The organism is Pseudoxanthomonas kalamensis DSM 18571 (genome assembly GCF_010211745.1).
GTDB lineage: Bacteria > Pseudomonadota > Gammaproteobacteria > Xanthomonadales > Xanthomonadaceae > Pseudoxanthomonas_A > Pseudoxanthomonas_A kalamensis.
Genome location: NZ_PDWQ01000001.1, coordinates 512,072 through 623,336 on the forward strand (window position 1 = coordinate 512,072; position 111,265 = coordinate 623,336).

The window sequence follows — 111,265 nt, forward strand, 5'->3', positions numbered from 1 at the left end:
TCCGAGGCCGCCATCAGCGGTCCGCCGCGGACGCCGATCTGGCCGGCGTTGAGGGTGGAGAATACGTGCAGTCCGAACACCGCCTCGGGCTTGAAGTCGGTGAACAGTCCCTGCGCCAGCATTTCCTCGGCACCGCCCTGCTCGCCATCCGGCGGGCCTTCCTCGGCCGGCTGGAAGATGAAGAGCACTTCGCCGGGCAGCTCGTCCTTCATTCCGGCCAACGCTTCGGCCACGCCCATCAGGATCGAGGTGTGGGCGTCGTGGCCGCAGGCGTGCATCACCCCGACCGTTTCGCCGCGAAAGGTGGCGGTGGCGGTGGAGGCGAACGGCAGGCTGGTGCGCTCGGTCACCGGCAGCGCGTCCATGTCCGCGCGCAGGGCAATGCGCGGGCCGGGCTTGCCGCCTTTCAGCACCGCGGCCACGCCGGTGGTGGCGATGCCGGTCTTCACATCCAGGCCCAATGCGCGCAGATGCTCGGCGACCAAGGCCGAGGTCCGGGTTTCGCGGTTGCCCAGCTCCGGGTGCTGGTGCAGGTCGCGGCGCCACTCCACGACCTTGGCTTCCAGTGCAGGATCGGTCTTCACCGGTTCGACCGCGCCGGCCATCGGCGCGATGGCGCACAACAGCAACAGGGACAGCAACGAGGGGCTCAGGCGCATCGCGGGCACTCCGACAGGTTTGCCCGCGATGCTACCCCATCGCTCAGCGGTTGACCGAACCCATCGATGCGGCCGGATAACGCGCGCCAACGGCGGCATCGGGCGGGAACACGGCGTCGATGCCGGCCAGTTCCGCCGCATCCAGCGTCAGCTCCAGTGCGCCGAGGTTTTCTTCCAGCCGGGCGACATGCCGGGTGCCGGGGATCGGCACCAGATCCTCGCCCCGGGCCAGCACCCAGGCCAGGGTCAGCTGGCCGGCGCTGACGCCCTTGTCGGCGGCCAGCGCGCGGATGCGTTCGACCAGGGCCAGGTTCTTCGCGAAGTTGTCGCCCTGGAAGCGCGGCGAATGGCGGCGGTAGTCGTCGGCGTCGAAGTCGTCCGGCGAGCGGATCGCGCCGGTCAGGAAACCGCGACCCAGGGGCGAGTACGGCACGAAGCCGATGCCCAGCTCGCGCACGGTGTCCAGCACGCCATTGCTTTCGACATCGCGCGTCCACAGCGAGTACTCGGTCTGCAACGCGGTGATCGGGTGCACCGCATGGGCGCGGCGAATGGTGTCCGGCGCCGCTTCGGACAGGCCCAGATGGCGCACCTTGCCCTGCTCGACCAACCGCGCCATCGCGCCGACGGTGTCCTCGATCGGCACCTGCGGGTCGACCCGGTGCTGGTAGTACAGGTCGATGTGGTCCACGCCCAGCCGCTTCAGGCTGCCCTCGCACGCGGCCTGCACGTACTCGGGCCGGCCATCGACGCCACGCGCCTGCGGGTCGGACGGGTCCAGGCGGATGCCGAACTTGGTGGCCAGAAACACCTGTTCGCGGCGATCGCCGATCGCCTTGCCGACCAGCACCTCGTTGGTGTGCGGGCCGTACATGTCGGAGGTGTCGAACAGGGTCACGCCAAGCTCGATCGCGCGATGGATGACGCGAATCGATTCGGCGTCGTCGCGCCCGTCCGGGCCGTAGAACGCGCTCATGCCCATGCAGCCCAGACCGAGGGCGGAGACGGTCGGGCCGTTGCGGCCCAGGATACGGGTTTTCATGGGGGAGTCCTTGATGTGGCGGGAGAGGCGCGCAGCTTAGGCGCTGTCAATTGATGAATAAATTGTCATTATGAGAATCCAGTATGTAGTTGGACTTCACAATGAGCCTGCCTTCCCTGCCGGCGGTGCTGGCGTTCGCACGCGTCGCCCAGCATGCCAGTTTCAGCCGGGCGGCGGCCGAACTGGAGGTTTCGCCGTCGTCGTTGTCGCAGACCATCCGCCAGCTGGAACGGCGGCTGGGCGTGCGCCTGTTCAACCGCACCACGCGCCGGGTCGGGCTGACCGAATACGGCGTCCGCTTTCTCGAGCAGGTGCGCCCGGGCCTGGCCCAGATCGATTCGGCCTTGCGCGACCTGGAGAACGTGCGCGACGTGCCGACCGGCCATCTGCGCATCAACCTGACGCATCTGGTGGCCGAGCAGCTGGTGCTGCCGCGATTGCCTGAATTCCGCCGCCGCTATCCGCAGGTGCAGGTGGAGCTGTTCGAGGAAGCCGCGCTGGCCGACCTGGTGGCCGGCGGTTTCGATGCCGGCATCCGCCTCGGCGAAAGCCTGGCCCGCGGCATGGTCGCGCTGCCGGTCGGACCGATGCAGCGGCAGGTCGTGGTCGCCGCGCCGGACTATTTCGCGCGGCGCGGCGTGCCGGCGACACCGGCCGAGCTGACCGAGCACGACTGCATCCGCTACCGGCGCAGCAACGGACGGCTGATGCCGTACGAATTCAACCAGGACGGGCGCGATTTCGAGGTCGAAATCGACGGTTCGCTGATCGTCAACAACTCCGACACCGGGCGATTGATGGCATTGGCGGGACTGGGCGTGGCCCAGTTGTTCGAAACACAAGCGGCGGCCGACCTTGCGGAAGGAAGGTTGCGGCGCGTACTCGATGCCTGGCAGCCGCCGTTTCCGGGCTGGCACATCTACTATCCGGCGCGCGAACAGCTGCCGCCGAAGTTGCGGGTGTTCATCGATTTCCTGCGCGAAACAGCAGGCTGACGGAGTTCGGCATGTCGTCCGCAAGACCACCCGATCCCGATCCCATGCCGCAGCCGCCGGAAGCGCCGCTGGCGAGCGACTGCTGCGAAAGCGGTTGCCCGATCTGCATTTTCGACCTGCATGCCGAGGCGATGCAGGAGTACCGCAAGCGGCTGGCCGAATGGCGAGAACGGCACCCGGACGCGGACGAGGGCGCGAAGTAGCGCCGCCACTGCAGGCATCCCGCAGTCAGCGGAACACCACCGTGCGGTGCCCGTTCAGCAGGATCCGGTGTTCGACGTGCAGGCGCACCGCGCGCGCCAGTACCCGCGACTCGATGTCGCTTCCGATCCGGATCAGCGCATTGGGCGTCATCGAATGATCGACGTGGCCGACGTCCTGTTCGATGATCGGGCCTTCGTCGAGATCGCGGGTCACGTAATGCGCGGTGGCGCCGATGATCTTGACCCCGCGCGCGTGGGCCTGGTGATAGGGCTTGGCGCCCTTGAAGCTGGGCAGGAAGCTGTGATGGATGTTGATCGCGCATCCGGCCAGCGCATCGCACAGCTGCGGCGACAAAATCTGCATGTAGCGCGCCAGCACCACCAGATCGACCCGCTCGCGTTCGGCCAGTTCCAGGATCTGTTGCTCCTGCTCGGCGCGGCGGTCGGTGTCCACCGGGAAATGATGGAACGGCACCCCGTAGGACGCGGCGAGTGCCGAATAGTCGTCGTGGTTGGAGGCGACGGCGGCGATGTCTGCGCGCAGTTGCCGGCTATGAATGCGGAACAGCAGGTCGTTGAGGCAATGCCCCTGCTTGCTGACCAGCACCAGCAGGCGCGCGCGTCGCTGCGCATCGTGCAGCTGCCACTCCATCGCGAACGCTTCGGCCAGCGCGGAGAAGGCCGTGCAGAACGCCTCCAGCGCCGCCTCGTCCGGCGCGTCGAAATGCACACGCAGAAAGAACCGCCCCGCTTCGCGGTCGCCGTACTGCTGTGCGTCCAGGATGTTGCAACCGGCTTCGAACAGCAGGGCGCTGACGCGGAAGACGATGCCGGTGCGGTCCGGGCAGGACAGGGTCAGGACGTGATCGTGGCGCATGTCGGCATTGGGGCAGGCGGCTACAGAGAGTAGCAAGCCAAGGAGGCGGTCGCGGCGAAAGTCACGGCTGCAACCTTCGTGTCGGAGGCTACTCGATCCGCATCATGCTGCGGCGGGGGCTACCCATGCGCAGCGGGTGTTCGCCCAGTGGTGCGCCAAGGTCGGCGAGCAGGGCGCGTTGTTCCGGCAGCGGCGTGCGCATTATCGACACCTCGAATGTGGCCAATCGCGAGAAAGCCGGCAGTGCGAACACACGCTCGACGAAGGCGGCGGCACGCGGCCAGCGCTGCGCGTCGATCTGGTAGCGCACGTAAGTGGCGTTGCGGAAAAAGCTGCCGATACTGATGTCGGCAATGCTCGGCGCGCCGAACAGGAAGCCCTCGGCCGGCAGCAGCGATTCCAGATAGTCCAGCGCGCGCGGCAGGTGCTCCTCGCGCGCGCGGCGCACGACCGCTTCGTCAGTCGGTTCGCCGAACAGGAAGCGCTTGACGCCCTGCTGGAAGAACATGCCCCAGATCACCACGTCGCCCAAGTAGGCGTCGGCGTATTCCTCCAGCCAGCGCGCCTGCGCGCGGTCGCCGATGTCGGCCGGATACAGCGGAACCTCAGGATGGCGCTCCTCGAGGTACTGGCAGATCACGCTGGAGTCGTTGACCACGCGTTCGCCGTCGATCAGCACCGGGATCCGTCGCAGCGGACTGAGCCGGGTGAATTCCTCGTCGCCGACGAACGGGGCAATCGGGTCGATCGTGTAGCCCAGCCCCTTGGTCTCCAGCACCACCAGCACCTTGCGCACGTAGGGCGAGAGGTAATTGCCGATGACGTGATAGCGCGCAGACATGGCGAGACCCTTCGGTGGCGGGAGCGCCATGATGCCAGAGCATGCCGGCGCGGGATCAGAACGCGTGGTCGAAGCCGACTTCGCCCTGCACGCCGACCTGATAGGCCGAGACTCGGCGTTCGAAGAAGTTGGTCAGTTCCTGCACGTCCTGCAGCTCCATGAACGGCAGCGGGTTGCGGACGTGGTACTGCTTGTCCATGCCTAGCCGCGCGAAGTGGTTGTCGGCGCAGTGCTGCAGGTACTGGCGCATGTCGCGGGTGGAAATCCCGGCCACGCCGCCGGACAGCACGTCCTCGGCAAACTGCACCTCGCACTCGATCGCCTCGGCCAGCATGTCGCGGACCTGCTGCTGCATGGCGTCGTCGAACAGGTCCGGTTCCTCTTCGCGCACCACCCGCACCGATTCGAAAGCGAAATCCATGTGGCAGCTTTCGTCGCGGAATACCCAGTTGGTGCCGCTGGCCAGCCCCGGCAACAGGCCGCGCGAACGGAAATAGAATACGTAGGCGAAGGCGGCGAAGAAGAACAGGCCCTCGATGCAGGCGGCGAAGCAGATCTGATTGAGCAGGAACTGCCGGCGCTGTTCGCGGGTCTCGATGCGCTTCAGGTCCTGGATGCTGTCGATCCACTTGAAGCAGAAATCGGCCTTCTGCTTGATCGACGGAATGTTCTCCACCGCGGCGAAGGCCTTGAAACGCTCGCCAGGGTCCGGCAGGTAGTTGTCGAGCAGGGTCAGGTAGAACTGCACGTGCAGCGCCTCCTCGTACAGCTGCCGCGACAGGTACATGCGCGCTTCGGGCGCGTTGAGGTGCTGGTACAGGTTCAGCACCAGGTTGTTGGAGACGATCGAATCACCGGTGGCGAAGAACGCGACCAGTCGGTGGATCAGGTGGCGGTCGGCCGCAGTCATCTTGTCGTGCAGATCGGTGATGTCGATCTGGAAATTGATCTCGTCGACGGTCCAGGTGTTGCGGATGCCGTTGCGGTACATCTCGTAGAACTGCGGATAGCGCATCGGGCGCAGGGTCAGTTCGAAGCCGGGATCGAGCAGGCGAGGAGTGAGTGGAGAGGAGTGAGGGGTGAGGGGGTCAATGGCTGACATGGAAATGGGATTCCTCTGATGGTGCGAATGGCGACATTTGGCCACGATGGACAGCGGAGGGTGCGCGATGCATTACATGGAAACGAAGTTGTGGAACAAGGCGATGGAACTGGCGGAGCTCGCGTGCAAGAGCGCGACCGGCTTGCCGAGCGAAGAGAAGTACGGGATTCGCCTGCAGATCACACGCCCCGCCGTTTCCGTCGCCAGCAACATCGCGGAAGGCTGGACGCGTGAATCGAAGAACGAGCGAAGGCAGTTCCTGGCGGTTGCGCATGGGTCCCTGTCGGAGCTCCACACGCAACTGCTGCTTTGCGGGCGTCTGGATTGGTTGCCCTCCGGGTCGCTGGCGAGGCAGATGGGATTGATCGACGAACTGAGCAGAATGCTGACCACGCTGTGCCGACGATCCCGTCCCACCTGAGCCGGCCTTCCACTCACTTCTCACTCCTCTCCGCTCACTTCTGCCTCACTGGCAGGCCTCGCAGGCTTCCGGGTTTTCCAGCGAGCAGGCCACGGCCTGGGCCGGGGTGTAGGCGCTGACGGTGGTCTTGGCGATCTTCGTCGCCGGGCGCGAGCGCAGGTAGTAGGTGGTCTTGATGCCCTGCTTCCACGCGTACATGTACATCGACGACATCGCGCCGATGTTGGGGCTTTCCATGAACAGGTTCAGCGAGGCCGACTGGTCGATGAAGGCGCCGCGGTCGGCGGCCATGTCGATCAGGCTGCGCATCGGCAGCTCCCACGCCGTGCGGTAGACCTGTCGCAGCGGTTCCGGGATTCGCGCGATGGCCTGCACCGAGCCGTCGGCCAGCTTGATCTCGTCGCGCATCTCCGGCGTCCACAACCCCAGCTGTTTCAGCTCGCGGACCAGGTGGCGGTTGACCTGCAGGAAGTCGCCCGACAGGGTTTCGCGCTTGAACAGGTTGGAGACCTGCGGCTCGACGCATTCGTAGCAGCCGCAGATCGAGGCGATGGTCGCGGTTGGCGCGATCGCCACCAGCAGCGAGTTTCGCAGGCCGTGTTCGCGGATGCGTTCGCGCAGCGTGTCCCAGCGGTCGGCGTGCTCCGGCGCGATGTCCCAGGCGTCGAACTGAAGCTCGCCGGTGGCAGCGCGGGTGTCGTCGAACGACGGATGCCGGCCCTGCTCCTGCGCCAGTTCGCACGAGGTTTCCAGCGCGTGGTAGTAGATGGTTTCAGCGATTCGCCGCGATAGCGCGCGGGCCGGTTCGCTGTCGAACGGCAGCCGCAGTCGGAAGAACACGTCCTGCAGGCCCATGCAGCCCAGCCCGACCGGGCGCCAGCGCAGGTTGCCGCGGCGCGCGCTTTCGAGCGGGTAGAAATTGAGGTCGATCACCCGGTCCAGCTGGCGCACGGCCAGGCGCACGGTTTCGGCCAGCTTGTCGAAATCGAATTCGTTGTGCTCGTCCAGGTGATGGCCCAGGTTGATCGAGCCGAGGTTGCACACCGCAGTCTCCTCGGCGCTGGTGACTTCCAGGATTTCGGTGCACAGGTTGGACAGGTGGATGACGTTGCCGGCCTTGGCGGTCTGGTTGCTGGCGCGGTTGCACTTGTCCTTGAAGGTCATCCAGCCGTTGCCGGTTTCGGCCAGCGTGCGCATCATCCGCGCGTACAGCTTGCGTGCCGGCAACTGCCGCACCGCCTTGCCCTGCGCTTCGGCCTGCTCGTAGGCGCGCTCGAAGGCCTCGCCATGCAGGTCGGTGAATTCCGGCACGGCATGCGGATCGAACAGCGACCACGGCTGGTCGGCTTCGACCCGGCGCATGAACAGGTCCGGCACCCAGTTGGCGAGGTTCAGGTTGTGCGTGCGCCGGGCGTCGTCGCCGGTGTTGTCGCGCAGTTCGAGGAAGTCCTCGATGTCGGCGTGCCAGGTTTCCAGATAGACGCAGGCCGCGCCCTTGCGCTTGCCGCCCTGGTTGACCGCCGCGACCGAGGAGTCCAGCGTCTTCAGCCACGGCACGATGCCGTTGCTGTGGCCGTTGGTGGAACGGATCAGCGAGCCGCGCGAACGCACGCGGCTGTACGACACGCCGATGCCGCCGCTGAACTTGCTGAGCTGGGCGATATCGCCGTAACGGCGGTAAATCGATTCCAGCGTGTCCTGCGGCGAATCCAGCAGGAAACAGCTGGACAGCTGTTCGTGGGTGGTGCCGGCATTGAACAGGGTCGGCGAGGACGGCATGTAGTCCAGGCGGCCCATGCGCTGGTACAGCGCCAGGGCCTCGGGCACGTCGGTGCTCAGCGCGCAGGCGATGCGCAGGAAGAACTGCTGCGGGGTCTCGATCACCGTGCGCGCGTGCGGATGGCGCAGCAGGTAGCGGTCGTACAGCGTGCGCAGGCCGAAGTAGTCGAAGTTCAGGTCCAGCGCCGGGTCCAGCGCGTCGTTGAGCTTGCGCGCATTGGCCTGCACGAAGCCGAGCAGGCGATCGTTGATCAGGCCGAGTTCGTGCCCGCGCAAGATCGACTGCGAAAAGGCGTGGATTTCCTGGCCGGCCACTTCCTTGGCGATGTAGCCGGCCAGCAGGCGCGCGGCCAGGCGGCTGTATTCGGGTTCCTCGGCGGTCAGCAGGGCGGCGGTGCGGATCGACAGCTCGTCCAGCTCGCGGGTGCTGGCGCCGTCGTAGAGGCCGGAGATGGTGCGGGTGGCCACCCGCATCGGATCGATCGCGTGCAGGCCCTCGCAGCAGCGCTGCACGGCGCGCACGATCTTGTTCAGATCGACCGCCTCTTGACCGCCATTGCGCTTGGTCACGCGCATCGCGGTTGCGGTGGGCGGCGGGGTCAGTTCGAAATTGTGGCCGGCGGGTACGGACACGGCGGCTTCGGTCTGGGTCATCGGTTCCTCCATGCGGGACGCACGGCGCAACCTGTCCCTCGCAGGTGGCGGTGGCGCGTATCGCAAGGTGGAACAGCGGCGTCGCAGCAGGCGAGATGGCGGGTCGTCACCGTCGCCCGGGCCGGAGACCGGCCCAGCGTCGCCAGCCATCTCCCCCCGGAGATTCCGCAGCCGGCACCGCGCGGCGTGCATGCGCGCGGCTGTCGGCAGGTCTTCGGGCTTGTGGACGGGGCGGGAAACCAGCGGAGATCGACGGGAAACGAGTAAGGACAGGGCGGTCGCCGCTTTCCACTCGTTCCTCGTTTCTCCGGACTCGTTCCTCGCTTTTCCTGGCCCGTCGCTTCCCGGGGCCTTTGCCCCAGTGCCAATGACGGGTTCGTTTCCACTTACCGCTGCGGGGCAGCGCCGGATTCGCACCGGCTTCCCTTTTCATCCACAGGCTTGCGACCTGCGGAACCGACTAGCACAACATAGTGGGGTGTCACTGAACCGTCAATACCAAATGTGGTGTGAAGCGGGGCGCGCGAGTGAAGCTATACCTGCGCTGTCAGGGCTCAGGGGCCGCGCCCGGACGTGGTGGGGGCGAAAGCCAAGCGGCGCGGCAAAGCCAGGGCCGGGATGACGGCATGAAAGAAAACGAGAATCATTCACAAATACTGAAATAACAATTATCATCCCCGAATTGACATCCCACAGGGACATGCCTCGAGCCTTCGCCAGAGGTCGTTTTTCTTCCTCTTGCAGACAGAAGGCTCCAGCATGCAGATCGACACTCTTCCCTCGGCCGCGCCCGTGGTTTTCCGCCAGCCTCGGCCGCTGGCCCGGGCCGTGTTTCTGGCCCTGATTGCCGGCGCCGCGCCGGTGGTGGCCCAGCAATCGCCAAGCGGAGACGAGGCGACCGAACTGGATGCCGTCCACGTCACCGCCGAACAGATCGCCAGGCAGGCGCTGGGCACGTCGGTCATTACCGCCGAGGACATCGCCAAGCGCCCGCCGGCCAATGACCTGTCCGAGATCCTGCGGACCATGCCCGGGGTCAACCTGACCGGCAACAGCGCTTCCGGCCAGTACGGCAACAACCGCCAGATCGACCTGCGCGGCATGGGTCCGGAGAACACCTTGATCCTGGTCGACGGCAAGGCGGTCGGCTCGCGCAACTCGATTCGCATGGGTCGCAGCGGCGAGCGCAACACCCGCGGCGACACCAACTGGGTGCCGGCCGAGATGGTCGAGCGTATCGAGGTGCTGCGCGGTCCGGCGGCGGCGCGCTACGGCTCCGGCGCGTCTGGCGGCGTGGTCAACATCATCACCAAGAAACCGACCGGCGATTTGTCCGGTTCGCTGACGCTGTACGGCCTGCAACCGATGCACGGCGAGGAAGGCGACAGCCAGCGCGCCGGCGTGCAACTCAGCGGGCCGCTGAGCGATCGCTTGTCGTTCCGGCTGTACGGCAACGTGAACGAAACCGATGCCGATTCGCTGGACCTGAACGCCGACTACGCCGCCGCCGAGGGCAACACCCCGCCAGCCGGTCGCGAAGGCGTCAAGAACAAGGACCTGAGTGCGCTGCTGCGCTGGGACGTCAACGACACCCAGGTGATCGAGTTCGAGGCCGCTACCAGCCGCCAAGGCAACATCTATGCCGGCGACCGCGCCGTCAGCAGTGCCGGCAGCGACCTGCTGAGCGGCCTGGCCAACGCTGGCACCGAAACCAACCGCATGTACCGCAACAGCGGCTCGGTCACTCACCGTGGCAGCTGGGGCGGCAACTCCTCGCGCCTGACCCTGGCTTATGAGGCGACCAACAACAAGCGCCTCAACGAAGGCCTGGCCGGCGGCAGCGAAGGCAGCATCAACACCGAAACCGGCTGGAGCACCAGCCGTCTGCGCAACACGTCGCTGGATGGCGAACTGAACGTCCCGACCGTTCTCGGCGGCCACGACAACATCTGGACCTTCGGGTTCGAGTACACCGACAACCGCCTGGAAGACCCGTTCTCGGTCTCTCAGGGCAATACCGGTGGCGGCGGCGTGTCCGGCGTGGATCCGGATCGCGGCGGCGGCAAGGCCGACGCGCAGACCGCGGCGGCATTCGTCGAGGACAACATCTACATCGGCGAACGCTGGATCGTCACCCCGGGCGTTCGTTTCGACCACCACAGCCAGTTCGGCAACAACGTCAGTCCCAGCCTCAACGCGCAATACCGCATCAACGACGCATGGGTGGTGAAGGGCGGCGTGGCGCGCGCGTTCAAGGCGCCGAACCTGTACCAGTCCAACCCGAACTACCTGTACTACACGAGGGGCAACGGTTGCCCGAACAATTATCCAAGCAGCGGTGGCGGCTGCTACGTGCAAGGCAATCCCGATCTCGACGCCGAAACCAGCCTGAACAAGGAAATCGGCATCGAATGGGCGCCGGACAGCGGCTATCACGCCTCGCTGACCTATTTCCACAACGACTACAAGGACAAGATCGCCACCGGTTTCATTCCGGTCGGGCAGGTATCGGCCGCCAACGGCTGGGTGTTCCGCTGGGAGAACATGCCCGAGGCGCTGGTGCAGGGCCTGGAGGGCAACCTCGACATTCCGCTGCTGGGTGATCGCGGCAGCGTGCTGAAGTGGAACACCAACCTGACCTGGATGATCGACAACAAGAACAAGGAAACCGACCAGCCGCTGTCGATCATTCCCGAATACACGGTCAACACCTCGCTGGACTGGCAGGCGACCGAGAACCTGTCGCTGTTGTTGACGGGCACCTTCTACGGCGAACAGGAGCCGGCCACCGCCAACATGAACAACGACCCGGTCTGCGACGGAAGCGGGAGCCTGAATTCGTCATCGTGCGAGGGCAATCCAGTGTTGAACAAGCGCGGGGCCTACAATCTATGGAGCTTTAGCGGACGCTACCGCATCACCGAGAAGATCAGCATCGGTGCTGGCATCAACAATCTGTTCGACAAGCGCCTGTTCCGCGAAGCCAACAGCAACGGCGCCGGCGCGGCCACGTACAACGAACCCGGCCGTGCCTATCATGTGTCGATGAACATCGGGTTCTAAGGCGGAAGCGTGGCCTGTCATGCGGGAATTGTCCGTCATCAAGCCGGGCGACATTCTGGATTGGCGGCGGGCTGCGCTTCGATACCCGCATCAGTCTGGTCGCCGCATGCATTGCCGGGATTGACCCTGCTTGCCGAGGCCGGCACCGCAGTGGCGGCGAAGTTGATCTGGTCCGGTCCGTCCACCATTCTCCGGGAACATCTTCATGAAGCGCGTCGCCGCATTGATCTGGTTGTTGTTCGCGGTCATGCCGGCATGGGCCCAACCCGATCTGTCGCGCCGGATCGGCATCACGGTGGCCGATACCGGCGTGCCGGGTTACCGCTTCGAGGCGTTCCACCTGGGTTCGGCCGATGGCCAGCGTCACTACCGCGTACGCGTGGCGGTGCCGCTGGCCGAGGTGCCTGCCGAAGGCTTTCCGGCGGCGTTCCTGCTCGACGGCAACGCCGCGTTGATGGACGTGGACGCCGGATTGCTTGGCGAATTGGCCAAGGCGCCGCGACCGCCGCTGCTCGTTTTCATCGGTTACGACAATGACCTGCGCATCGACGCCACCGCACGTGCCTACGACTACACCCCGCGCCGCCCGGGTGGCGACCCGGCGCAGCAGGACGCCGTGGGCGCGAGGCGCAATGGCGGCGCCGAGGCTTTTCTCGACCTGATCCTCGACAGTATCGTGCCGAAGGTCGAAGCGATGGCGAAGGTCGATCCTGCCCGACGGGCGTTGTGGGGACACTCGTATGGCGGCGTATTCGTGTTGCACGCGCTGTTCACACGGCCGCAGGCTTTCCGCATCTATGCGGCGATCGATCCGTCGCTATGGTGGGGCGAGGGCTATTTGCTGGAAGAGGAAAAGCACGCGCAGCCTGGGGATGCTGCACCGGTATTGCGGCTGATGACGGGCGACGGCGGAAGGTCTGGCGGAACACCGCCCTCCGGCCGCGACCCGCGTGCAGTCGAAGCCATGCGTCGGGCCCGCGCGTCGGTGCCAGCCGATGCCGCCCTGCAGATGGCTGACCGCCTGCGTCGATCTGGGATGCAGGTCGAATACCGCAGCCTGCCCGGCCTGTCGCATGGGCAGACCCTGGGCGCATCGTTGCCGTTGTTGTTGCACGAACTGGCCGGATCGCCCTAGATGTCTTTGCCGGGCCGGTACCCGGGTGGCCCCAGCAGAACCTGCACGGTTTCGCCCCAGCCGCGCGCCTGGCGCAGGTCGGCGAACATCTTCCACCACGCATGCAGGGCGATCTTCACCGGGTTGTAGCCATGCACCGGTTCGACCAGTCCGTAGCGGATAGGTACCCCGGCCTGTTCCTCGCGCAGGGTGCCGAACAGGCGATCGAACACGATCAGTACGCCGCCGTAGTTGCAGTCCAGGTATTCGGGATTGCTACCGTGGTGGACGCGATGGTGCGCCGGGGTGTTGAAGACGTACTCGACCGGTCGCGGCAGCGTGCCGATCAGTTCGGTGTGCAGCCAGAACTGGTAGAACAGGTTCAGCGCCAGCGCGCCAAGCACCGCAACGACCGGGAAACCGAGCCAGACCAGCGGGGCGAAGCACACCGCGGCGGCGGTGATGGTGCCGGTCCAGCCGAGCCGGTAGGCCGAGGCCAGCGTGTACTGGTTGGGCGAATGGTGCACCGAGTGGTTCAGCCAGAACCAGCGGATGCGGTGGTCGGCGCGATGCATCCAGTAGTAGCAGAACTCCTGGCCGAGGAAGAGCAATACCCAGTGCCACCATCGGTCCATCGCGATCTCGGCGATCCGGAGCTGCGCCACGCCCAGCAGCAGCAGGCCGACCACGCCGCCGCCCAGCAGCTGGTTGACCAGGTTACGGCCGACGGCATCGGCCAGCGAGGCCCAGTACGCCTTCCAGTCATAGCCGCGCGTGCGCGACAGCCAGCCGCCTTCGAGGGCGGCGACCGCCACCAGCAGCAGCAACGGTAGACCGAACAGCAGGGTCCGGGGCGCGGGCAGTTCCATCGCGACCTACTTCTGCCGGCGCTGACCGAGCTTGCCGGCGGCGGCCTTGAATTCCTCCGACGACAGCTTGCCGTCCTGGTCGGCGTCGAGCTTGTCGAAGTTGCGAGCCACGCGCGGCATCTTGGCTTCGGCCTCGGCCTTGTCGATGTAGCCGTCCGAATTGGCGTCGGCGGCGTTCCAGCGTTCCTGCATGGCCTGCTTCTGCGCGTCGGTGGGTTGCCGGGTCGTCTGCGCGTGGGCGGCCAGCGGCAACAGCAGGGCGGACACCAGCAGCAGGCGGGTCATGTTCGAGTTGGGTGAAAGCCAGGACATCGGATGGGTTCCTCGTGGGTCGGAAAGAGAGGGAAAGGTGCGCCGCAGGCAGGATCGCTGCCGGGGGTCAGACGACGAACCGCCTGCGGCGCAGGAAGGGGGCGGGAATACCGGAAGGGTGCGCCGTCCCTGGCGCGGTGCTCCGGTCCTGTCAGGTCGGGTCCTGTCGGGCGAACGTCGCCAGCTCAGTTGTCGCCCTTGCAGGCGATCACCTCGCCGGCCGCGTTGGTGCAGGTACCGGTGTGGCTGACCTGGCCGTTGGTGACCGTGGTCGAGCCGCTGTAGCTGTTGCCGTTGGCGCCGGTCGCATTGGTGCTGCGGCTGCCGTTGACGTTGCCGTCGGCATCGCGGGCGATGCTGCCGGCGCTGGAGGCGGTGCCGCCGTTGGCGCCTTCGGCATAAGCGCTGCCTTGGCGACCGGCGCTGCCGTCGGCGTTGCGGTAGAAGCTGCCCTGGCGCGCGGCCTGGCCGCCGTTGGCGCTTTCGACGTAGGCGCCGCTGCGGCCGGCGACGTTGCCTTGGTCATCGCTGACGACCTTGCGGCCACGGGCGTAAGCGCCGTTCTCGCCGGTCGCGGCGGCGCCGGTCGCGGCGGCGCGGCCCTGTTCGCCGCTGACCACGACACGGCTGCGGACGCGTTCGGCGGAAGCGTCGGAAATGGTGGAAGCCATCGCAGCAGCGATGGCCAGCGAGGCCAACAGGAAGGAAGTCTTGTTCATGGTGTGCTCCGTGTGGGTCGGGGGGCGAGGCGATGTGCATCGCGTGGTTGCCATCCTGGGCCCGCCACATCGCCGGTGTGTGTCGTCTCGGCCAGCGGATGTTTCCGCGCCGGCATCCGGAAACATTTGCTTACAAAGCGCCCGGATCGGGGTTTGCGCCGGTCCCGCGCCAGCCCCGATAGTGGCGCCCATGGACGAGACTTCCCCACATATCCTGCTGGTCGACGACGATGCCCGCCTGCGCGAACTGCTGCTGCGTTACCTGCAGGGTCAGGGTTTTGCGGTGAAGGGCGTGGGCGATGGCGCGCAGATGCGCCAGGCGCTGGACCGCGGCCACTACGACCTGATCGTGCTCGACCTGATGCTGCCGGGTGAAGACGGGCTGGAGATCTGCCGTCGCCTGCGCGGCCAGGGCGACTCCACCCCGGTGGTGATGCTGACCGCCAAGGGTGACGAGATCGACCGCATCATCGGTCTGGAGATCGGCGCCGATGATTATCTGCCCAAGCCGGTCAATCCGCGCGAACTGCTGGCGCGCATCCGCGCCGTGTTGCGGCGTGCGCCGGGAGTGTTGCCGGGGGCGCCGCAGGCCGAGGGCGGCGAAGTGGTGTTCGGCGACTACCGCCTCGACCTCGGCCGCCGCGAACTGACCCGCAACGGCCAGCCGCTGAAGCTGACCTCGGGCGAGTTCGCCGTGCTGGCGGTGCTGCTGCGGCATCCGCGCCAGCCGCTCAGCCGCGACCGCCTGATGAGTCTGGCGCGCGGTCGCGAGCACGATGCCTTCGAACGCAGCATGGACGTGACCGTGGCCCGCCTGCGCAAGCTGCTGGAGGCCGATCCCAAGCAGCCGCGGTTGATCCAGACCGTGTGGGGCGTCGGCTACGTGTTCGTGCCGCCGGAGCCGCAGGCATGAACGCGTCGCGTACCGTGTTCACCCAGCTGGTGCTGGTGATCGCGCTGGTGCTGCTGGGCGCGGCCGCGTTTGCCCTGCTGCTGGGCGGGCGCCTGGTCCTGCGTCCGGCTGCCGACCAGGTCGGGCGTGCGGCCGACGGATTCGCCACCCTGGCCGAGGCGCAGCTGCGCAACCGGCCGCGCGAGGAGGCGCTGGCGGAACTGCGCGCGGCCGGGCTGGAAGTACGCGAGCAGATCGTGCCGGTGCAGCCGCGCTGGCGGGTGCCGCTGATGCGCGAACTGCAGCGCATGGGCCGCAGCGGCGAACTGGGTCCGGGCCGCGACCTGGAAATCGTCCGCGGCGCCGAGCGCAACCGGCTGTGGCTGAAGCTGGACGTGCAACCGGCGGTCTGGATCGCCTTGCCGGTGCGCGAACGCCGGGTTGGCGCGGCTGGCCGCTACTCGGTGGTGATGCTGGGCGCGTGCGCGGCGCTGGTGTGGCTGGCCGCGGCCTATTTCACCCGCCGCCTGACCCGGCCGCTGCGACGTCTGGCAACCGCCGCACCGGCGCTGGTGCGCGGTGAAGACGCCGCGGTGGCGCCGATCGACGGCCCGCGCGAAGTGCAGGAGCTCGGCGCCGCGCTGGTCCGCTCCAGCCGCGAAGTGCGGGAGGCCGCCGAGGAGCGCGCGCTGATGCTGGCCGGCATTTCGCACGACCTGCGCACGCCGCTGACCCGCCTGCAATACGCGCTGGCGCTGCTGCCGGACAGCGACCCGGAGCTGAGCGCCGGGATGGAACGCGACATCGCCGAGATCGATGCGGTGCTGTCGCAGTTCATCGCCTACGCCCGCGACGGTCGCGACGAGAACAGCGAACCGCTGGATCTGGCCGAAATCTGCCGCAACGCGGTCGCCGCTGGCCGCCAGTCGTGGCAAGTAGATGCGCCGGATACGGCGCCGATCCGCGGCAAGCCGATGGCCCTGCTGCGTGCGCTGGAGAACCTGGTCACCAATGCCGAGCGCCACGGCGCTGCGCCGTTTGTGCTGTCGTTGGCCAGGGAAGGCAATGCGTGGCGGGTCGAGGTGGCCGACCACGGCCCCGGCCTGCCGCCGGCAATGGCGCAACGCGCATTGCGGCCGTTCGTGCACGGCAGCGGTGGCGGTTCGGGCCTGGGCCTGGCGATCGTCGAGCGTGTGGCCCGCCAGCATGGCGGCGACTTGCAGTTGCAGGCCAACGCCCCGCACGGCCTGCGCGCGGTCTTGCGCCTGCGCGAAGGCTGATTCGAGCGACAAGAAAGGACGACGATGAACATGTGCAACGTCCGATGGATGTGGTTGCTGGCGCTGGCATGGACCGTGGCGACGCAGGTGGACGCGCAGACCTTCCGCGACCGTCTGGCCAACGCGCGCGAGGCTTCCCTGCAACCGGCGGCGCAGCCCCCTGCCCTGCCCGAAGGTGCGCGCCGGCTGTCTGATCTGGCCTATGGCGACGATCCGCGCCAGCGTTTCGACGTCTACCTGCCGGCGCAGGCGCAGGACGCGCCGGTGATTCTGTACGCGCACGGTGGCGGCTGGGCCTACGGCAACAAGGACAATCCGGGCACGATCGAGAACAAGGCCGCGTACTGGTTGCCGAAGGGCTACGTGCTGGTCTCGATGAACTACCGCATGCGTCCGGACACCGCGCCGCTGGATCAGGCGCGCGACGTGGCGCGCGCGCTGGCCGAAGTGCAGAAACTCGCGCCGCAATGGCGGGCCGACCCGGCGCGGGTGGTGCTGATGGGGCACTCGGCCGGCGCCCACCTGGTCGCCCTGATCGGCGCGTCGGAGTCGCTGTGGAAGGCCGCCGGGGCGCAGCGCCCGCTGGGGGTGATTTCGCTGGACAGCGGCGCACTGGACGTACCGGCGATCATGCGCGCTCCGCGCCTGCCGCCGTTGTATACCCGCGCCTTCGGCGACGACCCGGACGACTGGGTCGCTGTTTCGCCATGGCACCAGCTGGATCGGCACGGGCGGCCGATGCTGATCGTGTGCTCCAGCCAGCGCGGTTTTCCGTCCTCGCCCTGCGACGAGGGCCGCAAATTCGCGCAGAAGGCGACCTCGCTGGGCGTGCCGATGCAGGTGCTGCCCGAGCCGATGGGTCATGGCGCGATCAACCACGGCCTGGGCGCCGCGTCGGACTACACCGAGGCGGTAGCCGCGTGGCTGCGCGAACTGCTGCGCTGAACCGGCTCAGGCGTAGGTCAGCGGCAGCGCGGTGGTCAGCTTGATCTCCTCCATCGAGAAGCTGGAACTGACGTCGAACAGTTCGGTGGTGCGGGTCAGCCGCTTGTAGACCTGGTCGTAGGCGGCGATGTCCGGCACCACCACCCGCAGCAGGTAATCGATGTCACCGCTGACCCGGTAGAACTCGACCACTTCCGGGATCGCCTTGACCGCCGCGTAGAAACTGTCGAACCAGGCCTGGTGGTGCTGGTGGGTCTTCAGCAGCACGAACACGGTGACGCCCAGATTCAGCTTGTGCGGATCCAGCAGGGCGACCTGGCGGGTGATGACCCCGGCCTCCTTCAGCCGCTGGATCCGGCGCCAGCACGGCGTGGTCGACAGGTGCACGCGGCTGGCGATCTCGCTGACCGCCAGCTCGGCATCTTCCTGCAGCAGGGCCAGGATCTGCTTGTCGATGGTGTCGAGTTTCATGGGCGAAGGTGTCGGGAGCGTGGCGACAGGCTAATCCAGTCTTGGCAGGAAAAACAGTATCAATTTCCTGATATATCCAAACAAGGGGAAGATAATTCCACGAATTCGGGTATCGAAGACAATTTTCGCAACCCGATTTTCCGCGCTGGGAAGGACAATGAAAGCCCCACCCAGATGGAACCCCGGACGTGAAAAACATCGGCCTGATCGGCGGCATGAGCTGGGAATCGACCGCGCTGTACTACCAGATCATCAACCGCGAAGTGGTGCGGCGGCGCGGCGGCCTGCGCTCGGCGCCGATGCGGATCGCCAGCCTCGACTTCGAGGAGGTCGCCTCGCGCCAGCGCCGTGGCGCCTGGGACGAAATGACCGAGATCCTGTCCGAGGCCGCTCGCGGTCTGGTCGCCGGTGGCGCCGATTGCGTGCTGATCGGCACCAACACCATGCACCTGATCGCGCCGGCCGTGCGCGCGGCGGTCGACGCGCCACTGATCCACATTGCCGAAGTCACCGCCGATGCGATCGCCGCCGCCGGCCTGGACCGGGTCGTCCTGCTTGGTACCCGCTTCACGATGGAGGAACCGTTCTATCGCGAGGTGCTGGCCGCTCGCGGGATCGACTGCGTGGTGCCGGACGAAGTCGGTCGCGCCGAAGTGCATCGGGTGATCTTCGACGAGCTGTGCCAGGGCACGGTCAGCGAGGCTTCGCGTCGCGCCCTGCAGGCGATCATCGCGCCGCTGCTGGAACAGGGTGCGCAGGGCGTGATCCTAGGTTGCACCGAACTGCCGCTGATCCTCGGTCAGGACGATTGCCCGGTTCCGGTGTTCGACACCACCCGCCTGCACGCGCTGGCAGCGGTGGATTACGCGCTGGGCGGCACCGCGCACTGAGCCGTCGTTGTGGCTGTGCGTGACGGCATCAGGGCCGGTGCTCGTCGGCCAGGTAGTCGGCGCTCTGCATCTCGATCAGCCGCGAGGCAGTGCGCTCGAACGCGCCCTGCAGGCGGCTGCCGGAATACAGCGCGACTGGCGCGTCGGCGGCGGTGCAGACCAGGTTGACGCGGCGGTCGTACAACTCGTCGACCAGGTTGACGAAGCGACGCGCGGCGTCTTCGTTGAATCGGTCGAAATGCGGAATGCCGCCCAGAAGCACGGTGTTGAACTCGCGCGCGATCTCGATGTAGTCGGTGGTGCCGCGCGGGCCTTCGCACAATGCGCTGAAGTCGAACCAGACGACACTCTTGCCGCGCGCACGCACGGCGATGCGGCGTTCGTCGATCTCGATGGTGCCGGGCTGCGCGGTCATGCCGCCGCTCAGCTCGCCCCAGCGTCCGCCCAGCCAGTCGTCGGCCTGTGCGTCCAGCGGCGCGCGATACACCGGCGAACGGGTCAGCGCGCGCAGCCGGTAGTCTTCCAGCCCGTCCGAGCGCAGCACCACGCAGTGCTGCTGCAGCAGGGCGATGGCCGGCAGGAAGCCGGCGCGCTGCAGGCCGTCCTTGTACAGGTTCTCCGGCGCGGTATTGGAGGTGGTCAGCAGGGTGATGCCTTCGGCGAACATCCGCTCCAGCAGCCGCGTCAGCAGCATCGCGTCGCCGATGTCGGTGACGATGAATTCGTCCAGCACCAGCACCCGCAGGCGGCCGTGCGCTTCGTGCACGATCTTCGCCAGCGGATCGGCCTCGCCGACGTGCTGGCGCAGGCGCTCGTGCACGCCGCGCATGAAACGGTGGAAGTGGGTGCGGTACTTGCCGCCTTCGCCGCCGCCGAGGCGGCTGGAATACACCGGCAGCGGCAGGCCTTCGTAGAACAGGTCGACCAGGAAGGTCTTGCCGCGGCCGACTTCGCCCCAGTAGTACAGGCCCGGCACCGGCGCGGCGGATTTGCGGCGCAGGCGGCCAAGCAGGCCGCCGCTGGCCGGCGGCGGCGCCAGCAGGGCGGCGTGGATGCGGTCGAGTTCGGCCAGCGCCGGCTGCTGCGCCGGGTCGTCGACGATTTCGCCGTGGGCCACGCCTTCGGCATAGCGCTGCGATGGCAGCGCCGCGGAAACGCCGGGCGTGCTCATGCCGCCGGCAGCCAGTTCTTCACTTCGTGCTGCAGCGCCCCGCGCAGGTCGATCAGTTTGCGGTGGAAGAAGTGGCTGGTTTCGGGCATCCGCACCAGCACCGGCTTGCGTTTCAGGCCGTCGATCCAGTCGTACACCGCCTGCGGGTCGACGATTTCGTCGTCGTTGCCCTGGATCACCAGCCACGGACATTCGGGCAGTGCGATGCGGCTGAAGTCCCAGCTGCGGCCGGCGGCCGGTGGCGCGATCGAGATCAGCGCGTCCGGATGCAGTTCGGCCGTGCAGCGCAGGCTGACGTAGGCGCCGAAGCTGAAGCCGGCCAGCCACAGCGCTTGCCCGGGGCGCTGTTCGCGCACCCAGGCCACGACCGCGCGCAGGTCGTCCGATTCGCCTTCGCCGTGGTCGAAACTACCGGCCGATGCGCCGACGCCGCGGAAATTGAAGCGCACCGTGCTCGCGCCCAGTTCGCGCAGGCCGCGCGCGACCATCGTCACCACCTTGTTGTGCAGGCTGCCGCCCTCGGTGGACAGCGGGTGGCAGACCACCGCCGTCAGCGGCAGCGCGGCGACGCCGGCTTCGGGCGGATCGACGGCCAGCTCCAATGCACCGGCGGGGCCGGGCAGCGACAACGTGGCCGATTCGGCGGGGAAGGCGGGGGAAGACATGCCGGAATGATACCGCCTGCACCCACGGAGCCCGGCGGCGGCGGGCAAGGCCGAATTGTTATATAATAACAATATTGATGAGGCCTTCCCCGATGAAACGCTCCCCTGCCGCCGTACTCGATGCATCCGCCGTCGTCCTGTCTACCCTGTGCCTGATCCACTGCCTGGCCCTGCCGCTGCTGGCGGCGCTGCTTCCGCTGTTCGGTGCCTGGGCCCACGACGAATGGGTGCATGTGGTGTTTGCCGGCGTGGCGCTGCCGTTGTCGGGCCTGGCCCTGTGGCGCGCGCATCGGCAAGCTCCGTTGCCGGCGGCGATGTGGCTCATGGCGACAGCCGGCCTGGGCGGGTTGGTGCTGGGCGCGGCCGGCTGGCCGTCGCACGACTGGGAAACGCCGGTTACCGTCGGCGGCAGCCTGTTGTTGGTCGCCACCCACCTGTGGAACTGGTCGCGGCGCCCGCACTGCTGATGCCGGCGCGGCGCGTCTCTACAGATCGAATCCCAGCAGCATCGGGTCGTGGTCGGAACTGCGCCACGGTCCGGGCAGGTTGTCGCGGGCGTAGCCTTCGCGGTCCGGCTCGTCGGCGTTGACGTGCCATTCGGCGGCGCCGCGCAGGCGCTGCGCCAGCGCCGGTGACAGCAGGGCGTGGTCGAGCCGGCCGGCCTGGCCGCGGTAGACGTAGCTGTACGGGGCCTCCACGCCGGCCACGGCGAAGGCGTCGCGCCAGCCGGCTTCGCGCAGCCAGCGCGGCGGGTCTTCCATCGCATAGGCGTTCAGGTCGCCGACCACCAGTTGCAGGTCACCGCCCTGCCCGGTCGGATCGGTCTTCAGCCAGGCATCCAGCCGCCGCGCCGAATCGGTGCGCAACGCGTTCCAGCAGCCCTGGCCGTCGTCCTGGTCGGCGTCGGCGCCTTCGGCTTCCGAGCAGCCCTTGGACTTGAAGTGGTTGGCGACCACGACCAGGGCCGGCCCGCTGCCGCGGCGGAACGCCTGCGCCAGCGGCACCCGGCTGCGCTCGCCGAACGGACCGCCTTCCAGTACTGCCGGCGCACCGGCCGGGGCGACCCGCGAGGCGCGGTAGATCAGGCCGACGCGGATGGTGTCGGTGCCGGGGCCGTGGCCGGCATCGACGAAGCGCCAGTCGCGGGCCGGGCCGGCCGCGTTCAGCGCAGCGACGAAACGGGGCAGGCTGGCGTCGGCGCCGTAGCCGTCGTTCTCCAGCTCCATCAGTGCGGCGATGTCGGCGCCCAGCGCCTGCAGGGTGGCGACCAGCTTGGCGGTCTGCGCTTGCAGCTGCTGCGGCGTCTTCGCCCCGCGCGGGGTCGGGAAACCACCGCCGCGACCATCGCCGTTGAAGTAGTTCTCCATGTTGAACACCGCCAGCCGCAGGTTGCCGCCGACTTGCGGGGCCGACGGGCGCGGCGCGGCGCGGACCTGCAGCGGTGCTTGCAGTTGCAGCCGCCAGCTGCCGTGGCGCTGGTCGACGATGCCTTCGGCGTCTTCGATATGGCTGCCGGCTCGCGGCAGGGCATCGCCCAGGTACCAGATCCGCTCCGGGTCGCGATGGTTGCTGGCGTCGTCCAGCACCAGGCTGCGGCGGGCGTTGTCCGCGTCCAGCTGGCGGTAGGCGTCGCTACCGGGAACCGCCTGCTCGGACGGCGTCCACAGGCGACCGCCGAAGCTGGCCACGGTTTCGGCATAGCGCTCGTCGCTGCCGTTGAGGCTCAGCTCGGCGTCGATGCGCACGCGCATGCCTTCCAGCGGCTCCCAGTCGGCCGGGGGTTCGTCCAGCACGACGGGTTCGATGGTGGCGCCCTGCCCCAGCACCTCGATCCGTTCGGCGCGCACGGCGGTGACGCCGGGGTGGTCGTTGTCGTCCTGTTCGAACACCGTGCCGCGCACGCGCACGCGATCACCGGAACGCAGCTCGGGCGCGTCCTCCGGCGGCAGCACGAAGAGGGCGTCGGAGGTGGCCGGGTCGTTGTCGCCGTCGTCCTGCAGGAAGAACCCGCCCAGCCCGCGGACGAAGTTGCCGCTGACCGTGCCCGTGACCGCGACCGCCTGCCCTTCCAGCGGGCTGCGCTCGCCACGGCCCTGCACCTGGCCGATCGGCATGCTGCCGTCGGCGGCCGGCCGGGCCGGCGATGTCGGGCTGCAGGCGGTTGCCAGCAGCAACAGTGAGGCGGGCCAGAGGCGGTGACGGACCATGCCGGGACTCCGGTGTGCGATGGGCGGAAACGACAACGCCGCCCGCAGGCGGCGTCGTGGGCTCGGGAAAACGAGCTTACTTGATGTTGGCCAGCATCCAGTCGACGGTGGCGTGGATCTGCTCTTCGCTCAGCCCCGGGTTGCCGCCCTTCGGCGGCATCACCCCGGCATCGCCGGTGAAGCCTTCGATGGCGTGCTTGTACAGGGTTTCCGTGCCCTTGGCCGCGCGTGCGCCCATGCCGGCGGCGGTCAGGGTCGGCGCGCCGCCGACCCCGCCCTGGTGGCAGGCGCCGCACAGGTTGTCGAAGATCACCGAGCCGTCGGTAGTGCCGCCGTAGGCAACCTGCGAGGCGGCTGCTGCGGCCGCGGCAGCGGCGGCGGCGGCCTGGGCGGCGGCGCCGGTTTCGCCGGCATAGACCGCGCCTACCGGGGCGATCCGCGCTTCGGTCAGCTTCTGCGCACTGGGCGAGGCTTCCGGTGGAATGACCTTATGCAGGAAATGGGCGCCAATGATCAGGCCCAGGGTGACCAGCATCAGGAAGCCGATCACCATCGAGAATTGCTTGAGGAACTGCAGGTCGTGGTTATGCACATTCCACCTTTTGGCAGCGGGGCCGAAAGGCCCGCCTGGCTACGGAAACGATAGTGGCTCGCCGGGCGCGGGCGCCGCGGACGGAGGCCATTATAAGCAGGGACGGCGCTCGGGCCTCAAGGACACCAGTAGACCGGCAGCGGTGCGGGCAGGGCGCGCAGCACCGCGGCGATCGGCAGCGCGGGCGCCGGCCCGGCACAGGCGGCCTCCAGCACCTGCCGTTTCGGCTCGCCTTCGATGTGCAGGACGCGGAAGCCGGCCGCGGCCAGCACCGGCAGGGTCAGGGTGATCCGCGGCTCGCCGGCGCCGGCGGCGCGCATCGGCGACAGGGTTGCCGGGGTGGCCGGGTCCAGCGCCGCGGCCAGGCAGTCGCCGCCGGGGAAGTAGGACGCGGTATGTCCGTCCGGGCCCATGCCTAGCACCGCCACGTCCAGCGGCAGGTACGGGTCCAGCGCGGCCTGCAGATCGGCCAGCGCGTCTTCCGGGGCCGGTCGGTCCAGATGCAGCGGCAGAAACCGGGCGGCCGCGGCCGGGCCCTGCAGCAGCTGGCCGCGAACCAGGGCGGCGTTCGAGCGCGGGTTGTCCTCGCCGACCCAGCGCTCGTCGACCAAGGTCACGGTGAGCGCGGCCCAGTCCAGCGGCTGCCGCGACAGCGCACGCAGGAAGCGCGCCGGGGTGCTGCCGCCGGACAGCGCCAGGCGAGCCGTGCCGCGTTCGGCCAGCGCCGCACGCAGCCGCGCGGCGACCTCGGCGGCCAGCGCATCGGCCAGCGCATCGGGGCCGTCGAAGCGCTGCCAGCGGCAGAGCGGAGCCAGCGGTGGGGGCGCGCTGTCCATGTTCAGGCCGAATCCTCGTGCCAGGTGCGGCCGTCGCGTTCGATCAGCGCCACCGCTGCGCTGGGACCCCAGGAGCCGGCGGTATAGGTCTTGGGCGCATCGTCCAGTTCCTTCCAGGCGTCGAGGATCGGATCGACCCACTTCCACGCCGCCTCGACTTCGTCGCGGCGCATGAACAGGGTCTGGTTGCCGCGTACCACGTCCATCAGCAGGCGTTCGTAGGCTTCCGGCTGGTGCACGCCGAAGGCCTCGGCGAAGCTCATGTCCAGCGGCACGTGCTGCAGCCGCAGCCCGCCGGGGCCCGGGTCCTTGATCATGATCCACAGCTTCACGCCTTCGTCCGGCTGCAGCCGCAGCACCAGCCTGTTGGAGCGGATGCCGCCGCCGGCTTCGCCGAAGATCGAATGCGGCACGTGGCGGAAGTCGATGACGATTTCGGACACGCGATCGGGCAGGCGCTTGCCGGTGCGCAGGTAGAACGGCACCCCGGCCCAGCGCCAGTTGTCGACCTCGGCCTTCAGCGCCACGAAGGTCTCGGTGCGCGAGTCGTCGCGGCCCAGTTCGTCCAGGTAGCCGGGCACCGCGGCGCCGTCGCTGGCGCCGGCCCGGTACTGCCCGCGCACGGTGGCCTGGGCGATCTCGTCGCGGCCGATCGGCTTCAGCGAGCGCAATACCTTCAGCTTCTCGTCGCGCACCGCGTTAGCGTCCAGCGTGGCCGGCGGCTCCATCGCCACCATGCACAGCAGCTGCAGCAGGTGGTTCTGCACCATGTCTCGCATCGCGCCGGAGGTGTCGTAGTAGCTGGCGCGCTTTTCCAGCCCGACCGTCTCGGCCACGGTGATCTGCACGTGGTCGATATGGCGCGCGCTCCACAGCGGTTCGAACAGGATGTTGGCGAAGCGCAGCGCCAGCAGGTTCTGCACCGTCTCCTTGCCCAGATAATGGTCGATGCGGAAGATCTGGTCTTCGCTGAAGTCGCGGCCGACCGCGTCGTTGATCGCGGTGGCGCTGGCCAGGTCGCGGCCGATCGGCTTCTCCACCACCACCCGCGCGCCGTCGCCGTTCAGGCCGTGGTCGCGCAGGCGGTTGCAGATGTCGACGAACAGCGCCGGGCTGGTCGACAGGTAGAACACGCGGATGCGCTCGCCCTGCTCGTGCAGGCGGGCGGCGAACGCGTCCCAGCCGTCGTCGCGGGTCGCGTCGAGCGATTGATAGCCCAGCCGCTGCAGGAATTCGGGCAGCTTGTCGGCCAGCGCCGGGTCGGCGTCGGCGACCCGCTGCAGGGCCTCGCCCACGCGCGCGCGGTAGCTGTCGTCGTTCTGCGCATCGCGGGCCACGCCGAGGATGCGGCTGCTCTCGGGGATCTGCCCTTCCGCGTAGCGGCGCAGCAGGCCCGGCAGCAGCTTGCGCAGCGCCAGGTCGCCGGTGCCACCGAAGATCACCAGGTCGAAGGGGTCAACGGGTACGGTTTTCGCGGTCATGGTGCCGGCCGTTCGAACAGGGACAGAAAAGATACCACCAAAATACCAAGAAGGCGGCACTGGTCTTGGGTTTTATCGGATATTTGCCAGTTTGGTACTAGACTGGTATTTTCTTGCCATGCAGAACCAACTTCTCGATGAATACCGCCGCCTGCAGGCCGGCGAAGCGACCCGCGCGGTGGCCTACCTGCGCCTGCGGCGCGCGCTGCAGAACCTGATCGACGCCGGCATCCTGCGCCCCGGCCAGGCCCTGCCCGGCGAGCGCGACCTGGCCCGGCTGCTGGGGCTGTCGCGGGTGACCATCCGCAAGGCGCTGGCCGGGCTGATCGAAAGCGGCCAGCTGAACCAGCGCCAGGGCGCGGGCACCTTCGTCGCCGAGCGCATCCTGCGCCAGTTCTCGCGCCTGACCAGCTTCACCGACGACCTGCGCGCACGCGGCCTGGACCCGCAGGTGGAGTTCCTCGAGCGCAGCACCGGCGAAGTCACCCCGGAAGAGGCGATGGCGCTGAACCTGTCGCCGGGCAGCGGCGTGGTCCGGCTGTACCGCCTGCGTCATGTCGACGGCGCGCCGATCGCGATCGAGCGCACCCTGGTGCCGCTGGATCTGCTGCCGGATCCGGACACGGTGGCCACTTCGCTGTACGAGGCGCTGGACGCCCACGGCAACCGCCCGCGGCGGGCGTTGCAGCGCCTGCGCGCGGTGGCGCTGGACGCGCAGGCCGCTGGGCACCTGCAACTGCCCGAGGGCAGTCCGGGCCTGCTGGTCGAGCGCCGCGCCTTCCTGGCCGACGGCCGGGTGGTGGAATCGACCCGCTCGTTCTACCGCGGCGACGCCTACGATTTTGTCGCCGAACTGCACAGCGAATGACCGCTTGCGCGGACGTTGACGTGAGCAAACGGAACATGAATGAAAACGGTTTATCAGGGTATGACTCACAGTCACATTGGGACTATGCTGAACCGCAAGGCCGGCAGGGAAAGTTCGGCATGAAAGGCCCGACGGCGGGCGCCGGCCGGGAATAGCCAGAGGGGAGACGCCATGAACACCAAGTCACATTTGAAGACCGAAGCCCTGCCCGGTGCGGCCAATGCCGAGCCCGGCGACAAAATGGAACAGATCCGCGAACTGATGTTCGGCGGCGTCGTACGCGACATCGACCGCCGGCTGAAGGACCTGTCCGAACGTTTCGAGGCGGAGCTGGCGCGGATCGCGCGCGAGTCGGAAAGTCGGCTGGCGGCGCTCGAGGCCCGGCTCGATCCGCAGATCGAGAAACTCGGCGCCCTGCTGCGGCAGGAAACCGCCGCCCGCACCGGCGCGCTGGACGACGTCGACACCCGCTTCAGCCAGGCCCTGCGCACCCAGCGCAGCGAGATCAACGGCGTGCTGCAGCAGCACGAGGACAGCGCCACCGCCGCCGAAGCGCGCGCACGCGATGCCCTGACCCAGCTCGACCAGCGTACCCGCGAGGCCCTGCAATCGCTGCAGGAAGCCTTGGGCAGTGCGCGCGCCGAACTCGGCGGACAGAAGCTGGCGCGCGAAGACCTGGCCGACCTGATGGCGGAAGTGTCGCTGCGCCTGCGCGGCACCCAGGACGTCGCCAAGAGCGGCTGACGGACCTGCGCATGAGTGGCGAATACGACCGTCTTCGCCAACTGTTGCTGCAACAGGAGAGCGAGCGCATGGATGCGCTGCAGTCGGATCTGCAGCGCACCACCAGTCAGTTCGAACGCATTTCCGACCAGTTGGCCGACGAGATCGAACGAACCGGCGAAGACGGCACGCCGTCGCGGCTGGCGCGGGCGCTGGCCGAGAACACCGCCGATTCGCTGGAGATGGCGGTCAAGCGCAAGCCGCAGACGGTGGTCAATGCGGTCTATCCGGTAATCGGCCCGGCGATCCGGCGTTCGCTGAAGGATGCGCTGCGGCAGATCGCCGACGACCTCGACCGCGGCCTCAGCGACGCACTCAGCCCGCGCGCGCTGTGGTGGCGGCTGGAGGCCATGCGCAGCGGCGTGCCGTATGCGCAGGTGGTGCTGCGGCACACCGCGCGCTACCGGGTCGAGCACCTGTTCCTGGTGCGGCCCGACTCGGGCCTGTTGCTGGGCCACGTGACCGCTGCCGGCCTGCCGGAGCTGGACGCCGACGCGGTTGCCGGCATGTTCACCGCGATCAACCAGTTCGTGCACGAATCGGTGGCGGCCGATCAGCCGCAGGCCGGCGGCATCGGCTCGGCCGAGGTCGGCGAGTACCAGCTCGAAGTCAGCGACGGGCCGCAGGCGCGGCTGGTGGCCTTCGTCCGCGGCGTGCCGGGCGGCGGCTTTGGCGATCGCCTGGATGAACTGAACGAGGAACTGCACGCCGAGTACGGCACCCGCCTGATCGAGGAAGGCGGCGAAGACGAGCCGCTGCTGCTGCAGACGCACCTGGATTTCCTCAACGCCCGCCCGCAGGCCGAACAGCCGCCGAAGCGACGGCTGTTCTTCTGGGCGGTGCTGGCCCTGCTCGGCCTGGCGCTGCTGGCGTGGCTGCTGCTGGGCTGGCGCTGGTCGGCCGAGGTCGAGGACATCGGCGCCGAATTCGGCACCATGCCCGGTCTTGTGGTATCGAAGCTGGAGTCGACCGGGCGCAATAAACTGCGGGTGGAAGGCCTGTACGACCCGCTGGCGCCGGACCCGAAGCAGTGGCTGGCCGAACAGCACCCGCAGGTGAAGGCGGACTGGGCGCTGCGGCCGTACGTGTCGCTGGAGCCGACCCTGATCCGGCGCCGGGTGGCGCAGGGCCTAGGACTGCCGGAAGCTACGGTCGGCGAACCCGATGCGCAGGGCGTGGTCCGGCTGCAGGGCAGCGTGCCGTTTCCGGTCTGGTACCGCGCGCGGCAGACGCCGCTGAGCCTGCCGGGGATGTCGTCGCTGGAGTTTTCCGCGCTGTCGTATCCGAACAAGTCGCGGGTGGACGCGCTGGTCGCCGAGATCGAGACCATCGGCATCCCGTTCGTCAGCGGCCGCGCCGAACCGGAAGGCGACTGGCAGCCGCAGCTGGCCACGCTGGTCGACAAGGCGCGCGCGCTGGAGCGGTTCGGCGCCGACAACGGCATCGCCTTCCACTTCCAGACCAGCGGCACCACCGACGAAGCCGGCACCCTGGACCAGAACCGCAGCCTGCGCCAGCAGCGCGCCGAATGGCTGGCCAGCCGGCTGGCTGCGCAGCTGCATCCGCCCTCGACCATCGTCATCGACCACGATGCGGTGTTCAGCGTCGCCGCGCACAACCGCTACCGGCTGGCGCGCGCGACCACCTCGCCCTATCCTGCGCCTGCCGCGGCAACGCCCGGAGGGGGTCGATGAGCTCGATCGCGCGCAAGATCAGCCTGCTCGGCGATTTCGGCGTCGGCAAGACCAGCACGGTCGCGCGCGCGGTGCGCAACACCTTTTCGGAAACCTACCTGACCACGGTCGGGGTCAAGGTGGACAGCAAGAAGCTGCAGATGGCGAACGGCGAGTTGCGGATGGTGCTGTGGGACATCGCCGGCGCCAATACCCTGGACCAGATGCGCGCCAACTACATCGCCGGCACCCAAGGCACGCTGCTGGTGGCCGACGGTACCCGCGCCGACACCGCCGACACCGCGCTGGGCTTGTGGCAGCAGGCCGAGCGCCTGCTTGGTCGCAGCCTGCCGGCGGTGCTGCTGCTGAACAAGCGCGACCTGGCCGGCGAATGGGAACTGCCGCCCGACCGCATCCGCGAACTCGAGGCCCTGTTGCCGGTGTTCAGCACCAGTGCGCGCACCGGCGAAGGCGTGGAAGAAGCGTTCGCCGCCCTCGCCGCGCGGCTGGCCGACGGGGGCACGGCGTGAGCCCGGCCAGCGGCCGCGTGCGCTCGGCGCGTCCGGTCGCCGCGCCGCCGCGCACGGCGCCGGTGGTGGTCAGCATGCGCAGCGACGGCGAACTGCTGGACGTGGTCGGCGACCTGGACCGCTTCGTCGCCGGCGGCGACGGCCGCCAGGACGTGATCGAACGGCTGCAGGACCTGCGCCGGGTCGATGCCGGCGGTTCGCCGCAGCTGATCCCGTCGGTGGAACTGTCGGAAGGGCGCTTCGCCGACATCCACGTGCTGCTGGAATCCGACGAGTACCACTTCGTGTTGCAGGACACGACCGAACTGATGCAGCTGCTGCGCAGCAACCAGCAGGTCGGCAACGAAACCGCGCTGGTCGAGGACCGGCAACGGCGGCGGATGCGGCGGGAAACCGGCGCGGAGCGGCCGGTAGCCGAATCGATGCAGGCGTTCCGGCGCAGCAGCGACCTGTTCGCCACCCTGGCGCACGAGATGCGTGCGCCGCTGGCCCTGCTCGGCGGCCATGTGCGCCTGCTGGAACAGCGCTGCCGCAACGATGCGGGGATGATGCGTTCGGTCGCGGCGATCGGCCATGCCGCGGTGCGTCTGGACGCGATGGCCTTCAACAGCCTGGTCAGCCTGGGCGAGATGAGCGCCGGCCCGCGCGATCTCGGGGTGCTGGAATTGAGCCAGCTGGCGGCCCTGTTGCAGGAAGCGTTTGCCCTGCAGGCGCAGGTGCAGGGCATCGGCCTGCGGATCCGCCTGCCGGACGAGGACACCCGGGTCGAGATCAACGACATGGCGCTGCGCCAGGTGATGATCAACCTATTGATCCACGCGCTGGACGGGATCCAGGGCGGCGAGCTGGTGGTGTCGTTCGTCGCCGGCGGCGACGGCCTGGAGATCGAGATCGCGCACGAGCCGATGGGCTTCTCCGCCGACCACTTCGGCGCCCTGGTCACCACCCACGACCTGCTGCAATCCAACCCCGGCGCCAGCCTCGGACTGGCGGTCAGCCAGCGCCTGCTGCAGCAGATGCGGGCGCAGGTGGAACTGGTGCCGCGGGTCAAGGGAGGACACGAAATCTGGGTGCGGATTCCGGCCAAGGTGGCGCAGGGCAAGCAGCCGATGCGGCTGCGCGAACAGCGGCCGTATCCGGAACTGCTGAACGGCGAGAAGGTCGCCGTGGTCGCGGTGGAACCGGTGGAAACCGCCGCCACCCTGGTCGAACTGCTGGTCGATCTGGACGTGCCGGTGGTCTCGGTCTACGAGGCCGACCGGCTGGAGGCGCTGGCCCGCGACGGCGTGGTGGCCAGCCTGGCGCTGTCGAGCACCTTCGACGGCATGGTCGGGCGCGAGATCCTGCAGCGGCTGCAATTGCCGGCGCAGACGCAGGTCCTGTTGCTGGGCGAACTGCCCTCGGCGGCGGGCGGCTGGCTGCAGGACCATCGCGGCGCCTTCGTCGCCGCCGATGCCGACCGGGTCACCCTGGATCACGCGCTGCGCTCGGTGCTGGGACAATGACCGGATCGGTTCGGGTTCGCGAAGGACGCAGGCAATGAAGATCGAGATCGCCGACATGGCGGCATTCGTGGCGGTGGTGGAAGCGGGCAGCTTCACCGAGGCCGCCAGCCGCCTCAGCACCACCAAGTCGGTGATCAGCCGCCGGGTCAGCGAGCTGGAGCAGCAACTGGGGGTGGTCGTGCTCGACCGTTCCGCGCGCAGCGTACGCACCACCGAGGTCGGTGCGGTGTACTACGCCAAGTGCGTGCGCATCCTCGAATCGATCGACGCCGCGCACGATTTCGTCGCCGCCTTCAGCCGTCAGGTCAAAGGCCGGCTGCGGGTGGCGGTGCCGCGCGACTACGGCGCCGCGCTGTTCCTGCCGCTGCTGAACCGCTTCGCCCGCGAATACCCGGACGTGGTCCTGGACGTCGAGGTCGACGACCAGTACGTCAATCTGGGCGACAGCCACTACGACGTCGCCATCCGCGCCGGCCGCCTCGGTGACGCCAACTACATTGCCCGACCGCTGACCGACTTCCACCACTGGCTGTGCGCCAGCCCGGCCTATCTGGAGGCGCACGGCGAACCCCGTTCGCTGGAAGAACTGGCCGCGCACGACGGCCTGATCGACGCCAGCAGCGGGACCCACGGCGTCTGGCACCTCGAGGTCGACGGCCAGCCGCAGGCCTGCCAGCCGCGTGAACGCTTGCGCAGCAACAGCGTCGCCCATCTGGCCGAAGCCGCCTGCGACGGCCTCGGCATCGTACTGGCGCCCAGCGTGGTCGCGGCCGATGCGGTCGCCGACGGCCGGCTGCGGGTAGTGCTGCCGCAGCTGCGTTCGCCGATCCACCAGATCTCGCTGATCTACCCCACCAGCCGCAAGACCTCGCCCAAGGTCCAGGCCCTGCTGGCCTTCCTGCAGGAGCAAGTGCCGACCCGCTCGCCGTGGGACGCCCGCATCGAGCAGCAGCTCGGGACGCCCTGACCCGCCCTTCCCGCGGCCCCTTCTGCAGTCATCGTTCCTGTTTCGCGAACCGAGGATTCGCAAAACAGGGAATGTGATGCGCTTCACCTTGCCTAACCTGAATTGCAGGAGCAGTGGTCGTGTGGTTGCCATACAGGATGAGGGCATGCCACATCCGCGGGTCAGGGACCCCGCGGCCATGCGGCACCTTCGGGTGTCGCATGGCGACGCCAAGGAACCGCGGCACCCGGACTCCGGAACGGTGGGCGACAGGAGTTGCCACACCGGATGCGATCGGTCCCAGGGACGGGATACAGGGAAGCAAGGGAACGGAGCCTCCGTGGTGTCCTTCGGATTCCCCGGAGACAAATACCCAGGACAGTCACAAGTTGAGGAGGAGCGCCATGGCATTGACGCCAGACAACATGATTTCCCGGTCCGTTCCGGACGGCATGCCGGGAGGGGCGGGATTTCCGGCCCCGCGGCTGCAGTCGATCGAACACAGCCAGCCGGTGCGGTTCCGCGCCGCCGGTCCGGCCGCGATCGACGACATGAACTGGAAGAAGATCGTGCGCGTGCTGCCAGGCCGCGTCGGCGTGCGCGCCAGCAACGGCGGCAGCGCCAAGCGCTTCCTCGAAGCCGTGGTCTGGGTCGCGCAGACCCGCGCCTACTGGTCGGACATCCCGGCCGAGTTCGGCAACTGGCACACCATCTACATCCGCTTCGGCCGCTGGTGCAACGAAGGCCTGTGGCCGAAGGTGATCGACGCCATGCACGACCTGCCGGAAATGCAGACCGCGCTGTCGGTGATGGTCGAGAAGTACCTGACCAACGACTACAACCGGCGCATGCGCCGCAGCCGCCTGAAGGCGGCCGCCAACGGCAACTGAAGCCTCTTCCGCACTTCCGCCGCCTCCCCGCAACGGGGAGGCTCGCCGGAAGTCGCTGCACAGCGGATGACCCTCGCCCGCAGCGGGCGCGATTCATGGCGCAAGGAGTTCCCGCCGGCTACAATGCCCGGCCACGCGCCTGTAGCTCAGCCGGATAGAGTAGTGGCTTCCGAAGCCATTGGTCGGGGGTTCGAATCCCTCCAGGCGCGCCATTGATTCTGGTGGGTAGTGGTTGCGACTGGAAGGACGGTTCGGATGGCGGTGACGGCGTCCTCGATTCGGAACTTCACGAGGCACCGAACCCACATGCACATGAAGCGGTCTGTCGGTGCCGATACCTGACGAACGTGTCAAAGGGCTCTCCATGCCGCGCTGGCGCGAACGGCTGGGGCAGTACTGGAAGCTGGTCCGCGGCGACCGCCCGATCGGCACACTGTTGCTACTGTGGCCGACTTGGTGGGCGCTGTGGATCGCGGCCGGCGGCCTGCCGCCGCTGTGGACGCTGTTCGTGTTCACTGCCGGGGTGTGGCTGACGCGTTCGGCCGGTTGCGTGATCAACGACTACGCCGACCGCTGGCTGGATCCGCAGGTCGAACGCACCCGCGAGCGGCCGCTGGCGACTGGCGCGGTCAGTGGTCGCGAGGCGCTGGCGGTGTTCGCGGTACTGATGCTGATCGCCTTCGGCCTGGTGCTGACGATGAACCGGCTGACGGTGTGGTTGAGCGTCGTCGGCCTGTTGCTGGCGGCCAGCTATCCCTACCTGAAGCGCTACACCTACCTGCCACAGGTCTATCTGGGCCTGGCCTTCGGCTGGGGCATTCCGATGGCCTTCGCCGCGGTGCAGGGCGCGCTGCCGGCCGAGGCATGGCTGCTGTACGGCGCCAATATCCTGTGGGCCACCGCCTACGACACCTGGTACGCGATGGTCGACCGCGAGGACGACATCCGCGCCGGTTCCAAATCCACCGCCATCCTGTTCGGCGATCTGGACCTGGTCATCCAGGGCATCCTGTACGCGCTGACCTTGCTGGTGCTGGCGCGCGCCGGGGTGCAAGCCGGACTCGGTCCGTACTACTGGGCCGGGCTCGGCGTGGCGCTGCTGTTGGTAGCGTGGGAATTCCGGATGGCGCGCGGCCGTGACCGCGCGGGCTGCTTCCGCGCCTTCCTGCACAACAACTGGATCGGGATGGCGGTGTTCGCCGGCATCGTCCTGCACTACGCGCTGCAACCGGCAACGGCCTGAGCCGGCCGCAAACGAAACGGGCGGCCGCAGCCGCCCGTGCGTTCGGCAGGGCCGGCGATTACTTGAACTTGCGCAGCTTGAACGCGGCGACGATCTGGAACACGCCATACACCAGCGCCAGCGCGCCGATCCACAGCGTCGTCACTGCCACCCCGGCCAGCGGCTTGGCCACGAACATGATGCCCAAGATGATGCTGAGCGCACCGCTGAGGATGATCATCCACTCGCCTTCGATCAGCTTGCGCACCTTGATCGCGAACACGATGCGGAAGATTCCGCCGACGATCAGCCAGGCCGCCAGCAGCATCAGCAGCACTGCGGCGGTGGCAACCGGGTTGAGCACAGCCAGCACGCCGAACGCGATCGAGACCAGGGCATAGAACAGCAGCCAGCCCTTGGATACCGCGACCTGCTTGTCGAACAGGGCGAACAGGCTGACCAAGCCCTCGGCCACGGCCAGGATGCCGATGGTCCAGGCCAGCGCGGCGGCGGCCTGCAGCGGATGCAGCAGGGCCACGACGCCGAAGATCACGGCGAACAGGCCATACACCAGCAGAACCCACCAGCTGCGCCCCAGCAGGGAAAGCGGGGTCACCGGCGTCGTTTGTGCGGTTTCGTTCATGCGTCCGTCTCCATTGATTGACAGGGAATGCGGTCGGTCGGGAGGGCCATCGGCACCGGCCCGCGGCAATTGTGACAGGAATTGACAATTAGCTGCGGTCGGCCGCCCGTGGCGAGCGCTCAGGGCACCCGTGCGCAGACCCAGGCATCGACGCGCGCTACGCCGGCGCGGCGCAGGGCAAGGGCGGCCGCATGCAGGGTCGCCCCGGTGGTCATGACATCGTCGATCAGGACCACATGGGCGGGCAGCGCAGCGCCTTCCGTGACCCGAAAGGCGCCGCGCAGGTTGCGGTGGCGGGCGCCGGCATCCAGTTCCGATTGCGCCGCGGTGTGCTGCCGGCGGACCAGGGCGTCGCCCAATAGCGGGATCCCCAGCTGCCGCGCCAGCGGGCGGGCCAGTTCCAGCGCCTGGTCGTAGCCGCGCCGACGCAGACGCCGCGCATGCAGCGGGATCGGAAGCAGGGCGTCGGGACGCGGCAGCGCGGCCATCGCCTCGGTCATCAGGCCGGCCATCAGCCGCCCGGCGGCCAGGTCGTGGTGGAACTTGAAGCGCGGCACCAGCCGGTCGAACGGGAAGCCGTAGACGAAGCCGGCACGGACTTCGTCCAGCGGCGGCGGCTGGCGCAGGCAATCGCCGCAGACGCCACCGCTGTCGTCCGCCGGCAGCGGCAGGGCGCAGCGCAGGCAGGCGTGCCGGTTCCAGGGCAGGGCCCGCGCGCAGGCGCGGCACAGGTCGCGGCCGTCGGTGCCCGCTTCCCCGCACAGCAGGCAGTGTGGCGCCAGCAGCGCATGGCCCAGCGCCCGCAACGCGCCGTAAACTTTTCCGCAAGTGTTTTGGTTGACAGGGTCGGGCATGGTGACCAGACTGCCGCCCTTGCCCGCCGCCGTCTGTCAGGAAATGCCGATGTCTGCTGTCATCCCGCCGGAAATCTTGCGCCACGACTGGGACCGCGCCGAGCTGCTGGCGCTGTTCGAATTGCCGTTCACCGAGCTGCTGCACCGCGCCGCCAGCGTGCATCGCCGCCATTTCGATCCGGCCGAGGTCCAGGTCAGCACCCTGCTGTCGGTCAAGACCGGTGGTTGTCCGGAGGATTGCGGTTACTGCCCGCAAGCGCAGCGCTACCACACCGGGGTCGAGGCGACCAAGCTGATGAGCGCCGAGGCGGTGCTGGACAAGGCCCGCCAGGCCAAGGCCGCCGGCGCCTCGCGCTTCTGCATGGGTGCGGCCTGGCGTTCGCCGAAGGACCGCGACATCCCCAAGGTGGCCGAGATGATCCGCCAAGTGAAGTCGCTGGGGCTGGAGACCTGCGCCACCCTCGGCATGCTCGGCCACGGCCAGGCGCAGGCGCTGAAGGACGCCGGGCTGGACTACTACAACCACAACCTGGACACCGCGCCGGAGCACTACGGCGACATCATCCGCACCCGCGAGTATCAGGACCGCCTGGACACGCTGGAGCACGTACGCGAGGTCGGCATGAAGACCTGCTGCGGCGGCATCGTCGGCATGGGCGAAACCCGCGAACAGCGCGCCGGCCTGCTGCAGGCGCTGGCCAACCTGCCGGCGCACCCGGATTCGGTGCCGATCAACCGGCTGGTGCAGGTGGCGGGCACGCCGCTGCACGGCACCGCGTTGCTGGATCCGTTCGAATTCGTGCGCACGATCGCGGTGGCGCGGATCGCGATGCCGCGCTCGATGGTGCGGCTGTCGGCCGGCCGCGAGGAGATGAGCGACGAACTGCAGGCGTTGTGCTTCGCCGCCGGCGCCAACTCGATCTTCTACGGCGAAAAGCTGCTGACCACCGGCAACCCGGATGTCGAGCGCGACCAGGCCCTGTTCGCCCGCCTCGGCCTGCGGTCGATGCAGGTGGCGGCCGAAAGCGCTACCGTACACGCCGAGATCGTCGAACCGGCGTGCGGACAGGCGGCCTGAGCGCACCGCCGCCGTCGCCGAACCTCACCGTTTCAGGAACCGGACCATGGCCCGCCCCGACCTCCACGACCGCATCCAGGGACTGCGCAAGCTCCGCTTGGCGCAGAACCGCGTGCGCGTGCGACGGACGATCAGCCGCCGCGACGGCGCACGGGTCGAAGTGGACGGGCGTTGGCTGACCGAGTTCTGCAGCAACGACTATCTGGGTCTGTCGCAGCAGTTCGAGGCGGTTACCGCCCTGCAGGATGCGGCCGGCCGCGACGGCATCGGCGCCGGCGCCTCGCATCTGGTCTGCGGCCATCATGCCGCGCACGAGCAGCTCGAGCGCGAGATCGCCGACTGGCTGCAATACCCGCGCGGACTGCTGTTCGGCAGTGGCTTCCTGGCCAACCTGGCGGTGCAGCAGGCGCTGCTGCTGGAAGAGAGCGACGTCTGCGTGCAGGACCGCCTGAACCATGCCAGCCTGCTCGACGCCACCCGCCTGGCCGGCTGCCACCTGCGCCGCTATCCGCATGCCGATCCCGAAGGCGCCGTGCGCCAGCTGCGGCATGAAGGCAATGGCGCGGCGATGCTGGTCACCGACGGCGTGTTCAGCATGGATGGCGATGTCGCGCCGCTGCGCGCGCTGCACCTGGCCGCGCGCATGCAGCAGGCGCTGCTGTACGTGGACGACGCCCACGGCGTCGGCGTGCTCGGCCCCGAAGGACGCGGCAGCGTGGCCGAGGCGCGGCTGGGAGTGAAGGAAGTACCGCTGCAGCTGGTGACCCTGGGCAAGGCGCTGGGCGGCTACGGCGCCGTGGTGCTGGGCGAGGACGCGCTGATCCAGCATCTGGCCGAAACCGCGCGGCCCTACATCTACACCACCGCATTGCCGCCGGCGCTGGCCGCGGCGATGGCGGTCGGCGTGCGCCATGCGCGCCGCGACCAGTGGCGGCGCGACAAGCTGCAGGCGCTGGTCGAACGCTTCGCCACCGCGACCCTGCGCGAAGGCCTGCAGCGGCTGCCGTCGGATTCGCCGATCCAACCGATCCTGTGCGGCGACGACGCCAGCGCGCTGGCGATGTCGGCGGCGCTGGAACGCGCCGGCTTCTGGGTGCCGGCGATCCGTCCGCCGACCGTGCCCGAGGGCCGCGCGCGGCTGCGGATCACCTTGTCGGTGCTGCACGGCGCCGCCGACGTCGACGTGCTGGTGGCCGAACTGGCGCGCGCGCGCGACGCCCTCCCGCGCCTGTCCGGCGCCGCCTGAGCGTGACCCTGCACATCCGCACGGTGGGCGCCGGCCCGCCGATCGTGCTGCTTCATGGCTGGGCGCTGCATGGGGGCGTGTTCGAACCGCTGCTGCAGCGCCTGCACGACCGCTACCAATTGCACCTGGTCGATCTGCCGGGCCACGGCGGCAGCCGCGACAGCGATCTGCCGCTGGCGTTGCAGCCCTGCGTCGACGAAATCGCGGCGCGCACGCCCGACGCGGTCTGGTTGGGCTGGTCGCTGGGCGGGCTGTTCGCGCTGAAGGCAGCGGCCATGCTGCCGCAGGTGCGCGGCCTGGTCATGCTGGCGTCGACGCCGCGCTTCGTGCAGGGGCCGGACTGGCCGGATGCGGTGGAGGCGACGGTGTTCGCCCAGTTCGCCCGCGACCTGGAGCAGGATTATCGCGGCACGCTGGATCGCTTCCTGGCGCTGGACGCGCTGGGCTCGGAACACGCCCGCGCCGAATTGCGCCGCTTGCGCGCGGCACTGCACGCGGGCGGCGAGCCGGCGCCGCGGGCCTTGCAGCAGGGCCTGCAACTGCTCGCGCGCAGCGACCTGCGCCACCTGCTGCCGGGCCTGCCGGTGCCGAGCCTGTGGATTTCCGGTCGCCGCGACCGCCTGGTGCCGGCGGCCGGCATGCAGGCCGCGGCCGCTTCGGCGCCTGCCAGTGGATTCCTCGATTTACCGCGCGGCGGGCACGCGCCGTTCCTCGGCCAGGCCGACGAGGTTGCCGCGCGGTTGGCCGATTTCGTTGGCGGATTGCCGGCATGAGCGAACTGTTCGACCGCCGTCAGGTCCGGCGCGCGTTCTCGCGCTCGGCCGCCAGCTACGAAGGCGCCGCCGCCCTGCAGCGCCAGGTCGAACAGCACCTGCTGGAATCGCTGGATTACCTGGATGGCCGTGAGCCGCAGGTGGTGCTGGATGTCGGCAGCGGCCCGGCGCACGCGGCGGCGGCGATGAAGAAGCGCTGGCCACGGGCGCAGGTGCTGGCGCTGGATCTGGCCCTGCCGATGCTGCGGCAGGCGAAGAAGCAGGCGGGGTGGGGGAAGCCTTTCCACCGCGTCTGCGCCGACGCGCGCGCGCTGCCGCTGGCCGAGGGCAGGGTGGACGTGCTGTTCAGCAACCTGTGCCTGCAATGGGTCGAAGACCTGCCGGCAGTGTTCGCCGGCTTCCGCCGCGTGCTGCGGCCGGGCGGCCTGCTGCTGTGTTCGACCTTCGGCCCCGAGACCCTGCACGAACTGCGCACGGCCTTCGCCGCAGCCGACGAGCGTCCGCACGTCAGTCCGTTCGCCGACATCGCCGGCTTCGGCGATGCGCTGATGCGCGCCGGTTTCCGCGATCCGGTGCTGGACCGCGACCGCTACACCCTGACCTATCCCGACCTGCCGGCGCTGATGCGCGAGTTGCGCGCGCTGGGGGCGACCAATGCCCTGCACTCGCGCCGGCACACGCTGACCGGGCGCGCGCGCTTCGCGGCGGCGGCGGCGGCCTACGAACCGTTGCGGATGGCCGACGGCCGTCTGCCGAGCAGCTGGGACGTGATCCACGCGCAGGCCTGGGCGCCCGAACCCGGTGCGCCGATCCGCGGCGGCGATGGCGACATTGCCACGGTGCCGTTATCAGCCATCCCGATCCGCCGGCGCGGGCAGGGTTGAGGCCGGCGTCACCACGAACATCACCCGGCCCTCGTAGGGCTCGCCCAATACCTGCGCGTGGTAGCCCAGTTCGGCAATCCGCGCCTGCAGCGAAGGCCACAGCGCCTGTTTGCAGATCCACAGCACGTCCGGCTCGCGCTCGGCCAGCTCCTGCGCCAAGTCGGCGTCGAAGCCGGGGTTGAAGCGCGGCTGCGGGCGCGGCAAGGGATGCGGATAGATGCGCTCGATTTCGGTGCCGAGCTCCAGATGCAGGCCGTAGCGCGCCATGTCGTCGACGAACACCACCTCGCGCACCACGAACGGCGCGCGCTCGCGGATCGCCTCGGCCCAGGCGGAGGCATCCTTGTGGGTCGGCCAGCCGGCGCTGGCCAGGCGCAGGCCTAGCACCACCACCGCCCACAGCAGCAGCCAGCGCCAGCGCAGCGGCGCGCCGGCCGGACTGCGCGCGGCGATCAGCAGCGCCAGCGGCACGAACAGCGGTAACAGGTACAACGGCAAGCGCGAGCGCGACAAGCAGAAGACCAGTAGCGGCAACAGCAACCACACGGTCAGCAAAAGCAGCGGCGCATCGGCGTCGCGCGCGGCCGGCTCGCGCCACCAGCGCCGCAATTGTCCCGGCAATGCGCCGGTGACTCCCAGCAGGCCGCGCGTCCATGGCAGGCTGCCCAGCAGCAGGGTCGGCGCGTACACCCACAGCCAGCCGTACCACTGGCCGTTGCGGTTGAAGTGATCGGTGGCGATCCGGTTGTAGATTTCGTCGCCGACGAAATAGTCCAGCAGCCCCGGCGTGCCCAGGATCACCGCCACATACCACGGCAGCGCCAGCAGCACGAACAGCGCCAGCCCCGACCACTGCATTACCGACCGCCGCTGCGGTCCCGGTGCCAGCAGGTTGAACAGCAGCATCACCGCCAGCGGCAGCAGTCCGGGCGGACCCTTGGTCAGGAACGCCAGCGCCAGCGCGACCCACAGCAGCAGCATCCAGCCCAGGCCGCGGCGCCCGGAGGCGGCGAAGCGCGCTTCGACGAAGGCCCACATCGCCAGCGTCTCGCAGGCGGCCAACAGGAAGTCGGTGGTGATCAGCGAAGCGGCGCCGAACGGCAGCAGCATGGTCGCGTAGACCAGGCCGGCGCGATCCTCGCGCCCGGGCAGCAGGCGGCGGGCGATCCGCCAGGCCAGCAGCGTGCACAGCAGGTAGCTGAGCGCCGCCGGCAGCCGCGCCGCCCACGGTTTCGGCCCGAAGCCGGCGATCGAGGCGGCGATCGTCCAGTAAGTCAGCGGCGGCTTGGTCCAGTGCCCGGTTTCGTGGTGACGCTTGGGATGCACCCAGTCGCCGCTGTCGAGCATCTGCAGGGCGACATTGGTGTAGCGGCCTTCGTCCGGATCCCAGATGCCGCGGCTGCCGAGAAAGGCGAACGCGAGCAGCAGGGCCAGCGCGGCCAGCCGCAGGCTCGGCGAAGCCGTCAACACATGGCAGCGGCGGAGCAGTTCGGACATGCACCGGGATCGACGTCGGGGGTGCCCAGCAATAGTCCGGGCGGCGTCGAAAAAGCGTCCGAAGCCGCCACCGCGGCATGCAACGGTTCAGCCGCGGCTTACCTGCGCGATCCAGTCCTGCAGGTTGTAGTAATTGCTGACCCGGGCGATGCGCTCGTGGCGGATCTCGAAGAACGCGCCGCCGGGCAACACGTAGCCTTGCCCGTTGGCCGGCGGCAGGCCTTCGTCGTCGCGCAGGTACTCCCCGTGCACGACATACTCGGCGGCGGCGCGGTCACCATCGGGCGAGGCCATCACCACGATATCGCGCAACTGTTCGCGATAGCACGCATCCATCCGCGTCAGGAAGGTGGCGAAAGCATTGCGGCCGGTTTCGCGCGGGCCCTGGTTGAGGTCGTGCACGACATCGTCGGCGAGCAGGACCAGCATGCCGTCGCGGTCGCCGCGGTTGAAAGCGGCGTAGTAGGCCAGGACCAGTTCGATGGCGCGATCCTGCTTGCGGGAACCGTCGATGATCATGCGCGGGAGGCGGTGGCGAAGGCGTGGCCCGGCAGTATAGCCGTGCCATCGCGGCGAGCGGCTCAGCTCGGCTTGACCACGCGGTCGCGATGGAAGAAATACACCTCCTGCAACAGGAAGCGCCAGCGCGTGCTGAGGCTGCGAAAGCGGCTGGTCGGGGTTGGCGAACCGACCGCGGCAATGCCGGCATCGTCGGCCAGGCGCAGGGCGCGCGCCATGTGCAGCGGGTCGCTGACGATGATCGCGCTGTGCAGGTCGTGGGTGTGCATCACCCGCGAAGCCTGCTGCAGGTTCTGCCAGGTGGTGCGGGATACCGATTCGATCAGGATCGCTTCTTCCGGCACGCCGTGGCGCAACGCATAGCGGCGCGCCACCTGGGCTTCGGAGAAGCGCGCGCCCGAGCCACCATAGCCGCCGGTGAAGATCAGCTTGCCGGCCAGCCCGCGCTGGTACAGGTCGATGCCGTGGCGAATACGCTCCTCGAACACCGGCGAGGGATTGGCGTCGTAGGCGGCCGCGCCGAGCACGATGATCGCGTCGGCCGGCGCGGCCTGGTCGCGTTCGCCGACCACGGCGATGTAGACCGCCACCGCGCACAGCCACAGCACGGCCAGCAGGCCCAGCCGCCACAGCCAGCTCCAGATGCCGCGCCGGCGCGGTTTGCCGCGGGCATTCACGGCGCGCTCCAGGGCAGGGCGTCCAGATCGACGTTGCCACCGGACAGGATCAGGCCGACCCGCTGCCCGGCAAAGCGCTCGGGTTGCTGCAGCACCGCGGCCAGCGCGATCGCCGAGGACGGCTCGACGATCAGCTTCAGCACCTGCCACAGCAGGCGCATCGCCGCCGTGGTGGCGGCATCGTCGACCACGATCGCTTGCACGCCGTGATCGCGCAGGATGGCGAAGTTGGGTTCGCCGAGGCTGCCGCGCAGGCCGTCGCAGATCGTGTCGGGCACGAAATCCACATCGTGCCGGCCCAGCGCCAGCGAACGGGCGGTGTCGGCCGCGCCTTCAGGCTCGGCCGCGAACACCTTGCACTGCGGCGCCAGCGCGGCGGCGGCGATGGCGGTGCCCGAGGCCAGGCCGCCGCCGCCGACCGGGATCACCAGCGCATCCAGTGGACCGGTGTGGTTGATCAGTTCCATCGCCGCCGTGCCCTGGCCGGCGATGACCCGCGCATCGGTGTAGGGATGGACCAGCTCGGCGCCGGTATCGGCCTGCACCTGCGCGCACATCGCTTCGCGCGCGGCGATGCCGGCCGCGCAGCGGTGCAGGATGGCGCCGTAGCGGCGGATCGACGCCAGCTTGGCTTCCACCGCGCCTTCGGGCACCACCACATGGCAGGCGATGCCGCGGGTCGCGGAGGCCAGCGCCAGTGCCGCGCCGTGGTTGCCGGAAGAATGGGTCACCACGCCGCGCCGCGCCGCGGTTTCGTCCAGCGACCACACCGCATTGCAGGCGCCGCGGAACTTGAACGCGCCGCTGCGTTGCAGGGGTTCGGCCTTGAAATGCAGTTGCGCGCCCGACAGTTCGTCGAGCGCGTGCGAACGCAGTACCGGTGTGACCCGTGCATGCGGCGCGATCCGGGCCGCGGCATCCAGCAGGTCGTCGAACGTGGGGAGTGCGGGTGGCATCATGGAAAGAGTAGCGTACCGGTTGCGGCGTGCTGTCGAAACTGAACCGAGTCACATGGACAAGATGAATGGAACAACGCGTTCCCGTACGACGCCGGCCGGATTAAGCACGCATTCAATGCCGGGCGCCGAATCTGCCAGTCACGGAAGCTGCGCTGTTTGCAGTACCACGGGGGTTGTGATGAAGAAACGTCTGTTGCTGGCCGCTGCGGTGGCCGCCGTCTCGCTGACCGGTTGCGTCACCTACGACTATGTCGATGGCAGCGCGCCGGGCGGCTATTACACCGGTCGCGCGTCGGTCGATTACGGCTATGGCGGCTATATCGGTTACGGCTCGCCGTATGGCTACTATGGCTACGGCAGCTACGGATATTCGCCGTACAGCTATTACCCCTACGGCTATTACGGCTACTACAGCTATCCGCGCTACCCCTATTACCGGCCGCCGTACAAGCCGCGCCCCGACGGCGACCACGATCATGGTCACGGCAACGGTGATCATCATGGCGGCGGGCATGCCGGTGGCGACAATCGGCCGCCGCCGTGGCGGGCGCCGGATGGCCGCTACATCCAGCCCGGCAGCCAGCCGAAGGTGCCGTCGCGCACGCGGGCTGCGGTCCCGAGCGCGCAGGGTGTGCGCAGCCAGCCGGCCGTCGCTCCGACCCGGCAGGTCGCACCCTCTTCTTCTTCCGTGCGTTCGGCTCCCGCTTCCCGCCCGCAATCGGCGCCGGCGTCGCGTGCTGCCAGCTCCTCCGGTCGCAGCATGTCGCGTTCCGTGTCGTCGCCGGCCCGTTCCGCGCCACGGGAGACGCGCGAGAAAGATTGACGGAGTTGGCTTGTCTGCGGATCGGCAGGGGCTCAAGCTGCAGGAACTGACCGGTTGCGTCGCTTTCTGACGTGTCAGGTAGGAAGTCTCCATGCCGATGTCCGGACGGGAAATCTGGATCCCCCCTGTTCCGGCCCCGCCGGATGTCGGCGCCTCTGCGGAAAGCCCGGTCGAGAGACCGGGCTTTCTTTTTCTCATCCTGTTGAATTTGAAAGGGTTTCCAGGACTTCCGCCAGGCAGGCGGACAAAGAAAGGGGCCGGCAGTCCCCCGACTACCGGCCCCTGGGCTTCCCCGATGCGTGCGGTGGCTGGCCCCTGTTCCAGTCCCAGCCTGCGCCCCTGGTCGCTTGCCGCATCGGGTGCCGGGAAGAAGGTGCAGATTCCGTGCCAACCACGTAAGCGCAGCGTGAGGAACCGGGACGGGTAGAATCCGCAACCGCACCCGACTTGCCTTTCGTGCCGATGCAGCAGGACTTCCACCACTACCAGGTCATCGTCGTCGGCGGTGGCCATGCCGGAACCGAGGCCGCGCTGGCCGCGGCGCGCGCCGGTGCGCGCACCCTGCTGCTGACCCACAACATCGAGACGGTCGGGGCGATGAGCTGCAACCCGGCCATCGGCGGCATCGGCAAGGGCCATCTGGTCCGCGAGATCGACGCGCTGGGCGGGATCATGGCCCGCGCCGCCGACGCCGCCGGCATCCAGTGGCGGCGGCTCAACGCTTCCAAGGGCCCGGCCGTGCGCGCGACGCGTGCGCAGGCGGACCGTTCGCTGTACCGCAGCTTCATCCGCCGCGCGGTCGAGAGCCAGCCCGGCCTGACCGTGTTCCAGGCCGCGGTGGACGATCTGCTGATCGAAAACGGCGCCGTGCACGGCGTGCTGACCCAGACCGGCTTGCGTTTCGAAGCGCCGGCCGTGGTGCTGACTGCCGGCACCTTCCTGGCTGGCAAGATCCACGTTGGCGATACCCAGTACGCCGCCGGTCGCATGGGCGACCCGCCCGCCACCACGCTGGCCGTGCGGTTGCGCGAAGGGCCGTTCGTGGTCGAACGGCTGAAGACCGGCACCCCGCCGCGGATTGACGGCCGTAGTCTGGATTGTTCGGTGATGCAGGAACAGCCCGGCGACGATCCGCGGCCGGTGTTCTCGTTCATGGGCAGCACCGCCGACCATCCGCGCCAGGTCAGCTGCTGGATCACCCACACCACCGAGCGCACCCACGAGATCATCCGCGCCGCACTGCATCGTTCACCGTTGTATTCGGGGCAGATCGAAGGCATCGGCCCGCGCTACTGCCCGTCGATCGAGGACAAGGTGGTGCGTTTCGCCGACAAGGCCAGCCACCAGATCTTCGTCGAGCCGGAAGGGCTGGATGTGGCCGAGATCTATCCCAACGGCATTTCCACCTCGCTGCCGTTCGACGTGCAGCTGGAACTGGTGCGCAGCATCCGCGGCTTCGAACACGCGCACATCACCCGCCCCGGCTATGCCATCGAATACGACTTCTTCGATCCGCGCGGGCTGAAGTCCTCGCTGGAAACCAAGGCGGTGGCCGGACTGTTCTTCGCCGGCCAGATCAACGGCACCACCGGCTACGAGGAAGCGGCGGCGCAAGGACTGGTGGCGGGCGTCAATGCGGCGCTCGCCGTGCAGCAGCGGGACGCGTGGTCGCCGCGCCGCGACCAGGCCTACATCGGCGTGCTGATCGACGACCTGATCACCCACGGCACCAACGAGCCGTACCGCATGTTCACCAGCCGCGCCGAATACCGGCTGCAGCTGCGCGAAGACAACGCCGATCTGCGCCTGACCGAGGCCGGGCGCGAACTGGGCCTGGTCGACGACGCGCGCTGGGCGGCGTTTTCGCGCAAGCGCGAGGCGATCGAGCGCGAAACACAACGCTTGCGTGGGCTGTGGGCCTCGCCGGCCAATGCGGCCGGACGTGAAGCGGTGGCCACGCTGGGCATCGAACTGAGCCGGGAGACGCATGCGCTGGACCTGCTGCGCCGCCCCGAACTGGATTACGCCGGGCTGACCGCGCTGAGCGCATTCGCGCCGGCCGTGGACGATGCGGCAGTGGCCGAACAGGTCGAGATCGAAGCCAAGTATTCCGGTTACCTGCAGCGCCAGCGCGACGAGATCGCGCGCCAGCAGCGCCACGGCGAAACGCCGATCCCACCCGGTTTCGACTATGCCCGGGTCCGCGGCCTGTCGGCCGAAGTGCAGCAGAAGCTGCTGCGCGTGCAGCCGCAGACCGTCGGCCAGGCCCAGCGCATCCCCGGCATGACACCGGCGGCGATCTCCCTGCTGCTGGTGCACCTGGAACGCGACCGCCGCGGCAAGGTGGCCTGACGACGGTGAAGGGGTCGGTGGTGATCGGCTACTTTTCCTTGCGCCAGTTCAGCGAGCCGCGGGTCTCGTAGGTGCTCGATTCGATTTCCATGTCGAAGCCCTTGCGCAGCAGGTACTTCAGCGTCAGCGCCGAGCCTTCGCCGACCATCGACACGCCGTAGCTGACGTACAGGCGCGGCGAGAGGTATTTGCCGACGCCGAACACCGAGCCGCCCAGGGTGCGCGATTCCAGTACGCCGGCATCATCCAGCCCGAGCTTGGCGCCCAGCTGTGAAGCCAGCAATCCGGCGCCGGCGTTCAGCGCCGACGAGGCTGCGTCGATCTGCTGCGATTCGTCGGTGCTGGCGGTGTTCAGCGAGCGCCCCAGCACCAGATAGGCCAGCGCTTCGGACTCGGTGGTTTCCGGGTCGGACCAGACCGTGGCTTCGGGGCGGCTGGCGCGACCGCGCACGTCGATGCCGGCGGTGACGTTGGCACTGATCACTTCGCGCTCGGCGCGAATGCGCAGACTGGGATCGGAAACGCTGTCGTTGCTCCAGTTCAGTTCGCCGCGGGTGATCTTGAGCTTCTGTCCGTAGGCGGTGTAACGGCCGTCGACCCGGATCTGTCCGGTGGCGGTGGCGTCGCGGCCCGGGCGCGAACGCAGGCTCAATTCGCCGGCCAGGGTGCCGTCCAGGCCGTAGCCGTGCAGTTCCACCGCATCGCCCAGGGCCAGGGTCAGGTCGAGGTCGAGCGGGGTGGCCACGCCGCGCTCCGGATCGACCGGGTCGAGCACCACCACGTCGGCCGAGGCGGACACGCCGTCGTCCAGCTTGTCGACGTCGATGCGCGCGGCCGGCACGTCCACCCGGCCCTGCACCTGCAAGGTACCGTCGGCGAAACCGACCTCGACGTCCGGCGAGACCACCACTCGCAGGTCGCTGGTGTCCGAGGCGAGGAAATCGTGGCCGCGCACGTTCAACTGCAACGGCGAACCTTCGCCGGACCAGTCCAAGCGGCCGTCGATGTCGATGCGGCCGTCGGCCGGGGCTTCGCCGCCGGACGTGCTGGCCGATTTCAGGCTGCCGTGCAGCAGCGCGCTGCCGTCCGCTTGCGCGGTCAGCGAGGCTGCGCCGTCGACCAGTTCCACGCCCAGCGCCGGCAACTCGCCGGTGAATTCGCTGAGGGTCGCTTCGCCGCTCAGCGCCGGTTGGCCGCGGGTGCCGGCCAGGCCGACGTGGCCGAGCAGCTTGCCGCGCGGCCGTACCAGGTCCGGCGAGAACAGTTCCATCCAGAACAGGCGGGTGTTTTCCAGCCGGATCTCGCCGCGCAACGGCGAGCTGTCGCTCCAGCCGGTGTCGATCTGCGCTTCGAGGCTGCCATTGCCCTTGAAGCCGCTGCTCAGGCGCGCCTGCAGCGATTGCGGATCGAACTGCGATTCCAGCGTGAAGTTGTCGTACTGGATGATCTCGCCGCGCGAATTGCTGCCCAGCTTGATCCCGCCTTCGGCCGAAGCTAGTTGCAGCTGGCCTTGCCAGCCCTGGCCGAGCGGTTGCAACGAGGCTTCCAGGCGGATGTCGCCGCGCAGGCTGAGCGGGCGGCCGCCGTTGCGCGGCAACCACGGCTGCACCAGGGTCAACGGCAGAGCGTCGGCGTGCGCGCGCAGGCCCGTGCGCGGCCACTCGGCCTGCGCGCACAGGGTGCCGCCGGTGTCGGCGCCGAGGCAGGCCTGCGACAGCGACCACGCCGGGCCGCCGAAGGCAAAGGACGCGGGCTGTTGCAGCTGCCAGGCATCGCCCTTGGCCGGCACGATGCGCAGGCTTTCCAGCGTGCCGGCCCAGCGCGCGCCGTTGCGACGGACGCCACCGGCCAGCGCCAGTTGCGCCATCGCGTTGCCGGTTTCGCCGACCACCTGCAGGTTCTCCACCGCGCCGGTCGCGTGCAGGCGCAGGCGGTCGAGTTCGACACCGGCGACCAGCGTATCGGCCGACAGGTCCAGATCGCCGCTGCCGCTGCGCCACGGCAGGCGGCCGTTCAATTCGACGCGTCCGGCGCGGTAGTCGCCCCACTGCAGGTTGCTGCCGGACAGTGCGGCATCGATGTCCGGCGTATCGCGCGGTCCTTTCAGTTTCAGCGTGCCGGTCACGGTACCGCCGGCATCGGGCAACAGGTCGTCCAGCTGCAACGGTTGCAGTTGCGCATCCAGATCGAGGTGCGCACCGAGCGTGCCGCGGGCCTCGACGCGACTGTTGCCCAGCGCCAGCGCCAGTTCGCCTTCGCCGTCCTCGCCATGCAGGGCGAAGCGGCCGCGCCCGTCCAGCGCGCGGCCGCGCAGGTGACCGCTCAGCGCCGGCACGTCGAAGTCCGCGTCGTAGCCGCCTGCGTCGCGTGCCTGTCCGTTGCTGGCGATCCGGCCGGACACCGCGCCGTCCCAGCCGGGCAGGAAATAGCCGGGATCGAAACCGTCCAGTCGCGCATCGAGATCCCAGCGCATGGCGGGATCCCAGCCGACGTCGCCGGTGGCGTCCAGGGTGCCGGTCGGCATGCGCGCGCGGAAGGTGTGCAGGGTCATCTTCACGGCATCGCCACGACCGTCGAAATCGACCTCGGCCTGCTGGCCGTCGCGCGTCAACGTGGCCTTGCCGATCGCCGCCCACGCCGCCAGCCGGCCGGCCACGCCAAGGTCGGCGTCGCCGTGGATGCGGGTTTGCGCATCCTCGCCCCAGGCCAGGCCGCGCGCGTTGACGGCGAACTTGAAGCGCGGATCGTCGGCCTGGGTGAAGTCGGCGCGCCCGCGTAGCCGCAGCCGGCCGTCCAGCACCTGCAACTGCAGCGGCTCGACGGTCAGGACCTGATCGAACACGCTCAGCTTCGAAGGTTCGATCCGCAATTGCAGATCGCCGCGCGCCAGTTGCCCTTGCAGGTCGGCGTGTCCGCGCGAGCCTTCCGCTTGCAGATCGAACGACAACAGTGGCCCGGCGTTTTCCACGCCCAGCAGGCCCAGATCCAGCCCGGAGGTCTGCGCGTGCAGGGTCCAGACCGGGTGCGTGCGATTACCTTCGCGCACGGCGGCGGCGATTCGCAGCGGCTCCGGCGCCTGTCCGGCGACGGCGAACTCCATCCGTCTGACGTCGCCGCGTGCAACCAGGCCCAGCCGCGCCGGCGCGGGCCCGTTGCGGGCCGGCGCCAGCAGGGTCGCGACCAGATCGGTGCGGAAGCGGTGTCGCGGTTGATAGCTGCCGTGCAGGCGCAGTTGGCCGTAGTTGCTGTCCACCGCCAGCGATGGTGTCTGCAGGTAACCGTTGCCGATCTGCAGCGCGCCTTCGGCATGTTCGATCACGGCCACGGTGTCGCCGCCGCTGACCACGCGCAACGCATCGATCCGCAGTGCGTCGGCGGCGATGTCCAGCGGCAGTTCCAGTTGCGGCAGCACCTGCGGCCAGTGCGGCAGTTCGAACGGTTCGTCGCTGGAAGGCAGTTCCAGCACCGCATCGCGCAGCTCCAGCCGGTCGAGTTGCAGGCGCCGGCGCAGCAGCTGGCGCAGTTCGGCGTCCACGAACAGGCGGCCGGCGCGGAAGTGCGTGTCGCCGTAGCGGAACTCGACGTTTTCCAGCGTCAGCGGACCGGACACGGGGCCGTCGATGCGCGACCAAGTCAGGGTGGCGTCGGCCGGCAGGTGCGAGACCACCTGACCCAGCAGTAGGTCTCGGCCGCTCACGCTGTGCATCAGCCAGTACAGCGCGATCGACAGCAACAGCAGGATCGCCAGCAACGACAGGCCCAGCCGCTTCCAGAAGCGCGCCCGGCGCCAGAACGGTGGGCGTGGCGGGGCGGTGTCGGCTGCGGCGTTCACAGGTCGGCCCCGATGCTCAGGTAGAGCTGGAAGTCGGTGTCCGGATCGTCCAGTCCGCGGGCGATGTCCAGACGCACCGGCCCCACCGGCGAGCGCCAGCGCAGGCCCAGGCCGACGCCGGTGCGCCAGTCGGGGGTGTCGTTGAAGGCGCTGCCGGTATCGACGAACAGTGCGCCGCCCCACGGTCCGCCGGACAGGTAGTGCTCGAATTCCACGCTGCCGGTCAGCACCGCCTTGGCTCCGACCGAATACTCGCCGTTGGCGGTATCGACCCGCGGGCCGACCTCACGGTATTCGTAGCCGCGGATGCTGCGGAAGCCGCCGGCGTAGTAGCGCAGGCTGGGCGGCATGTCGGTCAGGCCGTTGGTGAAGGTGTAGCCGGCCTCGCCGCGCATGATCAGGCGGCTGTTGCCCAGCCCCTGGTACCAGTTGGCCTGAGCATGGACCTGGCTGAAGTTGGCATCCGAACCGGCGCCTTCCAGCCCGCCGCGGAAGGTCAGGGTGCCGCTGACGCCGTGCTGCGGGAAGGCATGGTCGTCGACGCCGATGTAGCGGCCGACCAGTTCCGGATAGACGTAGGTGCCGTCCTCGTAGGTCAGCGCCGCGCGGGTGCCGGATTCGTCGGTCAGGATGTAGCGCCAGCGCTCGTTCAGCAGATGCAGCGAAGCGGTCGCCGTCCAGCGTTCGGAAATCTGCCCGCTGCGGCTGAAGGAATACTTGTAGTAGCGGGTGTCGATGTAGTCGGTCTGTTCGTCGTAGGCCTTGGCGCCGATGCCGTACCAGCCATCCAGCCAGCGGAACGCGGGGATGCGGTACAGCAGGTCCAGCTGCTTGCGCTTGCTGGCGTAGTCCAGCTGCGCCGACAGCTTGTGTCCGCGCGAATTGACGTAGCGCCGGTCCAGCCCGAAGCGCACGCCGGGCCCGCTTTCGGTGCCGTAGCTGAGGCCGGCGGTGTACACGTCGCGCTTGGCCAGACGCAGGTTGACCTCGATCGGTACCTGTCCTTCCACCGCGTTGTCCGGGTCGGGCTGGATGTCGATGCTGCTGAAATAGTCCAGGTCGATCAGCGAATCGCGCAGCCGGTCCAGCTTGCCTTGGTGGTAGTAACTGCCTTCGTCCCAATACACCAGCTGTTCCAGCAGGCCGGGATCGAACTTGTTCTGGTGAAAGGTGGTCGGGCCCATGTCGTAGCGGATGCCGCTGACCCAGGACAGGTCGATGTCGGCAGCGTATTCGCTACGGGTCACCTCGACCTGGCGCTGCAGGTAGTCGGCGTCCAGGTAACCGCGCTCGGCCAGCCGGCGCACGATGCGCAGCTTGCTGGCCTCGTAGGTGGTGTGGTCGAAGATTTCTCCGGGCAATGGCTGGAACTGCGCCAGGTCGTCTTTCAGGTAGTGGTCGCCGCCGCCTTCGCCTTCGATGCTCAGGCTGGAATGGCGAACGCGCACCGGTTCGCCCTTGTCCACGGTGATGACCACCTGCATGCGCTGGCTGCGGCCTTCGCCGCTGCGGCTGCTGTCCACGGTGACGGTGGGCGAGTAGTAGCCGAACGGTTCCAGTGCTTCGCGGGTTTCGGTCTCGGCTTCGGACAACAGGTACTCCAGCCGCGATTCGCCTTGCCGGTGCCCCATGGTGTCGTTCAGCGACAGCGCGACATTGATGTTCTCCAGCATCAGCGCTTCGACGTTGTCGTGTTCGTCCAGGCCGCGGATTTCCACCTTGTCGATGGTCGCCACCGCCATTGCGGTTCCGGGCAGGGCGAGCAGGACGGCCGTGGCGAGGCGGAAGGGAAAGCGCATGCCGGGCAGAATACCGGGACGGCCGCGATTTCGGGGTAACGGCGGCTGACGCGCCGCCACCTGCCCGGTTCAGCCGGACAGGTGTTCGATCGCCGCCACCGCGCCGAAACGGTCGGCCAGCCGCTTCAGCAGGGCCAACCGGTTGCCGCGCACGGCCGGGTCGTCGGCGTTGACCATCACTGCATCGAAGAAGGCGTCCACCTGCGGCCGCAACCGGGCCATGCGCTCGAGCACCTGCACGTAGTCGTGACGATGCAGGGCCTCATCGGTGTCGCCGATGGCCGCTTCCACCGCTTCGGCCAGCGCGCTTTCGGCCGGCTCGCTCAGCAGATCGCGATCAATCGCGGATGGAATGTCGATATCGGCCTTCTTCAGGATGTTGCCGATGCGCTTGTGCGCCGCGGCCAGCGCCTCGGCTTCCGGCAACGCGGCGAAGCGGCCGATGGCGTCGATGCGGGTATCGAAGTCGGCCAGCGATTCCGGCTTCAATTCAGCCACGGCGTTGAAGTGGCTGGTCGGCACGCCCTTGTCAGCGTAGTAGCCGCGTAGGCGATCGAGGGTGAAGTCCAATATCTCCACCATTACTGAAATATGGTCTTTGCTTGTTTGTGCTTGAAGCTTCTCAAGCCAGTTTGACCAAACCACATAATCTTCGAGGCTTTTTGCAGAATTACGATTTTTTGCAGCCTCTTCTTGACATTTTTCTGGGATTGACAAATAGGCTCGGGCAATTAGTTCGTAGATGGATAGATCAAATCCGCTCTCGATCACCGTCCGCGCCAGCCCCAGTGCATTGCGACGCAACGCGAACGGGTCCTTGTTGCCGGTCGGCTTGAGGCCCGCGGCGAAGCCGCCGGCCAGGGTGTCCAGACGTTCGGCGATAGCCAGCACCTTGCCCAGCGGCGACAGCGCGATGTCGTCGCCGGCGAAACGCGGGCGGTAGGCCTCGGCGATCGCCAGCGCGACGCCTTCCGGTTCGCCGTCGGCAATGGCGTAGTGACGGCCGGCGATGCCCTGCAGTTCCGGGAATTCGCCGACCATGCGCGATTGCAGGTCGTTCTTCGATAATTCGGCGGCGCGGTGCGCCAGCGCCGGATCGACGCCGACTTGCGCGGCGATGGTCTTGGCCAGCGCGGCCACGCGCGCGACCTTGTCGGCCACCGTGCCCAGCTTGGCCTGGTAGGTCACGTTCTTCAGGCCATCGCCCATCGCGGCCAGGCCCTGCTTGAGGTCTTCGTCGAAGAAGAAGCGGGCGTCGGAGAAGCGCGGGCGGATCACTCGCTCGTAGCCCTTGCGCACTTCTGCCGGGTCCTTCGACTCGATGTTGGCGATGCCGACGAAGTGCTCGGTCAACTGGCCGTTGCGCAACACCGGGAAGAATTTCTGGTTGATCTCCATCGTCTCGATCAGCGCTTCCTGCGGTACCGCCAGGAAGTCCGGCTCGAAACTGCACAGCACCGCGCACGGCCATTCGACCAGGCACACCACCTGCTCCAGGTTGTCGTCGGTGATGCGTGCATCGCAACCCACGCTACGCGCGGCCTGCTCCACTTCGGCAACGATCCGCGCGCGGCGCTCGTCGGGATCGACCAGCACCCGCGCGCCGCGCATCGCATCGACGTATTCGCCGGGCTCGCCGATCCAGACCGGCTTGTCGTGCTCGAAACGGTGGCCGCGGCTCATGCGGTCCGAGCGCACGCCCAGCACCTGCGCATCGATCACTTCCTTGCCCAGCAGCAGCACCAGCCAGTGCACCGGACGGGCGAAGGCATAGTCGTGGTCGCCCCAACGCATCGGCTTGGGAATCGGCATGCCGGCCAACGCGTCGGACACGATCTCCGGCAGCAGGTCGGCGGTGCGCGCGCCGGCACGCACCGAGCGATGCACGAAGCGTTCGCCCTTGGCGTCGGTCATCCGCTCGAGCTGGCTCCATTCGACCCCGGCCTTGGCGGCGAAGCCTTGCAGCGCGCGGGTCGGCTGGCCGTCGGCGTCGAGCGCGATGTTCAGGTACGGGCCCAGCACTTCCGAAGCCTGTTCGGGCTGCTCGATCTCCACCGCCGGCAGGTACACGGCCAGTCGCCGCGGCGTGTACAGCGGCTTGGCGTCGCCGCGTTCGAAACCGACGCCGCGCTTGTCCAGCGCCGCGATCACGCCATCGAAGAATGCCTGCGCCAGGCCCGGCAGCGCCTTGACCGGCAGTTCCTCGGTGCCCAGTTCGATCAGGAGGGGAAGGCGGCTCATCACGCGGCCTCCTTCGCATCCAGCGCGGGCAGCCCCAGCGCAGCGCGTGCGTCCGGATCCTTCAGGTTCGGAAAGCCCAGCTTCTCGCGTTGCGCGTGGTAGGCGCGGGCCACCGCCTGCGCCAACGTGCGCACGCGCAGGATGTAGCGCTGGCGTTCGGTCACGCTGATCGCGCGGCGCGCATCCAGCAGGTTGAAGCAGTGGCTGGCCTTGCACACCTGTTCGTAGGCCGGCAGCGGCAGGTCGGCTTCGACCAGCGTCATCGCCTCCTTCTCGCAGGCGTCGAAGCGATGGAACATCTCGACCACGTCGGCGTGTTCGAAGTTGTAGGCGCTCTGCTCGACCTCGTTCTGGTGGTAGACATCGCCGTACGTCACCACGCCCTGCGGGCCGGTGGTCCAGACCAGGTCGTAGACGTTGTCCACGTTCTGCAGGTACATGCACAGCCGTTCCAGGCCGTAGGTGATCTCGCCCAGCACCGGCTTGCACTCCAGGCCACCGGCCTGCTGGAAATAGGTGAACTGGGTGACTTCCATGCCGTTCAGCCACACTTCCCAGCCCAGGCCCCAGGCGCCCAGCGTCGGCGACTCCCAGTTGTCCTCGACGAAGCGCAGGTCATGCACGCGCGGGTCGATGCCTAATGCCTTCAACGAATCAAGATATAGCTGCTGGATATTGTCCGGATTCGGCTTCATCACCACCTGGTACTGGTAGTAACGCTGCAGGCGGTTGGGATTTTCGCCATAGCGGCCGTCGGTGGGGCGGCGCGAAGGCTGCACGTAGGCCGCATTCCACGGCTCCGGGCCAAGCGCGCGCAGGAAGGTGGCCGGGTGGAAGGTACCGGCGCCGACTTCCAGATCCAGCGGCTGGATCAGCACGCAGCCCTGGTCGGCCCAGTACTGGTTGAGGGTCTGGATGAGGGCTTGGAAGCTGGGGCCGGCCATGGACGTGATCGTGCACTGCGGAAAAGCGGGCTAGTATACGGGGAACCCCCGTTGGACCCCCATTTTCACGGTGATGCAACGCCTATGGACGCGGCCGTCAACGCGCCTTTCCTGATTCTCGAAACCGGCCAACCGGTGGCGCCGATGCGCCGCTACGGTCGCTTTCCGCACTGGATCCGGGTCGCCGCCGGGCTGGAGCCCGACGAGGCGGTGGTAGCCAACGTGGAGTCCGGCGATCCGCTGCCGCGCCGCGAAGGCTTCGCCGGTGCCATCGTTACCGGTTCGGCCGCCTTCGTCACCGACAAGGCTGACTGGAGCGAGCGCAGCGCCGATTGGTTGCGCGATGCCGTGCACAACGGACTGCCGGTGCTGGGCATCTGCTACGGCCACCAGTTGCTGGCGCACGCGCTGGGCGGCGAGGTCGCCGACAACCCGGCCGGACGCGAGTCCGGCACCGTGCACATCGACCTGCATCCGCCGGCGCAGCAGGACCCGCTGTTTTCCGCCCTGCCGCTGCGGTTCCTCGCCCATGCCACCCACGTGCAGACGGTGGCGCGGCCACCGGAAGGCGCCACCGTGCTGGCACGCAGCGCCCAGGATGGTTGCCACGCCTTCCGCTGGCGCGACCACGCCTGGGGCGTGCAGTTCCACCCGGAATTCGCCACCCACCACATGCGCGGCTACGTGCAGGCCCGCGCCGAGCACCTGCGCCGCGAAGGCCAGTGCCCGCAGACGATCGCCCGCAACGTGACGGCGGCGCCGCAAGCCCGCAAACTATTGCGGCGGTTCGTCCGCCACGCTCGTGGTCTGCACGGCCGCTGATTCCCCTCGCGACAGGAAGGCTCATGCCCGATATCAAGACAGTGCCGGCCAGCGCCGGTGCGCAATGGCTGCTCGATGCGTTCGCCGTGCTGCGCAAGGCGCCGCTGGGGCTGGGGTTGCTCGGCATCGGTTGGGGCCTGCTGGCGATGGCGGCGATGCTGGTCTCGATGTGGGTGCCGACCCTGGGCCTGGCGCTGCAGCTGGTGGTTTCGCTGCTGGGGCCGGCCCTGTTCGCCGGCCTGCTGTGGGCGGTGCGCGAAGTCGACCAGGGCCGCGCCGCGCAGCCGGCACACCTGTGGCAGGGCCTGCGCAACGGACGCATGCCGGCGCTGCTAAGCACCCTGCTGCCGCAACTTGGCGCCGGTGTGGTGCTGGGCCTGGGCGTGCTGGTGCTGGTCGGTGCCGATGGCATGAAGCAGATCGTCGAGGTCGCCGAACAGATCCAGGCGGTGCAGGAAGCCGGCGGCACACCGGACCCGGCGATGGTCGAAGGCCTGCCCGCCGGTCGCGTGCTGTTGTGCCTGCTGCTGGCGCTGGCGCTGGTGCCGGCGGTGGTGTGCCTGATCTTCGTCTCGGTGCCGCAGATCATCTTTTCCGGCAGTCCGGGCCTGGCCGCGATGGGCCGCAGCCTGCGCGCCTGCCTGCGCAACCTGCCGGCGATGATCGTGTTTGGCTTGCTGCTGTTCATCACTATGTTTGCGCTGGGCTTCGCCACCCAGATTGCCGCGATGCTGATCCAGCTGCTGTTCGGCCCGGCCGCGGCGGTAGTGCTGATGAACCTGCTGCTGATGGCGGTGCTGATGCCGCTGCTGGCCGGCGTGGCCTATTTCGCCTGGCGGCAGATGCTGGGCGAAGCCGTGACGCAGCCGCCGGCGGTCGATCCGTCAAGGATCGAGTTGTAGGGAAAAGATCGGCCGGGGCGGCTGGGTAGGTGGTTCAGGCGGGCCTGTTCCGCCGATCGGTCGATTCAATCGACCTACAACTTCACCCGTCCCAGTCGCAGTGCGTTGCTGACCACCGAGACCGAGCTCAGGCTCATCGCCACCGCGGCGATCATCGGGCTGAGCATCGGTCCGCCGAACGGATACAGCACGCCGGCAGCGATCGGCACGCCGAGCGCGTTGTAGAGGAAGGCGAAGGCCAGGTTCTGTTTCATGTTGGCCACCGTGGCCTGCGACAGCCGGCGTGCGCGGACGATGCCACCCAGGTCGCCGCGCAGCAGGGTGACCTGGGCGCTGGACATGGCCACGTCGGTGCCGGTGCCCATGGCGATGCCGACATCGGCACCGGCCAGCGCCGGGGCGTCGTTGATGCCGTCGCCGGCCATGGCCACCTTGTGGCCCTGCGCCTGCAACCGGCGCACCAGCGCGATCTTGTCCTGCGGTCGCACTTCGCCGTGGACCTCGTCGATGCCCAGTTCGCGCGCCACTGCCTGCGCGGTGGCGATGCCGTCGCCGCTGGCCATGACCACGTGCAGGCCTTCGTGGCGCAAGGCATCGAGGGTGTCGCGTGCGTCCGGCTTGATCGCGTCGGCCACCGCGATCAGGCCGGCGAGCGTGCCGTCGGCGGCAACGAAGACCACGCTGGCGCCGTCGTCACGCAGCGCGTCGGCGCGCGACTGCAGCGGTGCGATATCGATGCCGGCCTCGCGCATCAATGCGCTGTTGCCGACCGCGACGCGCTGCCCGCCGATGCGGCCGCGCACGCCGATCCCGGTATCCGATTCGAAATCGCCGGCGCTTTCCAGCGCCAGCCCGCGCCGGCGCGCTTCGGCGACGATAGCCGTCGCCAGCGGATGTTCGCTGCCCTGGTCGAGACTGGCGGCCAGCCGCAGCACCTCGTCCTCGGCGAAGCCGTCCGCCGCCGTCTCGCTGCGGAAGCCGGGCCGGCCTTCGGTCAGGGTGCCGGTCTTGTCGACGATCAGGGTGTCGATGCGGCGCAGGTTCTCGATCGCCTCGGCGTCGCGGAACAGCACGCCGGTCTTGGCCGCGCGGCCGCTGGCGACCATGATCGACATCGGCGTGGCCAGGCCCAACGCGCAGGGGCAGGCGATGATCAGCACCGACACCGCGTTGACCACGGCGAAGGTCCATGAAGGCTCGGGGCCGAACAGTCCCCAGGCCAGGAAGGTCAGCAGCGCTGCGCCCAGCACCGCCAGCACGAAACCGTAAGCGACCTTGTCGGCCAGCCGCTGCATCGGCGCGCGCGAGCGCTGCGCCTGCGCGACCAGCTGCACGATCTGCGCCAGCATCGTCTGCGCGCCGACCTTGCCGGCGCGGATCAGCAGTGCGCCGTTGCCGTTCATGGTCGCGCCGATCACCGCGTCGCCGGCCTGCTTGGCCACCGGCATCGGCTCGCCGGTCAGCATCGATTCGTCCACGTGCGAACGGCCTTCCAGCACCTCGCCATCGACCGGCACCGTTTCGCCCGGACGCACGCGCAGGCGGTCGCCGACCTGCACCCGCGACAGTTCGATATCCTCTTCGCCGCCGTCCTCGCGCATGCGGCGCGCGGTCTTCGGCGCCAGTCCGAGCAGGTCGCGGATCGCCTGCGAGGTCTTTGCCCGCGCCCGCAGTTCCAGCAGCTGGCCGAGCAGGGTCAGCGAGACGATCACCGCTGCCGCCTCGAAGTACACCTCGACCCGGCCATCACGGCGGAACGCATCGGGGAACGCCTGCGGCATCAGGGTGGCGACCACGCTGTAGACGTAGGCGGTGCCGACGCCGATGCCGATCAGCGTCCACATGTTGTAGCGACCGCTGCGCAGCGACTGCACGCAGCGCTGCAGGAACGGCCAGCCGGCCCACAGCACCACCGGCGTGGCCAGCGCGAATTCGATCCCGTTGCGCAGCCGCGGCGACAGGCCGTGCACGAACATGCCGCCCATCGCCAGTGCGAACACCGCCAGGCTCAGCGGCAGGGTCCACCAGAAGCGGCGGCTGAAATCGCGCAGCTCCGGGTTGTCGTCGTGGCCGGCGGCGGGCAGTTCCGGCTCCAGCGCCATGCCGCAGATCGGGCAGGTGCCGGGATGGTCCTGGCGGATCTCCGGATCCATCGGGCAGATGTACATGGTGCCCGGCGGCGGCGGTTCGACAGGATCGCTTCCGCGCGGCGTCAGGTACTTGTCCGGGTCGGCGAGGAACTTGCCGCGGCAGCCGGCACTGCAGAAGTGGTAGCGGACCCCGGCGTGCTCGGCGTGGTGCGGGGTGGTCGCCGGGTCGACCATCATCCCGCAGACCGGGTCGCGGGCCTTGGGTGCGGCGGCGGCATGGCTGCCGCAGCAGGGGGAAGGCGCGTTCATGCCTCGTCCTCGCCGGACAGGGCGCCCAGGATCGGGCAGTGGGCGAGCCGGCCGTGGCCGGGGCAGGCGTCGATCAGCTGCGCCAAGCCGGCGCGGATGCGTTCCAGTTCGGCCATCTTCGCGTCCACATCGGCCAGCTTTTCCACCGCCGCCGCGCGCAACTCGCCCATGTCGCCATCGACCCGTCCGGACAGGGCCAGCAGGTCGCGGATCTCGGCCAGGCTGAACCCCAGCGCCTTGGCGCGGCGGACGAAGCGCAGCCGCGCCAGGTCGTCGTCGCGATAACTGCGGTAGCCCGATTCCATCCGCAGCGGCGGCGGCAGCAGGGCCTGGCGTTCGTAGAAACGGATGGCGTCGATGCCGACGCCGGAGCGTCGGGCCAGTTCACCGATTTTCATGGCAGCGGGCCGGCCGGGGCCGGGTCAGCGGAACGGGCGGGCAGTATGCAGTCTGGAGTCGACTCCAGAGTCAAGCGTCGCCGAATCAGTCCGCCGCGACGGCTTCCTTCGGCGCCACCCAGCGAGAGGCGATGATCCCGACCTCGTACAGCAGGCACAGCGGCAGCGCCAGCATCAGCTGCGAGATCACGTCCGGCGGGGTGATCAGCGCCGCCAGCACGAAGGCGCCGACCACGGCATAGCCGCGCCCCTGCGACAGTTGTTGCGGGGTGACCCAGCCCAGCAGGGTCAGGATCACCAGCGCCACCGGCAGCTCGAAACTGGCGCCGAAGGCCAGGAAGATCACCGAGACGAATTCCAGGTAGCTGCCGGCATCCGGGGTCAGCGCGATGACGTCCGGTTTGAACTTGACCAGGAAGCCGAACACCATCTTCAGCACCAGGAAATAGGCGAAGGCGCAGCCGGCGTAGAACAGCAGCACCGCCGACACCAACAGCGGCACCGCCATCTTCTTCTCGCGCCGGTACAGGCCGGGGGCGACGAAGGCCCAGGCCTGGTACAGCAGCCACGGCGCGCCGAGGAACAGGGCCATGAAGAAGGCCAGCTTGACCGGGGCGAAGAAGGCGCCGGCCGGGTTGGTGGCGATAAAGCCCTGTCCGGCCGGCAGCCGCGAGATCAGCGGTTCGGCCAGCCAGGTGTACAGCTCGGAAGCGAACGGCAGCAGCACCAGCAGCAGCAGGCCGACGCCGAGCAGAGCGCGCACCAGCCGCGTGCGCAGCTCGACCAGATGCTCGATCAGGGTGCTCTCGGTTTCCAGTTCCGGCTCTGGTCCGCTCATGCCGGCCGCCCCTTGCCGGTGTCGGCGGGCGGCGGGCCGAACAGGTCCGGCTGGGCGTCGTCGCTGGCAACGGCGTCTTCGGGATCGGCTTCAGGTTCGGCTTCAGCTTCAGCCGGAATGTCGGCCGCCGTCGCCGGCAGCGGCGTCATCACCGCGTCGCCGGCATCGGTCGGCGCGGTGTCCGCATTCGTGTCCGTGGACTCGCTCTGGGTTTCGGTGACGTTTGCGGTGGCCGTTGCGGCCACGCCTTTCAGCGACTCGCGCACTTGTTCGAATTCGCGCCGCGCGTCGGCTTCGCCTTCGCGCATGGCCTGTTCGGTGTCGCGGACCGCCTGCTTGGCGTCCTTCAGGTTGCGCTTGAGTTCGTCAGCGGCCAGTTCGCGTTCCAGCTCGCTCTTCACCGAGGCCCATTGCGCACGCGCGCGGCGTACCCACAGGCCGGCGAAGCGCGCCGCCTTCGGCAGCCGTTCCGGGCCCAGCACGACCAGCGCCACCACGGCGACGACCATCAGTTCGGTGAATCCGATATCGAACATGGCGTGGGGCGCCTGCCCTCAGCGGGGGGCGGCGGGCGACGTGCCGCAGGCGCTCACTGCGCGCTGCGGTCGTGTTCCTTGCTGGCGCTGCTTTCTTCGCTGCGCGACTGGTCGCCGAGCTGGCCGGTCGGCTTGTCCTCGTCGTTCTTCATGCCTTCCTTGAAGCCCTTGACCGCCTCGCCCAGGTCCTTGCCGGCGCTGCGCAGGCGCTTGGTGCCGAAAACCAGCAGCACGACCACCAACACGATGATCCAGTGCCAAATGCTCAAACCGCCCATGGAAATGCTCGCAGCTGTGTCGGAAGACGCTCAGGATACCCCAGCACGCGCTTGACGGTCAGGGCGTGCCGTCCAGCGGCTCGGTGCGGACCGCATCGTCTTCCACCGGTTCGAAGCCGGTCGGCTGCTGCGTTTCCGCGGCGGCCGGCGCGGTGGCGGACGTTGCGGCGGCGGCCGGGGTCGCCGGGGGTGCGGCGGCGGTGCCGCCGTCGCGATTGGCGCGTGCCGCGGCGGTGGCCTCCTCGAGCGCGTCGCGGAAGCCGACCACCGCGTCCGAAGGCGCGCCGGCACGGGCCTCGAAGATCGCTCGCGGGGTGGCGGTGCTGCCGTAGACGGCCACGTTGGCGTCGTCGTCGATCGACAGCACCGCGCCATCCAGCGCCACGCCGGCGAACAGGCCGCGCGCGCGCGACCACGACCAGATTTCGGCCTTCAGCTGGCCGTCGGTGGCGGCGGCGGCGTTGCGGCCGACCGGACCGGCAGCCACGCCGGCGTCGGCGCCGAGGGTGAACTTGCCGTTGACGATGCTTTCCAGGCTGCGGTCGTTGCGGAACACCAGCACTACATCGGAAGACTGCACGCCGGCCTGGAAGCCGATGCTGCCGCCGGTGAGCTTGATGAAGGCCGGTTGCGACCAGCTGCCGTCGTCGTTCTTCACCGACATCAGCCCATGGCCGCGCCGGCCGCCGACGACCAGGCCGGCCTTGATGGTGTCCGGGATGACGACGATGGCGCGGGCCTCGTCGAGCAGCTTGTCGGGGATGCTGTTTTCGGGAATCTTCTGGATTTCCTGCAACACGCGCACCGCGTTGCCGGCGCGCTCGTCTTCCTTGGCGCCGGCGAAGGCCTGGGCGGCGAACAGCAGGGCGACGGCGAACACGGCCACGGCAAAGGACTTGCGGAACATGCGGGACTCCGGGGGAATGCGCAGCCGCTGCGGCTGCCCTGTCGCCGGACCATAGAAGCCGGGCGATGAATCGGCGCTGACGCGCGCGGGCGTTGGCGTGCGGCGTCTCTCTGCGACAATGGGGCATGACTTCCGCTTCCGACAGCGCCCTGCTGCTGGTCAATCTGGGTACGCCTGCGGCGCCGACCGCGGCGGCGGTGCGTCGTTACCTGGGCGAATTCCTCGGCGATCCGCGGGTGGTGCAGATCCCGCGATTGCTGTGGAAGCCGCTGCTGCACGGCCTGATCCTGCCGCTGCGCGGCGCGCGCTCGGCGGAGAAATATGCGCAGGTCTGGCTGGACGAAGGCTCGCCACTGGAGGTGTACACGCGACGGCTGGCGCAGGTTCTGCAATCGCGCCTGCCCGACTGGCAGGTCGGTCATGCGATGCGATACGGCGAGCCGGCCCTGCTGCCGGCGCTGCGCGACCTGCAGCGGCAGGGACGACGGCGGATCGTCGTGCTGCCGCTGTATCCGCAGTACTCCACAACCACGACCGCCTCGGTCGACGACGTGGTGCAGGCCTTTCGCCGCGAAGCGCCGCAGCTGGACGTGCGGATGATCGACGACTACGCCGAACACGCCGGCTGGATCGAAGCGGTGGCGGCGTCGATCCGCGACTGGCGGCAACGACACGACGCTGGCGAGCATCTGTTGTTCTCGTTCCACGGCCTGCCGCAACGGGTCGCCGATGCTGGTGATCCGTATCCGCGCCAGTGCGAGGCCGGGGCGCGCGCCATCGCGCAGGCACTGGGATTGCGCGATGGCGAATGGTCGCTGGCCTACCAGTCGCGCTTCGGCCGCGAACGCTGGCTGGAGCCGGCGACCGACACCGCGCTGGCCGATCTGGCCGCGCGCGGATTGCGCAAGGTCGACGTGGTCTGTCCCGGCTTCGCGGTCGACTGCCTGGAAACGCTGGAAGAAGTGGCGATCGGTTATGCCAAGGGGTTCGCCAACGCGACCGGCGGCGAGCTGCGCTACATCCCCTGCCTCAACGACTCGCCGACGCATGCCGACGCGCTGGCCGAACTGGTGACGGCGTCGTCCGCTTCAACGGACTGATTCAACGGACTGAAGAAAATCCGGACGACCCCTCCCTGGATCGCCCGGAAGGCACCGCCCCCACGGTCCACGCAAGGGGCGGAAGCCTTGTCCGATCCGAGGGACGTGCCGACCGGATCGGAAACGACGCGTCCGTGCGCCGCGGATGGCTGCCAGACGTTGCCGCTGAAAGGGAGGGCTTTCAGCGGTCGCGGTTGGCGGCGTGGAAAGCCATGGCCAGGGCGACGTCCTGGCGGCGGATCGGCGCGTTGTCCAGCCACCACGACTGCGAGTGGCGGGCCAGTTCCGGATCTTCGCGGCTGATCCGCGCCAGGGTGCCGATTTCCTCGGCGCTGGCCGGCAGTTCGTACGGGCGGTAGTACTGGTTGAGCGGTTGCAGGCCGGTTTCCAGCAGCCAGGACAGGGCCAGGCTGGCGAGCACGGCACCGACGGCGATCAGGCCGAAACCGGCGAGCAGCAACGGCTGATTGCTCAGCAGGTTGCCGAAGATGCCCAGCCCGGTCCCGGTCAGCAGCGACGCGGCCGCGGCGACGAAGGTCAGGCGGCGATGCCGCGCACGCGCCTCATGGCGGCGCACCGCCGCGCGTTCGTCCAGTTCCTCCTGGGTCAGCGCGGCGCGCTGGCCCAGATCGATGCGGGCCTTGACCAGGGTCGGACCCTGGCGGGAAGCGTGCGAGGCGGGCGCCCAGTCGATGTCGACTGGATCGGCGAGGAACGCGGTGGCGGTGTTGGCAAAATCCATGTTCGTTTACTCCTGGGTGTCTGCCCGGTACTGGAGCAAGCGATGTGCCAATCGCGTCGTTGAACCGGGGGAAAGCCCGGCCTCAGTCCAAAATTAAATATAACTAACTGAATATCAAGGATAAATATCCTGAACCGGAGCAAACGACGTCTGGTGCAAGCGCAGAATAAATGTGACGTACGTCACAGATAAGTGACGTACTGCGTCAACTTTCGGCACGGCGGGCGCGGCCCGCCCGAAGGGGTCAGTCGCGCTTGCGGGCGCGGACGAAATCCATCGCCAGGGCGATGTCGCCATTGCGGATCGGCGCCGGGTTTTCCCACCACGGGGCGATCAGCCGGGCCAGCTCCGGGTCTTCCTGCGACAGCCGCGACAGCCGGGCGATGTCCTCGGAACCGGCGGGCAGTTCGTCGAGCTGGTAGAACGCGCCCAAGTCGTTGTCCTTCGGGTACAGCATCGCGGCAGCCAGCATGCACAGCAGCACCAGGCCGCAGGTCGCCACGCCGTAGCCCAAGGCCAGCAGCCAGGGCTGGGCGAGCAGGTTGCCAAGCCAGCTGGCGAGCAGGCCGACCAGGGTCAGGCCGGCGCCAAGGCGAACCCGCGCCGGAACATGCTGGTGCCGGGCCTGGTTGCGGCGCGTCACCGCGCGGGCGTCCAGCTCGTCGGGCATCAGCGCCTTGCGCATCATCAACGCCCGGCGGGCGGCGATCAGTTCGCCGCTTTCCCGCTTCGGCGAGGCGAACACCGGATCGTTGGCGTTGCGCAGCATGCCGTAGCGCGGCTGTGCCAACGCGGGGGCCCTGATGCGGTCCATCCAGTACTGTCCTTGTGCGGCCATGGCATCCAATCCAGCGATCGAGCTAATGTGTTCCGGGTCACAATTCTCCGCTTCCGGCGCCACAGCATTGTTCGCGAATCGGGAACCTGACGTTCCTGTTCAGCTGGCGGCTCAAATCGCCAGCAGATGCCGCAGTCCGCCTTTCAACGCCCGGCCTTCGTGGTGGAAGTAGTCGCGTTCCTGCCGCCAGTCGGGGCGGCGGGCCTCGACTTCAGCCCAGAACCGCGGCGAGTGGTCGCGGTGGATCAGGTGGCAGAGCTCGTGCACCAGCACGTATTCGAAAGCCGACGGGCGCGCCAGCACCAGCGACAGGTCCAGGGTCAGGCTGTCGTCGGGCGCCAGCGAGCCCCATTGCGAGGACATCACCTTGAAGCGGATCCGGCGCGGCGCGCGCGGCAGGTCGGACAGGTATTTCGGCATCCAGACACCAACATCGGCGCGCGCTTCGGCCTCGTAGAACTGGCGCAGCACGCGCCGCAGCGCGGCGTCGCCGGCCCGCGCCGAGCGCTGGAACAGCAGTCGGTCGCCCTCGCGGCGCAGATTGGAAAAAGGCCCGTCCTGCCAGTGCAATGGCCACGATTGACCGCGCAACGGCAGGGCGTCGGTCTGGCCGGCGACGAAATCGGGCAGGACATCGGCATCGCGGAAATGCGCCAGCTGCGCCTGCAGCCATTCGCGGTGCTGGAGCAGGAAGCGCGCGCCGCTGACCCGGCTGGCGCGGGCCGGCAGGGTCAGCCGCGCGCCGCGCTCGTCCACGCTCAGTTTCAGCCGTCGCGCGCGCGGGTCTCGCACGCGCAATACGGTCACGGTCGAGCCGTCATCAAGCATCAATTCGACATGATCGCGCTCGATCGGACGCGCGACTGGGCGCGGTGGGGAAATCAGGCGGCGCAGCGACATGCCATGAGTATGCCGCGCGCGTGGTGAAAAGAGGTCGCGGTCAGCCGAGGATGCCGGGCAGGTCCAGGCCTTTTTCCTTCGCGCAATCGATGGCGATTTGGTAGCCGGCGTCGGCATGGCGCATCACGCCGGTGGCCGGGTCGTTCCACAGCACGCGGGCGATGCGCTTGTCGGCCGCTTCGCTGCCGTCGCAGACGATGACCATGCCGGCATGTTGCGAAAAACCCATGCCGACGCCGCCGCCGTGGTGCAGCGACACCCAGGTGGCGCCGGAGGCAGTGTTGAGCAGGGCGTTCAGCAGCGGCCAGTCGGAGACCGCGTCCGAGCCATCGCGCATGGCCTCGGTTTCGCGGTTCGGCGAGGCCACGCTGCCGCTGTCCAGATGGTCGCGGCCTATCACCACCGGCGCCTTCAGTTCGCCGGTGCGGACCATTTCGTTGAAAGCCAGGCCGAGGCGGTCGCGGTCGCCCAGGCCGACCCAGCAGATGCGCGCCGGCAGGCCCTGGAACTTGATCTTCTCGCGCGCCATGTCCAGCCAGCGGTGCAGGTGGCTGTCATCGGGCAGTAGTTCCTTGACCTTGGCGTCGGTCTTGTAGATGTCTTCCGGGTCGCCGGACAGCGCCGCCCAGCGGAACGGGCCGACGCCGCGACAGAACAGCGGGCGGATGTAGGCCGGGACGAAGCCGGGGAAATCGAAGGCGTTGTCCACGCCTTCCTCCAGCGCCATTTGCCGCAGGTTGTTGCCGTAGTCCACGGTTGGCACGCCGAGCGCATGGAAGCCGAGCATGGCGCGAATGTGCACGGCCATCGAGGCGCGCGCGGCCTTTTCCACGTCCTTCGGCGCGGAGACGCGCTGCGCGTCCCACTGTTCGACCGTCCAGCCGAGCGGCAGGTAGCCGTTGACCGGGTCGTGGGCCGAGGTCTGGTCGGTCAGCAGGTCCGGTTTGATGCCGCGCTTCAGCAGTTCCGGCAGCACGTCGGCGACGTTGCCGAGCAGGCCGACCGACAGCGGTTTCTTCGTCGCGCAGGACTCGGCGATCAGTTTCAGCGCCTCGTCCAGCGAATCGGTCCAGGTATCCAGGTAGCCGGTGCGCAGGCGCATGTCGATGCTGCTCTTGCGGCATTCCACCGCCAGGCACGAGGCGCCGGCCATCACCGCCGCCAGCGGCTGCGCACCGCCCATGCCGCCCAGTCCGGCGGTGAACACCCACTTGCCGGCGAGCTGGCCGTCGTAGTGCTGGCGGCCCATTTCGACGAAGGTTTCGTAGGTGCCCTGGACGATGCCTTGCGCGCCGATGTAGATCCAGCTGCCGGCGGTCATCTGCCCGTACATCATCAGGCCCTTGCGATCGAGTTCGTTGAAGTGGTCCCAATTGGCCCAGCGCGGCACCAGGTTGGAGTTGGCGATCAGCACCCGCGGCGCGTCGGCATGGGTGCGGAACACGCCGACCGGCTTGCCCGACTGCACCAGCAGGGTCTGGTCGTCGTCGAGCCGCTTCAGGGTGTCGACGATGGCGTCGAAGCTTTCCCAGTCGCGCGCGGCGCGGCCGATGCCGCCGTACACCACCAGTTCCTGCGGGCGTTCGGCCACGTCCGGGTGCAGGTTGTTCTGGATCATGCGCAGTGGCGCTTCGGTCAGCCAGCTCTTGGCGCTGAGCGTGGTGCCGGTGGGCGCGGCGATGGAGCGGGTCGGGTCGATGCGGGTCATGGGCGGAATCCGGAAGCGGAAACAGAATCGGAATCGGAATCGGAATCGGAAGCGAAGCGGAGGCAGGCCATCAGCACGTCTTGCAGCACGCCGCGCAGGGCCTCGGCGCGGGCGTCGTCCCACGGCGTGGGCCAGGTGTCGGCGGTGATGGCGGAAGGCTCGTCCATGTAGCCGCGGCAGGCCAGTTCCATCTGGATCGCGTGCACGCCGTCAGCCGGCTTGCCATGGTGACGCGTGCTCCAGCCGCCGGTAAAGCGGCCGTTGCGCACGTGGCTGTAGCCGCTGCCGGCGCAGACCGCTTCCACCGCATCGGTCAGCGCGGCATCGCAACTGGCGTCGTGGTTGCTGCCGATGTTGAACTGCGGCAGCTCGCCGGCGAACAGGTGCGGGATGCGCGAGCGGATCGAATGCGCGTCGTAGACGACGATGCGCGGATGACGCTGGCGCAGGCGCGCGATCTCGGCCGACAGCGCAGCGTGGTACGGAGCGAACCAGCGATCACGACGGCGTGCGATGTCTTCCACGTCGGGTTCGCGGCCGGGCCGGTACAGCGGTTCGTCGTCGAAGGTGGTCGTCGGGCACAGCGCGGTGGTGTTCTGGCCCGGATACAGCGAGGCGCCGGACGGATCGCGATTGACGTCGATGACCGAACGCGAAATCGCCGTGCGCACCATGGTGGCGCCCGTTGCGCCGGCGAAGGCGTACAGGCGATGCACCCACCAGTCGGCATCGCGCCGCGCCAGCCACGGTGAGACGAAGTCCGCGTCCAGTCCATCCGGCAGCTCGGTGCCGGTATGCGGAAGGCTGACGATCAGCGGAGCGTCGCCGCGGTGGATTTCCAGCCAGTCGGGGGTGTCAGTCATCGATGCGTCTGCCTGCCGAGACCCTCATCCGGCGCTCCACGCCACCTTCTCCCGCGAACGGGAGAAGGGGGGAAGCATGCAAGGACATGTCGTTCACAGAGCCGTCTCCGCCCCCGGCAGGGCCATGCCGACGCTGCGGACCAGTTCGCCCGAACGTACCAGGGCGGTGGCGGCGAGCATGTCGGGATGGAAGTAGCGGTCTTCCTGCAGCGTCGGCACCTGCGCGCGCAGCAGGGTGCGCGCGGCTTCCAGCGGCGCGCTCGAACGCAACGGAGCGTGGAAGTCGCAGCCTTGCGCGGCGGCCAACAGCTCGATCCCGACCACGTGGGCGGCGTTCTCGGCCATCGTCAACAGCCGGCGTGCGCCGTGCGCGGCCATCGACACGTGATCTTCCTGGTTGGCCGAGGTCGGAATCGAATCGACGCTGGCCGGATAGGCGCGCTGCTTGTTTTCCGACACCAGCGCAGCGGCGGTGACCTGCGGGATCATGAAGCCCGAGTTCAATCCCGGCCGCGGGGTCAGGAACGCCGGCAGACCGGACAGCGCCGGATCGACCAGCATGGCGATTCGGCGTTCGCTGATCGAACCGATCTCGCACACGGCCATCGCCAGCATGTCGGCGGCGAAGGCGACCGGTTCGGCGTGGAAGTTGCCGCCGGACAGCGCCTCGCCGCTGTCGGCGAACACCAGCGGGTTGTCGGACACGCCGTTGGCCTCGGTGTGCAGCATTTGCGCGGCGGCGCGGATCACGTCCAGCGCCGCGCCCATCACCTGCGGCTGGCAGCGCAAACAGTACGGATCCTGCACGCGCACGTCGTCGTCGCGGTGCGATTCGCGGATCAACGAGCCGGCCATCAGCGCGCGCAGCGCATCGGCGACGATGATCTGCCCCGGCTGTCCGCGCAAGGCATGGATGCGCGGATCGAACGGCGTGTCCGAGCCCTTGGCCGCTTCGGTGGACAGCGCGCCGGCGACCAACGCGGCGCGGAACGCGTCCTCGATGGCGAACAGTCCGGCCAGCGCGTTGGCGGTGGAGAACTGGGTGCCGTTGAGCAGGGCCAGGCCTTCCTTCGCGCCCAGTTGCACCGGCGCCAGCCCGGCGTGTTGCAGCGCCTCGGCGGCAGGCAGGCGCTGCTCGCCGTGCCAGGCTTCGCCGACCCCGATCAGGGCGGCGGCCAGGTGCGACAGCGGGGCGAGGTCGCCGGAGGCGCCGACCGAGCCCTGCGCCGGCACTACCGGAATCACGTCCCGTTGCAGCATCGCTTCCAGCAGGGCCAGGGTCTGCGGACGGATGCCCGAGGCACCCTGGGCCAGGCTGGCCAGCTTCAGCGCCATCATCAGCCGCGCCACCGGGGCCGGCATCGGTTCGCCGACGCCGGCCGCATGCGACAGCACGATGTTCCGTTGCAGTGTGGCCAGGTCGTCGTGCTCGATGCGCACGCTGGCCAGTTTGCCGAAGCCGGTATTGATGCCGTAGACCGGCGCGCCGCGTTCGACGATCGCTTCGACCGCGTGCGCGCCGCGTTCGACCGCGGGCAGGGCGGCGGGGTCGAGCGCGAGCGCCGCGCCGTCGAGGATGGCGCGCCATTGCGGCAGCGCGACCGCGCCGGGGCGCAGGATCAGGGATTCGCTCATGCGTCCTCCGGACGAAGGCTGTGGTGACGCCCCTGGCGGACGCGGGCGTGCAGTGGATTGAAACCGATCCGGTAGACCAGATCGGCCGGGGCCTCGATGTCCCAGATGGCCAGGTCGCAGTCCAGCCCGGGCGCGAGCCGGCCGATGCGCTGCTGCCGGCCCATCGCGCGCGCGGCCTCGCGGGTGAAGCCGGCAAGGCATTCGTCCACGGTCAGGCGAAACAGGGTGGCGCCCATGTTCATTGCCAGCAGCGGGCTGGTCAGCGGCGAAGTGCCGGGATTGCAGTCGGTCGCCAGCGCGATTGGTACCCCGGCGTCGCGCAGCGCCTGCACCGGCGGCAGCCGGGTTTCGCGGGTGGCGTAGAACGCGCCGGGCAGCAGGGTGGCGACGGTGCCGGCGGTGGCCATCGCGGCGATGCCTGCGTCGTCGAGATACTCGATGTGGTCGGCCGACAGCGCGCCGTGGCGAGCGGCCAGCTCGGCGCCATGCTGGTTGCTGAGCTGCTCGGCATGGATCTTGATCTTCAGTCCGTGCTCCTGCGCGGCGGCGAATACCTGTGCGGCCTGGGCCGTGGAGAAGGCGATGTCCTCGCAGAACACGTCGACCGCTTCGGCCAGCCCGGCGGCGGCCACGGCCGGGATCATCAGCGTGCAGACCTCGTCGATGTAGGCCTGCGGATCGACGCCCGGCGGCGTGGCATGCGCGCCAAGGAAGGTCGTCGCCACGCCGATGTCGCGCAGCTCGCCCAGCCGCCGCGCCGCGCGCAGCTGCTTCAGTTCGTGTTCCAGCGTCAGCCCGTAGCCGGACTTCACTTCCACCGTGGTCACGCCTTCGGCCAGCAGGGCTTCCAAGCGCGGCAGGCTCTGCGCCAGCAGTTCGTCTTCGCTGGCCTCGCGCGTGGCCCGGACCGTGGCTAGGATGCCGCCGCCGTCGCGGGCGATGTCGGCATAGCTGGCGCCGAGCAGGCGCTGCTCGAATTCGTTGGCGCGGTTGCCGGCGTACACCAAGTGGGTGTGGCAATCGATCAGGCCAGGCCCGATCCAGCGTCCGTCGCAATCGATCTCGTGATCGGCCTGCAGGCCGTCGGGCAACGCGGCCGTCGGTCCGACCCAGACGATGCGGCCATCGCGGGCGGCGATGGCGCCGTCGCGCACGCTACCCGTCCCGGCGCCGTCGAGCGTCATCAGGTGGGCGTTGTGCCATAAGGTGTCGCAGTGCTGGACCATCGGTCAGGCTCTAATATTTGTCTATACAATATAAAGGGTCGGGATGGGTGTCCAGCATGATGCCCGTCCGAAAACGGGAACGGCGATGGCTGATACGACATTCTGGATCGAACACGCCCTGTTGTCCGACGGCTGGGCGAGTGCAGTCCGCATGGGCAGCAAGGATGGACGCATTGCCGAACTGGCGACAGGGCAGACCTGCCAGCCAGGTGATGTATGTCTGGCGATCGGCGTGCCCGGTCTGGGCAACCTGCACAGCCACGCCTTCCAGCGCGGCATGGCCGGCCTGACCGAAGCCCGTGGCGCCGGCGTCGATGGCAGCGACAGTTTCTGGAGCTGGCGTGAACTGATGTACCGCTTCCTTGACCGCCTTGATCCGGACGACTTTCAGGCCATCGCCGAGCAGGCATACATGGAAATGCTGGAAGCCGGCTTCACCCGGGTCGGCGAATTCCACTATCTGCATCATGCACCCGACGGTCGTGCCTACGCCGATCCGGCTGAAATGGCGACGCGGGTGGCTGCCGCCGCGCAGATGACTGGTATCGGCCTGAGCCTGCTGCCGGTGTTCTACGCCCATGCTGATTTCGGCGGTGCGGCGCCGAGCCCGGCACAGCGGCGGCTGATCCACGACGTGGACGGTTTCGCCGCCTTGCTGGAAGGCAGCGCGCGCGCCATCGCGCCGCTGGGCGATGCGGTGCTGGGCATGGCGCCGCACAGCCTGCGCGCGGTGACGCCGCAGGAGCTGTCGGCGCTGCTGCCGTTGAACGCCGGCCCGGTGCACATCCACATCGCCGAACAGTTGCGCGAGGTCGAGGCCTGCCTGGCCTGGAGCGGACAACGACCACTGCAATGGCTGCTGACCAACGCACCGGTGGACGAGCGCTGGTGTCTGGTGCATGCCACCCACGCGCACGCGGACGAAGTCGCCGCCATCGCCGCCAGCGGCGCGGTGGTCGGCCTGTGTCCGATTACCGAGGCGAATCTCGGCGACGGCGTGTTCCCGATGCGGAACTTCGTCGCCGCCGGCGGACGGTTCGGCGTCGGCTCCGACTCCAACGTGCTGATCGACGCAGCCGAAGAACTGCGCTTGCTCGAATACGTGCAGCGGCTTCAGCATTGTGGCCGCAACGTGCTGGTACCGCCGATCACGTCCGCCAGCAGCGGGCGCTGGCTGTTCGAAAGCGCCCTGCACGGTGCCGCACAGGCATTGGGCGTGGAGACGGGTCTGCGGGTCGGCGCGCCAGCCGACCTGGTCGAACTGGATCCGACGCATCCCGCATTGGCCTCACGCAAAGGCGATGCCTGGCTTGACAGCTGGGTGTTCGCCGCGGCAGGCAGTGCGGTACGCTCGGTGTGGCGCAACGGCGAACCGCTGGTGGCCGAAGGCCGTCATCGGCAGCGCGAAGCCATCGAGTGTCGTTCTCGCGACACCTTGCGGCGGATCCTGCAGCAATGACCCGCCCGCGCGCGACCGTCGTCAGCCTGAACCAGCGCATCCGCGACGACATCGAAGCCCGAATCCGCAGCGGTGAATGGCCGCCCGGCCATCGCATCCCGTCCGAACACGAGCTGATGGCTCGCTACGGCTGTTCGCGGATGACGGTGAACAAGGTGCTGAGCATGCTGGCTGCCCATGGCGTCATCGAGCGCCGGCGCCGCGCCGGCTCGTTCGTGGCTCGGCCGCATCCGCACATCGAGTCGGTGGCGCTGGACATCGCCGACATCCCGCTGGAGGTGACCCAGCGCGGCCACGATTACCGCTTCCAGCTGTTGTCGCGGCGCAAGCGCCGACCGCGGCGCGGGCATGGGCCGGAAATGCAGGTGGCGGGCGACGGCAGCCTGTTGGTCTTGCAGAGCCTGCATCTGTCAGACAGTGCGCCGTTCGCGCTGGAGGAGCGCGTGATCGGACTGGCCGCAGTGCCGCAGGCGCAGCAGCAGCCGTTCGATCGCATCGCGCCGGGAAGCTGGTTGTTGCAGCACGTGCCGTGGACGCGCGCGGTGCACCGGATCAGCGCGGTCAACGCTGATGCGGAGCAGGCGCGTCGGCTGCAGGTGGAGGCCGGCACGGCCTGTCTGGTGATCGAACGTCAGACCTGGCGCGGCGAACAGCCGATCACCTACGTCAGGCAGATGTTCCTCGGCGAGGCCTACGACCTGGTCGCGCGTTTCGCTCCGGGTCGCCCGGCGCGGCGCGACTGATTCGGCTCAGCTTTCGGCGCGGCTCAGCTTCAGCGCCGGCTCCAGCACGGCGAACAGGCGCCTGAGCTCGCCGGCCATCAGCGCGAAGCGGGCGTCGAGCTCGGCATGCAGGTCGTCGCGGCTGTCGCCTTCCAGCTGTTCGACCGCACCGTCGAGGAACTTCAGCTTGCGGATCACCAGATCCTCGCCGAGCACGAAGGACACGTGGTCGTCCAGGGTCAGCGCCAGCCGGGTGACCTGCTTGCCGGCTTCCAGATGGGTGGCGATCTCGTCGCTCTGCAGTTCCTGGTGCTGGCACTTGACCACCGCGCCGCCGTCGATCGCGTCCTTCAGCTCGCACTCTTCGCCCAGCGCCAGCCCCTCGGGCAGTGGCTCGCCGGCGATCCAGCCGGTCAGTACCGAACGCGTGGCGACTTCGGCGTTCAGCGGCAGTGCCGGGAAGCTGCCCATCGCATGGCGGATCTCCGACACCAGCGCCTCGGCGTTCTTGCGCGAAGACGTATCGACCGCGACGAAGCCGTGTTCCAGGTCGATCAGGGCGTCGGTGCGCGAGGGCTTGACGAAGGCGCGCGGTAGCAGCTCGTGGACCAGGTCTTCCTTGATCCGCTTGCGGGTGCGGCCGCCGGGTTTGCGCCCTTCCTTCTGTTCGATCTCCTGCAGCTTCTGCGCCAGCAGGTCGTTGACCACCACCGCCGGCAACAGCCGGTCCTCGCCGCCCAGGCTCAGCCAGATCGAGTTGTCGACGCGGTGCGACAAGGCTTCGCTGTCGCGGCCGAACGGCGGGATGAAGCCGCGCGAGGACAGCTCCAGCGGGCCGACCGGCTTCAGCGTCGCCTCGGGCAGTTGCGCATCCAATTGCGAGAAGTCGAGCGTGGTGGGGAAACGGAACAGGGTCAGATTGCGGAAGAACATGGACAGGACAGGAAGGAGTGGAAGAGGGAAACGGGAAGAAAGCGGTGACGGTCAGGGACCGTCGTCCGGGTCGCGCGCGCTGTCGCCGGCCAGCCACTGGTGGGCGTCGGCGATGGCGGCACCGTCGCGATGGCCGAGCGAGAGGAAGTCGAACAACGCCGGGTCGGCCAGTTGCGAGGGGCGTATGTCGCCCAGCGCGCGGGCGATGGTTTCGATGCGGCCGGGATGCTGCTTCTCCCACTGTTGCAGCATCAACCCGACCTGCCGGCGCTGCAGGTTTTCCTGGCTGCCGCACAGGTTGCAGGGGATGATCGGAAATTCCTTGGCTTCGGCATAGGCGGCGATGTCGTCCTCGCGCACGTAGGCCAGCGGCCGGATCACCACGTGCTTGCCGTCGTCCGAGCGCAGCTTGGGCGGCATGCCGGACAGCTTGGCGTGGTGGAACAGGTTGAGGAAGAACGTGGCCACCCTGTCGTCGCGGTGGTGGCCCAGGGCGATCTTGCTGAAGCCTTCGGCCTCGGCGTGCGAATACAGCGCGCCGCGACGCAGGCGCGAGCACAGCGAACACATGGTCTTGCCTTCCGGAATCACCCGGCTGACCACCGAATAGGTGTCCTGCTCGAGGATCCGGTACGGCACGCCGAGCGATTCGAGGTACTGCGGCAGCACGTGCTCGGGGAAGCCCGGCTGCTTCTGGTCCAGATTGACCGCCACCAGTTCGAAGCGCACCGGCGCCTTCTTCTGCAGCTGCAGCAGGATGTCCAGCATCGTGTAGCTGTCCTTGCCGCCGGACAGGCAGACCATGACCTTGTCGCCGTCCTCGATCATGCCGAAGTCGGCGATGGCCTGGCCGACCTGGCGGCGCAGGCGCTTGCCCAGCTTGAGCTGTTCGCGGCGCGCGCGCGCGGCATCGCCTGGCCCGCGCGAAGGCGGATCGACCAGTGGCAGCGGCAGCGACGGGGAGGCGTTCATTGGACCGGTCATTGTAGCGGCTGGGTAGCGGCAAGCCGCGTCTGTTCCGGTGCGCGGCTTTGTGTATATGCTGACCGGGTGGAACCGACCAACCCCGCCGAGATCGCCCAGCGCGTGGCCGAGCTGAAGCTCGAGCACCGCGATCTGGATGCCGAGATCGCGCGCATGATCGACGATGCGCCAGCCGACGAGCTGACGATCAAGCGCCTGAAGAAGCGCAAGCTGCAGCTGAAGGACTGCATCGCCCGGCTGGAAAGCCGCCTGATTCCCGACCAGCCGGCCTGAACAACGCGTTGAGGCCCGCACCACGGGACGTTCAAAGCTGACGCTGCGCGCGCAGCAGGGGCGCGGGCCGCCCCTGCCTCAAGTATCCGGTTACCGACGGAATATCGCGTCGATTTCGACTATTCCTATTGTATTTCAATGGCTTGCAGTCCATTCCCGTATTGTCGGGCACGGTTGGCCCGGAGCTTGCTTGAATGACAGGGAAAGCAGTGGAACCCGCTTCCTGTCCGGGGCGGTTCCGCATGGTTGTCATGCGCCGGCACGATGCTGGGCGCCCTCCCTGGATATTGCGGACATGAACGAACTGGGCATGCAGCGCCATGAACGCGACGACCTCACGGTCGCCGCCGCGCATGCCTGCGCCGAACGGGTCGACCAGCGCGTCCGCCACCTCGACGAGGGCGAGCCGCTGGACGGCGTGCTGCAGCTGCGGCGCGAGGTCTACCAGGGCGAGCAGGGCTATCCGCTGCAGAACATCCGCCAGCTGGCCGACGGACTCGACGCCAGCGGCACGATCCTGGTGGCCGAAGACGGCGACCGCGCCATCGCCACCTTGCGCCTGCACGACTTCGCCTCGCCGATGGTGCAGGTCGAATACGGCCAGTTGCTCGAATACGACCGTTTCGCCGCCGCCTGGCACCCGCGCTCGGTCGCGGTCGGTTCGCGGCTGGCAGTCCGTTCCGACCGCCGCAACGTCGAAGTGGTCGGCGCATTGTTCGACGCCTGCTACCGCAACGCGCAGGCGCGCGGTCTGCGTTTCGTTCTGGTCGCCTGCCTGCCGTCGTTGCTGCCGCTGTTCGAGCACTACGGCTTCCGCGAATACCTGCCGCCGGCAGCGGGTATCCGTACCGAGGCGGTATTGCGGATGGTGCTGGTGATGGAAGACGCGGTGCATTTCCGCCAGTGCGGTTCGCCGCTGCTGTCGCAGGTGCGGCAGCCGGCGCAGGGCGCTGCCAGCCGCGACTGGCTGCAGCGCAGTTTCCGCCATCTCGATTCGGATTGACGATGCGCCGAAGCGGCGGCCTCAGTCGGCCGGCGACTCCGGAATCTCCGGGCGCGCCGCTTCCGGGCTGACCCGCTCGATGGTGTGTTGCAGTTCGCGGCCGAGGATGACCTTGGCGTCCTTGGCCCAGGTGGCCAAGCTTTCGTCGAACGCCAGCTTGCCGTTCTCGTCCGGCCACACCAGCTTCAGTTCGCGCAGCTTCTGGATGAAGCCGCGGAACAGGCTCTTGTCGAAGAACTCCGGCGCGGCCGGCGCGTACAGCAGGCTCAGGCGCTGCGCGGCCTGCTGGCACAGGCTTTCCAGCTCGGCCGTGGCCAGGGTGCCGGGACCGTTCTTCACCAGCACCGAGATGGCGATGTAGTAGCGCTCGAACGCCTGCTGCAGCGAATGGCCGATCGCGCGCAGGCGGAACACCTCGTCGGTCTGGCCGACGTTGCGGGCGAGGATGCCGCCGTCGTCCTCGTTGACCAGTTCCAGCAGCCCTTCGCGCACGAACACGTCGATGGTGCGGTCGATCCGTTCGCCGAACTCGCTGCCGCGCCACGGCAGGAACAGCTCGGCCTGCAGGAACGGGTACAGCGCGCGGCCGAGCGCGACCAGCCGCTTGCGCGACATCCGCCGGTTGTTCTGGAAACAGCAGGCGATCCACGACGAGGCGGTGAACAGGTGCAGGACGTTGTTGCGGTAGTAGCTCAGCAGCACCGCGGCGTCTTCGTCGACCACGTCGATCACGTCGCCCAGCGGGTGGGCGATCCGCCGCAGCACGTTGATCTCCAGGCCGTGGGCGATGATCTGCTCCGGGCTGTGCGGGGTGACCGTGACCCGCTCGGAATACGGCATCTCGGCCAGCATCGTCTTCGACAGCTCGATCTGCGCGATCAGGTCGGCTTCGCCCATCGCGTGCTTGGGCGTGGACAGCAGCGCCAGCGCCAGCAGGTTGATCGGGTTGACGTCGGCGGCGGCGTTGATCCGTACCTGGATGCGCTGGGCCAGCGCGTCGACCATGTGTGCCAGCCACGGCGGGCGTTCTTCCTCGCCGATTGCTTCGCCGTTCCAGTCCGGTGCGTGTTCGGCCAGCATGTCGTTCAGGGCGATCACCTCGCCGAAGTTGACCACCACCTGGCCGTAGTTCTGCCGCAGGATCTTCGGGATGCTCCACAGCAGGCCCCAGATCGATTCCTTCTCCTTTGGCCGGCCCGACAGTTCGTCGAGGTAGCTGTTGCCCTCGATCAGCTTCTCGTAGCCGATGTATACCGGCTGGAACAGCACCGGTTTGCGCGGCTGCCGCAGGTAGGCGCGCACGGTCATCGACAGCATGCCGCCCTTCGGCGCCAGCAGCCGTCCGGTGCGTGAGCGCCCGCCTTCGATGAAGTACTCCATCGAGTAGCCGCCGCCGACCAGCTGCGCCACGTATTCGGAGAACACCGCCGAGTACAGCGGGTTGCCGCGGAAGCTGCGGCGCATGTAGAAGGCGCCGCCCTTGCGCAGCAGGGTGCCGATCACCGGCAGGTCGAGGTTGATGCCGGCGGCGATGTGCGGCGGCACGATGCCGCGTTCGTACAGCAGGTACGACAGCAGCAGGTAATCCATGTGGCTGCGGTGGCTGGGCACGTAGACCACTTCGTGCCCCGGCGCGGCGTCCTTGAACTTTTCCAGATGGTGAACCAGCACGCCGGCGTAGATGCGGTTCCAGACATGGGTCAGCAGGAAGCTGGCCGAGCGCACCACCGGGTTGGAATAGTCGGCGGCGATCTCCCAGGCATAGGCGTGGGCCTTCTTCCAGGCGTCCTCGGGCTTGCTCTTGTCGCGCCTGGCCTGCTCGGTGATCGCCTCGCGCACAGAGTCGGCGGCCAGCACCTTGTCGACCAGCAGGCGGCGGGTCGACAGGTCGGGGCCGATCACCGATTCGCGGATGCGGTTGAAGTGCGTGCGCAGCACCCGCGACAGCTTGCGCACCGTGCGTTCCGGGTCCAGGCCCTCGTCGATGCTCTCACGCAGCGACACCGGCGCGGAGAAGCGCACGATGCTGTCGCGGCCGTTCAGCAGGATCGCCAGCAGGCGGCGGAAGCGGCCGACGATCGCCCAGTTCTCCGAGAACAGCACCGAGAACCAGCCGCTGGCCTTCTCCGGCGCGCGGCCGACGAAGATCGACACCGGCACCAGCTGCACGTCCAGCGCCGGGTCGTTGCGGTGCGCCTGCAGCAGCCGCGCCAGCGAGCCGGAATGGGTCTTGGCGCTGCCCGGCTCGGGGATCAGCACGTTGGTGGCGCTGCGTCGCGACAAGGCGACGTAGGCGCGCTTGCGGCCCAGCGGGTCGCCCGGCAGCGGCGCCAGCGGCGACGGCAGGCCGGCCTCGCGGCAGGCCCGGTCGAGGATCAGTGCGTTGGACAGGCCGTAGTCTTCCAGCACGTAGCAGACCGGGCGCTGATCGACCAGTTCGCGCGGGGACTCGGGTTCGATGCCCAGCCCAAGCCAGGGATCGACCAGCCAGCGGCTCAACCGTGCCCACAGCGGGGTCCGGGCCGGGCGCCGGACCGGGGTCGCGACCATGGCGGTCGTTGCCTCCGGCGTCGCGGGGTCCGGCGCAGGCTTGGGCGCGGGAGTCGGTGTGGCGGCCGGCTCCGACTCGGGGAAGGGCAGCGGATCTTGTTCTGGCATCGTCGGCATTATGGCCCAGAAGCCCGAATCGCCCGGCTCAGGAGGCGCGGGCGTCGGCGGCGGTTTCGGCGTCCGGCGGCAGAGTGTCGGGATCAATCGGCGGCGCTTCCGGCATTTCCGTTTCGGGCGGCGCCGGCAGGGCCTGCGCGGCTTGCAGATAGCTGTCCAGGTACCAGTGGCCGTCGTGGCGGCGCAGCCGGACCACGGCGTCGATCTCCTGTCCAGCCAGCGGATAGTGGATGCGCACCGAGGCGCGGTCGCCGTCCTGCTCGACCAGGCCGGTCTGCAACTCGGCCAGGCTGTGGTCCAGGTCCAGTCCGTAGCCGGCCAGCACCGCCTTGGATTCGGCCAGGAACGGGCCCAGCGCCTGCAGACTGGCCTGCATGCCAGCCGCCTGCAGGGCCGCGTCGCCGTCCAGGCCGGTGGCCTGCGCGGCGGCGACCAGGCGATCGACCGCGGCCCGGCCCAGCGCTGGATCTCCCAGCGGCGCGCGCTGCCCCCAGGCGCTCAGCGCGGCCACCATCTGCAGATAGTGCTGGCGGGCGTCTTCCGGATAGTCGGCCTCGTGCTGCAAGAATTGCTGGCCGAACAGGCCCAGGCTGCGGGCGGCTTCCTTCAGGTCGCTGTTCTGGTTGGCCAGCTGGCGGTCGAAGCTGCGGCGCAGGCGCGTCTTGGCGTCGGGCGCGGACAGGGCCTGCAGCAGCGACGGCACCCGCTCGCCCAGCGGCATCGCCGACAGCGGCCAGCGGCTGTGGCCGTCGCGCCACGCCGCCTCGAAGCGATCGTAGTCCTCCGGCGGCACGGCGGCGCGGGCGTAGCCGACCAGGTCGTTGGCGTGCAGGCGCTCGGCCAGTTGGCGGACCGCGGTGGCCGGCTCGCTGCTTGCGCCCTGCAAGGGCGGGGTGCCGGCATCGGGCCGACAACCGGCCGCGGCCAGCAGCAGGAGCAGCGCCAGCGCCGTGCAAATCGATCGAAGGCTCATGCCCGCATCTTGGGGGGCGACGGCGGCCGCGACAAGGCAGTGGCCGGGCAAAAAAAGGAGGCCCGGCAGGTGCAGGGCCTCTGAATTCCGGCCGAAGCCGAAAGGACATTGGTGTTGTGGCATGGCTCCGGCCCAAGGCCGGACGAGGGTTAGCCTAGCGGCTGCCCCGATCTAATGCAACACCTGAAGATTGGTTCTGCAAGATATTGAATTCATTTGAGTAATACAGAAGCGATCTCGGCCTGGATCACCTCGGCGGCGGCATGCGGATCGCTGGCCAGCCGGATCGGGCGGCCCACCACGATGGCGTCGGCGCCGCGGGCGAAGGCCTCGGCCACGCCGACGGTGCGCTTCTGGTCGTCGCCGGCCGGGCCGGGCCGGATACCGGGGCAGACGATGTCGAAAGCGGGGCCGACGGCATCGCGGATCGCGCCGGCCTCCTGTCCCGAGGCGATCACCCCGTCGATCCCGGAAGCCTGTGCCGCTTTCGCGCGTTCGACGACGATATCGACGGAATCGGCGGAGATGCCCATGTGTTCCAGGTCGTTCCGGTCCATCGAGGTCAGCACGGTGACCGCCAGCAGGCGCAGATCGCCACTCCGCGCGGCGGCGGCGGCTTCCATCATCGCCGGGTGCCAGCCGTGGATCGTGCAGAAAGTCACCGGCCACTCCGACAGGCCGCGGACGGCGCCGGCCACGGTCGCCGGGATGTCGAAGAACTTCAGGTCGACGAAGACCTTCTTGTCGCGCTTGGCCAGCGCTTCCAGCACGGTGAAATAGTCGCCGCTGGCCAGCAATTCCATGCCGATCTTGTAGAAGTCCACCGCATCGCCCAGCCGTTCCACCCAGGCCAGCGCCTCGCCACCGTCGGCCGCGTCCAGCGCGAAGATCAGCCGCTCGCGCGGGCCCAGCGCCAGCGGGGCGCGGCTCACGGTGCGTAGTCCAGGGCGTCGCGCATGGCCTGGCGGCGCGCCTCGCGCGGCTGGTCCCAGGCGTTGTTGAACAGCGCCGGCGCCCACGAACCGTAGGTCGGGTTGGGCAGCATCCACCAGCGTTCGCCGAACCAGTCGGCGTACTCGTCGTACAGCGCGGCGCGGCCTTCGCGGCTGTTGGCCACCACTTCGACGAAATCGCCCAGCTGGTCGCCGAACTGCATCAGCACCCGGTACTTCTGTCCGGCCAGCTTGCGCCGGCACAGTTTTTCGCTGCCGTTCTGCTCGCAACCCTCGACAAAGGTGCCCAGCCCCAGGAACACGCTGTCGTCGGCCACCGGCAGGCCGGCGTCGCGCAGATTGGCCAGGGTCGCGTCCTTCAGGTGCACGGCGCGGTTGGAGATGTACAGCAGGGTCACGCCGCGCTCGTTGGCGGCGCGGGCGAAGTCCAGCACGCCCGGCACCGGCTTGGCCTTCTTCTCCGACACCCACTGGTCCCAGCTGACCTCGTCGTATTCCTTGCCGTCGCGCACCAGCCGCGCCTGGTAGGGCGAGTTGTCCAGTACGGTTTCGTCCACGTCCAGGATCACCGCCGGCTTCAGCCCGGTGGCGGCGTTGCCGCGCTCGCCGGGTACCAGCGCGTCCCAGTGTGCTTCCTTCAGCGCTTCGTCCAACTGCTTGGCCGCGGCGTGATAGGTTTGCTCGGTCAGCGCGCGGTATTCCATTGACGTCTGCACCCAGGCTACCGCGTTGAGGTTGTCGTCGGCCGCACTGCCCGCGGGTGTGGCGGAAGTGACGGAGGGTGTGGCGGTGTCCGCCGGGGCGGTGAACGACATCGGCTTGCAGGCGGCCAGGGTCAGCAGACAGGCCGCCAGGGCGGCGGCGGTCGGGGATGCGCGCATGTGGGCTCCGGCGTTGGGGAATGCCGCGATTCTAGCCGAGCAACGTGACCGTCGCCGCGTAGTATCCTGCGCCGCCTCGCGCACCGGAGGACATTGCAATGGAAGACGAGACACAGGTCCCGCAGGAATCCTTGAGCGCCGCCGAAGCGCGGTTGCTGGGGTGCCTGATCGAAAAGGAAGCTACCACGCCGGACGCGTATCCGCTGACGGTCAACGCCGCGCAGGTGGCGGCCAACCAGAAAACCGCACGCGACCCGGTGCTGTCGCTGGACGCCGGTACCGTCAACCATGCGTTGCGCCAGCTGGAATCGAAGGGGCTGGCGCGGCAGGTGTTTTCGTCGCGCGCCGAGCGCTACGAACACCGCGCCGTCGCGCATTACAGCCTGCCGCAACAGCAGGTCGCATTGCTGGGCCTGCTGCTGCTGCGCGGCGCGCAGACCGTGCACGAATTGCTCTCGCGCAGCGAACGCATGTGCAAGTTCGCCGACGCCGAAGACGTGCGTCATCACCTGGAGCGCCTGATCCAGCGCCAGCCCGCGCTGGCGGTGCAGATCCCGCGCGGCCCCGGCCAGCGCGAGGACCGTTACATGCACCTGTTGTGCGGCCCGGTGGATGTAGCCGCGATTGCCGCGCGCGCGTCGGCGGCGGCACCGACAGGGCCGGCTTCGCCGCAACTGGAAGCGCGGGTGGAAGCACTGGAAGCCGAAGTGGCCGAACTGCGCGCGCAGCTGGCGCAGTTGCTGGGTGGTAGCGAAGACTGAGGCGTCATTCCCGCGCAGGCAGCAATCCATCGCGGAGCAAGTACAAATACAGGTCGTCATTCCCGCGCAGGCGGGAATCCACGCCTTTCGCTTCCGATAACCGACAGCGACCGGGATTCTGCTACTCGGGTCGCCGACTGCTGCGCAGCAACAGCAGGCTGCCGATGGCGGTGCCGACCAGCGCCGCCGCCAGTCCCAGCCCGATGGCAATGGCAAGTTGCTGCAGCCACGGCTGCAACATGGGCGAACCGCTGCTGGCACCGGCCAGCAAGCCGATCAGATAGGCCGCCGGCACGCTGGCGGCCACCGTCAGCCAGACTTTGACGAAGCGCCCGGTGCCGAAGGCCCGCAACAGCATGGCCACCACGGCCACCGCCGCCAGCCCCGGCCCGTACAGCGCCTGCGGCAAGGCGCTGGCCTCACCCTGCAACTGCCAGTACTTGAAACCGACGCCGATCAGTGCGACAAGGAATCCGATCGGCAACCACAGGGGACTGTTGCGGGTCATGGGGAATGACGGACAGGGATGACGAAAGCCAAGGATAGCGCCTTGTATTGGAGGGGCGTTATGCGGCGAATCTATGGTGTAAAGCATAGTTAGGCAAATTCTGATACATAACCGCAACTGAAGGAAAAGAAATGGCAGATATTTCGCATTCCCTGTTCATCAAATATGGCCTTCCTAGAGCTCCGAATTCAACTGAAATAGATCGCTGGGTGCAACTAACCGATGCGTACATACGACAAGGTTATGAGAGGGAAGCTGCCGGCGCGATGGCTGCAAAGGCAACGTTCTACGGCTACAACACAGTTATATACGCATCAGAAGCAGATTCCATTGACGCGCTCTTGAGTGCAGCAAGGTCAAAATAATGGCCACATGTGAAACGAATTATCTTGTGGCGGTCGGAGTTCCGATCGCTACATTTCTTCTTGGGTTCTTCGCATCTCGCTTTTCCCTCTCCAAGAAAGAACGCCTAGATCATTCTCAAAGACTCTTTCAGAACGAACGAGAACTGTCCGACAGAAATGAGGCGGCGTACAAAGAGTTCAAAGACGCTCTAGCCTCTTATCTTAGTTCGCCAAGCCCTGGACTAGATGACTTCGTAAATATTTCAACTACTGGTGACAACTACTTTCGCAAGCTCCGTGAAATTGGAGAGTCAATGCTCTCTTCCAACATTCGTGAACAGAGCTCGCGTGAAAATTTCGCGCCTAAGCTCCAAGAAGCAATTGAAAAGACGCTGCCAAATTACTACTCAACCCTACAAGAGATAGCCAAAAAGAAAGGCTTTCCCTACAGCGGCCAGCTCAAACGGAAGAACTACGAGCCAATTTATTCAGCCGTAGAGAAATTTGCCTAACAATTCGTTCAAGCCGAGACCGCTTTGCGGCTCGGCTTAGTGCGGTAACGTGTACCACACCGCCGCGCCGCAAAGCGGTCCGGCTTAACTCAGGCGTTAGCTGCTCAATCAGGATTTCTCGATGGCCAAGCTTATCTACAAATACTTCGGACCAAGCCTAGCTGATGTTGCCTTATCTGAGAATGGTGCAACCCTAAAATTCTCCCTTCCGAAAGACTTCAACGACCCCTACGAACTCTTCCTAACCGTTGATTTCAAAGCAGATCCAGGTGCACTTGCCTGCTATCAAGAAGTCATCGGCGAAATCCCACAGCTCCCCACGACCTGCTTTTCGAGCTCACCCGCGATTTCTCCCATGTGGGCTCACTACGGGCTCAATGTCACGGGATTCGTTGTTGAGTTCAATGAGGAATTACTAACAGAAGCATTCCCAGATGCTCAGTTTGGCGACCTGACATATCGAGACTCAGCAAATGAGGGACTGACCGAGATGCTTTATCGCGTGCACGTGATTAAGAAGCCGCGATATACATATTTCTTGCAGGGCGGTGTTTTTCACGCTGCCTACTACACAAAAACGAGCGCATGGGCATACGAGCTGGAACGCCGCATGATTGTGGAAGGTAAAGACGTACGCGCAGCTGCCAATCTATTACTGCTTGATGTTCCTGCAAACTGTGTTACTGCAATTGTCGCGGGCGCGAGAGCTGAGCCAAACCTCGTAGATGTGCTCAAGAAGCGAGCGGTGGATTTTGGCTGTGATTTCTACCAAATGCAGATCGGAAAGACTCAGATCGCCCCATTCTTTCTGGACGCCGAAGGCTTTACACACATTTTTGACGGAGAGGCCATTGTTCCTGCGGAGAACAGCTGCGAAAAATGCAATGAGCCACTCGAAGCCGATCAGGAGCAATGCTCATGGTGCATGATCACAGAAGAACATCGCACTGAAGCCGCCGCGGGGAATGTGTATCGAATACTCGATCGCATGGGTGCGTTAGATGGCTATATTGAGTCCATGAACGAAATTACTGAGAAGTACAACAAGTCTAGGGCGCGCAGCTAACAATTCGTTCAAGCCGAGCCCGCTTCGCGGCCTCGGAAAACAGGGGTCAGAGTACTTTTTCCCAGCCCTGAAAAAGCAGAGGCCAGCGTCGTAGGGTGGATTTGATCCGACGCATCCGGTCGCGGCTCACGCCGCTCCTACAAGGGTGTTGCGTTACTCGTCGAACATCGCCTGGATCGCGGCCAGGCTGACGCTGGCGCGTTCCTTGCGGCGTTCGGCATCGGCTTCGGGGTCGGCGCCGTCGCGTTGCAGTTCACCTTGCGGCAATTCGTCGAGGAAGCGGCTTGGCTGCAGGTGCCCCTTTTCGCGGAAACGGCGCGTCTCGCGGCTGTGGCTCAGGTACAGGCCCTGCTTGGCGCGGGTGATGCCCACGTACATCAGTCGGCGCTCCTCTTCCAGACTGCCTTCTTCCAGCGCCGCCTCGTGCGGCAGCGTGCCTTCCTCGCAGCCGACGATGAACACGTAGCGGAACTCCAGCCCCTTGGCCGCGTGCAGGCTCATCAGCCGCACCTGGTTGCCGCCGTCGTCCTTGTCGTTGCGCGACAGCAGCGCCAGTTGCGCGGCCAGATCGCCGACGCCGCCCTTGCCGCCTTCGAACCACTCGGCCAGCTCGTCCAGATTGGCTTGCCGGCGCTTGAAGATCGCCTCGTCGCGGCTCTGCGCGCGCAGGTCGGCCAGCAGGCCGGAACGCTCGGCCAGCCGTCGCAGCAGGTCGGCCGCGCTCAATTTCGGCATGTGCTGGCGCAGGTCGCGCAGGATGTCGTTGAACGCACTCAGCCCGTTGGCCGCGCGTGCCGGCAGCGCCTTCAACGCGCCCATCGATTCGGCTACCCGTGCCATCGGCATATGTGCCTGCTGCGCCATCTCGGCCAGCCTGGCCAACGAGGTGGCGCCGACCTCGCGCTTGGGCGACTGCACCGCGCGCAGGAAGGCCGCGTCGTCGTCCGGGTTGGCGACCAGCCGCAGCCAGGCCAGCGCGTCCTTGACCTCCTGCCGTTCCAGGAAGGCGGTGCCGCCGGTCAGGTGGTAGGGGATGCGCAGCAGTTGCAGGGCTTTTTCCAGTGGGCGCGACTGGTGGTTGCCGCGGAACAGGATGCAGAAGTCGCTCCACGCCGCGCTGCGCGCGGTGTGCAGGAAGGCGATCTCGGCGGCAACCTTTTCCGCTTCGTGCTCGCCGTCGCGGCATTCCCAGACCCGAATGCGGTCGCCATCGGCCTGGTCGCTCCACAGCTTCTTCAGGTGCGCGTGCGGGTTGCGCGCGATCAGGGTGTTGGCCGCGCGCAGCACACGGTTGCTGCAACGGTAGTTCTGCTCCAGCTTGATGACCTTCAGCTGCGGGTAGTCGCGCTCCATCTGTTGCAGGTTTTCCGGATTGGCGCCGCGCCAGGCGTAGATGCTCTGGTCGTCGTCGCCCACGCAGGTGAAGTCGCCGCGTTCGCCGGCGATGGCCTTGAGCAGCCGGTACTGCGCATCGTTGGTGTCCTGGCATTCGTCCACCAGCAGGTAGCCGATGCGCTCGCGCCAGCCGGCGGCGATCTCGGCGTTGCCTTCCAGGATCTGTACCGGCAGCCGGATCAGGTCGTCGAAATCGACTGCGTTGAAGCCGGCCAGTCGCGCCTGGTAGCGGGCGTACAGCTTGGCCGCTTCGCGCTCGCGGCTGCTGCGTGCCGCGTCCAGCGCCTGCTCGGGCGAGAGGCCGGCGTTCTTGGCCCGCGAGATCAGGTTCCTGGCGTCGTCGACGGCGTCGGGCTTGGCGCCGGTCAGCAGATCCTTGATCTGCGCGGCGCTGTCGTCGGCGTCGAAGATGGAGAAGTTGCGCTTCAGGCCGGCGGCGGCGTGTTCGAACTGCAGGAACTTCAGCCCCAGCGCATGGAAGGTGCAGACGGTCAGCCCGTCGGCGGCATCGCCCCTGATCCGGCGGCTGACGCGCTCGCGCATTTCCCGTGCCGACTTGTTGGTGAAGGTGATGGCGGCGATGCGTCTGGCCGGGAAGTGCCCGGCCGAGATCAGGTGCGCGATCTTCTCCACGATCACCCGTGTCTTGCCGCTGCCAGCGCCAGCCAGCACCAGCAGCGGCCCGCGGCTGTGCAGGACCGCGGCGCGTTGGGGAGAGTTGAGGGAGTTCATCGTGCAGGGTCGGAGCTAGGCCATCAGTTTAGCCGACATCATGGTCCGGCTGGGGTAGCATGGATGCCTCTTCGTTGGTCGGGGAAGTCCTGAATGCGTCGCTACGGATGGTTGCTTGTACTGCTTTTGCCGGCCTTGCCTTTGCAGGCAGCCGGTGCCGATTCCTTGCCGCCGGATCCAACCGCGGACCCGGCAATGCTGGCGGCTGGTTTTCTGACCCACCACCCGGATCTTCGTTACCGCCTGTGGGGTCTGCAGTCCTACCAGGAAGGTGATTTCGACAAGGCGTTGAAGTACTTCCGCCGCTCCAGCTACTACGCGGACAAGCCGTCGCAGGGCATGGTGGCCGAGATGCTGTGGAACGGGCAGGGCGTCGAGCAGGATCGTGCGCTGGCCTATGCCTGGATGGACCTTGCGGCCGAACGCGGCTATGCCGGTTTCGCCGGTCTGCGCGAACGTTACTGGAAACAACTGGACGAAGCCGAGCGTGTGCGTGCAATCGAGCTGGGACAGGAGGTCTATGCGCGATTCGGTGACGAGGCGGCCAAGCCACGCTACGAGGCGCGCCTGCGCTGGGGTTACAAGGAAGCTACCGGCAGCCATCTCGGTGGTTTTGCCGGCACGCCGGTGCAGATCTCTGTTCCGGGTTCTGGCGATGACGGCGGCGAAACCATCGACAGCACCAAGTTCTACGATGAACGCTACTGGAATCCGAAGAAGTACTGGGAATACACCGACAATTTGTGGATGAAGGCGCGGATCGGCAAGGTGACCGTGGGTGACGTGGAGCAGGCCAACGAGGCTTCGCGGATTCCCGCCGCTGCCCCTGATACCGAATTCACGGAGCCGAAAATTCCCGATACGCCGGACGATCCGGCGAAAACGCCAGGAATCATTTTGCCGGGCAAATCCGACTAGCAACCAATCGTGCACGGATCGGTGCCATTGCAATGACGGCAGATCCGATCGGGTCTGCGCGCGAAGGAGGATTCATGCGCTTGTGTCCCCGTTTGAGCGTGATGTTCCTGATCCTGCTCTGCACGCCGTTCGCCGTCGCTCATGCGGAGAAGAAGGCCGAGATCAGTCAGGACGTGATGACCGAAGGATTCCTGGCGGCACACCCGGACCTGCGTTGGCGCTCGGAAGGCATCAAGGCATATGAGGCGAAGAATTACTCGCAGGCGCTTGAGTATCTGCAGCGCGCCGCCCGTTATGCGGACAAGCCGTCGCAGGCCATCATCGCGGAAATGTACTGGCGCGGCGTCGGCGTTCCGCAGGACCGTGCGTTGGGATACGCATGGATGGACATCGCGGCCGAGCGGCTGTATCACGAATTCGTCGTCTACCGGGAAAGCTACTGGGAAGCACTCGACGAGACACAGCGCGCCGATGCAATCGAGCGCGGGCAGGCGGTGCTGGCCGAGTACGGCGACGATGTGGCCAAGCCGCGGCTGGAACAGATTCTGCGCCGGGAACGGCGCTCGGTCACCGGCAGCCGGCTCGGGTTCGTCGGCAACATCACCATCATTCCGTTCACCGGTCCTTTGGCCGGGAGCGGCATGACCCTGAGCGGCGACCAGTATTACGACCGGAAATACTGGGAGCCCAAGCGTTACTGGCAGTTGCAGGACGAGATCTGGAAGGCGCCCTTGCGCGGCCGGGTTGACGTTGGCGGTGTCGAGCAGGTGGATGATGCCGAGTCCGGCAAGGACACGCCGAACTGAGTGCCGCCGGCGCTAAACTGCCGGCATGGCCAAGCTCTATTTCTACTATTCGGCGATGAATGCCGGAAAGACCACGACCCTGTTGCAGTCGGCGCACAACTACCGCGAGCGCGGGATGCGGGTGGCGATCCTGACTCCGCGGCTGGACGATCGTGCCGGCAGCGGGGTGGTCGCCTCGCGGATCGGGCTGAAGGCCGAGGGCGCGGGCTTCGACCGCGGCAGCGATTTGCAGCACTGGGTCGAGCACGACATCGCCGCCCACGGCAAGCTCGATTGCGTGCTGGTGGACGAGGCGCAGTTCCTGACCCGTGCGCAGGTATGGCAGTTGAGCGAAGTGGTCGACCGGCTGCGGATTCCGGTGCTGTGCTACGGCTTGCGTACCGACTTCCGCGGCGAACTGTTCGAAGGCAGTCAGCACCTGCTGGCCTGGGCCGACGAGATGCAGGAGATCAAGACCATCTGCCACAGCGGCAAGAAGGCGATCATGACCGTGCGGGTGGACGCGCAGGGCCGCGCCGTGCAGGACGGCCCGCAGGTGGAGATCGGCGGCAACGAGCGCTACGTGTCGGTCAGCCGCGCCGAGTTCAAGCGGATATCGCGCGGCGAGGGGCAGATCGAGCCGATGCAGGCGCCGTTGCCGCTGGAGTGACGCTCAACGCCGGCAGGCGGCACGGATGGCCTCGGCTTCGCGGCTGATGACGCCACCATCCGGGCGCAGGCGGTGCAGTTCGTCGACCAGCTGGTCCAGGTCGCGTCGCGCGCTGGCCGCCTGCCCGTTGCGACATTGCAGTTCGGCCAGGTAGGCGCGTGCTTCCCAGCGCAGTTTGGGGACCTCGCTGCCGGTGCCCGGCCAGTCCGCAAGCTGTTGCAATTCGTGCAAGGCCGGCTCGGGCTGGCCGCTGCGTCCCTGCTGTCGCGCCAGCGACAGTCGCGAAGCCAGCGTGCGCGGGTGGTTGGGGCCATAGCCGACCCGGGTCAGGTCGACGGCGCGCTGCAGGTATTCGTTCGCTTCCCGGGTCTTGCCCTGGGCTGCCAGCACTTCGCCGATCATGCGGTCGGTTTCGCCGATGACGGCGCTGCTGCTGCCGTAGCGCGCGGCGCGCAGCATCCGTGCTTCCTGCAGGGCGTTCAGCGCCTCGTCTTCGCGACCGGCCGAATGCAGCACCATGCCGAGGTTGAACAGGCCGCCGGGCAGACTCTGCGAGCCGTCCGGTCCGCGCCAGATGTCGATGGCGTTGCTGATGTCGCGGATCGCTTCGTCGATCCGGCCGCGCTCCCAGGCGATGATGCCCAGCGTGTTCCACGACGAGCCGGTGTCGCGATGCTGCGGTCCCAGGCTCTGCACGGTCAGCCGATGCAGTTCCCGCATCTGTCGCTCGGCTTCCGCATAGCGCTCCATGTCGGTTTCCAGCGCCACCAGCTGACGGCGGGTGGACAGGGTGACCGGATGCTGCGGGCCGTGGATCGACTCGGCCAGCACCAGTGCCTGTTGCAGCGATGCCGCCGCCGCTTCGGTGTCGCCGCGGCGGCGAAGTAGCAGGCCGCGGCTGTGCAGGATCGGGATCGCCAGTGGATTGTGGTCGTCGCCGGCTGCGCGCAGCATCTCCAGCGATGCGTTGAAGCCGGTCATGGCGCGGGCGGACAGGCCGAGGTTATTGTCGGACATGGCCAGGTCGTAGCGGTTCTCGGCCACGCCGGCGAGGTCGCCGTTGCGTTCGCGCAAGGCCAGCGATTTCTCGAACAGTGGCTGCGCCACCTGCGGCTGGCCGGAGATGCGCAGGCAGCGGCCGAGCTGGGAAAGGAATTCGGCCTGCTCGGGTTCCGGTATCCGCGGCAGCTGGCGCTGCAGCCCGGGAGCGTTCATCAGTGCGATGCATTCGTCGGCGCGATCGAGCAGGCGCAGCGTGCGACCGTGCAGGGCGATCGATTGCATCTGCAACCCGACCGGAGGCGAGCCCAGCGATTGCAGCAAGCCCTGCTGCTTTTCCAGCGTGTCCAGCGCATCGTGGTACTTGCCAAGACCCAGGCGCAGGCGGGCGACCACGCCGAGCAGTTCCGCGTGCGCCAGCGGCTGTCCGGCCAGTTCCTTTTCCCCGCGTCGCAGGCCGGCATCGAGCATGCGTTGCGCATCGAACATCTGCCCCTGTTGCGTGTTGCTGGCCGAGTCGAACAGTCCGATCACGAAATCCTGCATGGCCTGGGCGCGTACCGCTTGCATGCGCGCCTGGCGCCCCTGCCACAGGCTGATGCCCAGGGCCGAAATCAGCGAAACCGCCACCAGGCTGCCGGCCACCAGCGCCCAGCGCTGCCGCAAGACGTATTTGCGCAGCCGGTAACCGAAGCTGAGCGGGCGGGCATGAACCGGGCGGCCTTCGAGATAGCGTTGCAGATCGCGCGCCATGGCCTCGACCGACGAATAGCGCTGGCCGGGATCCTTGGCCAGCGCCTTCAGCACGATGTTGTCCAGATCGCCGCGCAGCTGGCGCGCTTGCCGGCGGACGTCCAGCGCCTGCTGGCTGTCCGTGGGTGCGTCGCGCTGTACCGCGACTGAGGGTTTCAGCGGGTCGACGGCCAGGATCGCCTCTTCCCACTCGGCATCGGTCTGCCGACGCAGGCGGTAGGGTTTCTTGCAGGTAAGCAGTTCGTACAGCACCACGCCGAGCGAATACACATCGGTGCGGGTGCTGACCGGATCGCCGCGGATCTGCTCCGGCGCGGCATAGTGCAGGGTGAAGGCGCGCACTTCGGTGCGCGGATGCGACGCGGCTTCGTCCTGCGCGTCCAGCAGCTTGGCGATGCCGAAATCGAGCAGGCGCGCTTCGCCGTTGTCGGTGACCAGGATGTTGGACGGCTTGAGGTCGCGATGCACGATCAGGTTGGCGTGCGCGTGGCTGACCGCCTCGCAGACCTGCAGGAACAGCCGCAGGCAGCTGTTGATGTCGACATTGCGATTGCGGCAGTAGTCGGTGATCGGGCGGCCTTCGACGTATTCCAGCGCCAGATAGGACTGGTCGTGCTGGCTGATGCCGGCGTCGAGCAGACGCGCGATGTTGGGGTGCTCGAGCCGGGCGAGAATTTCGCGTTCGCGGGCGAAGCGCAGCTGCAGGCCGGGATCGACCAGGCCGGGGCGCAGCAGCTTCAGCGCGATCCGGCGCTGATACAGACCGTCGGCGCGCGAGGCCAGCCAGACCGAGCCCATGCCGCCTTCGCCGAGCTGAGTATCGAGCAGATAGGGGCCGACCAGGGTGCCGACCAGGGCGTGTTCCGGCCGGCTCAGCATCGGTTCGGCGATGAAGTCGGTATTGCCTTCTTCCAGCGCCAGCAGCCGGCGCAGGTCGTCGCTCAATTCGGGGTCCTGCGCGTGCAATTCCTGCAGCCGCTGCTCGCGGGCGTCGGCGTCCAGTTCCAGCAGGACGTCGAGCAGCGGCGACAGTTGCTTCCAGCGGGTGGCGTCCATCTCGGAATGACGCGGCGGTCAGTCGTCCTGCAGCTCGGCCAGCAGGAACATGCGCGCTTTCTGCCAGTCGCGGCGGATGCTGCGTTCGGAACGTTGCATCAGTTCGGCGATCTCCAGTTCCGACAGGCCGGCGAAATAGCGCATCTCCACCACCTTGACCAGGCGTTCGTCGATTTCGGCCAGCTTGTCCAGCGCAGTGTTCAGCGCCAGCGTGTCCTCGTCCAGCCGCACCGGGCCTTCGACATCCTCGGGGATTTCCGCCACCCGGCGCAGGTCGCCGCCGCGCTTGCGCGCCAGCCGGTTGCGCGCATAGTCCACGACCACGCTGCGCATCGACGAGGCCGCGTAGGCGAAGAAATGTGCACGGTCGTCGAACGAGGCGTTGCCGCGGGTGCCGAGCAGCTTCAGGTACGACTCGTGGACCAGGGCGGTGGCGTCGAGGGTGTAACCGTACTGGCCGGCCAGCTGGCGACGGGCCATGCCGTGCAGCTCGTGGTACAGCGTGGTGAGCACGCGGTCGAGCGCGGCGCGGTCGCCGTTGCGCGCCGAATCCAGCCACAGCGTGATGTCAGCCGATTCGCTCATCCCGCATCCCCATTCCCCGGATCATTGATTGCATCAATCGAAATATAGCGCCAAACAGGTTGTCCGAATGTGATGGCGGTATGCAGCCGGTGTCTCAGCGCTGGCAGCGGCCGCACCAGACGCTGGCGCGCTGGCCGATGCTGGCCTGTTTCAGCGGGTGCCCGCAGCGCTGGCAGGGCTCGCCGCCGCGACCATATACGCGCAGTTCCTGTTCGAAGTAGCCGGGCAGTCCGTCCGGCGAGATGAAGTCGCGCAGGGTGGTGCCGCCGCGGGCGATGGCATCGGCCAGGATGCCTTTCACCGCATCGGCGAGGGCGGCATAGCGCTCGCGCGAGACCCGGCCGGCTTCGCGCAGCGGGGAAATGCCGGCCAGGAACAGGCTTTCGGCGGCATAGATATTGCCCACGCCGACTACCACCGACTGATCCATCAGGAAGCTCTTCACCGGCGCACGGCGGCCACGGCTGCGTTCGAACAGGTGGTCGCCGTCGAATGCATCCGACAGCGGCTCCGGGCCGAGTCCTTGCAGCAGCGGATGAATCTCGCCCGGCGGCTGCCACAGCAGGCAACCGAAGCGGCGGGGGTCGTTGAAGCGCAACACGCGGCCGCCGGTGATGGCGATGTCGACATGGTCATGCGCGACGATCGGGGTCTTCTCCGGCAGCACCCGCAGGCTGCCGCTCATGCCCAGATGCAGCAGCGCGCTGCCGGCGGCGGTATCCAGCAGCAGGTATTTGGCGCGACGGCGCACATCGACAATGCGCTGGCCGGGCAGGCGTTCGACCACTTCCCAGGGAATCGGCCAGCGCAGGTCGGGGCGGCGCAGCACCACATGACGGATGCGCTTGCCCTGCAGGTGCGGGGCCAGGCCACGGCGGGTGGTCTCGACTTCGGGCAGTTCGGGCATGGCGCCGGCCTAGCCGAGGTGGCTGGCGAAATAGCGCTCGCCTTCGCGCCGCACCTGCATCGGTCCGCCAAACGCGGCCGACAGCCGTTCCGCGGTCAGCACCTGTTCGCGGCTGCCGTCGGCCAGCACCTGTCCGGCCCGCAGCAGGACGACCCGGTCGATCTCGGGCACGATCTCCTCGATGTGGTGGGTCACCATCACCAGGGTGATGCCCTGTGCGGCCAGCGTGCGCAGCAACTGCAGGAACTGCTGCTGCGCCACCGGGTCCAGGCCGGCGGTGGGTTCGTCCAGCAGCAGGGCCTGCGGACGGTTGACCAGGGCGCGCGCGATCAGCACCCGGCGCATCTCGCCGGTGGACAGTTCGGCGCAGCGGCGCGCCGCCAGCGCGCCGGCTTGCATCCGTTCCAGTGCCCAGGCCGCGTTGCGGCGCATGTTCTCGTCCACTTCGGCATCCGGCGGCACCACCCAGCTGGCGAAGCAGCCGCTGAGCACGGCTTCCTCGACCTGAAGTTCGTGCATCTCCTGCAGATCGCGGCCCAGGTCGTTGGCGACCACGCCCAGCTGCTTGCGCAGCTCCCAGGTGTTCCAGCGCGGCATGCCGAACAGCCGGATCGGGGTTTCGCCTTCGCGCGCGACCGGGAACAGTTCGCGGTCGATCAGCTTGATGAAGGTGGATTTGCCGCAGCCGTTGGGTCCGAGGATCGCGGTGTGCTGGCCCTGGGCGATGCTCAGGCTCAGATCGTGCAGGACGACGGCATTGCCGCGGATCACGCGGGCGCGGTCGAGTTCGATCAGGGTCGGTCCGGTCGAAGCGTCCGAAGCGGCGTCCGTGGTGTTGTCGAGGTTGGTGGAACAGGGGGAAGACATGGCGTGGAACCTTGCGCGCGGCTGTATGGTTGCGACGCCATACGCCGGCGACGGGTGAAGTCCGGGCGGCAAACCCCCATTATGTAGTACCGGACCGATCCGGTGCCGATACTCGTGGAGCCGATTCCAAGATGGTCGATTCATTGCTCGATTTCCTCGCCGGTGGCCTGTTGCAGGTCGGTTGGCTGGGGATGCTGGTCCTGCTGCTGGTGTTCACCCAGCTGACCATCTTCACCGTGACCCTGTACCTGCACCGCAGTCAGGCCCATCGCGGCGTCGACTTCCACCCGGTACTGAACCACTTCTTCCGCTTCTGGGGCTGGCTGACCACCTCGATGATCACCAAGGAGTGGGTGGCGATCCACCGCAAGCACCACGCCAAGGTCGAGACCGAGGAAGACCCGCACAGCCCGCAGACCAAGGGCATCGGTCGGGTGTTCTGGCGCGGCGTCGAGTTGTACCGCGAAGCGCGCTGGCAGCGCGCCGACATCGAGCAGTATGGCAAGGGTGCGCCGGACGACTGGATCGAGCGTCATCTGTACACCCCGCACGCGACCATGGGTCCGACCTTGCTGCTGCTGGTCCATTTCACCCTGTTCGGCTTCGCCGGGGTGGCGATGTGGGCGATCCAGATGGCCTGGATCCCGTTCTGGGCCGCCGGCGTGGTCAATGGCCTCGGCCACTGGTGGGGCTACCGCAACTTCGAATCGGCCGACACGTCGACCAACCTGGTGCCGTGGGCGGTGTGGATCGGCGGCGAGGAGTTGCACAACAACCACCACGCTTTCCCCAGTTCGGCGCGTTTCGCCATGCGTCGCTGGGAATTCGACATCGGCTGGACGGTGATCCGCGGGCTGCAGGCGGTGGGCCTGGCCAAGGTGCTGCGGGTCGCGCCGCGACTGGACATCCGCCCCAACATCGCCGTGCCCGACGGCGACACGCTGCGGGCGCTGCTGTCGCACCGCTTCCAGGCGATGACCGACTACCAGCGCAACGTGTTCATGCCGGCCCTGCGCGAAGAGGCGCAGCACGCTGGCGAGACGCTGCGCAATCTGCTGCCGCGGCGCCTGCGCAAGGGTCTGGTCGATGACGGCCGCTGGCTGAAGCCGGATGCGCGCGCGCAGCTGCAGCGCTGGGTGGCGCAGCGGCCGCGGATCGGCGAGCTGGTCGAATACCGCCGCCGGCTGGCCGTCCTGCTGGAGGCGCGCAGCCACGATGCCGCCGAACGCCTGCGCCAGCTGCAGGCCTGGTGCCACGAGGCCGAAGCCAGCGGCATCCGCGCGCTGCAGGAGTACTCGGCCCGCCTGAAGGGCTACGCGCTGGCCCATTGAGTCGGCAGACGGGGCCGGCACTGCCGGCCCCGCGGTATTCCCGCGATGAGGTCGGGCAGGACGCCTACAATGCCCGGCATGTTCCGCATCCTGCCGCTGTTGCTATTGTGGCCGGCCTTGGCGACCGTCGCCGGGGCGCAGGACGCCGCGAGCGAGGCGCAGACGGGCGGGGTCGCCGCCACCGGCGACTATCTGGCGCGGATGGATCTCGACGGCGATCGCCGGATCAGCCTGGCCGAGTACCAGGCCTGGATGAGTTATGCCTTCGACGGCATGGATCGCAATGGTGACGGCGTGCTGAGCGCCGCCGAACTGCCGGGCGGCAAGGGCCGACCAATTACCCGGCAGGCGCATCTGGACACGCTGGCCGCACGCTTCTCCCGCCAGGACGCCAACCGCGACGGATATCTGGACGCGAAGGAACTGGCCGCGCCGCCGCGTTGATTGTTCGCCTGTTTGATGCCTTGCGTAGGAGCGGCGTAAGCCGCGAAGAAGCTTTCCGGACCTGCAGCGGTATGTCACGGAATTTGACTTTCGCTGGAATAATCGCAAGATTTGCGACAGCGAGCGAGCGCAATCGCTCCTCAGTCAAGTCGGAGGCAGGCGACTGACCTATCGCGTTTCTGATCGATAACGCCGAAGTTCGCACCACGACCGGGGCTAGTGGTAAAGAGGGCGCTGCGATGATTGAAGAAGATATCTATACATTTCGCATCGATGCGTACACGCCAGACACCATACCTATGGCGCGTCTGGCCGCATACATGGCTGAGTTGGCTGCCATGTTCGGCGAGAAGGACCGGGTTCATTTCAAAGGACTGAAGGCAGGTAGCACAAAGCTGCTCAGTCGAGTTGAGCGCGAAGCTGCTCCGAAAGTCAGGAATAACCTGATGAATGCTGCCTCGGGCGAAGAAAGCGAGGCCGCTAAGTCGTTCAAAAAGCTAAACGAAATGCTTCGCGATGACAATGCCGAAGCAAAGCTTGTCCGTGGCAAGAGCAACATCCTCAACTTTCCCGGAAGAAAAGCTGTTCGCCCGCCAAAGCTGGGGCCGTTCAATCAAGGCGTGGTTCGCGATGGAATTCTTGTTCGTATTGGCGGCAAGGATAAGAGCGCGCATGCCATCATTGAAGATGGCGATGGCTATACGTGGAGCTTTGAGGTATCGCGAGAGCTGGCGAAAGAACTGGCCCATCATCTGTTCGGGAAGCCGCTTCGGCTGACGGGACAAGGACGGTGGTTCCGGGATGAAGAAGGCCAATGGCAATACAGCAGCTTGAAGGCTGCTGAGTTCAAAGTTCTGGACGATGCCAGTCTCGCCGATGTCGTCGGAAGAATCAGAGGGCTACCGAAGGATACCTGGAAGCAGGGCGTAGACCCAATCCAGATGCTTAGTTCGCTTCGTGACGACGGGAGCGAGGTGAACTAATGGTGGTCATGGATGCTACGACCCTACTGCTTCTGTTCTATCCGAGCGCGAAGCCGCCCATTGATGAAACAACCAAACAGCCGCTGGAAAAATGCAGGGAACGAATTGAACTGCGTCTTCAGAATCTGAGTGAGGCAAGTATTCAAATCCTTGTTCCTACTCCCGTCCTCAGTGAAATACTTGTTACCACCGGGACAGACAAAGCCCGAGTGCTGAATGAAATCAACAATACATACGCTTTCCGCATCCAGCCTTTTGATGAAATGGCCGCTATCGAAGTGGCCATGCTTACAGATGCCGATCTTCAATCGAATAAGCGATTGCCGAAGACTGAAACCATTGCAAAGGTCAAATATGATCGGCAGATCATCGCCATCGCTAAGGTCAATGGCGTCAAGACGATTTATTCAGACGACAAGGGTCTAACCAAGGTAGCAAGAGCCAATGGGATTACTGTTATCAAGGCTTCGGAGCTTCCACTTCCCCCTGAACCACCACAAGCTGACATGTTCGCTTCCGTCAATTTAGAAGGTAGTGACGATGAATAAGAATGCTGAATAAGTCGCGCAACAGGCGCTCGAAGACGAAGTATTACGACGGATGCTCTCGACCCCGCCTGAACCACACAAGCCCAAGGCCCGAACAGCGAAGAAGGCCGCGAAAAAGACAGCCAAGAAAAAGCCCGCCTAGTGCGGGCTTTCTGCTTCCAAGCCTTCGGCGATGGCTTGGTTTGTCAAGTATATAACCGCCAAGAAAAAAGCCGGGCCCGAAGGCCCGGCTTTTCTTGCGTCCCGGGGGAGGGACGCGGGGGAGATCAGTGACCGGAGGCCTTGGCGGCGCCCAGCCCGGTTTCGGCGCGGATCTGCTGCGCCTTGAACGCCTCACGCTCCTTGGCTGCCTGCGGGCTTCGATCGGTGATCGAGAACAGCCAGATGCCGAGGAAGCCGATGGTCATCGAGAACAGCGCCGGCGAGGTGTAGGGAAACGGCGCCGAACCGGCCGGATTGCCCAGCGTGGCCTCCCACACCGACGGCGACAGTACCGTCAGCACCACCGAGGAGATCAGACCGAGGAAGCCGCCGATCACCGCGCCGCGGGTCGTGCAGTTCTTCCACAGCAGCGACAGGAACAGCACCGGGAAGTTGGCCGACGCGGCGATCGCGAAGGCCAGCGAGACCATGAAGGCGATGTTCTGCTTCTCGAAGGCGATGCCCAGCAGCACCGCGATCACGCCCAGCGCCAGCACCGTCATCCGCGAAACCTTCAGCTCGGACTTGCTGTCGGCCGCGCCCTTCTTGAACACCATCGCGTACAGGTCGTGCGAGACCGCCGAGGCGCCGGACAGGGTCAGGCCGGCCACCACCGCCAGGATGGTGGCGAACGCCACCGCCGAGATGAAGCCGAGGAAGACGTTGCCGCCGACCGCCTTGGCCAGGTGCACCGCGGCCATGTTGTTGCCGCCGATCAGGCCGCCGGCCGCGTCGCGGAACTCCGGATTGGCGCTGACCATCACGATCGCGCCGAAGCCGATGATGAAGGTCAGGATGTAGAAGTAGCCGATCCATGTGGTGGCCCAGAACACCGACTTGCGCGCTTCCTTGGCGTTGGGCACGGTGAAGAAGCGCATCAGGATGTGCGGCAGACCGGCAGTGCCGAACATCAGCGCCATGCCGAAGCTGATCGCCGAGATCGGGTCCTTGACGAAGTTGCCGGGCCCCATGATCGACAATCCCTTGCTTGCCGCCGCCGCTGTTTCCTCCGGACTGGTGGCCGCCGCGGTCGCGGTGGCGGTCTTGATCTCCACTGCCTTGGCGAACAGCGCCTCCGGGCTGAAGCCGAACTGCGACATCACCATGATCGCCATGAAGCTGGCGCCGGCCAGCAGCAGGCCGGCCTTGATGATCTGCACCCAGGTGGTGGCGGTCATACCGCCGAACAGCACGTACACCATCATCAGCACGCCGACGATGATCACCGCGTAGATGTAGTCCAGGCCGAACAACAGCTTGATCAGCTGGCCGGCGCCGACCATCTGCGCGATCAGGTAGAACGCCACCACCACCAGTGTGCCGGAGGCGGCGAAGGCGCGGATCGGGGTCTGCTTGAAGCGGTAGGCAGCGACGTCGGCGAAGGTGAACTTGCCCAGGTTGCGCAGCTTTTCCGCCATCAGGAAGGTGATCACCGGCCAGCCGACCAGGAAGCCGATCGAATAGATCAGGCCGTCGTAGCCGTTGGCCATGACCGCGGCGGAAATGCCCAGGAACGAGGCCGCCGACATGTAGTCGCCGGCGATCGCCAGGCCGTTCTGGAAGCCGGTGATGCCGCCGCCGGCGGTGTAGAAGTCCGCCGCCGAACGGGTGCGCGCGGCCGCCCACTTGGTGATGAACAGGGTGCCGATGACGAACACCGCGAACATGCTGATCGCGGTCCAGTTGGTAGGCTGCTTCTCGGCCGGGCCGAGGTCGCCGCCGGCGGCGAAGGCGCTGCCGGCGACCAGCAGGGCCGCGAGCGCGGCCAACAGGATGTGCATGCGCTTCATTGTTTGGCGTCCTCGAGGATTTCGGCAGTCAGACGGTCGTACTCGCCGTTGGCGCGGCGCACGTAGATGCCGGTGATGATGATGGTGAAGACGATCACGCCCATGCCGACCGGAATGCCCAGCGTGGTCACGCCTTCGCCCAGCGGCTTGGCCAGCAGTTCCTTGTCGAACGCGATCAGGCCGATGTAGCCGTAGTACACGATCAGCATCAGGATGGTCAGCAGCCAGCCGAAGCTGTTGCGTTTGCGCTTGAGTTCCTGGTATTTCGGGTTGGCCTCGATCCGGGCCACCATGGGATCGGTTGCTTCAGTCACGGTCGTTCTCCTGTACGGTCAGGGACGCGTCGCCGCGGCGAGATGGTCGCCGGTGCGGAACAAACGTCGCGGGCGTGGCGGAAGCGTGGGCTTCCGGGTCGATGGTGCGCATGTCGGCTCCCCTCCAGAGCGTGCGTGGATTGTTGCCGGAAGCGCGGTCCGTGCGCCACCGGCCCGGCTTAGAAGCTGTACTTGACGGTGGTCTGCAGGCGCTTCAGGTCGCCCTCGCGGTCGTCTTCCAGCGCGCGTTGGGCCCAGGTCAGTTCCGCACCGACGTCCAGTTTCGGGAACGGCGAATAGATCAGGTTGGCATGGAAGGAGTCGGCGCGTTCGGTGACGCCGTAGCCGGTCAGGGCCACGTCGTTGTCCAGGTAGGCGGCCGAATAGATCAGGTTGCTGCGCAGCTTGGGACTCCAGGCGTGGCGCCAGGCGACGAAGCCGCCGTAGCCGTCCTGCGCCTGCAGTTCGCCGTTGCCGTCCAGCACGGTGTCGCTGCCGAGGCCGAAGCCCATGTAGCGGCCGATGCCGCTGCCGGCGTTGACCATGTAGCGCAGGTCGTCGCTCTTGCCTAGGTTGAACTTGCCGGAGACGCTGACGGCCGCGCCGGTTTCGGTGCTGTCCAGGTACTTGAACTGGCGCAGCAGGCCGGCGACGCTGAAGTGACCCCAGTCGCCCTTGGCGGTCCAGCGCGCGGTCATGTCGGGCAGCACGTTGTCGCCGGAGTTGGCCAGGCGTGCGCCGGTCTGGTAGCCGGTGATGGTGGTCTGCGGGTTTTCCAGCGACACCGACCACGCGCCCTTGCTGTAACGGACCTGGGCCTGGCGGGAGAAGATGGTGCCTTCGCTGGGACCGACGAAATCGACCGCTTCCGGCAGTGCGGCTACATCCTGGAAGTTCGACCAGGTCTGGCCGGCCAGCCAGTTGTTCCAGCGCACGTAGGCCTGGCGCAGGGTCACCGCATAGGTATTGGTGGAAGTTTCGTTGCCGGCCAGCGCATTGCTGCCGCCGCCGAAGAAGTCCGCCTCGACATAGGCCTTGAATTTGTCGCCGCTGTCGGTGACGTGGTCGGCGCTGAGCCAGAAGCGCGAAAACTGCGCATGCACGTCGGTGTAGGGGTCGCTGGTACCGCCCAGCGTCGATCCGTTCGGCGCGACCGGGATGGTGCTCGGCACGTAGAACAGGCGGCCGGAACTGCCGTCGGCGATTTCGCCGTCACTGGTGTCGGTGACCATCGCATCGAGCTTGATGAAGCCGCCGTAGGAGAATGAACCGCCCGGATTGGCGGCGGTCAGGATTGGCGTCGACTGGATGCCCGGCTTGGCTGCGGGCGCGGCCTGCGCGGTACGCACTTCATCCAGCTGCGTCTGCGTTTGCGCAATGACGCCCTGCTGTTGCTGCTGTTGCGACAGCAACGCCTGCACCTGCGCTTCGAGCTGGGCGATGCGCGCCTCCAGCTCTTTTTCCTTGGCGGTCTCGGCCAAGGCGAGGCCCGGCGCCATCAGCGCCAGGGTCAGGGCGATGGCCAGCGGCCTGCGGGTGTTGCGGTGGTGGTTCATGTGTCCCCTCCCAAGGAGCCGCGCCATTGCACGGTTGGCCGCAGACTGCGCGTGAGCTGCACGCGCGCCTATTCGCCATTGGTCGAAAATGCGGGAGAATTCGACCAACGTATAAGTGTTTTGTTGCAACGCAATACGCCGCGATGCGGCACACTGCGTGCGTACCGCATTCCAGGAATTCCCTGGTCATCGTCATCAAGCTCATCGGGAGGGGCGACATGTCAGACATCTATCCAGTCAATCCGGAGTTCGCCGCCAAAGCGCGCGTGGACCGCAGCAGCTACGAGCGCGACTACCGCGCCTCGGTCGAGAACCCGGATGCGTTCTGGGGCAAGGTCGCCGAGCGACTGGACTGGTTCAAGAAGCCCAGCGTGATCCGCAACGTCAGCTACAAGCTGGACGACTTCCGCATCAAGTGGTTCGAGGACGGCGAGCTCAACGTCAGCGTCAACTGCCTGGACCGGCATCTGGCCGAGCGCGGCGACAAGGTCGCGCTGCTGTTCGAGCCGGACGGCCCGGACACTCCGTCCTATGGCGTGACCTACCGCGAACTGCACGAACGCGTGTGCAAGCTGGGCAACGCGATGCGCAGTCTCGGCATCGGCAAGGGCGATCGGGTCACGATCTATCTGCCGATGATTCCCGATGCGGCAGTGGCGATGCTGGCTTGCGCGCGCATCGGCGCCATCCACTCGGTGGTGTTCGGCGGCTTCGCCCCCAACTCCATCGCCGACCGCGTCGCCGACTGCGGCAGCAAACTGATCATCACCGCCGACGAAGGCCTGCGTGGCGGCAAGCGGGTGCCGTTGAAGGGCAATGTCGACGCCGCGCTGAAGCTGCCCGGCACCCAGTCGGTCGAGACGGTGCTGGTCGTGCGCCACACCGGCGGCGCGGTCGACATGCAGATGCCGCGCGACCGCTGGTTCGATGCGGTGGTCGATGCGCAGTCGGCCGAATGCGAACCCGAACGGATGAACGCGGAAGATCCGCTGTTCATCCTCTACACCTCCGGCTCCACCGGCAAGCCCAAGGGCGTGCTGCACACCACCGGTGGCTATCTGCTGTATGCCAGCTACACCCACGAGATGGTGTTCGACCTGCGCGAGGACGACATCTACTGGTGCACCGCCGATGTCGGCTGGGTCACCGGCCACAGCTACATCGTGTACGGGCCGCTGGCCAACGGCGCCACTTCGCTGGTGTTCGAGGGCGTGCCCAGCTATCCGGACGTGTCGCGCTTCTGGCAGGTCATCGACAAGCACCAGGTGACGATCTTCTACACCGCGCCGACCGCGATCCGCGCGCTGATGCGCGAAGGCGAGGAACCGGTGAAGAAGACCTCGCGCAAGTCGCTGCGCCTGCTCGGCAGCGTCGGCGAGCCGATCAACCCCGAGGCCTGGCGCTGGTACTACGACGTGGTCGGCGATTCGCGTTGCCCGATCGTCGATACCTGGTGGCAGACCGAGACCGGCGGCATCCTGATCACGCCGCTGGCCGGCGCCATCGACCTGAAGCCGGGCTCGGCGACGCTGCCGTTCTTCGGCGTGCAGCCGGCGCTGGTCGACGCCAACGGCGAGCGACTGGAAGGCGCCACCGAAGGCAACCTGGTGTTGCTGGATTCCTGGCCGGGGCAGATGCGCACCGTCTACGGCGACCACCAGCGCTTCATCGACACCTATTTCCGCACCTATCCGGGCACCTACTTCACCGGCGACGGTTGCCGCCGCGACGAGGACGGCTACTACTGGATCACCGGTCGCGTCGACGACGTGATCAACGTCTCCGGCCACCGCATCGGCACGGCCGAGGTGGAAAGCGCGCTGGTCTCGCATCCGAAAGTGGCCGAGGCGGCGGTGGTCGGCTTCCCGCACGACATCAAGGGCCAGGGCATCTATGCCTACGTCACCCTGGTGGCGGGCGAGGCGCAGAGCGACGAGCTGCTGAAGGAGCTGGTGACCTGGGTGCGCAAGGAGATCGGTCCGATCGCCACCCCCGACCACCTGCAATGGGCGCCGGGCCTGCCGAAGACCCGTTCGGGCAAGATCATGCGCCGGATCCTGCGCAAGATCGCCGAGAACGCGCCGGAGCAGCTGGGCGATACCTCGACCCTGGCCGATCCGTCGGTGGTCGATTCGCTGGTGGCGGAGCGCAAGGTCCGCTGACCGCCATGATGGGCTTTTCCGCCACCTCGATCCTGGTCGCCGACGACCACCCGCTGTTCCGCGAGGCCTTGCGCGGGACGATCCGCCGCCTGCAGCCGGAGGCGCGGATCCACGAGGCCGAGGACGTGGACGGGCTGTACGCGCTGGTCGATGCGCATCCGGAGGCGGACCTGTTGCTGATGGATCTCAACATGCCCGGCGCCCACGGCTTCAACGCCCTGGTCCACCTGCGCGCGTTGCACCCGCAGTTGCCGGTGATCGTGGTCTCGGCGCGCGAGGAACCGGCGACCATGCGCCGCGCGCTTGACCACGGCGCGCTCGGCTTCATCCCCAAGTCGGCCGATTCGGAAACCATCGGCATGGCGGTGGGCCGGGTGCTGGAGGGCGAGCGCTGGGCGCCGCCGGAAGCGTTCGCGGCCAGCGCCATCGACAGCGAGGAACTGCAGGTGGCGCAGCGCCTGCGCGAACTGACCCCGCAGCAGTTCCGCGTGCTGCAGATGCTGGCCATGGGGCGGCTGAACAAGCAGATCGGCTACGACCTGGGCGTGTCCGAGGCGACGATCAAGGCCCACGTCACTGCGATCCTGCGCAAGCTGGGCGTGACCAACCGGACCCAGGCGGTGCTGATGGCCGGGCGGCTGTCGATGGAGCCGGACCGGATTCCGGAATTGCCGGATGAATAGGGAACAGACCGTACGCCGGCGTCGCTAGCGGGAGGTCGGGCCGATCCGGTATCGTTGCGCGGGTGAACCCCCCCACCTGTCGTCCGTTCCGGCCCGTCTGATCGATGCGCGCCCTTCGCTACCTGTACCGGGTGCCGCTGTTGCTGCTGCACCTGCTGTTGCTGCTGCCGTTGACCCTGCTGTGCATGGTGCCGCTGTGGGCGGGTCTGCCGGTCGGTAACGAGCGGCTGGAGCATCGCGCCATCCGCGCCTGGTCGGCCGGGCTGATGCGCATCTTCGGCTTCCGTCTGCGGCGTGAAGGGCAACCATTGCCGGGCGCGGTGATGTTCGTGGCCAACCATGTCAGCTGGGTCGATATCGAAATCCTGCACAGCCAGCGGATGATGGGGTTCGTGGCCAAGCGCGAGATCCGTGGCTGGCCGGTGGTCGGCTGGCTGGCGGCGCGCGGCGAGACCATCTTCCACCAGCGCGGCGACACCGAATCGCTCGGCGGGGTGATGCACGCGATGCTGGCACGCCTGCGCGCCGGGCGCGCGGTCGGCGTATTCCCCGAGGGGCGCACTCGCGACGGCCGTGAAGTGGGTCCGTTCCATGCGCGGATCTTCCAGCCGGCGGTGGAAGCCGGGGTGCCGGTACAGCCGGTCGCGCTGGTCTACGGCGAGCATGCCGACGCGCAGGCGGTGGTCGCGTTCGCGCCGAAGGAAAGTTTCTTCGCCAACTTCCTGCGCCTGCTCGGCGAGCCGTCGCGGCTGGCTAGGGTGTGCTTCCTGGCGCCGATCGACGTGGCCGCCACGGCCGGGCGGCGCGAGATCGCCGATCTGGCGCGCGCGCGCATCATCGCCGCGCCGGACGGTACGGCCTGAGCGATGCCGGAGACCATGCGCCTGCTGACCGCCGCCGACTACCAGCCACCGAAGTGGCTGCGCAACCCGCACCTGCAATCGGTGCTCAGTTCCAGCGCCTTGCGCAGGCGCAGGGGGCTGCAGCGCCTGCGCGCCATGGGAACGGTGGATACCGAGCACATCTTCGACGGCGGCGACGGCGTGCGCCTGCTCGGCGTGCACAGCCGGCTGCCGGACCGGCCAGCGCGCGGACTGGCGTTGCTGCTGCACGGCTGGGAAGGCAGCATCGAATCCAGCTACATGCGGATGGCCAGCGCGCAGTTGCTGCAGGCCGGATACGAGGTGGTGCGGCTGAACTTCCGCGACCACGGCGATACCCACCATCTCAACGAGGAGATCTTCCACTCCAACCGTTTGGGCGAAGTGGTCAACGCCGCCTGCGACGTGGCAGGGCGCTTCCCGGCGCGTCCATTCGTCGCGGGCGGTTACTCGCTCGGTGGCAATTTCGCGCTGCGGCTGGCATTGCAGGCGCCGGTGGCGGGCTTGCCGCTGGCGCGGGTAGCCGTGGTCTGCCCGGTGCTGGATCCGGCGTCGGCGATGATGGGCATGGAGAACGGGTTGCCGCTGTACCACTGGTATTTCCAGCGCAAGTGGCGACATTCGCTGGAGCGCAAGCGTGAACTGTTCCCCGAGCGGCACAACTACGACGACGCCACCCTGGCCAAGAGCGTGCGCGAACTGACCGAGTGGATGGTCCGGCGGCATACCGATTTCGGTACCATCGACGCCTACTTCGACGGCTACTGCATCGCCGGCGACAAGCTGGCCGGCCTGCAGGTGCCGGTCGACATCCTGATGGCGCAGGACGATCCGGTGATCCCCTACGCCGATTTCCGCGACTGGCGGCTGCCGTCGCTGGTGACGCTGGAAACCGCCCGCTGGGGAGGCCACTGCGGCTTCATCGAAAACGCCGCCTGCGACGGTTTCAGCGAACGCTGGGTGGCCGACAGGCTGGCCGACGTCAACGGATAGACGACAAGGGGCGGGTAGTAGAATGCTTGCCTCTTCACGCAGCCCCATCGAGATGCAAGACAAGATCATTGAAGCCCTGCGCCAGCAGACGCCCGAACGGGCCATCGCCACTGCCGACGAGTGGCTGGCAGTCGCTTCGGACAATGCCCAGGCCTATCGCTGGCGCGCGATCGCCAGGCAACAGGCCGGCGATGCGGAAGGCGCGGTGGACGACATCGACCGCGCCATCGTGCTGTCACCCGAGGACAGCCGTCTGCACATGCTGCGGGCCAGCCTGCTGCTTGGCCAGCAACGCACCGACGAGGCCACCGATGCGCTCAATCGCGCCAGCCAGGCCAATCCGAACGAGTTCGGTGCCTATGTCCTGCAGGCACAGCTGGCATTTGCCCGTGGCGATTTGCAGCAAGCCGAGGAATTCAACCGGCTGGCCGCGCGGGTCGAGCCGGACCATCCGCGGCTGGCCTTGATCGACAGCATGGTGGCGCTGCAGCGAAACGAGGTCGATCGCGCCTTGCGGCTGATTTCGCAGGCGATCGAACGCGCTCCTGAAGACGCGCATCTGCGCCATGCTGCGGGCTTCGTCTACATGGCCAAGCAGCACTGGGGATTTGCTGAGCAGGCGTTCCGTCGGGTGCGCGAAGAGGTGCCGGGTACGGAACGGTTGCGCACATTGATCTCCGGCCTGATGGCGCGCCAGGGACGCCTTGTCGATGCGGCCGACGAGCTGGAGCCCTTGCTGGATGACGCGAATGCGCCGCCATCGCTGCTGCAGGTGGCCGGCCGCCTGCGCCTGCAAGCGGGCCAGCCGGAACGGGCATTGCCGCGCTTGCTGGCGGCGTTCGCCAAGGCGCCTTCCGATCCGCAGATCTTGCCGTTGCTGCGTCAGGCGTGGCAGGCTGGCGGGACAGCTGTGGGTGAAGTCCGCGCGCAACTGGAAGCTGCATTGGCGACCGCGTCCGGCGTCGACGCGCTGTGGGCCACTCGTCTGACGCTGGAGCCGGTCGACAGTGAAGAAGCGCTGGCGGTGATTGATCGCTGGTTGCAGGCTATGCCGGATTCCCCGGCGGGCTGGTCGGCACGAATGAACCTGCAACGCAGATCTGGAGATCTGGAGCAGGCCGAAGCGAGCGCGAAACGGGTTCTGCAGGCATCGCCAGGTAATGCCGAGGCACATGCGGTTATCGCCGAACGGTTGCGACAACGGGATCCTGAACTTGCGATCGCCTATCTGCAGGAATTGCGCGACAAGGCTATCGGTCCCGGACGGGCGGTGCTGGATCGCTGGTTGGCACGGATGCATGCCGATTCCGGTCGATACGAGGAGGCCATCGCCCTGTGGAGCGGGCAGGCCAAGGAGCAGGCAGCGAATTTGCTGCCCTTGCCGCCGGTTAGTCATCCGGTCGATCAGGTTCCCCGCGGGGCCTGGCCGGAGATGGGCGAAGTCGACCCTGAGCAGCCGGTCGCGCTGTTCCTGTGGGGCGCACCCGGCTCGGGAGTGGAGCGTGTGGCGGCGGAACTAGGTGCTTTCACTGCTTTCCGCGACGACCGCTTACAGCCGAATGCGCCAGTTGACGGTTTTCAGCGATATGTCAGCATCGAAGAGCTTTCCAGCGGGCAGCTGGACGGTGCCGAAATGATCCGCGAGTGGCGCGAGGGTCTACCCGCACGTGGCATCCATGACGGCAGGATCATCGAATGGTTGCTGTGGTGGGACAACGCCTTGCTGCATGCGTTGCGACCGCATCTGCCCGGCAGTCGGCTACTGGTCGTTATGCGCGATCCACGTGACATGCTGTTGGAATGGCTGGCCTTCGGCACGCCATCTGCGATCGGCATGCTGTCACCACTACAGGCAGCGCAATGGATGCGCGCCGTGCTCTGGAAGATCATGGAAATGAACCGCGATCAGCTGCTCGGTCATGCGTTGCTGAAGCTAGACGGCATCGAGGATGATCGGCAGGCGATCATCGAAGCCATCCGCGAAGCGACCGGACTGGAAGTACCGCAACGAGCCGACGTTACTGCGGCGAAATTTTTCCCTGCAGGTCACTGGCGCCGGTATGCCCAGGCATTGGAAGAGCCATTCGCCGTGCTGGCCCCGGTGGCTGCGGCATTCGGTTATAAGGAAACCTGACGACAATTGCTACGGATATCCGCTATGCAGCTCAGCAGCCAGAGCTTCGACAACCGCCAACCGATCCCGGCCGAATTCGCCATGGGTCTGGCCGAGGGCTTCGCGCCGAACCGCAATCCGCAACTGGCCTGGGACGAGGTGCCGGGCGGGACACGTTCGTTCGCGTTGTTGTGCATCGATCCGGACGCGCCGACGGTAGCCGAAACGGTTGGTCGCAGCGGCATGGAAATTCCGGTCGAACAGCCGCGCGGCGATTTCGTCCACTGGACGATGGCCGACATTCCCGCCGACCTGCGCGAGATCGCCGCCAGCAGCTGCTGCGATGGCATCACCGCCAGGGGCAAGCGCAATCCGCCGGGCCCCGCAGACTCACGACAGGGCCTGAACGACTACACCGGCTGGTTCGCCGGCGACGCCGACATGGGTGGCGACTATTTCGGTTACGACGGTCCGTATCCGCCGTTCAACGACCTGCGCGTGCACCGCTACTTCTTCCGCCTGTTCGCGCTGGACGTGGACCGGCTGGAATTGCCGCAGCGCTTCACGGCCGGTGACCTGCTACGCGCGATGCAGGGTCACGTGCTGGCTGAAGCGACTTTTCACGGCATCTATTCGCTGCATGCCGACCAGGTAAAAGCCTAATGAGCGATGCCGACAATCCCTACCAGGCGTCCGAGGCGGTTCTGGTCGACAGCAAGGTGCTGTGGGACGTGGAAGCGGCTGGCAAGTGGAGGCGGTTCTTCAATTGGTTGATCGATCGGCTGATGATCTATGGCTTGGCATTCGTGGGCTTTTTTGTGGCCGCATACGTCTTTGGCGACGGAGTCTTGGCCTGGATCGAGAACATCGACACATTGACCGATTTCGCACTCACTTACGCGGCGACCTTCCTCTACTACACCTTCTTCGAAGGCCTGTTTGGCTTCAGCATCGGCAAACTGATCACCAATACGCGGGTCGTCGACGAACGGGGTGATCGCCTGTCGTTTGATCGCGCGGCCTTGCGCAGTCTTTGTCGCCTGATCCCGTTCGACGCGGTATCCCTGCTATTGAGTGACGACCGCGTGCGACGCGCCTGGCACGACTCGCTGGCGAAGAGTTACGTGGTCGTGCGCGGTACGGCGGCGAAACCGCGTGTGTCGCTGTCCGCGCAGTTCGCCGATGGCCCGCTGGATCCGGCGAAAAAACCAGAACCGGCAGCGGCCGAAGCATCGCTGCCGGGTTGAGGCCGGCTTACTTCTTCACGACTTCCGATTCGACCACCATGTCCAGCACGTAGGCTAACGACGAGCCGTCGGCGGGCGGGTTCTTGATGGCGTAGCGATTGACTCGCAGCACGTTGCGGATGCCGGGCTGGTGGGTGTAGCCCTCGATGCTGCCGTAGAAGTGCTGGAACTCGTCTGCTGTCCCGGTCTTCAGGCCCTTGCCGTCGTAATGGATCTCGCGCACCTGCAGGCACTGCAGGTCCGGTATCAGCGGATGCGGACAGGGTCGGGTTTGCGCGGCGACCTCCAGGAACATGCGTTCGCCCGGTCCGCCATAGCGGGTTTCCGGGGTCGGCACGCCGTTGAACAGCAGACGGTCTCCGGCCGCGTTGACCAGCGTGAGTCGCGGGGTGTCGCCGGAGGCGACGGACACCTGCAACGGACCTTGCAGACGTGTGCCGATCTCCTGGTCCAGCGCCATCAGCTTGGGGTCGACGCAAGCCATCATTGTTGAGGCCAGCTGGCCGGCGGTCAGGGTGTTGCCTTCCAGCGCGTATCCGCCATTCATGCGATTGCAGGTGCCGCTGATGGCGACGCGACCGTCGGCGAAGTCCAACGTGACCG

General features: G+C 67.5%; 104 protein-coding genes, 1 tRNA gene and 1 riboswitch (2 of these 106 cut by a window edge). Of the genes, 50 read left to right on the forward strand and 55 right to left on the reverse strand.

Annotated elements, in window-relative coordinates; all coding sequences use genetic code 11:
• Both CSC70_RS02250 and CSC70_RS02255 read right to left on the reverse strand, forming a co-directional pair.
• A protein-coding gene (locus CSC70_RS02250; RefSeq protein WP_162454999.1) for a M20 family metallopeptidase crosses the window boundary here: on the reverse strand, nt 1-659 show its 5' portion. It extends 646 nt beyond the left edge of the window; 659 of the gene's 1,305 nt are visible here — the first part of the coding sequence; its start codon is at nt 657-659; its stop codon lies off the left edge, out of view.
• A gap of 43 nt (nt 660-702) precedes the next feature.
• The gene (locus CSC70_RS02255) at nt 703-1,701 is read right to left on the reverse strand and encodes an aldo/keto reductase (RefSeq protein WP_162455000.1); all 999 of its coding nucleotides are present in this window, start codon (nt 1,699-1,701) and stop codon (nt 703-705) included.
• 101 nt (nt 1,702-1,802) lie between these two features.
• Here CSC70_RS02255 and CSC70_RS02260 point away from each other — a divergent pair, with 101 nt between their 5' ends.
• Together CSC70_RS02260 and CSC70_RS02265 are read left to right on the forward strand one after the other, a co-directional pair.
• Nucleotides 1,803-2,696, forward strand: a complete 894-nt coding sequence (locus CSC70_RS02260) for a LysR family transcriptional regulator (protein WP_162455001.1) — start codon at nt 1,803-1,805, stop codon at nt 2,694-2,696.
• Nucleotides 2,697-2,707: 11 nt separating this feature from the next.
• The gene (locus tag CSC70_RS02265; RefSeq protein WP_162455002.1) at nt 2,708-2,899 is read left to right on the forward strand and encodes an oxidoreductase-like domain-containing protein; all 192 of its coding nucleotides are present in this window, start codon (nt 2,708-2,710) and stop codon (nt 2,897-2,899) included.
• A gap of 25 nt (nt 2,900-2,924) precedes the next feature.
• Here CSC70_RS02265 and purU read toward each other — a convergent pair whose 3' ends face one another.
• The 3 genes from purU to CSC70_RS02280 all read right to left on the reverse strand — a co-directional run bounded on the left by purU (nt 2,925) and on the right by CSC70_RS02280 (nt 5,719).
• Entirely contained in the window at nt 2,925-3,776 is an 852-nt protein-coding gene (purU, locus tag CSC70_RS02270; protein ID WP_162455003.1) for a formyltetrahydrofolate deformylase, read from the reverse strand.
• A gap of 88 nt (nt 3,777-3,864) precedes the next feature.
• Nucleotides 3,865-4,617: a glutathione S-transferase family protein gene (locus CSC70_RS02275; protein WP_162455004.1), complete on the reverse strand. Its 753-nt coding sequence runs from the start codon at nt 4,615-4,617 to the stop codon at nt 3,865-3,867.
• 55 nt (nt 4,618-4,672) lie between these two features.
• Nucleotides 4,673-5,719 (reverse strand): ribonucleotide-diphosphate reductase subunit beta, encoded by a 1,047-nt coding sequence (locus tag CSC70_RS02280; protein WP_162455005.1) that lies wholly within the window; start codon nt 5,717-5,719, stop codon nt 4,673-4,675.
• A 76-nt stretch (nt 5,720-5,795) separates the two neighbouring features.
• Between CSC70_RS02280 and CSC70_RS02285 the strand changes: the two genes are divergently transcribed.
• On the forward strand, nt 5,796-6,140 hold the full coding sequence (locus tag CSC70_RS02285; protein ID WP_162455006.1) for a four helix bundle protein: 345 nt from the start codon (nt 5,796-5,798) through the stop codon (nt 6,138-6,140).
• Between the two features lie 45 nt (nt 6,141-6,185).
• Here the strand turns inward: CSC70_RS02285 and CSC70_RS02290 are convergent, their stop codons facing one another.
• Complete coding sequence (locus CSC70_RS02290; RefSeq protein ID WP_162455007.1) at nt 6,186-8,573, reverse strand: ribonucleoside-diphosphate reductase subunit alpha; 2,388 nt, start codon at nt 8,571-8,573, stop codon at nt 6,186-6,188.
• Between the two features lie 188 nt (nt 8,574-8,761).
• Nucleotides 8,762-9,049: riboswitch (cobalamin riboswitch) on the reverse strand.
• A gap of 283 nt (nt 9,050-9,332) precedes the next feature.
• Here CSC70_RS02290 and CSC70_RS02295 point away from each other — a divergent pair.
• The gene (locus CSC70_RS02295) at nt 9,333-11,636 is read left to right on the forward strand and encodes a TonB-dependent siderophore receptor (RefSeq protein WP_162455008.1); all 2,304 of its coding nucleotides are present in this window, start codon (nt 9,333-9,335) and stop codon (nt 11,634-11,636) included.
• A gap of 205 nt (nt 11,637-11,841) precedes the next feature.
• Entirely contained in the window at nt 11,842-12,771 is a 930-nt protein-coding gene (locus CSC70_RS02300; RefSeq protein ID WP_162455009.1) for an alpha/beta hydrolase, read from the forward strand.
• On the opposite strand, the gene CSC70_RS02305 is transcribed toward CSC70_RS02300, so the two are convergent.
• The 3 genes from CSC70_RS02305 to CSC70_RS02315 form a co-directional block, all read right to left on the reverse strand.
• On the reverse strand, nt 12,768-13,619 hold the full coding sequence (locus CSC70_RS02305) for a sterol desaturase family protein (protein ID WP_162455010.1): 852 nt from the start codon (nt 13,617-13,619) through the stop codon (nt 12,768-12,770). The two genes, CSC70_RS02300 and CSC70_RS02305, sit on opposite strands and share 4 nt — an antisense overlap.
• 6 nt (nt 13,620-13,625) lie before the next feature.
• Nucleotides 13,626-13,904 (reverse strand): EF-hand domain-containing protein, encoded by a 279-nt coding sequence (locus CSC70_RS02310; RefSeq protein WP_211369392.1) that lies wholly within the window; start codon nt 13,902-13,904, stop codon nt 13,626-13,628.
• Between the two features lie 212 nt (nt 13,905-14,116).
• On the reverse strand, nt 14,117-14,650 hold the full coding sequence (locus CSC70_RS02315) for a hypothetical protein (protein WP_162455012.1): 534 nt from the start codon (nt 14,648-14,650) through the stop codon (nt 14,117-14,119).
• A 190-nt stretch (nt 14,651-14,840) separates the two neighbouring features.
• On the opposite strand from CSC70_RS02315, the gene ompR reads away from it, so the two are divergent.
• From ompR to CSC70_RS02330, 3 genes are read left to right on the forward strand one after another with little or no spacing between them, the layout of a single operon-like run.
• Nucleotides 14,841-15,563, forward strand: coding sequence for an osmolarity response regulator transcription factor OmpR (gene ompR, locus CSC70_RS02320; protein ID WP_162455013.1), 723 nt, complete (start codon nt 14,841-14,843; stop codon nt 15,561-15,563).
• Nucleotides 15,560-16,822: an ATP-binding protein gene (locus CSC70_RS02325; RefSeq protein ID WP_162455014.1), complete on the forward strand. Its 1,263-nt coding sequence runs from the start codon at nt 15,560-15,562 to the stop codon at nt 16,820-16,822. The genes ompR and CSC70_RS02325 overlap by 4 nt, the downstream gene beginning before the upstream one ends.
• A 24-nt stretch (nt 16,823-16,846) precedes the next feature.
• Nucleotides 16,847-17,767 (forward strand): alpha/beta hydrolase, encoded by a 921-nt coding sequence (locus CSC70_RS02330; protein ID WP_211369393.1) that lies wholly within the window; start codon nt 16,847-16,849, stop codon nt 17,765-17,767.
• A gap of 6 nt (nt 17,768-17,773) precedes the next feature.
• On the opposite strand, the gene CSC70_RS02335 is transcribed toward CSC70_RS02330, so the two are convergent.
• Nucleotides 17,774-18,238 (reverse strand): Lrp/AsnC family transcriptional regulator, encoded by a 465-nt coding sequence (locus tag CSC70_RS02335; protein ID WP_162455015.1) that lies wholly within the window; start codon nt 18,236-18,238, stop codon nt 17,774-17,776.
• Between the two features lie 188 nt (nt 18,239-18,426).
• On the opposite strand from CSC70_RS02335, the gene CSC70_RS02340 reads away from it, so the two are divergent.
• The gene (locus CSC70_RS02340) at nt 18,427-19,128 is read left to right on the forward strand and encodes an aspartate/glutamate racemase family protein (RefSeq protein WP_162455016.1); all 702 of its coding nucleotides are present in this window, start codon (nt 18,427-18,429) and stop codon (nt 19,126-19,128) included.
• A 28-nt stretch (nt 19,129-19,156) separates the two neighbouring features.
• Here CSC70_RS02340 and zapE read toward each other — a convergent pair whose 3' ends face one another.
• Nucleotides 19,157-20,299: a cell division protein ZapE gene (gene zapE, locus CSC70_RS02345; RefSeq protein WP_162455017.1), complete on the reverse strand. Its 1,143-nt coding sequence runs from the start codon at nt 20,297-20,299 to the stop codon at nt 19,157-19,159.
• Nucleotides 20,296-20,964, reverse strand: a complete 669-nt coding sequence (locus CSC70_RS02350) for an alpha/beta hydrolase (protein ID WP_162455018.1) — start codon at nt 20,962-20,964, stop codon at nt 20,296-20,298. Before CSC70_RS02350 ends, zapE begins: the two co-directional genes overlap by 4 nt.
• A 92-nt stretch (nt 20,965-21,056) precedes the next feature.
• Between CSC70_RS02350 and CSC70_RS02355 the strand changes: the two genes are divergently transcribed.
• Nucleotides 21,057-21,431: a MerC domain-containing protein gene (locus CSC70_RS02355; RefSeq protein ID WP_162455019.1), complete on the forward strand. Its 375-nt coding sequence runs from the start codon at nt 21,057-21,059 to the stop codon at nt 21,429-21,431.
• An 18-nt stretch (nt 21,432-21,449) separates the two neighbouring features.
• On the opposite strand, the gene CSC70_RS02360 is transcribed toward CSC70_RS02355, so the two are convergent.
• The 4 genes from CSC70_RS02360 to zwf form a co-directional block, all read right to left on the reverse strand.
• On the reverse strand, nt 21,450-23,171 hold the full coding sequence (locus CSC70_RS02360; RefSeq protein WP_162455020.1) for an ExeM/NucH family extracellular endonuclease: 1,722 nt from the start codon (nt 23,169-23,171) through the stop codon (nt 21,450-21,452).
• Between the two features lie 76 nt (nt 23,172-23,247).
• Nucleotides 23,248-23,763 (reverse strand): c-type cytochrome, encoded by a 516-nt coding sequence (locus CSC70_RS02365; RefSeq protein ID WP_162455021.1) that lies wholly within the window; start codon nt 23,761-23,763, stop codon nt 23,248-23,250.
• A gap of 116 nt (nt 23,764-23,879) precedes the next feature.
• Nucleotides 23,880-24,599: a 6-phosphogluconolactonase gene (gene pgl, locus CSC70_RS02370; protein WP_162455022.1), complete on the reverse strand. Its 720-nt coding sequence runs from the start codon at nt 24,597-24,599 to the stop codon at nt 23,880-23,882.
• 2 nt (nt 24,600-24,601) lie between these two features.
• Complete coding sequence (gene zwf / locus CSC70_RS02375; RefSeq protein WP_162455023.1) at nt 24,602-26,080, reverse strand: glucose-6-phosphate dehydrogenase; 1,479 nt, start codon at nt 26,078-26,080, stop codon at nt 24,602-24,604.
• Between the two features lie 118 nt (nt 26,081-26,198).
• On the opposite strand from zwf, the gene CSC70_RS02380 reads away from it, so the two are divergent.
• The 9 genes from CSC70_RS02380 (at nt 26,199) to ubiA (ending at nt 34,518) form a co-directional block, all read left to right on the forward strand.
• Nucleotides 26,199-26,948, forward strand: a complete 750-nt coding sequence (locus CSC70_RS02380; protein ID WP_162455024.1) for a GntR family transcriptional regulator — start codon at nt 26,199-26,201, stop codon at nt 26,946-26,948.
• 171 nt (nt 26,949-27,119) lie between these two features.
• Complete coding sequence (locus CSC70_RS02385; protein ID WP_162455025.1) at nt 27,120-27,692, forward strand: hypothetical protein; 573 nt, start codon at nt 27,120-27,122, stop codon at nt 27,690-27,692.
• 11 nt (nt 27,693-27,703) lie between these two features.
• Nucleotides 27,704-29,425 carry a hypothetical protein gene (locus tag CSC70_RS02390; protein WP_162455026.1) on the forward strand — a complete coding sequence of 574 codons (1,722 nt, stop codon included), beginning with the start codon at nt 27,704-27,706 and terminating at the stop codon, nt 29,423-29,425.
• Nucleotides 29,422-29,934, forward strand: a complete 513-nt coding sequence (locus tag CSC70_RS02395) for a Rab family GTPase (RefSeq protein ID WP_162455027.1) — start codon at nt 29,422-29,424, stop codon at nt 29,932-29,934. Before CSC70_RS02390 ends, CSC70_RS02395 begins: the two co-directional genes overlap by 4 nt.
• Nucleotides 29,931-31,439, forward strand: coding sequence for a sensor histidine kinase (locus CSC70_RS02400; protein WP_162455028.1), 1,509 nt, complete (start codon nt 29,931-29,933; stop codon nt 31,437-31,439). Before CSC70_RS02395 ends, CSC70_RS02400 begins: the two co-directional genes overlap by 4 nt.
• A gap of 34 nt (nt 31,440-31,473) precedes the next feature.
• Nucleotides 31,474-32,406, forward strand: a complete 933-nt coding sequence (locus tag CSC70_RS02405) for a LysR family transcriptional regulator (RefSeq protein WP_162455029.1) — start codon at nt 31,474-31,476, stop codon at nt 32,404-32,406.
• A 383-nt stretch (nt 32,407-32,789) separates the two neighbouring features.
• Entirely contained in the window at nt 32,790-33,275 is a 486-nt protein-coding gene (locus CSC70_RS02410) for a transposase (protein ID WP_162455030.1), read from the forward strand.
• 135 nt (nt 33,276-33,410) lie between these two features.
• Nucleotides 33,411-33,487, forward strand: a tRNA-Arg gene (locus CSC70_RS02415).
• 152 nt (nt 33,488-33,639) lie between these two features.
• On the forward strand, nt 33,640-34,518 hold the full coding sequence (gene ubiA, locus CSC70_RS02420) for a 4-hydroxybenzoate octaprenyltransferase (RefSeq protein ID WP_162455031.1): 879 nt from the start codon (nt 33,640-33,642) through the stop codon (nt 34,516-34,518).
• Between the two features lie 58 nt (nt 34,519-34,576).
• On the opposite strand, the gene CSC70_RS02425 is transcribed toward ubiA, so the two are convergent.
• The gene (locus CSC70_RS02425; protein ID WP_162455032.1) at nt 34,577-35,140 is read right to left on the reverse strand and encodes an HdeD family acid-resistance protein; all 564 of its coding nucleotides are present in this window, start codon (nt 35,138-35,140) and stop codon (nt 34,577-34,579) included.
• A gap of 119 nt (nt 35,141-35,259) precedes the next feature.
• Nucleotides 35,260-35,994, reverse strand: a complete 735-nt coding sequence (locus CSC70_RS02430; protein WP_162455033.1) for a ComF family protein — start codon at nt 35,992-35,994, stop codon at nt 35,260-35,262.
• Nucleotides 35,995-36,043: 49 nt separating this feature from the next.
• On the opposite strand from CSC70_RS02430, the gene bioB reads away from it, so the two are divergent.
• From bioB to bioC, 4 genes are read left to right on the forward strand one after another with little or no spacing between them, the layout of a single operon-like run.
• Nucleotides 36,044-37,072 (forward strand): biotin synthase BioB, encoded by a 1,029-nt coding sequence (bioB, locus tag CSC70_RS02435; RefSeq protein WP_162455034.1) that lies wholly within the window; start codon nt 36,044-36,046, stop codon nt 37,070-37,072.
• A gap of 46 nt (nt 37,073-37,118) precedes the next feature.
• The gene (gene bioF, locus CSC70_RS02440) at nt 37,119-38,318 is read left to right on the forward strand and encodes an 8-amino-7-oxononanoate synthase (protein ID WP_162455035.1); all 1,200 of its coding nucleotides are present in this window, start codon (nt 37,119-37,121) and stop codon (nt 38,316-38,318) included.
• Nucleotides 38,319-38,326: 8 nt separating this feature from the next.
• Nucleotides 38,327-39,091, forward strand: coding sequence for a pimeloyl-ACP methyl ester esterase BioH (bioH, locus tag CSC70_RS02445; protein WP_162455330.1), 765 nt, complete (start codon nt 38,327-38,329; stop codon nt 39,089-39,091).
• Nucleotides 39,088-39,975 carry a malonyl-ACP O-methyltransferase BioC gene (gene bioC, locus CSC70_RS02450; protein ID WP_162455036.1) on the forward strand — a complete coding sequence of 296 codons (888 nt, stop codon included), beginning with the start codon at nt 39,088-39,090 and terminating at the stop codon, nt 39,973-39,975. Before bioH ends, bioC begins: the two co-directional genes overlap by 4 nt.
• Here bioC and CSC70_RS02455 read toward each other — a convergent pair.
• The 4 genes from CSC70_RS02455 to CSC70_RS02470 all read right to left on the reverse strand — a co-directional run bounded on the left by CSC70_RS02455 (nt 39,940) and on the right by CSC70_RS02470 (nt 43,627).
• Entirely contained in the window at nt 39,940-41,472 is a 1,533-nt protein-coding gene (locus tag CSC70_RS02455; RefSeq protein ID WP_162455037.1) for an ArnT family glycosyltransferase, read from the reverse strand. The two genes, bioC and CSC70_RS02455, sit on opposite strands and share 36 nt — an antisense overlap.
• An 87-nt stretch (nt 41,473-41,559) precedes the next feature.
• Nucleotides 41,560-41,991 (reverse strand): ketosteroid isomerase-related protein, encoded by a 432-nt coding sequence (locus CSC70_RS02460; protein ID WP_162455038.1) that lies wholly within the window; start codon nt 41,989-41,991, stop codon nt 41,560-41,562.
• Nucleotides 41,992-42,053: 62 nt separating this feature from the next.
• Entirely contained in the window at nt 42,054-42,668 is a 615-nt protein-coding gene (locus CSC70_RS02465; protein ID WP_246189296.1) for a YdcF family protein, read from the reverse strand.
• Nucleotides 42,665-43,627, reverse strand: coding sequence for a pyridoxal-phosphate dependent enzyme (locus CSC70_RS02470; protein WP_246189297.1), 963 nt, complete (start codon nt 43,625-43,627; stop codon nt 42,665-42,667). Before CSC70_RS02470 ends, CSC70_RS02465 begins: the two co-directional genes overlap by 4 nt.
• 178 nt (nt 43,628-43,805) lie before the next feature.
• Between CSC70_RS02470 and CSC70_RS14660 the strand changes: the two genes are divergently transcribed.
• Together CSC70_RS14660 and mnmG are read left to right on the forward strand one after the other, a co-directional pair.
• Nucleotides 43,806-44,450, forward strand: coding sequence for a hypothetical protein (locus CSC70_RS14660; protein ID WP_246189298.1), 645 nt, complete (start codon nt 43,806-43,808; stop codon nt 44,448-44,450).
• Nucleotides 44,451-44,912: 462 nt separating this feature from the next.
• Nucleotides 44,913-46,802 carry a tRNA uridine-5-carboxymethylaminomethyl(34) synthesis enzyme MnmG gene (gene mnmG / locus CSC70_RS02480; protein WP_162455333.1) on the forward strand — a complete coding sequence of 630 codons (1,890 nt, stop codon included), beginning with the start codon at nt 44,913-44,915 and terminating at the stop codon, nt 46,800-46,802.
• 28 nt (nt 46,803-46,830) lie between these two features.
• Here mnmG and CSC70_RS02485 read toward each other — a convergent pair whose 3' ends face one another.
• The 4 genes from CSC70_RS02485 to glyQ all read right to left on the reverse strand — a co-directional run bounded on the left by CSC70_RS02485 (nt 46,831) and on the right by glyQ (nt 55,618).
• Complete coding sequence (locus tag CSC70_RS02485; protein ID WP_162455039.1) at nt 46,831-50,634, reverse strand: translocation/assembly module TamB domain-containing protein; 3,804 nt, start codon at nt 50,632-50,634, stop codon at nt 46,831-46,833.
• Entirely contained in the window at nt 50,631-52,433 is a 1,803-nt protein-coding gene (locus tag CSC70_RS02490; RefSeq protein ID WP_162455040.1) for an autotransporter assembly complex protein TamA, read from the reverse strand. Before CSC70_RS02490 ends, CSC70_RS02485 begins: the two co-directional genes overlap by 4 nt.
• A 69-nt stretch (nt 52,434-52,502) precedes the next feature.
• Entirely contained in the window at nt 52,503-54,677 is a 2,175-nt protein-coding gene (gene glyS, locus CSC70_RS02495) for a glycine--tRNA ligase subunit beta (protein ID WP_162455041.1), read from the reverse strand.
• Complete coding sequence (gene glyQ, locus CSC70_RS02500; protein ID WP_162455042.1) at nt 54,674-55,618, reverse strand: glycine--tRNA ligase subunit alpha; 945 nt, start codon at nt 55,616-55,618, stop codon at nt 54,674-54,676. The genes glyS and glyQ overlap by 4 nt, the downstream gene beginning before the upstream one ends.
• An 84-nt stretch (nt 55,619-55,702) precedes the next feature.
• Here glyQ and CSC70_RS02505 point away from each other — a divergent pair, with 84 nt between their 5' ends.
• Nucleotides 55,703-56,440 carry a glutamine amidotransferase gene (locus tag CSC70_RS02505; protein ID WP_162455043.1) on the forward strand — a complete coding sequence of 246 codons (738 nt, stop codon included), beginning with the start codon at nt 55,703-55,705 and terminating at the stop codon, nt 56,438-56,440.
• Between the two features lie 23 nt (nt 56,441-56,463).
• On the forward strand, nt 56,464-57,342 hold the full coding sequence (locus tag CSC70_RS02510) for a BPSS1780 family membrane protein (protein WP_162455044.1): 879 nt from the start codon (nt 56,464-56,466) through the stop codon (nt 57,340-57,342).
• Nucleotides 57,343-57,416: 74 nt separating this feature from the next.
• On the opposite strand, the gene CSC70_RS02515 is transcribed toward CSC70_RS02510, so the two are convergent.
• The 6 genes from CSC70_RS02515 to CSC70_RS02540 all read right to left on the reverse strand — a co-directional run bounded on the left by CSC70_RS02515 (nt 57,417) and on the right by CSC70_RS02540 (nt 62,698).
• A complete protein-coding gene (locus CSC70_RS02515) occupies nt 57,417-59,741 on the reverse strand; it encodes a heavy metal translocating P-type ATPase (RefSeq protein WP_162455045.1) in 2,325 nt (774 codons plus the stop codon).
• Complete coding sequence (locus tag CSC70_RS02520) at nt 59,738-60,139, reverse strand: heavy metal-responsive transcriptional regulator (protein WP_162455046.1); 402 nt, start codon at nt 60,137-60,139, stop codon at nt 59,738-59,740. Before CSC70_RS02520 ends, CSC70_RS02515 begins: the two co-directional genes overlap by 4 nt.
• A gap of 85 nt (nt 60,140-60,224) precedes the next feature.
• Nucleotides 60,225-60,977: a twin-arginine translocase subunit TatC gene (tatC, locus tag CSC70_RS02525; protein WP_162455047.1), complete on the reverse strand. Its 753-nt coding sequence runs from the start codon at nt 60,975-60,977 to the stop codon at nt 60,225-60,227.
• The gene (gene tatB / locus CSC70_RS02530) at nt 60,974-61,513 is read right to left on the reverse strand and encodes a Sec-independent protein translocase protein TatB (protein ID WP_162455048.1); all 540 of its coding nucleotides are present in this window, start codon (nt 61,511-61,513) and stop codon (nt 60,974-60,976) included. The genes tatC and tatB overlap by 4 nt, the downstream gene beginning before the upstream one ends.
• A 53-nt stretch (nt 61,514-61,566) precedes the next feature.
• Nucleotides 61,567-61,791 (reverse strand): Sec-independent protein translocase subunit TatA, encoded by a 225-nt coding sequence (gene tatA, locus CSC70_RS02535; RefSeq protein ID WP_162455049.1) that lies wholly within the window; start codon nt 61,789-61,791, stop codon nt 61,567-61,569.
• A 58-nt stretch (nt 61,792-61,849) separates the two neighbouring features.
• Entirely contained in the window at nt 61,850-62,698 is an 849-nt protein-coding gene (locus CSC70_RS02540) for a lipid-binding SYLF domain-containing protein (RefSeq protein WP_162455050.1), read from the reverse strand.
• Between the two features lie 125 nt (nt 62,699-62,823).
• Between CSC70_RS02540 and hemH the strand changes: the two genes are divergently transcribed.
• On the forward strand, nt 62,824-63,798 hold the full coding sequence (gene hemH, locus CSC70_RS02545) for a ferrochelatase (RefSeq protein ID WP_162455051.1): 975 nt from the start codon (nt 62,824-62,826) through the stop codon (nt 63,796-63,798).
• A 181-nt stretch (nt 63,799-63,979) separates the two neighbouring features.
• Here hemH and CSC70_RS02550 read toward each other — a convergent pair whose 3' ends face one another.
• From CSC70_RS02550 to hutI, 7 genes are all read right to left on the reverse strand, one after another.
• On the reverse strand, nt 63,980-64,540 hold the full coding sequence (locus CSC70_RS02550; protein ID WP_162455052.1) for a hypothetical protein: 561 nt from the start codon (nt 64,538-64,540) through the stop codon (nt 63,980-63,982).
• Nucleotides 64,541-64,784: 244 nt separating this feature from the next.
• A complete protein-coding gene (locus CSC70_RS02555; protein ID WP_162455053.1) occupies nt 64,785-65,378 on the reverse strand; it encodes a hypothetical protein in 594 nt (197 codons plus the stop codon).
• Between the two features lie 111 nt (nt 65,379-65,489).
• Nucleotides 65,490-66,278 (reverse strand): M48 family metallopeptidase, encoded by a 789-nt coding sequence (locus CSC70_RS02560; protein ID WP_162455054.1) that lies wholly within the window; start codon nt 66,276-66,278, stop codon nt 65,490-65,492.
• Between the two features lie 40 nt (nt 66,279-66,318).
• A complete protein-coding gene (gene hutU, locus CSC70_RS02565; protein ID WP_162455055.1) occupies nt 66,319-67,986 on the reverse strand; it encodes a urocanate hydratase in 1,668 nt (555 codons plus the stop codon).
• The gene (gene hutG / locus CSC70_RS02570) at nt 67,983-68,849 is read right to left on the reverse strand and encodes an N-formylglutamate deformylase (RefSeq protein ID WP_162455056.1); all 867 of its coding nucleotides are present in this window, start codon (nt 68,847-68,849) and stop codon (nt 67,983-67,985) included. Before hutG ends, hutU begins: the two co-directional genes overlap by 4 nt.
• Nucleotides 68,850-68,942: 93 nt before the next feature.
• Nucleotides 68,943-70,484: a histidine ammonia-lyase gene (gene hutH, locus CSC70_RS02575; protein ID WP_162455057.1), complete on the reverse strand. Its 1,542-nt coding sequence runs from the start codon at nt 70,482-70,484 to the stop codon at nt 68,943-68,945.
• Nucleotides 70,481-71,710 carry an imidazolonepropionase gene (gene hutI, locus CSC70_RS02580; RefSeq protein ID WP_162455058.1) on the reverse strand — a complete coding sequence of 410 codons (1,230 nt, stop codon included), beginning with the start codon at nt 71,708-71,710 and terminating at the stop codon, nt 70,481-70,483. Before hutI ends, hutH begins: the two co-directional genes overlap by 4 nt.
• Before the next feature lie 85 nt (nt 71,711-71,795).
• Here hutI and CSC70_RS02585 point away from each other — a divergent pair, with 85 nt between their 5' ends.
• Together CSC70_RS02585 and hutC are read left to right on the forward strand one after the other, a co-directional pair.
• Nucleotides 71,796-73,169 (forward strand): formimidoylglutamate deiminase, encoded by a 1,374-nt coding sequence (locus CSC70_RS02585; protein WP_162455059.1) that lies wholly within the window; start codon nt 71,796-71,798, stop codon nt 73,167-73,169.
• Nucleotides 73,166-73,912 (forward strand): histidine utilization transcriptional repressor HutC, encoded by a 747-nt coding sequence (gene hutC / locus CSC70_RS02590; protein ID WP_162455060.1) that lies wholly within the window; start codon nt 73,166-73,168, stop codon nt 73,910-73,912. Before CSC70_RS02585 ends, hutC begins: the two co-directional genes overlap by 4 nt.
• A gap of 6 nt (nt 73,913-73,918) precedes the next feature.
• On the opposite strand, the gene CSC70_RS02595 is transcribed toward hutC, so the two are convergent.
• Both CSC70_RS02595 and ttcA read right to left on the reverse strand, forming a co-directional pair.
• Nucleotides 73,919-74,824: a recombination-associated protein RdgC gene (locus CSC70_RS02595; protein WP_162455061.1), complete on the reverse strand. Its 906-nt coding sequence runs from the start codon at nt 74,822-74,824 to the stop codon at nt 73,919-73,921.
• Nucleotides 74,825-74,875: 51 nt separating this feature from the next.
• Nucleotides 74,876-75,796, reverse strand: coding sequence for a tRNA 2-thiocytidine(32) synthetase TtcA (gene ttcA / locus CSC70_RS02600; RefSeq protein WP_162455062.1), 921 nt, complete (start codon nt 75,794-75,796; stop codon nt 74,876-74,878).
• Nucleotides 75,797-75,874: 78 nt separating this feature from the next.
• Here ttcA and CSC70_RS02605 point away from each other — a divergent pair, with 78 nt between their 5' ends.
• On the forward strand, nt 75,875-76,081 hold the full coding sequence (locus CSC70_RS02605; protein ID WP_162455063.1) for a YdcH family protein: 207 nt from the start codon (nt 75,875-75,877) through the stop codon (nt 76,079-76,081).
• Between the two features lie 295 nt (nt 76,082-76,376).
• The gene (locus tag CSC70_RS02610; RefSeq protein WP_162455064.1) at nt 76,377-77,084 is read left to right on the forward strand and encodes an N-acyl amino acid synthase FeeM domain-containing protein; all 708 of its coding nucleotides are present in this window, start codon (nt 76,377-76,379) and stop codon (nt 77,082-77,084) included.
• A gap of 21 nt (nt 77,085-77,105) precedes the next feature.
• Here CSC70_RS02610 and plsB read toward each other — a convergent pair whose 3' ends face one another.
• From plsB to CSC70_RS02630, 4 genes are all read right to left on the reverse strand, one after another.
• Nucleotides 77,106-79,751: a glycerol-3-phosphate 1-O-acyltransferase PlsB gene (gene plsB, locus CSC70_RS02615; RefSeq protein ID WP_162455065.1), complete on the reverse strand. Its 2,646-nt coding sequence runs from the start codon at nt 79,749-79,751 to the stop codon at nt 77,106-77,108.
• 28 nt (nt 79,752-79,779) lie between these two features.
• A complete protein-coding gene (locus tag CSC70_RS02620) occupies nt 79,780-80,724 on the reverse strand; it encodes a hypothetical protein (RefSeq protein WP_162455066.1) in 945 nt (314 codons plus the stop codon).
• A 212-nt stretch (nt 80,725-80,936) separates the two neighbouring features.
• Complete coding sequence (pyrF, locus tag CSC70_RS02625) at nt 80,937-81,656, reverse strand: orotidine-5'-phosphate decarboxylase (protein WP_162455067.1); 720 nt, start codon at nt 81,654-81,656, stop codon at nt 80,937-80,939.
• The gene (locus CSC70_RS02630; RefSeq protein WP_162455068.1) at nt 81,653-82,558 is read right to left on the reverse strand and encodes a 5'-nucleotidase, lipoprotein e(P4) family; all 906 of its coding nucleotides are present in this window, start codon (nt 82,556-82,558) and stop codon (nt 81,653-81,655) included. The genes pyrF and CSC70_RS02630 overlap by 4 nt, the downstream gene beginning before the upstream one ends.
• 98 nt (nt 82,559-82,656) lie before the next feature.
• Between CSC70_RS02630 and CSC70_RS02635 the strand changes: the two genes are divergently transcribed.
• Complete coding sequence (locus tag CSC70_RS02635) at nt 82,657-83,319, forward strand: YceH family protein (protein WP_162455069.1); 663 nt, start codon at nt 82,657-82,659, stop codon at nt 83,317-83,319.
• A gap of 121 nt (nt 83,320-83,440) precedes the next feature.
• On the opposite strand, the gene CSC70_RS02640 is transcribed toward CSC70_RS02635, so the two are convergent.
• Nucleotides 83,441-83,827 carry a hypothetical protein gene (locus CSC70_RS02640; RefSeq protein ID WP_162455070.1) on the reverse strand — a complete coding sequence of 129 codons (387 nt, stop codon included), beginning with the start codon at nt 83,825-83,827 and terminating at the stop codon, nt 83,441-83,443.
• Nucleotides 83,828-83,958: 131 nt separating this feature from the next.
• Here CSC70_RS02640 and CSC70_RS02645 point away from each other — a divergent pair, with 131 nt between their 5' ends.
• The 3 genes from CSC70_RS02645 to CSC70_RS02655 all read left to right on the forward strand — a co-directional run bounded on the left by CSC70_RS02645 (nt 83,959) and on the right by CSC70_RS02655 (nt 85,749).
• A complete protein-coding gene (locus CSC70_RS02645; protein WP_162455071.1) occupies nt 83,959-84,192 on the forward strand; it encodes a hypothetical protein in 234 nt (77 codons plus the stop codon).
• Nucleotides 84,192-84,683 (forward strand): hypothetical protein, encoded by a 492-nt coding sequence (locus CSC70_RS02650; protein ID WP_162455072.1) that lies wholly within the window; start codon nt 84,192-84,194, stop codon nt 84,681-84,683. Before CSC70_RS02645 ends, CSC70_RS02650 begins: the two co-directional genes overlap by 1 nt.
• Before the next feature lie 121 nt (nt 84,684-84,804).
• Nucleotides 84,805-85,749 carry a DUF2971 domain-containing protein gene (locus CSC70_RS02655; protein WP_162455073.1) on the forward strand — a complete coding sequence of 315 codons (945 nt, stop codon included), beginning with the start codon at nt 84,805-84,807 and terminating at the stop codon, nt 85,747-85,749.
• Between the two features lie 153 nt (nt 85,750-85,902).
• Here the strand turns inward: CSC70_RS02655 and CSC70_RS02660 are convergent, their stop codons facing one another.
• A complete protein-coding gene (locus CSC70_RS02660; protein ID WP_162455074.1) occupies nt 85,903-87,876 on the reverse strand; it encodes a UvrD-helicase domain-containing protein in 1,974 nt (657 codons plus the stop codon).
• 195 nt (nt 87,877-88,071) lie between these two features.
• Between CSC70_RS02660 and CSC70_RS02665 the strand changes: the two genes are divergently transcribed.
• From CSC70_RS02665 to CSC70_RS02675, 3 genes are all read left to right on the forward strand, one after another.
• Nucleotides 88,072-88,794, forward strand: a complete 723-nt coding sequence (locus CSC70_RS02665) for a sel1 repeat family protein (RefSeq protein ID WP_162455075.1) — start codon at nt 88,072-88,074, stop codon at nt 88,792-88,794.
• A 101-nt stretch (nt 88,795-88,895) separates the two neighbouring features.
• Nucleotides 88,896-89,600, forward strand: coding sequence for a sel1 repeat family protein (locus CSC70_RS02670; protein ID WP_162455076.1), 705 nt, complete (start codon nt 88,896-88,898; stop codon nt 89,598-89,600).
• Between the two features lie 25 nt (nt 89,601-89,625).
• A complete protein-coding gene (locus CSC70_RS02675; RefSeq protein WP_162455077.1) occupies nt 89,626-90,249 on the forward strand; it encodes a thymidine kinase in 624 nt (207 codons plus the stop codon).
• A gap of 3 nt (nt 90,250-90,252) precedes the next feature.
• On the opposite strand, the gene CSC70_RS02680 is transcribed toward CSC70_RS02675, so the two are convergent.
• The 4 genes from CSC70_RS02680 to CSC70_RS02695 form a co-directional block, all read right to left on the reverse strand.
• Nucleotides 90,253-93,057 carry a serine/threonine-protein kinase gene (locus tag CSC70_RS02680; protein WP_162455078.1) on the reverse strand — a complete coding sequence of 935 codons (2,805 nt, stop codon included), beginning with the start codon at nt 93,055-93,057 and terminating at the stop codon, nt 90,253-90,255.
• 18 nt (nt 93,058-93,075) lie between these two features.
• Nucleotides 93,076-93,642: an ECF-type sigma factor gene (locus tag CSC70_RS02685; protein ID WP_162455079.1), complete on the reverse strand. Its 567-nt coding sequence runs from the start codon at nt 93,640-93,642 to the stop codon at nt 93,076-93,078.
• Nucleotides 93,643-93,736: 94 nt separating this feature from the next.
• Nucleotides 93,737-94,549, reverse strand: a complete 813-nt coding sequence (gene mutM, locus CSC70_RS02690; RefSeq protein ID WP_162455080.1) for a bifunctional DNA-formamidopyrimidine glycosylase/DNA-(apurinic or apyrimidinic site) lyase — start codon at nt 94,547-94,549, stop codon at nt 93,737-93,739.
• Between the two features lie 9 nt (nt 94,550-94,558).
• Nucleotides 94,559-95,416: an ABC transporter ATP-binding protein gene (locus CSC70_RS02695; protein ID WP_162455081.1), complete on the reverse strand. Its 858-nt coding sequence runs from the start codon at nt 95,414-95,416 to the stop codon at nt 94,559-94,561.
• A 131-nt stretch (nt 95,417-95,547) separates the two neighbouring features.
• Here CSC70_RS02695 and CSC70_RS02700 point away from each other — a divergent pair, with 131 nt between their 5' ends.
• From CSC70_RS02700 to CSC70_RS02715, 4 genes are all read left to right on the forward strand, one after another.
• A complete protein-coding gene (locus tag CSC70_RS02700; RefSeq protein ID WP_162455082.1) occupies nt 95,548-96,747 on the forward strand; it encodes a DesA family fatty acid desaturase in 1,200 nt (399 codons plus the stop codon).
• Nucleotides 96,748-96,816: 69 nt separating this feature from the next.
• Complete coding sequence (locus CSC70_RS02705) at nt 96,817-97,191, forward strand: EF-hand domain-containing protein (protein WP_162455083.1); 375 nt, start codon at nt 96,817-96,819, stop codon at nt 97,189-97,191.
• Nucleotides 97,192-97,430: 239 nt separating this feature from the next.
• Complete coding sequence (locus tag CSC70_RS02710; protein ID WP_162455084.1) at nt 97,431-98,174, forward strand: hypothetical protein; 744 nt, start codon at nt 97,431-97,433, stop codon at nt 98,172-98,174.
• Nucleotides 98,174-98,722: a hypothetical protein gene (locus tag CSC70_RS02715; protein WP_162455085.1), complete on the forward strand. Its 549-nt coding sequence runs from the start codon at nt 98,174-98,176 to the stop codon at nt 98,720-98,722. Before CSC70_RS02710 ends, CSC70_RS02715 begins: the two co-directional genes overlap by 1 nt.
• 266 nt (nt 98,723-98,988) lie before the next feature.
• On the opposite strand, the gene CSC70_RS02720 is transcribed toward CSC70_RS02715, so the two are convergent.
• The 3 genes from CSC70_RS02720 to CSC70_RS02730 all read right to left on the reverse strand — a co-directional run bounded on the left by CSC70_RS02720 (nt 98,989) and on the right by CSC70_RS02730 (nt 102,583).
• Nucleotides 98,989-100,704 (reverse strand): cation acetate symporter, encoded by a 1,716-nt coding sequence (locus tag CSC70_RS02720; RefSeq protein WP_246189299.1) that lies wholly within the window; start codon nt 100,702-100,704, stop codon nt 98,989-98,991.
• Nucleotides 100,705-100,709: 5 nt separating this feature from the next.
• The gene (locus CSC70_RS02725) at nt 100,710-101,006 is read right to left on the reverse strand and encodes a DUF485 domain-containing protein (protein ID WP_425501510.1); all 297 of its coding nucleotides are present in this window, start codon (nt 101,004-101,006) and stop codon (nt 100,710-100,712) included.
• Between the two features lie 200 nt (nt 101,007-101,206).
• Entirely contained in the window at nt 101,207-102,583 is a 1,377-nt protein-coding gene (locus tag CSC70_RS02730) for a DcaP family trimeric outer membrane transporter (protein ID WP_162455088.1), read from the reverse strand.
• Between the two features lie 218 nt (nt 102,584-102,801).
• Between CSC70_RS02730 and acs the strand changes: the two genes are divergently transcribed.
• The 7 genes from acs to CSC70_RS02765 all read left to right on the forward strand — a co-directional run bounded on the left by acs (nt 102,802) and on the right by CSC70_RS02765 (nt 110,662).
• Nucleotides 102,802-104,745: an acetate--CoA ligase gene (gene acs / locus CSC70_RS02735; protein ID WP_162455089.1), complete on the forward strand. Its 1,944-nt coding sequence runs from the start codon at nt 102,802-102,804 to the stop codon at nt 104,743-104,745.
• A gap of 8 nt (nt 104,746-104,753) precedes the next feature.
• Nucleotides 104,754-105,428 carry a response regulator transcription factor gene (locus tag CSC70_RS02740; RefSeq protein ID WP_162455334.1) on the forward strand — a complete coding sequence of 225 codons (675 nt, stop codon included), beginning with the start codon at nt 104,754-104,756 and terminating at the stop codon, nt 105,426-105,428.
• A gap of 104 nt (nt 105,429-105,532) precedes the next feature.
• A complete protein-coding gene (locus CSC70_RS02745; protein WP_162455090.1) occupies nt 105,533-106,291 on the forward strand; it encodes a lysophospholipid acyltransferase family protein in 759 nt (252 codons plus the stop codon).
• A 3-nt stretch (nt 106,292-106,294) separates the two neighbouring features.
• Nucleotides 106,295-107,302 carry a YheT family hydrolase gene (locus tag CSC70_RS02750; RefSeq protein ID WP_211369395.1) on the forward strand — a complete coding sequence of 336 codons (1,008 nt, stop codon included), beginning with the start codon at nt 106,295-106,297 and terminating at the stop codon, nt 107,300-107,302.
• A gap of 52 nt (nt 107,303-107,354) precedes the next feature.
• Complete coding sequence (locus CSC70_RS02755) at nt 107,355-109,436, forward strand: tetratricopeptide repeat protein (protein WP_162455091.1); 2,082 nt, start codon at nt 107,355-107,357, stop codon at nt 109,434-109,436.
• Nucleotides 109,437-109,460: 24 nt separating this feature from the next.
• Nucleotides 109,461-110,078 (forward strand): YbhB/YbcL family Raf kinase inhibitor-like protein, encoded by a 618-nt coding sequence (locus CSC70_RS02760; protein ID WP_162455092.1) that lies wholly within the window; start codon nt 109,461-109,463, stop codon nt 110,076-110,078.
• The gene (locus CSC70_RS02765) at nt 110,078-110,662 is read left to right on the forward strand and encodes an RDD family protein (RefSeq protein ID WP_162455093.1); all 585 of its coding nucleotides are present in this window, start codon (nt 110,078-110,080) and stop codon (nt 110,660-110,662) included. Before CSC70_RS02760 ends, CSC70_RS02765 begins: the two co-directional genes overlap by 1 nt.
• Before the next feature lie 7 nt (nt 110,663-110,669).
• Here CSC70_RS02765 and CSC70_RS02770 read toward each other — a convergent pair whose 3' ends face one another.
• Nucleotides 110,670-111,265: the 3' portion of an META and DUF4377 domain-containing protein gene (locus CSC70_RS02770; protein ID WP_162455094.1), read on the reverse strand. The gene runs 232 nt beyond the window's last position; the window shows 596 of its 828 coding nt (coding positions 233-828); its start codon lies off the right edge, out of view; the stop codon is at nt 110,670-110,672.

Coding starts and splice junctions, on each gene's coding strand:
- CSC70_RS02385 (WP_162455025.1), top strand. CDS start 27,120: ATGAACACCAAGTCACATTTGAAGACCGAAGCCCTGCCCGGTGCGGCC.
- CSC70_RS02660 (WP_162455074.1), bottom strand. CDS start 87,876: ATGAACTCCCTCAACTCTCCCCAACGCGCCGCGGTCCTGCACAGCCGC.
- CSC70_RS02260 (WP_162455001.1), top strand. CDS start 1,803: ATGAGCCTGCCTTCCCTGCCGGCGGTGCTGGCGTTCGCACGCGTCGCC.
- hutC (WP_162455060.1), top strand. CDS start 73,166: ATGACCCGCCCGCGCGCGACCGTCGTCAGCCTGAACCAGCGCATCCGC.
- mutM (WP_162455080.1), bottom strand. CDS start 94,549: ATGCCCGAACTGCCCGAAGTCGAGACCACCCGCCGTGGCCTGGCCCCG.
- CSC70_RS02730 (WP_162455088.1), bottom strand. CDS start 102,583: ATGAACCACCACCGCAACACCCGCAGGCCGCTGGCCATCGCCCTGACC.
- CSC70_RS02610 (WP_162455064.1), top strand. CDS start 76,377: ATGAACGAACTGGGCATGCAGCGCCATGAACGCGACGACCTCACGGTC.
- CSC70_RS14660 (WP_246189298.1), top strand. CDS start 43,806: ATGAAGAAACGTCTGTTGCTGGCCGCTGCGGTGGCCGCCGTCTCGCTG.
- CSC70_RS02715 (WP_162455085.1), top strand. CDS start 98,174: ATGGTGGTCATGGATGCTACGACCCTACTGCTTCTGTTCTATCCGAGC.
- CSC70_RS02710 (WP_162455084.1), top strand. CDS start 97,431: ATGATTGAAGAAGATATCTATACATTTCGCATCGATGCGTACACGCCA.
- CSC70_RS02700 (WP_162455082.1), top strand. CDS start 95,548: ATGGTCGATTCATTGCTCGATTTCCTCGCCGGTGGCCTGTTGCAGGTC.
- CSC70_RS02505 (WP_162455043.1), top strand. CDS start 55,703: ATGGACGCGGCCGTCAACGCGCCTTTCCTGATTCTCGAAACCGGCCAA.
- CSC70_RS02430 (WP_162455033.1), bottom strand. CDS start 35,994: ATGCCCGACCCTGTCAACCAAAACACTTGCGGAAAAGTTTACGGCGCG.
- ompR (WP_162455013.1), top strand. CDS start 14,841: ATGGACGAGACTTCCCCACATATCCTGCTGGTCGACGACGATGCCCGC.
- CSC70_RS02455 (WP_162455037.1), bottom strand. CDS start 41,472: ATGTCCGAACTGCTCCGCCGCTGCCATGTGTTGACGGCTTCGCCGAGC.
- hutG (WP_162455056.1), bottom strand. CDS start 68,849: ATGACTGACACCCCCGACTGGCTGGAAATCCACCGCGGCGACGCTCCG.
- CSC70_RS02765 (WP_162455093.1), top strand. CDS start 110,078: ATGAGCGATGCCGACAATCCCTACCAGGCGTCCGAGGCGGTTCTGGTC.
- CSC70_RS02585 (WP_162455059.1), top strand. CDS start 71,796: ATGGCTGATACGACATTCTGGATCGAACACGCCCTGTTGTCCGACGGC.
- tatA (WP_162455049.1), bottom strand. CDS start 61,791: ATGGGCGGTTTGAGCATTTGGCACTGGATCATCGTGTTGGTGGTCGTG.
- CSC70_RS02335 (WP_162455015.1), bottom strand. CDS start 18,238: ATGAAACTCGACACCATCGACAAGCAGATCCTGGCCCTGCTGCAGGAA.
- zapE (WP_162455017.1), bottom strand. CDS start 20,299: ATGAGCACGCCCGGCGTTTCCGCGGCGCTGCCATCGCAGCGCTATGCC.
- CSC70_RS02395 (WP_162455027.1), top strand. CDS start 29,422: ATGAGCTCGATCGCGCGCAAGATCAGCCTGCTCGGCGATTTCGGCGTC.
- CSC70_RS02725 (WP_425501510.1), bottom strand. CDS start 101,006: ATGGTGGCCCGGATCGAGGCCAACCCGAAATACCAGGAACTCAAGCGC.
- CSC70_RS02515 (WP_162455045.1), bottom strand. CDS start 59,741: ATGAACGCGCCTTCCCCCTGCTGCGGCAGCCATGCCGCCGCCGCACCC.
- CSC70_RS02555 (WP_162455053.1), bottom strand. CDS start 65,378: ATGGCCGCACAAGGACAGTACTGGATGGACCGCATCAGGGCCCCCGCG.
- CSC70_RS02305 (WP_162455010.1), bottom strand. CDS start 13,619: ATGGAACTGCCCGCGCCCCGGACCCTGCTGTTCGGTCTACCGTTGCTG.
- CSC70_RS02470 (WP_246189297.1), bottom strand. CDS start 43,627: ATGATGCCACCCGCACTCCCCACGTTCGACGACCTGCTGGATGCCGCG.
- CSC70_RS02350 (WP_162455018.1), bottom strand. CDS start 20,964: ATGTCTTCCCCCGCCTTCCCCGCCGAATCGGCCACGTTGTCGCTGCCC.
- glyQ (WP_162455042.1), bottom strand. CDS start 55,618: ATGGCCGGCCCCAGCTTCCAAGCCCTCATCCAGACCCTCAACCAGTAC.
- bioC (WP_162455036.1), top strand. CDS start 39,088: ATGAGCGAACTGTTCGACCGCCGTCAGGTCCGGCGCGCGTTCTCGCGC.
- ubiA (WP_162455031.1), top strand. CDS start 33,640: ATGCCGCGCTGGCGCGAACGGCTGGGGCAGTACTGGAAGCTGGTCCGC.
- hutH (WP_162455057.1), bottom strand. CDS start 70,484: ATGAGCGAATCCCTGATCCTGCGCCCCGGCGCGGTCGCGCTGCCGCAA.
- CSC70_RS02255 (WP_162455000.1), bottom strand. CDS start 1,701: ATGAAAACCCGTATCCTGGGCCGCAACGGCCCGACCGTCTCCGCCCTC.
- CSC70_RS02355 (WP_162455019.1), top strand. CDS start 21,057: ATGAAACGCTCCCCTGCCGCCGTACTCGATGCATCCGCCGTCGTCCTG.
- CSC70_RS02330 (WP_211369393.1), top strand. CDS start 16,847: ATGAACATGTGCAACGTCCGATGGATGTGGTTGCTGGCGCTGGCATGG.
- acs (WP_162455089.1), top strand. CDS start 102,802: ATGTCAGACATCTATCCAGTCAATCCGGAGTTCGCCGCCAAAGCGCGC.
- tatC (WP_162455047.1), bottom strand. CDS start 60,977: ATGAGCGGACCAGAGCCGGAACTGGAAACCGAGAGCACCCTGATCGAG.
- CSC70_RS02300 (WP_162455009.1), top strand. CDS start 11,842: ATGAAGCGCGTCGCCGCATTGATCTGGTTGTTGTTCGCGGTCATGCCG.
- CSC70_RS02640 (WP_162455070.1), bottom strand. CDS start 83,827: ATGACCCGCAACAGTCCCCTGTGGTTGCCGATCGGATTCCTTGTCGCA.
- CSC70_RS02650 (WP_162455072.1), top strand. CDS start 84,192: ATGGCCACATGTGAAACGAATTATCTTGTGGCGGTCGGAGTTCCGATC.
- CSC70_RS02520 (WP_162455046.1), bottom strand. CDS start 60,139: ATGAAAATCGGTGAACTGGCCCGACGCTCCGGCGTCGGCATCGACGCC.
- CSC70_RS02685 (WP_162455079.1), bottom strand. CDS start 93,642: ATGAGCGAATCGGCTGACATCACGCTGTGGCTGGATTCGGCGCGCAAC.
- CSC70_RS02675 (WP_162455077.1), top strand. CDS start 89,626: ATGGCCAAGCTCTATTTCTACTATTCGGCGATGAATGCCGGAAAGACC.
- CSC70_RS02705 (WP_162455083.1), top strand. CDS start 96,817: ATGCCCGGCATGTTCCGCATCCTGCCGCTGTTGCTATTGTGGCCGGCC.
- zwf (WP_162455023.1), bottom strand. CDS start 26,080: ATGACCGCGAAAACCGTACCCGTTGACCCCTTCGACCTGGTGATCTTC.
- CSC70_RS02745 (WP_162455090.1), top strand. CDS start 105,533: ATGCGCGCCCTTCGCTACCTGTACCGGGTGCCGCTGTTGCTGCTGCAC.
- CSC70_RS02405 (WP_162455029.1), top strand. CDS start 31,474: ATGAAGATCGAGATCGCCGACATGGCGGCATTCGTGGCGGTGGTGGAA.
- CSC70_RS02680 (WP_162455078.1), bottom strand. CDS start 93,057: ATGGACGCCACCCGCTGGAAGCAACTGTCGCCGCTGCTCGACGTCCTG.
- CSC70_RS02720 (WP_246189299.1), bottom strand. CDS start 100,704: ATGCACATCCTGTTGGCCGCGCTCGCGGCCCTGCTGGTCGCCGGCAGC.
- CSC70_RS02285 (WP_162455006.1), top strand. CDS start 5,796: ATGGAAACGAAGTTGTGGAACAAGGCGATGGAACTGGCGGAGCTCGCG.
- purU (WP_162455003.1), bottom strand. CDS start 3,776: ATGCGCCACGATCACGTCCTGACCCTGTCCTGCCCGGACCGCACCGGC.
- CSC70_RS02295 (WP_162455008.1), top strand. CDS start 9,333: ATGCAGATCGACACTCTTCCCTCGGCCGCGCCCGTGGTTTTCCGCCAG.
- CSC70_RS02310 (WP_211369392.1), bottom strand. CDS start 13,904: ATGACCCGCCTGCTGCTGGTGTCCGCCCTGCTGTTGCCGCTGGCCGCC.
- CSC70_RS02560 (WP_162455054.1), bottom strand. CDS start 66,278: ATGTCGCTGCGCCGCCTGATTTCCCCACCGCGCCCAGTCGCGCGTCCG.
- CSC70_RS02620 (WP_162455066.1), bottom strand. CDS start 80,724: ATGAGCCTTCGATCGATTTGCACGGCGCTGGCGCTGCTCCTGCTGCTG.
- CSC70_RS02550 (WP_162455052.1), bottom strand. CDS start 64,540: ATGGATTTTGCCAACACCGCCACCGCGTTCCTCGCCGATCCAGTCGAC.
- CSC70_RS02635 (WP_162455069.1), top strand. CDS start 82,657: ATGGAAGACGAGACACAGGTCCCGCAGGAATCCTTGAGCGCCGCCGAA.
- hemH (WP_162455051.1), top strand. CDS start 62,824: ATGACTTCCGCTTCCGACAGCGCCCTGCTGCTGGTCAATCTGGGTACG.
- CSC70_RS02325 (WP_162455014.1), top strand. CDS start 15,560: ATGAACGCGTCGCGTACCGTGTTCACCCAGCTGGTGCTGGTGATCGCG.
- plsB (WP_162455065.1), bottom strand. CDS start 79,751: ATGCCGACGATGCCAGAACAAGATCCGCTGCCCTTCCCCGAGTCGGAG.
- CSC70_RS02740 (WP_162455334.1), top strand. CDS start 104,754: ATGGGCTTTTCCGCCACCTCGATCCTGGTCGCCGACGACCACCCGCTG.
- CSC70_RS02595 (WP_162455061.1), bottom strand. CDS start 74,824: ATGTTCTTCCGCAATCTGACCCTGTTCCGTTTCCCCACCACGCTCGAC.
- CSC70_RS02275 (WP_162455004.1), bottom strand. CDS start 4,617: ATGTCTGCGCGCTATCACGTCATCGGCAATTACCTCTCGCCCTACGTG.
- mnmG (WP_162455333.1), top strand. CDS start 44,913: ATGCAGCAGGACTTCCACCACTACCAGGTCATCGTCGTCGGCGGTGGC.
- CSC70_RS02655 (WP_162455073.1), top strand. CDS start 84,805: ATGGCCAAGCTTATCTACAAATACTTCGGACCAAGCCTAGCTGATGTT.
- CSC70_RS02265 (WP_162455002.1), top strand. CDS start 2,708: ATGTCGTCCGCAAGACCACCCGATCCCGATCCCATGCCGCAGCCGCCG.
- CSC70_RS02280 (WP_162455005.1), bottom strand. CDS start 5,719: ATGTCAGCCATTGACCCCCTCACCCCTCACTCCTCTCCACTCACTCCT.
- CSC70_RS02760 (WP_162455092.1), top strand. CDS start 109,461: ATGCAGCTCAGCAGCCAGAGCTTCGACAACCGCCAACCGATCCCGGCC.
- CSC70_RS02410 (WP_162455030.1), top strand. CDS start 32,790: ATGGCATTGACGCCAGACAACATGATTTCCCGGTCCGTTCCGGACGGC.
- CSC70_RS02490 (WP_162455040.1), bottom strand. CDS start 52,433: ATGCGCTTTCCCTTCCGCCTCGCCACGGCCGTCCTGCTCGCCCTGCCC.
- CSC70_RS02630 (WP_162455068.1), bottom strand. CDS start 82,558: ATGCGCGCATCCCCGACCGCCGCCGCCCTGGCGGCCTGTCTGCTGACC.
- CSC70_RS02315 (WP_162455012.1), bottom strand. CDS start 14,650: ATGAACAAGACTTCCTTCCTGTTGGCCTCGCTGGCCATCGCTGCTGCG.
- bioB (WP_162455034.1), top strand. CDS start 36,044: ATGTCTGCTGTCATCCCGCCGGAAATCTTGCGCCACGACTGGGACCGC.
- hutU (WP_162455055.1), bottom strand. CDS start 67,986: ATGACCCGCATCGACCCGACCCGCTCCATCGCCGCGCCCACCGGCACC.
- CSC70_RS02750 (WP_211369395.1), top strand. CDS start 106,295: ATGCCGGAGACCATGCGCCTGCTGACCGCCGCCGACTACCAGCCACCG.
- CSC70_RS02290 (WP_162455007.1), bottom strand. CDS start 8,573: ATGACCCAGACCGAAGCCGCCGTGTCCGTACCCGCCGGCCACAATTTC.
- CSC70_RS02540 (WP_162455050.1), bottom strand. CDS start 62,698: ATGTTCCGCAAGTCCTTTGCCGTGGCCGTGTTCGCCGTCGCCCTGCTG.
- hutI (WP_162455058.1), bottom strand. CDS start 71,710: ATGGTCCAGCACTGCGACACCTTATGGCACAACGCCCACCTGATGACG.
- bioF (WP_162455035.1), top strand. CDS start 37,119: ATGGCCCGCCCCGACCTCCACGACCGCATCCAGGGACTGCGCAAGCTC.
- tatB (WP_162455048.1), bottom strand. CDS start 61,513: ATGTTCGATATCGGATTCACCGAACTGATGGTCGTCGCCGTGGTGGCG.
- CSC70_RS02695 (WP_162455081.1), bottom strand. CDS start 95,416: ATGTCTTCCCCCTGTTCCACCAACCTCGACAACACCACGGACGCCGCT.
- CSC70_RS02645 (WP_162455071.1), top strand. CDS start 83,959: ATGGCAGATATTTCGCATTCCCTGTTCATCAAATATGGCCTTCCTAGA.
- CSC70_RS02665 (WP_162455075.1), top strand. CDS start 88,072: ATGCTGGCGGCTGGTTTTCTGACCCACCACCCGGATCTTCGTTACCGC.
- CSC70_RS02360 (WP_162455020.1), bottom strand. CDS start 23,171: ATGGTCCGTCACCGCCTCTGGCCCGCCTCACTGTTGCTGCTGGCAACC.
- CSC70_RS02510 (WP_162455044.1), top strand. CDS start 56,464: ATGCCCGATATCAAGACAGTGCCGGCCAGCGCCGGTGCGCAATGGCTG.
- CSC70_RS02460 (WP_162455038.1), bottom strand. CDS start 41,991: ATGATCATCGACGGTTCCCGCAAGCAGGATCGCGCCATCGAACTGGTC.
- CSC70_RS02425 (WP_162455032.1), bottom strand. CDS start 35,140: ATGAACGAAACCGCACAAACGACGCCGGTGACCCCGCTTTCCCTGCTG.
- ttcA (WP_162455062.1), bottom strand. CDS start 75,796: ATGAACGCCTCCCCGTCGCTGCCGCTGCCACTGGTCGATCCGCCTTCG.
- pgl (WP_162455022.1), bottom strand. CDS start 24,599: ATGGACAGCGCGCCCCCACCGCTGGCTCCGCTCTGCCGCTGGCAGCGC.
- CSC70_RS02755 (WP_162455091.1), top strand. CDS start 107,355: ATGCAAGACAAGATCATTGAAGCCCTGCGCCAGCAGACGCCCGAACGG.
- CSC70_RS02390 (WP_162455026.1), top strand. CDS start 27,704: ATGAGTGGCGAATACGACCGTCTTCGCCAACTGTTGCTGCAACAGGAG.
- CSC70_RS02380 (WP_162455024.1), top strand. CDS start 26,199: ATGCAGAACCAACTTCTCGATGAATACCGCCGCCTGCAGGCCGGCGAA.
- CSC70_RS02670 (WP_162455076.1), top strand. CDS start 88,896: ATGTTCCTGATCCTGCTCTGCACGCCGTTCGCCGTCGCTCATGCGGAG.